Here is a 94,541-nt window from a genome sequence, read left to right on the forward strand (position 1 = left end):
CCGCTGGTTTCGGTGGGCGGCTCCTTCCGGGCCGCATTGCCCGGCCGGCGGTCAGGTTCGGCGGTTCCAGCGCAGCGGCCCCGGGTGGACGTGCCACCACAACCGCCGCCACCACGAACGGCGGTCGCGCAGCGCGTCGGCGTAGGCGACGGCCTGCCTTCCGGCGCGCGCGGCCTGCTCGTCGTCGGCCCGACCCGGCGCGAACCCGACCGTGTTGATGCCCGCCACGAGCTCGTCGAGCGGCGGTAGATCAACCGTCGCCGTGCCGGATCCCGGTCGGCCGGTTTCCAGCACGCCGGCATGCGGCGCGCCGCCTTCCGTCACGCCGGTTTTCGGCGCGCCGGCTTCGGGTGCGCCGGTTTTCGGTGCGGCCCTGCGCAGGGGGCGCCGGCGCTTCTCCGGTTCGGGGCTCATCGCGTACAAGGCAGCCTCCGTCGCCGCGAGATGGGGCGGCACCGGACGGCCGGCGAGGCGCAGCGCGTCGGTGAACTCCGACCAGGCGCCCGCGATGCGGTCGTCCGGCGTGCCCGTCGTGAGGCGGCGCCGGCGCAGCGACTGCCGCATCAGCACGATCGCCCCGGCGGCCGCGGCCAGCAGGAGCAGCACGCTCCCGGACGTACCCCCGGCCACCACCGCGGCCGAGGGACCCTGGTCCGGCGGGGCGGCGAGCACGGTCGGCGCCCCCGAGCTCGGCGGCGTCTGGGACGGGGCGGGCGCCTCCGACGGGGGCTGGGCCGGCTTGGTCGGCTTCGGCGTGAAGTCCTCCTCGACCGGGTGCGGATCCTTGCTCTTGGGCATCGGGTCGAACGCCACCCAGCCGAGCCCGTCGAAGAGCACCTCCGGCCACGCGATGGCGTTCGCCGCGACCACCGTGCCACCGGCGGCCGGCGCGTCGAAGCCCACCACGACCCGGCTCGGCAAGCCCATGACGCGGGCGAGCAGCGCGTACGACGCCGCGAACTGCTCCGACGTCCCGGCCTGCCCGCCTCGCCCCCGGGGCCCGAAGAGGAAGTACCGCAGGTTCGGGTACGCGTGCCCGCTCGGCGCGTCCGCGACCCGCTTGTAGTGCTCGGCCAGGAAATCCTGGATCGCCATGGCCCGGTCGTACGCGGCCCCGTTGTCCTCGGCGAGCTGATCGGCGAGCCGCTGGATCTCGTCGGGCACGTCCGCCCCGACGGTCAGATAGCGCGCCACCGCGTCACCGGACGGCGTCTCCGCGGTGGGCAGCAGGTTGAGGTCCGGCGTCTGCACCTCCGACGTGACCGAGTAGCGCAGTCCCGGCGTGAGGCTCTCGGGCCGGATCAGGGTGCCCGTCGCCGCGTCGAAGGCGACCCGCGCCCCCGACACCTCGGTCGCCGCCGGCACCACGGGCAGCAGCCGGCCCGTGAGCCCGTCGATCGTGACGTCCTGGCGTACCACCGAAGTGCTGACATCCGCGGGCCGCGGCAACTGCGGAAGCGCCCGCCCGGCGTTGCGATAGGTGGCGCCGACCCGCCAGGTCACGCCGTCGTAGTCGGGCAGCACCGCCAGCCGCAGCCGCACCGTCCGGCCCTTGGCGCCGCTCGCGCGGGAGACCTCGAGCAGCGGTTCGCGTGGCGTCAGCGCCCACCCGGAGATCCGGTTGAGCGGGCTCTCGTCGAGGCTGTCCACCTGCGGCGGCTCCACATAGCGCCGCGGATCGACCGGCGTCGCGCCGACCCGCGCGCCGACCCACGGCCCCACCGCCACGACGAGACCGAGAACGACCACCAGCCCAGCCGCCGCACCCGCCATCGCCCGCCCGCGCGCCAGCGCCGGCAGGCCCCTGCTCGCTTCTCCCGCCGCCGGATCGTTGCCGCTCGCGGCGCCCGTAGCCCGGTTTGTGCTGCTCGGCGCGCCCGTCGTCGAGTCCTTGCTGTTCGGCGCGTCCGCCGCCGGGTCGTCGCTGCTCGTGGGGTCGGTTGGCGGGATGTCGCCGCTCGCCGTCCCGGCCGGCCGGGCGCTGGTCGCGAGCGCCACCATCGCGAGCCCCGCGAAGACCAGCGTCGTCCAGCCGGCCGTGTCCGCGTTCGGCCCCACGACGTAGAGCGCCCCCGCATAGAGCGCCGTCGCCGGCAGCAGCCCGAGCAGCACCCGCCCCGCCCGTACCGCGATCTCCGCCCCGGCCAGCCCCGCCAGCCAGGCCGCGATGACCGGCACGACCACCGTGTCCGGCGTGGGCTCCACCGGGATCAGCGCCGTGAGCAGCCGCGGGATCCCGTTGACCAGCGACTCCCGCACGATGCCCGCGAGCGCCCCGGTCAGCTCGGCCCGATCCGCCGCGATCTTCAAGGCCACAATGGTGTACGCCCCGAGCACCCCCGCCGACAGCGGCGCCACCACCCAGTTCGGCACCCGCCGCGTCGCCACGGACAGCCCCACGGACCCGGCCGCGGCCCCCGCGACCAGCTGAACGAGCAGCGCCCCCGCGAAGATCCGCCCCAGCACCACCCCGGAGAGCGCCACCAACCCCGCCAGCGCCACCCCCACGACCGCCGCACGCACCCACTTCACGACGCGCACACCCCACCCCCGCCGTCCGGCCTCACGCCGCTGACCTTCCGGTCGCCGCGCGGCCCGGCCCCGCAGTCCTCGCTCGCGGTCGTCGTGTGGTTGCCGTGGTGCCTCACCATCCGCGGACCCCGTCCCACGCGGCCGCGAACTCCGCGCCGTCGGCGGCCTCGATGACGATCAGGCCGTCGCCGGCCGACACGGGCGCGCCGTCGCGGTCGCCGAAGAGCCCCGCCATCACCACCGCGTAGGGCCCCCGCAGCCCGCTGACCGCGCCGAGGTCCCCGCGACCGCCCGGCCCGGTCAGGAAGATCAGCGTGTCACCGAGCCGCTGCGCCCGTACCCGCCGCAGCGTGGCCTCGAGATCGCCCGTTGCCAGCGTCGCCTCGGTGAGCACGTCCAGAAAGGGCCCACCGGCCACGCCGGTGACCAGATGCAGGCTGACCGGCAGGTCTTCCCGCACCGCCGCCGCCACGATCGAGGCCGCCGCCTCGCACGCCGCCTCGAACGACTCCGCCACCCCGTCACGAACCTCCGGATGCGCCCCGGCCCGATCGTCGAGCAGCACCACGATCGTCGGCTCGGACGTGTCGAGCTGCTCGCGCACCATCAGCTCGCCCACCTTGGCACTGCTGCGCCAGTGCACCCGCCGCATCTCGTCGCCGATCACGTATTCGCGCAACGTGTCGAAGGTGATCGTCCCCTGCGGCACCTTGTCGATCCGTCCGTCGAGGCTGCGCGTCATCCCCGCCGGCACCACCCGCAGCAGATGGATCCGCGGGTGCACCCAGACCTGGGCGATCCCGCCGTACGTCCGGGCCAGCGTCACCAGCCCCAGCGGATCCCCTCGGGTGACCCGCAACGGCCCGACCGGCACGACGCCCCGCCGGCGGGTCGGCACCGGATATTCCACCGTGGTGTCCCGCCCCGGCCGCAGCCGCAGCAGCGGAACCGGCACGGCCCCGCCTCCGCACCGATCACTGGCGACCAGGTTCGCCGCCCGCAGCCGGCTCGTGTTGCGCACCGTCAGCGTCATGCGCGCCGGCTCACCCCGGGCCACCCGGTCCGGGTCGGCGACCCGCTCGACCCCGAGCCGCGGCCGCCACAGCGCGAACGCAACCGCGCAGACGACCGCCACCGTCCCCGCGGCCCCGAGCACCGCAAGATCCGGATACCCGTAGCGGAACCCCGCCATGATCAGCGCCGCCGCGGCCAGAAGCAGCCCGACGCCACGCCCGGTCATTCCGGTCCGCCGCCATTTCCGCAGCACAACGGCCCGGACGTCGGCCGCTCGCTGCGTCGTTGCCGCCCGCCCGGCGCCTGCCGGGCGTGCGGCGCCTGCCGGGCGTGCGGCGCCTGCCGGGCGTGCGGCGCCTGCCGGTTGTGTGGCGCCTGCCGGGTGTGCGGCGGGATCGGGAGGGCCGCCGCCGGTCGGCGGAGCGCTGCCGACCGGCAGCGGCGGCTCACCGGCGGCGCGGGGCGCGGTCACGCCCCTGCCGCGACGCGGTTGCTGTCGGGCAGCGGCACCGGCACCGACCGGACCGCGTCGTCCAGCACCTCGTTCGCGGTCACCCCGCGCAGCTGCGCGTCGGCCGACAGCAGCACACGGTGGGCGAAAACGGGACCCAGCAACGTCTTCAGGTCTTCCGGCAACACGTACCCCCGGCCGTGGATCAGCGCGTAGGCGCACGCCGCCCGGGTCAGCGCGATCACCCCGCGCGGGCTCACCCCGACCCGCACCTGCGGATGGTTACGCGTCGCCGCCGCCAGCCGCACCGCGTACGTGTAGAGCGGATCGGCGATGTGCACGTGCGTCGCCATCCGTACCATCTCGCCGATGGTCGCCGTGTCGGTGATCGGCTCGAGCGTGTCGGGGGAGCGCAACGCCGCCCCGCGCAGCACCTCGACCTCGACCTCTTCGCTCGGATAGCCCACCGACAGCTTCACCAGGAACCGGTCGAGCTGCGCCTCCGGCAGCCGGTAGGTGCCGTCCATCTCGACCGGGTTCTGCGTCGCCACCACCAGGAACGGCTGCGGCACCGGATGCGGCACGCCGTCCACCGTGACCCGGCGCTCCTCCATCACCTCGAGCAGCGCCGACTGCGTCTTGGGCGACGCCCGGTTGATCTCGTCGGCGATCACGATGTTCGCGAACACCGGCCCGGGATGGAACTCGAACCCGCGGCTCGCCTGATTGAAGATCGTCACGCCGGACACGTCGGACGGCAGCAGGTCGGGCGTGAACTGGACGCGCCGCCACTGCCCCTTGATCGACGCGGCCAGCGCCCGCGCCAGGGTCGTCTTGCCGACCCCGGGCACGTCCTCGAGCAGCACGTGCCCCTGCGCGAACAGCGCGGTCAGCGCCAGCTCGACCACGTCGGGCTTGCCCAGCACGACCGCGCCGATCCGGTCGGCGAGCGCGGCCGCCACCTGTGCGAAGCCCTGGATGTGCTGCGGCGGAAGAGGTTCTGTCACCACGGTTGTTCGTTACCTCAGCAGTTCGGCAGGTCGTTCAGGTCGTCCCCACCGTCGAGGTTGAGCCACGCCCACGGGATGTAGTTCTTGCCTTCGTAGTTGACCTGGATCCACCAGGTGCTTCGCTTCTCGTTGTTGTAGATGTACGCGTACACCTCCTGGCCGGCCTTCTTGCAGTACGCCTGGAGCCGCGTGCCCGGCTTCGCCCAGCCCACCTGCTTGCCGTCCTGCGACGCGACGGCGAAGATCTCGTTGCCGTTGCGCCCGTCGACGTCCTTGTTGCAGTACGTCGCCGTGTCGCCTTCCTCGCCGTTGTTGCAGGTCGCCGTCCCGTACAGATTGGCCGTGGTCTTGGTCGACCTCGCCTGGACCGTGCCCGCCGCGTTCGTCGCGGTGACCGTGAAGGTGTAGCTGGTGCTCGGCTTGAGCCCCGAGATCTTGAGGCTGGAGCAGCTGCCCTTCGCCGTACCGCCGCCGGAGGCCGCCACCGAGCAGCTGGCCGTGCCACCGCCCGCGTCCACGCTGAACGCCACGGTGGCCGTGTTGAAGGTCGCGGTGACTCCGGTGACCGTCACCTTGGGCGACGCGACCGTCCGCGCGGTGGCCGTGCCCGGCTCGCTCTCGCCGGCCTCGTTGACCGCCCGCACCTCGACGGCGACGTTGACGCCCGACTCGAACCCGGTCAGCGTCGCGGCCGTGCCGGCGGTGACGTCGAGGCTCTTGTCGCCGGCCTTCACCACGTATTTCGTGATGGCCCGCCCGTTGTCGGCCGACGGCTGCCAGGCCACCGAGATCGTCCCGGCCTGGTCGCCCACGGTCGCCGCGTCGACGCCTTCCGGCTTGCCGGGCGCCGTGAACGGCACCACGCTGGCGCTGACCGGCGACGCCTTGGACCCGGCGCCGCGCTCGTTGACCGACACGACCGTGAACGCGTACTGCTTGCCGTACTCGAGCTGACCGCTCTTGATCGTCAGCGTCGGCTCGGTGGTGTCGCCGATCGGTGCGCTGCCACCCTCGGAGATCGCGGTGACCGTGTACCGCCGGATTTGCAGGCCCTGCCCGTTCGCCGGCGGCCAGCTCACCACGACGGACCCGTCCGGCTTGGCCTCGGCCGTCACGGCGGTCGGCGGATCGGGCACCTCGGAGGTCGGCTTGACCGCGTTGCTGGTGCGTGCGGGCCCGGCGCCCTTCTTGTTCACCGCGCTCACGGTGAACGTGTACGTCTGCCCGTTCACCAGTCCCGGGATGGTCAGCGCCCGCTGGTCGGCGCCGACCTGGAACGTGCGCCCGGAGCCCACCACCACGTACTTGAAGATCGCGGCGCCGTTGCTGGCCGCGGCCTGCCAGGTGACCCGCGCCTCGGCGTTGCCCGCGGCCGCCCGCACGTTGCGGGGCGCGCCCGGCTTGGTCACCACCGGCTTCTTCGGCTTCGGCGGCGGGGGAGGGGCCTGCGGCGGCGTCTGCGGCGGGTCGCCACCGAGCACGTCATCGGCGTACTTGTCGACGGTCCGCACCCCGTGCTGGTTGTCGACGACGCGGGCGAGCGACGAGCCCGGCGCGTTGATGAACAGGTAGCCCTCGCGGACCTCGAGCTCCAGCGGCCCGCCCGGGTTGGCGAAGCCGATGTCCGTCTGCCGCGCGCCGGCCGAGTCGAACACGTGCACCGACCCGTCGGCGTCGGCCACGTAGAAGTAGCCCTCCCACGCCACCGCCGGCTGAAGGTCCTCGCCGTCGCCCGGCACCGTGAAGTCGCTGCGCATCCCGTCGTCGCCCACCACGTACACATGGCGGGCGTCCGGCACGGTGACCGGCACCTGCCGCCCGTCGGTGTGCGGCGCGAGCTTGCCCGGCCCGGCCAGCGGCAGCGTCACCGGATCCGACGGCTTGCCCTGATCGCCGCGCACGGTGCGCAGCGCGTTCGTCGTGCGGTCGAGCACCGCGACGCCGTCGTCCAGCGTGGAAAGTGCGAGGTCGTGGCTCGGCCCCGCGACCGACGCGGTGTGCGCGATCCGCGGCCCGGCCGCGGCCGCCGCGCCGCCACCCTGCTCCGGCGCCTCGGACGGGATCACCGCCGGGGTGATCGCGGTGACCGTGCCCTCGCTGGGCGAGGCGATCCATAGCCGGCCCTTGTCGTCGAAGACACCGCCCGCGACGCCCGGCGCGAACCGCAGCGCCTCGCCCATCGGGCTCAGCGAGCGCGGCTCGAGCTGCTGCACCTGGCCCTGCACGGTGTCGATGACGAAGACCGAGCTCTCGTGCAGCGCGATCCGCACCCCGATGCCCGAGCTGGTCGAGGCGTTCCAGTACTGCTGAAGGGTGGTGAGGTCCATCGACCCGATCGCGCCGGTGTTGACGTCGCGCAGGATCACGAACCGGTCGTTCTGCACCACCTGCACCTGATGACCGCGCGCCTGCGGCACGTCGACGCGCGTGTCCACCTTGGCCGTGACGCCGTTGACCCGCGCGACCTCACCCTTGGCCCGGCTCCACACCCACGAGGCGGCGTCGAAGCTCGCCACCGCCTGATCGGCCGACCCGAGCCCGAGCACGGTCAGCCCCAGCCCGCCCGCGAGAGTCAGGACGGTGGCCATCGTGACCAGGTAGCCACGGCGCCGCCACCGCCGTCTCGGTCGCTGCTCGCTGGTCACTGCCGCTACCTCCCCGTCGGCCGGCGCATTCACGTGGGTCGAGAACGCAGGCCATCATAGGGGGCTCCGCGAACGGGTCGGTACCTCTTGTGGACAAGTCCCGTCGCGCTCAGTGATCAAGCTCTCGGAGAGTGGTCAAGGTCTATCGGGGAGTAGCCGTGGCCCGCGTCGTGCACGCCTGCGACGACGTCGCGAACTGGTTGTTCCGATACACCGCCACCACCGCGAAGCAGTAGTTCAAGGTGGCGTTCAGCCCCGACATCTCGAACGACGTCTGCCCAGGCCCGAGCGTCGAAACTGGCTTCAACTCCTGCCCGGCCTGCCCCATGGTGACCATAAAGGACACCGAGCCGTTGGCCGGATCCCGCCACGTGACAGTGATCGCACTGCCCGCGTCCCGCAGCCGCACATCGCTCGGCGCCTCACCCGCCAGGGTTGGCACGTTCGGCTCCCCACCAGGCTCCCCTGATCGATTCGCAAGCACGAAGACAAGAGCGGCCACCGCGATCACCGCGGCCAGCACCGCCGCGATCGCCGCAAAAAGCCCTAAACCCTTCCTGCCGTACGAAGGTGAAGCGCTTGCCGGTGCCTGTGGATAACTCGCCGCCGCTGCCGGCCCACCGGTGTAGGAAGGAACGCCAGGAGGTGACTGCCGTTGCACCGGAATCCGCGGCCCCTGCGTCTGCACTGGCGCCTGGACCCCACCCGGCCCGACACGAGGACTGATGATCGGCTGCGCGACCGTCGGCTCCTCGATCGGGCTCATCGGCGGCCCGGGCAGCTGAGTCGCCGCCCGCCCGTCCGCCCGCACGGCTTGCGGCTCCTGCGCGGTCTGCTGGAGTTGCGCGGGTGGGCCGGCTTGCGGGAATCGCGCGGCTTCTGGGGCTCGCACAGGCGACGCAGGCAGTGGTCGCTCCGGCTCACTGCCGGGCCACACACGCTGGTTGGCCGCCGACGGTGGCTGCACCGCCGCGGACCGCCCGCCGCCCGCGTCGTCCACAGGCGGTGCCGGCCGCACCGTCCAGGACTGCTCCACCCGCGCGTCGACCACCGGCAGGGGAGTGGCCGGATCCTCCGCCCGTACAACAGAAAGGCCCAGATAAGCCCGAGCCCGGGCAACCGCCGCGTCGCTCTCGCCGAGCACCTCCGGCCCCAGCTCGGCCACCCGGGTGAAGGCCTTGCGCGCCTCGTGCCGGTTGCCGAGCTCCTCGGCGACCACCCCGATGTCATGCGAGATCCGCACCATCAGAGGATCCGAGTCCCCCAGCCGCCACAACCCCGAGGCGTACGCCTCCTCCAGCACCCGGCGCGCCGCGGAAGGGTCGTCCGCTTGCTGCAACACCGTCCCGAGTTCGTACGCCGTGAGCAGAACGTCCGGATCATCCTCGGAAAGGTTCACTTTCCCGAGCTCCACGGCCTTCTCCAGCACCGCCCGAGCCCCGGCCAGATCCCCTGCCGACGCGAGAGCCTGAGCACGCTGCCGAGCCGGACTGAGCGGAGAGGCCTGAGACACGCAGCCATGCTGCCCGCTCCAGACCCGCGAACGCCAGACCACCCCCACCGAACCGGTCAAATGCCCCGCAATGTCCGCCCCCCACCCCTCCCGCACCCCGCCCAACGGGCCGTGTACAGTTCTCTCCTGTGCGGCTCGCCGGGCCGCCGATACCGACTGCAAGGTCGGCCATCGGACCCGGTAAGCTGAACGAGCAAGTCCGGGTGGCGGAATGGCAGACGCGCTAGCTTGAGGTGCTAGTGCCCTTTATCGGGCGTGGGGGTTCAAGTCCCCCTCCGGACACAATTGATCACGGCATGACCTGCGAGTTTGTCGTGGGTGCCCTGACTTTCTGCGCTGTCTGCCGAGGTCAGACACGTGGGGGTTCAGTCCCGGGCAGACACGCTGTTCGGCACACCTCCTCAGCGATTCGCCGACGTTCCTTGACTTCGGCGTGCCCGCGAGACGCCCGGGGCCGGGAGCCGAGTTACGCGATTTCGTCCAGCCAAGCTGCTCGCGGCGATGCTGTCGGGCCGTGCGATGCCCCGGCTACCGAAATCAATCTGCCGCACTCAGCGCTACTTGCGCCGCACCGGGTTACTCATCTCGAGAATGTCGACGCGCTGATGTACCGGAGCTGCGCGTTCGGCACGTCACCGTGTGCGCCAGCCGCCGTCTTCGTCGACGCGGGCAGGCGGGGACGCCGGTGACCAGCGCGACCAGCGCACCGCCGAGACTGTCAGCGAGGAAACCACTCGCCGCCCTGGTCCATCGAGAACACGCGGCCGTGCTGGTCGATGGCTAGGATCGCCTCGTCGTCGCCCTCGACGCCCAGCGCGAACAACCGTGAACCGATTATGCTTCGGCGGGCGATGAGCCACGCCACAGCGTCCAGTCCAGGCACTCGGTGCGGACGGTGCGAACCGGCGTTCGGCGTAGGTGTTCGTCTGGGTCGCTTGAGGCGGAGTCCTCACCGTCGCCACGCCCGCCGCGGCCAACACCGCATCGAACGTCGCGGTGAACTTGGCGTGCCGGTCGAGGTCCATCAGCAGGCACGCGAATGCAACAGCAGCCGGCTCAGATGACCGGCTCCCACGAATGCGTTGCCACCGGGAATGCGCAAGCTCGGCGAGCTGGGGAAGTGCGCACGTTCGTGACAGCGGCTCAGCCCGGAGCGGCTATAGCTTCGCGACCATGCGACCTCTACCTCTCTTCGTCGTGGCGACGGCGCTCGCGACGATCGGCGCGGCCGCCCCGGCTCACGCGGCGGCTGCCGAGCCCGACACCATCCATACCTGGCGTGGCGACCAGCCGAACGAGCGGTTCGGCTGGGCGGTCAGCCAGCTCGGCGACATCGACCGCGACGGCGTGCGGGAGGCGATCATCGGCGCCGCCCGGCACAGCGACGACCAAGGCCGGCTCACCGGCCACACCGATGTGCGATCCGGTCGCACCGGCAAACTGCTCCACCGCTTCACCGGCGCGCCGGAGGACGTGCACGGCTATGCGATGGCCGACGCCGGCGACGTCAACCGCGACGGCGTACCGGACATCGCCGTCGGCGCCACGGGCGAGGCCCGGCTGGCCTGCTTCGACACCCCGCGGCCGGGCCGGATCTACGTCTACTCCGGCCGGACCGGCCGCGAGTTGCTCAAGGTCGACGGCGAGATGAACGGCGACCAGTTCGGCGCCGCCGTGGGCGCGGCCGGCGACGTGGACCGGGACGGCCGGGGTGACCTGGTGGTCGGCGCGCCCTGCCACGACGGGCCGGCCGGCTCGGACGCCGGCAAGGCGTACATCCTCTCCGGCCGCACCGGCAAGGTCCTGCGCACGCACGACGGCGCAGAGGCCGGCGATGCGCTGGGCTGGGGCGCCGCCGGGCTGGGCGACATCACCGGCGACCACCGCGCCGACTACATCGTCGGTGCGAAGGACGCCGGTCCGGGCGACCGCGGCCTGGCCTACGTGTACGACGGCCGGCGCGGCACCACACGGTTCACCCTGGCCGGGAACGAGAAGTCGTACGACTTCGGCTGGTTCTTCGTCGCCACCGCCGGCCGGGTCGACGGCGACCGCGTCCCGGACATCTACGTCGGCGACTTCTGCGGCGAGGACGCCTCCGACCAGTGCGCGCTACCAGCCGGGCAGGCGTACGTGTTCTCCGGCCGCACCGGCGAGCGGTTGCACCTGTTCCGCGGCGACCAACCGAACGACGGCGCCGGACCGGGCCGGGCGGCTGGTGACGTGGACCGCGACGGCCGCGACGACATCGCGGTCGGGTTCTACTCCAGCAGCGCCGGCGCATCTCAGGCCGGGCGGCTGGTCGTGTATTCCGGACGCACGGGCCGGATCCTGCGCGATCTGCGCAGCTCGGTCGCGAACGAACTGCTCGGCTACGACGCCGTCGGCATCGGCGACGTCGACCGCGACGGCCGGGTCGACCTGCTGGTCTCGGCCGCGGGCAACGACACCGTCTATGTGATCGGCACCTGAGTTCCGCGCGCTTCCGACGGCGTGCAGCCGAACGCGGCCCGGAATGCCCGGGTGTAGTGGCTGTGACTGCTGAACCCGTGCTCCGCGGCGATCCGAGACAGGTCGGCGCCGGTCCGCAACACTCCGGGCAGCGACTGCCGCAGGCACAGCAGCCGCCGGTAGCGGGCGATCGGGTAGCCGGTGTGCCGGTGGAAGGTGCGGGCCAGGAAGTACGGCGAGTAATGCACCGCCGCGCCGAGCTCAGCCAGCGTCCAGACCCGCGTCGGGGCACCGGCCAGCAGGCCCTTCACCGCGTCGACCGTGGCCGCCGCGCCGCGGTCGGCGCGGCCGCGCGGGCACGGCCGCCGCGCGGCGTGGCCGAGCAGTGCCAGCACCGCCTCGTCGGCGGCCAGCATGTCAGGGTCGGGCCGGTGCAGCGCCGCCCGGGCACGGTGCACCCGCAGGTACGGCTCCGGCGCGCAAGGCGCGTGCCGTACCCCGGCGCCGGTCTCGAGACCCAACTCGTCGGCCAACTCGTCGTCGACCGCGACGAACGTGCAGCGGTCACCCTCTGCGCTGACCAGTCCGCGGCGGTACGTGGTGTCCCGGTCGTACACGAGCACCTCGTTGACCGTGCACACCTCGTCGGGTGCCGGGCCGGCGCCGATCCGTACCGCCGTGGAAGGCAGCACCACGTGCGGTCGCTCGCCGATCCAATTGGGCTCGCGCCAGCGTGCCGCCTCGGGCGGGCAGCGGAAGCCCCCCAGCACGTATCCGGACCCGGCCAGCAGGTGCCGCTCGTACGGGCCGATCAGGCGGTCCAGCAGCTGCGGCATGCGCCGACCGTAGCGGCACGGGGTCGCGGCCCGGTCACGCGTCGGCAGCAGCCGGGCATCCACAGCGGAACCGCCCGGCCGGTTCGCTTGGGCCGGCCGGCTCGGACGCCATCGAGATCCAGGCGCCCAAGGCTCGGATGCCACGATGCGGACCTCGCGGCCGTCGTGAGGCGACGACCGTCGGCACCCGGTGCGAGCTGGCACGCATCCCGCTTACTGACGGAACTCTTGTCGCGGCCGCCCGGTCAGCTCTTTGCGAAGGAACTCGTCGACCGGTCGGATGATTGCGTCCTCCCGCAGGTAGAGCGCGGGCGGCTGGCTGATCTGCCGCTGGCGGATGAAGTCCCGGGTCGCGAGGCAGCGGTAGTAGAGACGCCCATGGTTCGGGTTGCCGACCATCCTGCGGTCGCAGAGCCCGCAGGTGATCAAGCCGCGGAACAGGTACGGCCGGCCGGTATGGCGAGGCACCTTGCCGATGGCGCTGTTCGTGCCGCGCTTCTGGTTCCAGACCTGGCGGCCGGTGTAGCGCGGGTTCTACAGGATCGCCCGGATGGCGGTGGTCTTCAGCACCTGCGTATACCGGTGCGGGGTGCGGGCTCGGTCGTACGCGGACGGGCATGCGATGCCGTCTTGCGTCAGTCCGCGCGCGACCGAGGTCATGCCTCGGCCCGCGACGTACTCGTTGAAGATTTTCGCTACGACCGGCGCCGTGACCGGGTCGGGTTCGAGCCGGTGCAGTCATCTTCCCTCGGCCGCCTTGCCGGGGTTTCGGGTGCGGGCCCGCGTCCGCCAGCCGATAGCCGTAGGGCCACGGCCGCCGAGGTATCTGCCCTCCCACTCCGTCCGCGCCTTCATCGCCGACCGGACGCGGACCTTGATGCGGTTGCGCTCCTCCTTGCTCACGCCGCCGTAGAGCGCCATCACGAGATCATGGGCATCCGAGCCCGGGTCGATCGCGCCGCCGATCCAGGGCTCCCGCAGACCGGCGCCGCAGTGCACCAAGACAAGGCTTCGACGCACGGCGGCGCACGCGCCCGGAGTGGGAGGCGGCCCTGACGCCGAACCGCCCCACGCCGCCTCAAGGAATGGCGGCCGTGGGCGCGGTCAGCAGCCGAGCCGCTGGGTGGACAGGGCGATGTCGTCCATCCAAAGGTCGAACTCGCCCGGTGTGGTGCCGCTCTGGTAGAGCTGCCAGCCGATCTTGACGGTGTCCACGGCCGGGAGGATGAACGGTACGTCGTTGCCGCCGTGCTCGGTGGTGGAGGCGGTCAGCTCCGGGCGCGCCCGGCCGTCGATCCACACGGCGACGCGGTTGTCCGCCGGGTCCAGTACCCATTCGAAGCACTGCCAGGCGTCCTCGACGACCGGTGCCGATTCCCGCCAGTTCGTCCAGTCGCCGGTCGGGCCGCCGTCGGCGCCCACGCCCCAGAAGACGCCGGGGACGGTAGGCGCGTACTGGCCGCCGATCGGCCTGACGATCTCCGTGCTGCCGGCGCCGGTCGCCTCGACGAGCGTGAAGTGTGCCCAGTCCGGGGCGGTCGGGAAGGCGTCGACGCGCAGCCGCATCCGCCCGTAGAAGCGGTTGCCCGGCGCGGCGAAGTCGTCGACGCGCAGGAACGCGCGTCCGTTGTCGACGGTGTGGATGTGCAGCACCTGGTTGTGCCGGCCGGCCCGCTCGATGGTCAGCGTGCCGTTGCGTGTGTCGACACCCCAGTCCAGCGTGCTCGCACCGCCGGGCGGCAGCCGTTCGAAGTCCTCGCAGAACAGCAGCGCGCGTGTGCACCCGCCGCGGTGGGCGGGGCCGGCCGCGTCCGCCGGAACGCTGCCCGCCACCGCCCCGAGGATCAGGGCGGTGGCGGTAGCGGCGATGACCTTGCGCATTGTCTCTCCTTCGTCTCGGATTATGGGAGCGCTCCCAATGGCGCGGTTCAGCGCGTACAGGCCAAGGAGAGGCTGCCGGGTGGCGCGGTGGCCGCCACGAGCATGCCGAAGGTCGTCGATGCTCCCGGGGCCAGCGTGCCGTTGTAGGGGGCGTTGCTGATCGTGACGCCGTCACCGCCGTCCGCCGCCACCCCGTTCCAGAGCGACACGATCCGCTCGTCGCCGGGCCACCGCCACGAGACGTGCCACGCGCCGAGCGTCTCGGCGCCGGCGTTGCGCACGGTGACCCGCGCCACGAAGCCGCCGCCCCACGCGCTGTCGATCGCGACTGTGGCGGCGCAGGCCTGCACCGCCGCGGTCCGCCCGGACCCGGTCCAGTACGGATCGTGCTGGCCGTTGGCGCTGAACCGATACCAGTACGCGGTGTCCGGCGTCAGCCCGTCGATCGTCACCCGTCCGCTGCGCTCCGGCCCGGACACCGCCTCGGCCGCCGGGTTCAGCCACTGCCGGGCGTCCTCGGAGCTGGCGAAGAGCGTCACGGTGACCGGCGGGTCGTAGCCGCAGGGCGGCCCCTGGAGGATCGAGTAGCTGATCGTCAGGCTCGTGGTGGTCGCCCCCGCCACCGCGCCGGTGAGCGGTATCGCTGGTGGGCACGTCACCGTCGGCCCGGGCGTGGCCGCGAGCAGCGCGCCGCCCGTCGCCGGTGAGCCGGCGGCCGAGGCGCCGGCCGCCCCGGCGATCACGATCGTCAGGGCGAGGGCCGCCCCGCCGATCATGGCGCTCGATCTGTACCGCATCCTTGCCTCCCGTGTCCGATCGTCGGCATCCCAGTTATATCGAAGGATGACGATGTACGGGAATGCCGTCCCAGTCGAGTAGACGCGCTGCGTGCCGACGCGGCGACCGTGGCGATCTCGGGCTCGTGGTGGGCGATGGAGTGGCGGGGTGGAGTGGGGGACCGCCTGGATCATCGAGTCCACGCCACGGGCTGGGTCACCACCGTTTCTGCGCCAGAGCCGTTTCTCTTACAGTTCCCGCTCGCTCCGCCGCAACGCGGCGAACAATGTGAAAGGGGCGAGGGCCAGTGCGCGATATCTGTCGCGCACTGGCCCTCGCCCTGTTGGCCTATTTCAGGAACTCCTCGGCTGGGCCCCGAGGATCGGGGGTAAGTGCTAAGCCTTGACGGGGGTTCCGGCACCCTTGACTCGGTACGACGAGCCGAAAGCGGTGCAGTAGGCATAGGAGTAGCGACCATCATTGGTGGTCACGCCCCGCGCCGTCTTGGTGGTCGTACCGTTGGTGCACGTCACCCTTGCGTAGTAGGCGAAGTCGACGTCGCAGCTGGCTCCGTAGGTCCTGGTGTCCGACCATTCCGATCCGCCCGAGCACCAGGACGGAATGGACGCCTGAGCGGGAGCGGCCATGGTGCCGAGCGTGAGAGCGGCGCCGACGAAGCTGGCACCGAGAATGGAACGCATACGCATGCAAACCTCCGATGGGATGAGGGCCGGATAGGCGGCCCGAGATCTCCCTTGAGAATGCTTGCAAGTTCGGTGTCTACCAAGAGGCGGCGGCTGTCCCGGACAAGACCCAACATGTCCGGCGAGGTCGGGACGTAGAAAGAACGGATGTCCCGGACAGAAAAACGGGTGTCCCGAAGAGAGGGTAGCGACGCGGTGCTGGGTTTCGTCGGCCCGTTGGTGACTACGGTGCGGCGGCCGGTGCGAGGGCGCGGCGGCGGGAGGCCGTACGCCGTCCAGGCATCGCAAGGTGCCCCCATCAATCAATATGGCTTGATAAAGTAGAGAACCATCGATGGATGACGCCTGGGAGGTGGCGGTTGGTGCCCGTGGAGCCCCAGCCGCCACGGCCGCACGGTCCGCGTACTGCCGCTGAGCTCGTCGCCGCGTTGCGACGGCTGCGTGCCTGGTCCGGGCTGACGTTGCGGGATCTGGAGGCGCGGGCGGCCACCGCCGGCAATGTCCTGCCGCGGAGCACCGCCGCCGCGATGCTGAACCGTGCGACGTTGCCCCGGCGCGAACTGGTCGTGGCTTTCGTCGGCGCGTGCGGATTGGACGCGAGCGAGGTGGCGGAGTGGACCGCGGCTCATGAGGCCCTGGCTGCCGGCACCCGGGACCCGACGGCAGCTGTCGGCATGCCGGCGACGATCGCGCCCGCCGAGCCGGAGGTCGAGGACACCGCAGCGCCCGCGGGAACGGCGAGCGAGAGGCCGGACGGGGCCGCGCCCGCGGGAACGGCGGGCGAGAGGCCGGAGCTGGCCGCGCCCGCGCACCACCGGCCCGTCCCAGCGATGCTGCCCCCGGGCATCGGGGACTTCACCGGTCGCGACGGCGAGGCCAGCGCTGTGCTGAGCCGGTTGACGGCCGATGCCAGCCGGCCGCATGACGGGCCGGCGCTGGCCGCCATTTCCGGGATGGGAGGGGTCGGTAAGAGCGTCCTCGCTGTGCACGTGGCACACCGGGCGGCGTCGGCGTTTCCGGACGGGCAGCTCTGGGTCAACCTGCGTGGCGCCGACACGTCGGCGTTGCCGGCGGCGGAGGTGTTGGCACGGTTCCTGCGGGCGTTCGGCGTGCCGGACCGGGTGATCTCGGCGGATCCCGCGGAACGGGCCGCGCAGTACCGGTCGCTCCTGGCCGGGCGCAGGGTCCTGGTCGTCCTGGACAACGCCGCGTCGGCCGAGCAGATCCGCCCCCTGCTGCCGGGCGCCGCGTCCTGCGCGGTGCTGGTGACCAGCCGGAACCGGCTGACCGATCTGGAAGGGGCGTACCGGCTCGACCTCGGTGTGTTCGGCGGCGAGGAGGGGATCCGGCTGCTCGGTCGTATCGCCGCCGACGGGCGTGTGGGAACCGAGCCGAGCACCGCGGCCGAGATCGTACGGCTCTGCGGTGACCTGCCACTGGCGATCCGGATCGCCGGAGCCCGGCTGGCGGCACGCCCCGCGCTGGGCCTGGAACACCTTGCTGCCGCCCTCGGCGACGAACGCCGCCGCCTCGATCGGCTCACCATGGGGGACCTGGCCGTACGGACCTCGCTCGCGTTCAGCTACCGGGCGCTCGACGCCGGGGCCCAGCGGCTGTTCCGGCTGCTGGGCCTGTTCGCCGCCTCCGACCTCCCGGACTGGCTTCCCGCGGTCGTCCTGGAGGCTTCTCAGGAAGAGGCCGAAGCACACGTCGAAGCGCTGGTCGATGCCCAGCTGCTCAAGGTCACCGCGAACGGCGCGGCCGGGTGCCGGTATCGCTTCCATGACCTGGTCCGGGTCTTCGCCGCGGAACGCGCGGAGGCCGAGGACTCGCCTCGCGACCGGGACCAGGCGCTGCGGCACGGGCTGGGCGGCTGGCTGGCGGTGGCCGAGCGGATGGCGGCCGACATTCCCGGCCCCTGTTACGCCCGGATCGCCGGCCCCGCGCCCCGGCCACCGATCGCCGGCTGGGCCGGATGGGGCGTCGACCCGGAGGAGTGGTTCGACGCCGAACTGGCGGCGCTGCTGTCCGCGGTGCGCCAGGCGTGCCGGCTGCGGCTCGACGACCTGGCCTTCGACCTCGCGGGCTGCCTGGAGAAGTACTTCGATCTGCGGGGCATGTACGCGGATTGGGCCGCCCTGAACACCGAGGTGATGGAGGTCTGCCGCAGCAGCGGCAACCTGCTGGGCGAAGCGGTCATGCTCCGCGGCCTCATCGACGTCTCGACCTGGATCGACCAGGACAGCGGCGGTTCCGCGATGGCTCGCCAGCACGCCGACGCGTCACGGCTGCTGGAGATGTTCACCGCGCTGGGGCACCTGCCGGGCCGCTCCGACGCCTCGGTCATGTGTGCGTGGTCGCTGACGGCCGAAGGCGCCCACGCACAGGCCGTCGGCATGGCTGAACAGGCTCGGGAGCTGGCGCAGAAGTCGGCGCATGTCGGCGGCGAGGCCCGCGCCCGCCTGGCGCTCGCGGTCGCGACCTTCGAGCAGGGGCAGTTCGACATCGCGGTCGCCCACACCAGGGCGGCCCTCGAGCGGGCCCGTGTACTGGGCAACGCCAGGTGGGAGGCGACCGCGCTGCAATTCGCCGGGATCGGCCTGCGGGAGATGGGCGACCTCGCCACCAGTCACGAGATGCTGGACCGGTCGCTGGCCATCTCACGCCACTACCGGGACACGTACACCGAGGTCCTCACCCTGCTCGCGCTGGCACGCCTGCACCTGCGCCGCGGCGACCCGGCGGCGCGCAGCACCGCCGAGCTCGCGCTCGCCCTCAGCCGGGAATACCGGATGGGTCACCATCTCGCCGAGGCACTGCAGGTACTCGGCGAGATCGAGTTCGCTGCCGGCAACCGAGACCGGGCCATCACCCTGCTCGAAGAGTCCGTGCGGCGATGGCGCCAGCGCGGTTGGTACTCCTTGCAGGCCGCAGCACTGGTCAGCCTCGGGCACGCCTATACCGGCGTGGACCCGGCCGCCGCGCGACGTGCGTTCGCCGAGGCCGATGCCATCTCAGGTCAGTCCATATCCGCGGCCAAAGCAAGCACCATGAACGTCCCGTGACCCATACCGTCACCGGCGGTGTCGCCGCCGATCGCGTCCATCACCCGGAATAACGGCGCTGCCGTATCGCCGTCGTTTCCACGCTCCCCACGGACGCGGACGGGTCAGTGAGTCAGCCGGTAGCCTGTAGCCGCGATGCCCTCTTCGGCCCCCGCTATCAGGTCGGATATGAGAAGGTCATCGCGCTTCCAGTGCTTGGCGATGACGACCCACATCAATGAGCACGCCAGATAGACGTCATCGGACGTGATGCCGTCCAGCGGAACGCGTCCCCCGGTGGCGAAACGGGCCAGATATTCCGCCTTCATCGAGTTCAGGCTCGTCTCACAGGGCACCCATGCCTTCCGTACCAGCTCGGCGATCTCGCGGACGTCGGGATCGGGATGCAGATAGAGGGGTGCTGCCAGAGCGAACGACGTTCGCATGACCCGCAGGAGATCCTGGTGGGGGACGTCGTCCGAGTCCACTTCTCGTTTCTGACCGGAATGCACTAGGAAGGAACGGACGTAACGCCCGGCGAGCGTCCGCGGAGCTCGTCGCCGCAGCTCGTCCGATCGGGGCGTACGTGGTGGACGACAGTCGCCGGTTCTCGCGGGTAGCCAGTTCTTGGCGACCAGGTAGGGCTGCCGAGTGCGCCGCCAGTGAGCGTCACCCAAGATCGATGCGTCGACATTTCCGTCCGGGAAGGCCCATTCTTGCCGATGGGCGAGGGCGATCTGCCCCTCTGCTTCGGCCAGCAGTTCGACGGCCGCACGGTCGCTGAGCTCCAAGTCGTCGGCCAACCCGAAAAGCGTGGCGTACATGATCTCCCCCAGGCCGGCGGGCAGGGCATCGCCGAGATACTCGTCGCCTATCGCCACGCGAAGTGCCGTGTCGACGTCTCGCACCAGGAAACGGTCGGCGCCGGGGGCATTGAGCACGAAGCGCCACGCGAACCTGGTGGTCATCCTGCGATCCACCTGCGGCTGGAACCTGCGCCGGGCGGCCAGCAAGAAGGCCGCGGGAATCACCGCGAAGGGCCAGCCGCCGGCGAGATCCCGGTGGAGGATCCGGTCGCGCTCGCGGACATCACCCCGAAGTGCGGCGCTGACCATCCGCGCTTCGGCGGAACGCAGGGTGCCGTTGGGTCCAGGCGGCGTGATCAGTCCTCGATCCGGATCACCTCGGTGGGTGCCCGGCGTGGTGTGGGAGGCACTTCGCCCGGCTCGTCGACATAGCCGAGCCGCACGATCAGGTAGGGCTCGCCGACCCCGGAAAGCAGCCGGCTCAGCAGACGGCGCGGCCAGGCCACCTCGACGGCCTCGCTGATGGGCGCCGTCGCCAGCCCTTCGGCGGTGGCGTGCAGGAGCAGGGCAGACATGGCCTCGCCGCCGCGTAGCAGATCGACCGGCCTGTCCGTGGTCCCGAAGATGATCACATACGTGGCGCCTTCGTCGTGGTCGGCGCCGGGAAGCATGCCGGGCGAGCCGTCCGGGAGGAAGTTGCGGACGGGCACTCGGCGCAGGCTGGGCTGCACCGCGGTGGTGGCCGGCACTCCGTCGCCGGCCCAGGCCGGCCGATGCGTCCACTTGGTCAGTTCGCTGTGATGCGCGGGGTCGAAATAGTTGGCGTCGGCGGCCTCGTCGACCGAGATGGCGAGCTCAGGCACCCGCTCATCCGGTACTACGTGCAGGTAGGCGCCCTGAGCTTCGACGAGCCGGCGCAGGCGGTCCAGGGTCTCCTCGGGCACCGGACGCTCGCCGAACGCGCGGCGATCCGTGCGTCGACGAGGAATGACGGCGACAAGCTCCTTGGCCCGCGTGTCGGCTGCGGCGCGACCCACGACCCGGATGCGGGCCAGCAGGTCGGGACGCTGTTCGTCCGGAAGGCGCCGCACGTCGGCGTGCCACCCGGCGGCGGCCAGGGACACCCGCGCGTGATGCAGGGCGCCGCCGCAGCTGATCAGCAACAGACGGCCTTCGGCATCCGTGACGCCGAGCCGGCGGGACGGATCGGAGGACAGCTCCAGCACGTCGCCGGTGAGGCGCCATTTCCACGGCTGGGTGTTGAACACCGACGGCGCTCGCAGCGATTCCCGGGCTGCCAGCTCCAGGGCGGTGCGTGCCTCGGCGCGGGTCACGTGTTCCTCGGGGCTGGTCATGACAACCTCCGGGCTCGTCCGACTCGCTCCACCGTCGCAAGCGGCAGCCGGAGCCGGTCAGGGCCGAAAGACCTGCTTTGGCCGGCCCGGCTCGGGACCTTAGTCCCACGAGGTCGGGCCCACGAGCACATGAACGGCCGGTCACCGATCGGTGAGGGTGGTGGGGTGCCGAGCCGCACCCGGCGCCGACGACCACGGTCGTCGTCCTCGCTCGCGTCACAGGAGACTGCCGTGTCAGCACAACGACCGCCGGAACCGGCGACCGATCACGTACCGGGGGTCGCGCCGCTGCTCGCCGCCCGCCGCTTCCTCAAGCGCGAGACGCTGGGCGACCACGGCCGGACGCTGCACCAGCTCCACGACAGCGCCTGGGACTCCTTCTACCGCGACCGGTGGCGGTACGACCGAGTGGTCCGCTCGACCCACGGCGTGAACTGCACCGGCTCCTGTTCGTGGAACGTGTTCGTCAAGGACGGGCTGATCACCTGGGAGCATCAGGCCACCGACTACCCGACGACCGGTCCCGACGCGCCGGACTACGAGCCCCGGGGCTGCCCGCGCGGCGCCTCGTTCTCCTGGTACGAGTACTCGCCGTCGCGCGTGCGCCACCCGTACGTCCGCGGTGTGCTCGCCGAGATGTTCCGCGAGGCGCGGCAGCGCCTGAACGACCCGGTGCTCGCGTGGGCCGAGATCGTCGAGACGCCGCTGAAGGCGCAGGCCTACAAGGCGCAGCGCGGCCGCGGTGGTTTCGTCCGGGCGAGCTGGGACGAGGCGATCGAGATGATGGCCGCCGCGCACGTCTACACCACCAAGACGTACGGCCCGGACCGGGTCGTCGGTTTCTCGCCGATCCCGGCGATGTCGATGGCGTCGTTCGCGGCCGGAACCCGGTATCACGCCCTGCTCGGCGGGACGCTGCTGAGCTTCTACGACTGGTACGCGGACCTGCCGATCGCCTCGCCGCAGATCTGGGGCGACCAGACCGACGTGCCCGAGGCCGGCGACTGGTGGAACGCCACCTACCTGATGATGTGGGGCTCCAACATCCCGGTCACCCGCACCCCCGACGCGCACTTCCTGGCCGAGGCCCGGTACAAGGGCACGAAGGTGGTCGCGGTCAGCCCGGACTACGCCGACAACGTCAAGTTCGCCGACGACTGGCTGGCGCCGCACCCCGGCACCGACGGCGCGCTCGCGATGGCCATGGGCCACGTCGTGCTCACCGAGTTCTTCCGCGACCGCCAGGTCCCGTACTTCACGGACTACGTCCGCAAGTACACCGACCTGCCGTTCCTGGTCACCCTGCGCAACACCGGCGACGCATGGGCCGCGGACCGGTTCCTCACCGCGGCGGACCTCGGTGACGAGCAGGCCGACGGCGAGCACAAGACCGTCCTGATCGACGAGCGCACCGGGCAGCCGGTCGTGCCGAACGGATCGCTCGGCTTCCGGTACGGCGAGCCGGGGCAGTGGAACCTGGATCTGGGCGACGTCGTGCCGATGCTCGGCCTGGACACCGGCGGCGAGACGGTCGAGATCGACCTCGCCCGCTTCGACATCGGCGCCACCGAGGGTGGCACCACGATCCGCCGGGGCGTGCCGATCCGCTGGATCGGCGGCCACGCCGTCACCACGGTCTTCGACCTGATGATGGCCCAGTACGGGGTGCGCCGGGACGACCTGCCGGGGGAATGGCCCGCCGGCTACGAGGACGCCGATTCGCCGAACACCCCCGCCTGGCAGGAGAAGATCACCGGCGTTCCGGCCGTGCTCGCCGCCCGCATCGGCCGCGAGTTCGCCCGCAACGCCGAGCGCAGCAAGGGCCGTTCGATGATCGTGCTGGGCGCCGGCGCCAACCAGTGGTTCCACTCCGACATGACGTACCGCGCGTTCATTTCCCTGGTCACGCTGACCGGCTGTCAGGGCGTCAACGGCGGCGGATGGGCGCACTACGTCGGCCAGGAGAAGGCCCGGCCGATCACCGGCCAGCAGCACATGTCGTTCGCGTTCGACTGGCAGCGGCCGATGCGGCACCAGGCCAGCACGCCGTTCTGGTATCTGCACACCGACCAGTGGCGCTACGAGCGGATCCCCGCCGACGAGCTGTCCTCGCCGCTGGGCACCGGACGCTTCACCGGCATGGCGTTCGCCGATACCGTCGCCGCCGCCCAGCGGATGGGCTGGAGCCCGGGGCACCCGTTCTTCAACCGCAACCCCCTCGACCTGACCTCGGCCGCCGCCGAGGCCGGCCTGAGCGTCCAGGACTACGTCGTCGCGTCGCTGCGGGACGGATCCCTGAGGACCGTTGCCGAGGACCCCGACGACCCGGCCAACTTCCCGCGCTGCCTGACCCTGTGGCGGTGCAACCTGCTCGGCTCGTCGGGCAAGGGCAACGAGTACTTCATGCGGCACCTGCTCGGCGTCGAGGGCACGGCCGGCGCCGCCGAGTGCGAGCCCGGCCGGCGCCCCCGCGACCTCACCTGGCGGGACGACGCCCCGGCCGGCAAGCTCGACCTGCTCACCGCGATCGACTTCCGGATGACCAACACCGGCCTGCACGCCGACGTGGTGCTGCCCGCGGCCACCTGGTACGAGAAGAACGACATCTCCACCACCGACATGCACCCGTTCGTGCACGCGTTCAGCCCCGCGGTCGAGCCGCCCGGCGACGCGCACACCGACTACGACGCGTTCCTGGCCCTGGCCGACAAGGTCGGCGAACTGGCCGTCGACCACCTCGGCGTCCGCCAGGACGTGCTGGCCGCGCCGTTGCAGCACGACACCCCGGACGAGCTGGCCATGCCCAGCGGCCGGGTGCGGGACTGGAAGTCCGGCGAGTGCGAGCCGGTGCCCGGCCGCACCATGCCGAAGCTGATCCAGATCGAGCGCGACTACACGCTGATCGGCACGAAGATGCGCACCGTCGGCCCGCTGCTCGACAAGGTGGGCACCACCACCAAGGCGATCACCGTCGACGTCACCCCGGAGATCGAATACCTCAAGCACCAGAACGGCGCGATCGACGGCCGGCCGTCGCTGGCCACCGCCGACCGGATGTGCGAGGCCATTTTGACGCTGTCCGGCACCACCAACGGGCGCGTAGCCGCCGCCGGCTTCGCCGAGCTCGAGAAGCGCACCGGACAGCGGTTCCGTGACCTGGTCGAGGGACACGAGAACGACCGGATCACGTACGCCGAGACGCAGGACTCGCCGCAGCCGGTGTTCACCAGCCCGGAGTGGTCCGGCTCGGAGAAGGGCGGCCGCCGGTACTCGCCGTTCACCCTCAACGTCGAGCGGCTCAAGCCCTGGCACACCATCACCGGCCGCCAGCACTTCTTCGTCGAGCACGACTGGGTGGCCGAGCTCGGCGAGCAACTGCCCGCCTTCCGACCGCCGCTGAACATGGCTCGCCACTTCGGCAAGCCCGGCGACGCGGTCGACGGGGGAGTGACCGTACGGTTCCTGACCCCGCACGCCAAATGGTCGATCCACTCGATGTACCACGACAACGAGCTCATGCTGGCGCTGTCGCGCGGCGGCCCGGTCATCTGGATGAGCGTCCAGGACGCCGAGAAGATCGGCGTACACGACAACGACTGGATCGAGGCACACAACCGCAACGGCGTCGTCGTCGCCCGCGCGGTGGTCAGCCACCGCATGCCCGAGGGCACCGTCTTCCAGTACCACTCGCCCGAGCGCACGGTGAACGTCCCCAAGGCCGAGAAGTCGGGCCGCCGCGGCGGGTACCACAACTCGATGACCAGGCTGCTCATCAAGCCGACGCACCTGGCCGGCGGGCACGCCCAGTTCACGTACGCCTTCAACTACTACGGCCCGATCGGCAGCCAGCGTGACGAGATCACCGTCATCCGCCGCCGCACTCAGGATGTCGAGTACTGATCAGGAGGAAGTGGAGAGATCATGCGGATCCGCGCGCAGGTCGCCATGGTGATGAACCTCGACAAGTGCATCGGCTGCCACACGTGCTCGGTGACGTGCAAGCAGACCTGGACCAACCGGGAGGGCACCGAGTACGTCTGGTTCAACAACGTCGAGACCAAGCCGGGCATCGGGTACCCGAAGCACTACGAGGATCAGGAACGCTGGAAAGGCGGCTGGAAGCTCGACGGCAAGGGCCGGCTCGTGCTGCGCTCGGGCGGCCGGGCCAAGCGGCTCAGCCGGATCTTCGCCAACCCGGACCTGCCCAGCATCGACGATTACTACGAGCCGGCCACCTTCGACAAAGACATCCTGGTCAGCGCGCCGGGCGGGCTGACGGACACCCCGGTCAAGCGGCCCTACTCCGCGCTGACCGGCGAGCCGATGGCCGTCACCTGGGGTGCCAACTGGGAGGACTCGCTCGGCGGGGCGCACGAGCGCGCCGACGGCGATCCCAACCTGGCGAGGATGTCCGGCGAGGCGGCCGCGAAGGTCCAGTTCGAGTTCGAGAAGACCTTCATGTTCCACCTGCCGCGCATCTGCGAGCACTGCCTCAACTCGGCCTGCGTCGCGGCCTGCCCGTCCGGCGCCATGTACAAGCGCGAGGAGGACGGCATCGTCCTGGTCGACCAGGACCGCTGTCGCGGCTGGCGGATGTGCGTGTCGGCCTGCCCGTACAAGAAGGTCTACGTCAACCACGCCACCGGCAAGGCCGAGAAGTGCACCCTCTGCTTCCCGCGTATCGAGGCCGGTCAGCCGACCATCTGCTCGGAGACCTGCGTCGGCCGGCTGCGTTACCTGGGCATCGTGCTGTACGACGAGGACGCGGTCCTCGCCGCCGCCTCGATCGAGGACGAGCGCGACCTGCTGGACGCCCAGCGCGCCGTGTTCCTCGACCCGGACGACCCCGGCGTGGAGCGGGCCGCCCGCGAGGCCGGCATGCCGGACGAGTGGATCGACGCCGCGAAGCTCTCGCCGATTCGGAAGCTGATCACCGAATACCGGATCGCGCTGCCGCTGCACCCGGAATATCGCACGCTGCCGATGGTCTGGTACGTCCCGCCGCTGTCGCCGGTCCTCGACGCCGTGTGCGCCGCCGGGCGCGACGACACCGACGCCGACGACGTCTTCCACACCATCCGTGAGCTGCGCATCCCGGTCGAGTACCTGGCCGAGCTGTTCACCGCCGGCGACGCCGAAGCGGCCGGTGGCGTGCTGATGAAGCTGGCCGCGATGCGTTCCTACATGCGGGCCCGGACCCTGGACGGCACCGTTGCCCAGGACCTGCTGGACAGCATCGGCATGACCGGCGACCAGGTGGAAGCGATGTACCGGCTGCTGGCCATCGCCAAGTACGACGAGCGGTACATCATCCCGGCCGCGCACGCCAAGGACGCCGCCGCGATCGAGGCGCAGGCCGCCGCCCACGGCGACTGCCCGGTGGGCGGCGCGGACGAGCAGTTCCACCCGGCCGTCGGGTCGGGGCTGTTCCGGCGCACCGACGGCCGTCGTGGACTCACCCTCAATCCGCTGCGGAGCCGGTCATGAGGGCGCGCGTCTTCGAGCTGGCCTCGCTGCTGCTCACCTACCCCGACACCGAGCTGCTGGACGCCGCCGACGACCTGCGGGCCGCCGCGGCGCTGATCGAGCCCGAACCCGTACGGGACGAGGTCGTCGCCTTTCTCGACTGGCTGCTGGCCGTATCGCCCATCGAGGCCCAGCGCGAGTACGTGCAGACCTTCGACCTGCGACGCCGCTCAGGGCTCTACCTCACCTACTACCTGCACGGCGACACCCGCAAGCGCGGGATGGCGCTGCTCGTGCTCAAACAGCGCTACCGTGCCCACGGCCTGCGGCTCGCCGACGGTGAACTGCCCGACCTGCTGCCGGTGGTGCTGGAGTTCGCCGCCGCGGCCGGCCCCGGCGACGGGGAAGCACCGCTGCGCCAGCACCGGCAGGGACTCGAAGTCCTCCGCGCCGCGCTGACCGATTCCGGTACGCCGTACCGCCACCTCTTGGACGCGGTCTGCGCGGTGCTGCCCGAGCTCACCGACGACGATCGGGCAGCCATCAGCGCGCTGGCCGCGGACGGGCCGCCCGTCGAGGCTGTCGGGCTCGAGAGCATCGGCGCCGGCCCGAACCTTTCCCCGTACCCGAACTGCTCCGCCGCGGAGGCCGCAAGATGAACACGTTGCTCTGGGTCGCCCTGCCCTATGCCTGCCTCGCGGTCTTCACCGCCGGGCACATCTGGCGGTGGCGGCACGACCAGTTCGGCTGGACCACCCACACCAGCCAGCTGCTGGAGAGCCGCCTGCTGCGGCTCGGCTCCCCGCTGTTCCACCTCGGCGCCTTCGGCGTCATCGGGGGACATGCGCTGGGTCTGCTGGTGCCGGCCACGCTCACCGAGAGGATCGGCGTCTCCGAGCACGTCTACCACCTGGTGTCGGTCTCGGCCGGCACGGTCACCGGGGTCGTGATGATCGCCGGGCTCGTGCTCCTGATCGCCCGACGGTTCGTCAACGGCCGGGTCCGGCGCGTCACCACGACGATGGACAAGGTTCTGTACGCCTTCCTGGCCGCCATGGTGGTGCTGGGCATGACCGCCACCGTCGGCCGCAACATGCTCGGCGGCGGCTACGACTACCGCGAGACCATCGCCGTCTGGTTCCGGGGCATCTTCTGGTTCCGGCCGCACACCGAGCTCATGGCCGGCGCCCCTCTGGTCTACCAGCTGCACGCGATCGGTGGTTTCCTCTTCCTCGCACTCTGGCCCTTCACCCGGCTGGTGCACGTGTGGTCCGCGCCGCTGGCGTATCTCTGGCGCCCGTACGTCGTCTACCGTGCCCGGCGCAGCCCGGCCCCGGCCCCGCGACCGGCTCCGGCCGTGGTCCGCGACGCCGGCCGTCAGAAGGTGTCGTCCGACAGGTGAATCGTTTCCCGCCAGGGCAGCGCGACCACCTGCCCGGCGTGTCCTCGGCTGGATCGAGGACGTCGGCGAGCCGGCGTGAGCGGGCAGCTTGGTCCCGTCAGCGAAGGACCAAGGTCCCTGTTGCCGGCCGATGGACCACGGAACGCTGGTCACCGAAGGCCCAGGCGGGCCGGAACAAGCGACCCGTGGAGGACCCATGAGCACGTCCCAGCTTCGAGCGACCAGTGGCGGCAGCCCCGGCGTCATGCTTGCTCTCGCGACGATCGGGTTCGCCGTCAACTTCTGGGCGTGGGCGCTGCTCAGTCCGCTCGCCACCAAGTTCACCACCGTCCTGCAGCTGAGCTCCTTCCAGCAGTCGCTGCTCGTGGCCGTGCCTGTCGTCGTGGGATCGCTCGGCCGGATCCCGATCGGCGCCCTGACCGACCGGCTCGGTGGCCGGATCATGTTCCCGCTGGTGTCGCTGGCCACCATCGTCCCGGTGCTCTACCTCGGCCTGTTCGGCCACGACTCGCTCGCCGCGATCCTCGTCGGCGGCTTCTTCCTCGGCATCGGCGGCACCGCCTTCGCCGTCGGCGTGCCCTTCGTCAACGCCTGGTTCCCACCCGAGCGGCGCGGCTTCGCCGTCGGCGTCTTCGGCATGGGCATGGGCGGCACCGCGATCAGCGCCCTGACCACCGTCAAGCTGGTCGACGCGAACAGCATGCGGACCCCGTTCCTGATCACCGCGACGGTCCTCGCCGCCTACGCCGTCGTCGCCTGGACGGTGTTGCGGGACGCGCCGAACCGCGTAGTGCCGACCACGCCGTTCGCGGCGCGCCTCAACGCGACCCTCAAGCTGCGCATCACCTGGCAGGCCGCCGCCCTGTACGCGGTCGCGTTCGGCGGCTACGTCGCCTTCTCCGTCTACCTGCCGGCGTACCTCAAGAACGCGTACGGCCTGACCCAGGCCGACGCCGCCAACCGGATGGCCGGCTTCGTCGTCCTCGCCGTGCTGATGCGCCCGGTCGGCGGCTGGCTCTCCGACCGCATCCCGCCCAGCCGTGTGCTCGCCGGCAGCCTGGGCATCGTCATCCTCGGCGCCCTGGCGCAGTCCTTCACGCCCGGTCTGGCACCGATCGGCACCATCGCCTTCCTCGGCATGGCGGCCGCCCTCGGCACCGGCAGCGGCGCCACCTTCGCTCTTGTCGCCCAGAAAGCCCCGGCCAACCAGGTCGGCTCGGTCACCGGCGTGGTCGGCGCGGCCGGCGGCCTCGGCGGCTTCATCCCGCCGCTGATTATGGGCTCCATCTACGGCAGCTACCACTCGTACGCCCTCGGACTGGTCCTCCTGGCCGTCGTGGCCCTCGCCGCTCTGCTGCTGGACCTGCTGTCGGTCGGCCGGCGCCGCGAAGCGATCGCCGCGGCCTGACCGGACATGTGCGATTACCGCGGTGCCCATCTAGATCATCGGCGTACGACAATCGGACCGGGTACGCCCGCGGCCAGGATAGCCACCGGCCGGACGCGATCCTCCGCGACCGCTGACCGACCCGTCCGGACGTGCACGATCTGAGATCGCCGTACCTGTTGATGTTGAAACCTGCACGACAGCATCGAAATCCGGGGTATCGATAGCGGCTGATCGTGACCGGCGGGGGTGTTGCGTGAAGTTCGGCGTACTGGGTCCCTATCTCATCCAGCCCGATAGGAAGCATGGGATAAGGGCGGCGAAGCACCGCAGCCTTCTCGCCGTGCTCACCGTCAACGCCAACAGCTTCGTCACGGTGCGGCGGCTGACCGAGGAGCTCTGGCTGGACGCGCCGCCCGGCTCGGCCGACAACCTCGTACGGCAGTACGTGTCGGCGATCCGGCGAGAGCTGCGTGACGAGTCGCTCGCCACGCTCCCCGGGGGCTACCGGCTCGACCTGCGGGACGGCGACCTCGACCGGGACGACTTCGACCGGCACCTGGCGCGCGCCCGCCGGGAGATCGCCGAGGATCGGCTCGAGAGCGGCTCGGCGGAGCTGACCGCGGCGCTGTCGCTGTGGCGCGGCGACCCGCTCGGCGACGTCGAACAGGGCCCCTCGATCACCGCGGAGGCGCGCCGGCTGGTCGAGCGCCGTCTCTCCGCCATCGAGCAGCGCATCGACGTGGACCTGCGCCGCAACCGCTACGGCCGCGCGCTGGACGAGATGGCCGCGCTGGTCACGCTCCATCCGGAGCGCGAAGGGTTGCGCGCGCGGCAGATGCGCGCGCTGTCCGCGACCGGGCGGCGGGCCGACGCGCTCGCCGCCTTCCGGGAGGGACGCGCCGCGCTGGTCGACGGGATCGGCATCGAGCCGGGCCCGGAGCTGCAGCGCCTCCACCGGCAGATCCTCAGCGGCGACCTGCCGGTCGAGTCCCGGCCTACGACCGGACCGTCGCAGCGGGCCGGGCCCGCCCAGCTGCCACCCGACCTGCCCGACCTGATCGCCCGCGACGAGGAACTGGCCGCCATCGTCGGATACCTCACCACCACCGGTGCGACCGCACCGGTGGTGGTGGTCTCCGGCAAGGTCGGCGTCGGGAAGAGCGCGCTGGTCACCCACGCCGGGCACGTGCTGCGCGACCGGTTTCCGGACGGCCAGCTCTTCCTTCCGCTGACCGGCCGCACCCCGGCCGACGCGCTGCGCGACGCACTACGGGCCTTGGGCAGCCTCGCGGCATCGGCCAAGATCAGCCTTCGTGAGCTGCGCGAGGCCTACGGCCGGGAGTTGCGCGACCGGCGCGTGCTCGTGATCGCGGACGACGCGACCGCCGAGAGCGACGTCCGCGCGCTGGTGCCGCCGGGCGCGCGCAGTGCCCTGCTGGTGACCAGCCGGTCGGTGCTGCCCGGCATCGAGGGCGCCCGCCACGTCCCGTGCCTGCCGCTCACAGAGGCGAACGCGGTGAGCATGCTCTCCGGCATCATCGGGGAGCAGCGCGCCGCCGCTGACCCCGCCGGTGTGCTGTCGCTGGTGACCCGGCTCGGCCGGCTGCCCCTGGCGATGCGCATCGCGGGTAGCCGGCTACTGGTCCACCCCGGACGCTCGGTGCGGCTGCTGTCCGAACGGCTGCGCCGGTACAACTCGCTGGACGAGCTGGCCTACGGCGGGCTGGCGATCCGCCCGCGCCTGGCCGAGAGCATGCGTCAGCTGACCGAGGCCGAGCAGCGCGTCTTCCGCCGGGCCGGGGTGCTGAGCTCGTTCGACGTCGCCACCGCGGCCCAGTTGGCCGGGCTGACCGTCGAGCAGGGCGCACACGCGGTGGACCGGTTGCTGGAACTCCATCTGGTCGACCCGGCCGACGACGGCCTGGCGACGATCGAGCGCTACGCCACCGACCTGCTGGCCCGGCAGTACGCCCGGGAGCGCCTGGCCGCCGACGATCCCCGATGGACGGTCTAAACACGGACTAAATCCCGGCTCTGCGACCCGCTAAACACCGCGGGGGCACCGTCGAAGGCATGACAAGCACACCGCTGCACGTGGATCTCGACGGCGCCGTCGCCACGGTGACCATCACCGGCACCGCGGCCGGCAACGCGCTCGGCGGGGCCGCGTTCGGCGCCATCCCAGCCACCCTGGACTCGCTCGCGGCCGACGACCGGGTCGGCGCGATCGTGCTGCGCGGCGCGGGTGACACGTTCAGCGTCGGCCTGGACCTGCGCTGGTACCTGCCGGCCTATCGGCGGGTGGAGCGGTCCGGCGACGAGCGGGCCGCCGCGCGGCGTGCCCTGCACCGGCAGACCCGCACCCTCCAGCGGGCGGTCACCGCCGTCGAGGAATGCCCGGTGCCGGTCGTCGCCGCGGTCGCGGGCCAGTGCGTCGGCGCCGCGTTGGAACTGGTCACCGCCTGCGACCTGCGGATCGCCTCGGCCGACGCGGTCTTCATCGCGGCCGAGGTGGACATCGGCGTGGTCGCCGACCTCGGGCTGCTGCAGCGCCTGCCGCGCATCGTCGGCGCCGGCGCCACCGCCGACCTGGCCCTGACCGGGCGCGAGGTGGACGCTGCCGAGGCGCTCCGCCTGGGCCTGGTCTCCCGGGTCGCCGACGAGCCGGCCGTCCTCTATCCGCTCGCCGCCGCGACGGCGGCCCGGATCGCCCGCGCCGAGCGGCACGTCACCGCGGGGATCAAGCAGGTGCTGCGGGCCAGCCGCGACCTGAGCGTCGAGCAGGGGCTCGCGCTCAGCGCGGTGTGGAGCGCCGCCTTCCTGCCCAGCACCGGATTCGCCGACCGCCTTCGTGACCGCATGGCCACCACCGCCGAAAGGAGTGCGCCGTGACCGCCGTCAGGGTCGACCCGACCGGGCTCGACGCCGAACTGCTCGACTGCTATGACGACAACCTGCAGGTGCTCGCTCGGCACGCTGGTGCCGCCGACGTGCGGGGGCCCTTCTTCCGCGACTGGGGCTTCACGGCCGAGGGACCGGAGTTCTCCCGGGAGCCGGTCGAGCGGCGGCTGCGCGAGGACACCGGGCTCACCGTGGCCTGGCACCCGCCGCTCCCCTCGGCCGTCGAGGCCTGCGCCGCGCTGCTCGCCGAGGGCCGCCCGGTGCTGGCCATGGGCGATGCCTACGACATGCCGTGGCTGCCCTACGCCGGCCACGCGCACATGACGCACTCTTTCGTGGTCGACGCGATCGACGGCGGCACCGCCGGCATCGCCGACGCCTATCACAACGACACCGCGTGGGGCTCGGCGCGGCCCGGCCGCACCGAGATCGACACCGCCCGGCTGGCCGGCCTGCTCGGCGCGGACGCACGGATCGCCACGCTCGAGCCCGCCGGGCCGGCCATGCCACTCGACCCGGCCGAGGTCATGCGCGCCAACGCGGAGGCCCTCGACGTGTCCGCGCTGCGCGACTACGCCGACCGGATCCGGCGGCTCGACGACCGGCCCGGCACCGAGGAACTCGCTCTGGCCTGCTGGCTCGGCGTACGCAGTCGCACCCGCTACGGCCGGTGGCTGGCCGCGCTTGCCGAGCGGGACCCGGCCGTGGCGCCGGTCGCGGACCGGTTCCGCGACGAGGTGGTGCCGGCCTGGCGGCGGGCGAGCGAGCGAGCGTACATCGCCCGGCAGCGCGCCGAGCGCGGCCGGGCCGTGCCCGCCGGTGCCTTCGACGCCCTGGCCGGGCCGGTCGCCGACGCCGAGGCCGCAGCGGCGGGCACGGGAGTCACCACTGGAGGAAGGGAGCACCGATGAGACTGACCGACCGATTCTTCGCCGCCGCGCGACAGTGGCCCGATCAGGCGGCCTTCGACACCGGCGACCGGGTGATCAGCTATCGCGAGGCCGCCGCACGGGTGACCGGCGCGGCGAGCCGGCTCGCGGACCGCCTCGAGCCGGGCGACCGGGTGGCGCTCAACCTCGGCAAGTCGCCCGACGCGATCATGCTGATGCTCGCCACGCTCGCTGCCGGCCTGAGCTATGTGCCGATCGACCCGGCCGCGCCCCCGGCCCGGCGCGCGTTTGTCCTCGCCGACAGCGGCGCCCGGGCGCTGATCGTGGACGACCGCACCGAGGCGGGCTGGCCCGACGACGTCGACGTGGACGTGCGCGTGCCGGCCGCCGGGCTGGCCGGGCTGCTCGCGCCGGCGTACAGCGCCGGCTTGCCGGCCGCCGACCGGGACGACACGGCCTACGTGCTCTACACCTCCGGGTCCACCGGACGGCCGAAAGGCGTGGTGATCACGCACGGCAACGCCGAGGCCTTCGTGGACTGGGCGGCCGGCTACGCCGGCGTGCGGCCGGGCGATCGGGTGGCGGTGCACGCGCCGCTGCACTTCGACCTGCCGGTCTTCGACCTCTACGCGAGCCTGACCACCGGCGCCACGGTCTGCCCGGTCAGCGAGCACGTGGCGCTCTTCCCGCAGGCGTTGCTGCGCATGCTGCGCGGCCGGCGGATCACCGTGCTGTACGCCGTACCCTCCGCTCTGATCGCCCTGCTGCACCGCAGCACCCTGACCGAGGGTGGCCTGCCGGACCTGCGCCTGCTGCTCTACGCCGGCGAGGAGTTCCACCCGGCGCCGCTGGCCCGGCTGATGGCGGCGCTGCCGGACACCGAGGTGCACAACCTGTACGGCCCGATCGAGACGAACGTGGTCACCGCCCTGCGGGTCCGCCCGGGGCATCTGCGGCTGTCCCGGATCCCGCTGGGTCACGCCGTGGCCGGTGCCCGGATCTTCCTGGTCAACGATGGCGTGCCGGTGACCGAGCCGGACCAGGCCGGCGAGATGCTGGTCAGCGGGCCGAGCCGGACACCGGGCTATCTCGACCGGCCGGAGCTGACCGCGGCCTCCCGCGCGGTGGTGCACGCGGACGGCCAGGACTGGACCTGTCACCGCACCGGCGACTACGCGACCCGCGACGCCGAGGGCGTGCTGCATTTCCTCGGCCGCCGGGACGGGCTGGTCAAGACCCGCGGCTTCCGGGTGGAGCTCGGCGAGGTCGAGGCGACCCTGCTGCGCCACGAGGCGGTGCAGGAGGCCGCGGTCGTCGCGATCGCCGACGACGAGCACACCAACGTGCTGCACGCCTTCGCCATTGCCGAGGCGGACGGCGAGGAACTGCGTCAGTGGTGCTTGCAAGCGCTGCCGCCCTACATGGTGCCGGCCACCGTGACCGTCGCCGCCGACCTGCCGCGCACGAGCACCGGCAAACTCGCCCGGCGCGAACTCGCCGAAGGGCTGAGCGCATGAACCGGCCGGACGTCACCGCCTATCTGCAACGCGTGATCACCGAGCGGCTCGGCCGCCCGGTCGGCATGGGGGACACCCTGCTCGACCAGACCGGCTTCGACTCGCTGGCGATCGTCGCAGTGATCGACCGGGTGGAGACGGATCTCGGCCTGGAGATGGACCCGGACCTGCTGGTCCCGGAGACCTTCACCGATCTCGGCACGCTCACCGAAGCGGTCTGCCGCAGCGACTCGAGGGGAACGACATGATCTCGACACCACCCACTGTGCACGGCCTCCTCGACGAGGCCACGGCCGAGGCGCCGGGGCGGACCGCCCTGGTCACCGACGACATCTCGTGGACCTATGGGGAGCTGGCGGACCGCACCCGCCGGACCGCCGCGTGGCTGCGCGAGCGGGGCGTCGGCCGCGGCGACCGGGTGCTGCTGCTCGCGCCGAACAGCGCCGAGCTGGTCTGCGCCTGCTACGCGATCTCCCGCGCCGGGGGTGTCTTCGTCGTCGTCAACAACGACACCAAGGCCTTCCAACTGCGGCACATCATCGCGAACGCCGAGCCGGCGCTGATCCTCACCGACCGCGTGCAGCGAATCCCGTCCGAGGCGGAGGTGCCGTGCGCGACGCTGAGCGAGGCGGCGGCCGCCGGCGGCGGCGAACCGCCCGCGTGGCCGGGGATCAGCAGCGACCCCGCATGCCTGATCTACACCTCGGGCAGCACCGCCGCGCCGAAGGGCGTCGTCTCGCCGCACCGGACGCTGCGGTTCGCGGTCGACGCGATCGCCGGCCGGCTCGGCCTGCGCGCCGACGACCGGATCGGCTGCCTGCTGCCGCTCTCCTTCGACTACGGCCTCTACCAGGTGTTCCTCGCCGCCCGAGCGCGTGCCACCCTGGTTCTCGGCGACCCGGCGCAGGTCGGGCCGGGGCTCACCGGGCGGCTGGAGCGCGCCGGGGTGACCGTGCTGCCGCTGGTGCCGTCGCTCGCCTCCGCGCTGCTCAGGCTGGGCCGCCGGGCCGGCACGGGCACCCTGCCGCGGTTGCGTGCGGTCACCAACACCGGGGCGCGGCTGGCCCCGGAGACCATCGACGAGCTGCGCGCCGCATTCCCGGGCGTCGCCGTCTACGCCATGTTCGGCCTCACCGAGTGCAAGCGGGTCGCCATCCTCGACCCGGCCGAGCTGGACCGCCGGCGCGGCTCGGTCGGCCGCCCGCTGACGGACACCGAGTGCCTCGTCGTCGACGAGCAGGGCCGGCCGCTGCCCGCGGGCGAGACCGGTGAGCTGGTCGTGCGCGGCCCGCACGTGATGGCCGGCTACTGGCGGGCGCCGGAGCAGACCGCGCGACGGTTCCGCCCGTGGGGCCCGGCGGCCGAGACAGCGCTGTTCACCGGCGACCTCTGCGCGCTCGACGAGGACGGCTACCTCTACTTCCGGGGGCGCTTCGACGACGTCTACAAGAGCCGCGGGCACCGGGTCAGCACGCTCGAGGTGGAGGCCGCGGCCCTGGACATCCCCGGCGTGGCCGAGGCGGCCGTCGTGCCGCCGGACGGCGACAGCGACGGCGCCCGCATCTTCGTCACGGGAACGGCGAACGCGGCCACCGTGCTGGCCGGGCTGCGGGAGCGGCTCGAGGCGGCGAAGGTGCCCGATGGCGTACGCGTGCTGGAGCAGTTGCCGCTGAACACCAACCGCAAGGTGGACCGCCACCAGTTGCGTGCCCTGGACGAGGCAGCCCGATGAGCGCCCGGCAGCTCGTGGAGCGCTTCGGCAGCCCGCTCTACGCCTACGACATCAGCACGATAGGGGCCGCGCACGCCGACCTCACCGGTCAGCTGCCCGCCGGCTCGCGGGTGCTCTACTCGGTGAAGGCCAACCCGCACCCCGAGCTGATCCGGCATCTGCACCGGCTCGGCTGCGGCGTGGAGGTGAGCTCCACCGGCGAGCTCGACGCAGCGCTCGTCGCGGGCGTGCCCACGGGCGACATCGTGCACAACGGACCGGCCAAGTCGCGGGCCGAGCTGGAGCACGCGGTGAACGCCGGGGTGCGGCTCTTCTCCGTCGACTCGGCGGCGCAGCTGCGCGCGCTGGGACACGTGGCGGCGCAGCACGATCAGACCGTCGACGCGCTGCTGCGGGTCAATGGTGACAGCCACCCGGCAGGTGCCGGGCTGGCGATGACCGGCACGTCCTCGCAGTTCGGCGTCGACGCCGCGGTGCTGCGGGCCGACCCGGGCAGCTTCCGCCACCCGCACGTCACCGTGCGCGGCCTGCACTTCTATCTCGGCACGAACATCGCCGACGAGGCCGCCCTGCTGGACGTCTTCGGCACCGCGATGCGGCTCGCCGAGCGGCTGCGGGAGGTGCTGCCGGGATCGCTCGACATCCTCGACCTCGGCGGCGGTTTCGCGGCGCCCTATGCCCGGGCCGGCTCCCGGCCCCGCTATCCCGGCCTGCGCCGGGCCCTCACCGACCTGCTCGACCGGCACATGCCGCACCGGCCGGCGGTCTGTTTCGAGTCCGGCCGCTACCTGACCGCCGAGTGTGGCCGGTTGGTCGCGACCGTGCAGGACGTCAAGGAATCCAAGGGGCGCACCTTCGTGCTCCTGGACAGCGGCATCAACCACCTCGGCGGGATGGCCGGGCTGCGCCGGGTGCCGCCGCTGATGCCCGAACTCAGCGTGACCGCCGACGACCGTACCCCGGTCACCTGCGACGTGGTCGGCCCGCTCTGCACCCCGCTGGACGCGTGGAGCCGGCGGGTGGAACTGCCGCGGCCGCGGGCCGGCGACGTCGTGGAGGTGCCCAACGTGGGCGCCTACGGCCTGACCGGAAGCCTGATCGGCTTTCTCAGCCACGAGCCGCCCGTGGAGGTCGTCCTGGACGGCGACCGCCCGCTGCACGTCTCGCGGCTCTCACTGGTCCGCTCCGCGCACAAGGAAGTGTGACAACCGAAGGGAAATCATCGTGAGCACGATCGCCCTGGACGACTACGAGCAGATCCTCCGCCGCCACCTCAAGTACCTGCCGGACGGCGCCGACCTCGCTCCCGACGACGACCTGCGCACGTTGGGCCTGGACTCGATGGCGGCCGTCGAGCTGCTGTTCGACCTCGAGGACAACCTCGGCGTGATGCTGCCCGACGAGGCGCTGGCCGAGCAGACCTTCACCACCCCGGCCACGCTGCGCACCACGCTCGAGGAACTGGGCGAGGACGGAGGTCGGTCATGACCGCCGTCGCCCCGCCGATCACCCCGGTGGACGTCGTGCGTGACGTGATACCGATCGTCGCCGAGCGGGCCGGCACGGTGGACCGGGACGCCGAGTTCCCGGTCGCGAGCCTGGCCGCGCTGCGCGCGACGCCGCTGATGGGCCTGCTGGTGCCGCGCGAGCACGGCGGCATGGGCGGCAGCCTGGCCGACATGTCCGAGGTGGCCCGCGAGCTGGCCGGCGCGTGCACCGCCACCGCCGTGGTCTGGGCCATGCATTGCCAGCAGGTCGCCGCCGTCGTGCGGCACGCCGGCCCGGCGCTGCGCGAGCGGGTGCTGCCGGCGATCGCCCGCGGTGAGGTCTACGTCGGCTCGGTGACCACCGAGCGCGGCAAGGGCGGCCACCTGCTCACCGCGCAGGCCCCGCTGGAGCCGGCGCCCGGCGGACGGCTGCGGGTGCACCGGGACGCGCCGATCTCCACCGGTGCGCTGCACGCCGACGCCTACCTGATCACCATGCGGGCCGGACCGGACGCCGCCGACACCGACGTGCGGCTGGTCTGGGCCGACCGGTCGGCGGTGGAGCTGCAGACGCACTCCGGCTGGGACCCGATGGGCATGCGCGGCACCCAGAGCGTCGCGGTCACCATCGACGCCGAGGTCGCTGCCGGCGACGTGGTGGGCCCGGACTTCCGGGACGTCGCGCTGCGCACCTTCGTGCCGGCCGGGCACATCGCCTGGGCGTCGTCCTGGCTGGGCGCCGCGCAGGGCGCCTTCCGGCGCGTGGTGGCGATGCTGCGCGACCCGCGCGGGCGACGAGGCTACGACCTGGACTCCGAGCTGCTCGTCACCCGGCTCGCCCGCTGCCGCGCCGGCCTGGACTGCGTCGAGGCGCTGCTGGAGCGCACGATCGCCACGGTCGAGCGGATCGGCCGCGACGGCACGGCCGCGGAGGTGGAGAGCCCGGCCTACCAGATCCTGGTCAACGAGCTGAAGGTCGTCGCGTCCGAGCAGACCTTCGCCGCGGTGGACCGCCTGGTCGACGTGGTCGGCCTCCGCCACGGCTACATCAAGACCTCGGCCACCGGCATCGAGCGGGTGCTGCGGGACCTGCGCTCCGCGTCGCTGATGTACGCGAACGACCGGCTCGACCTCGCGGACGGCAGGCTGGCCCTGTTCGACCGCGCGGCGAGGCTGCCGTGAGCGGGGCCGCCGTCGCGGTCGTCACCGTGGCGCGGCCGGCCGGCGCCGAGCGGGTCGACCGGCTCGCCGCCACCCTGCCGCCGCATGAGCGGCAGCGGGCGGCCCGCTACGACGGCCACCGGCGGGCCGAGTTCGTGGCCGGTCGGGTGCTGGCCCGCCGGCTGCTCGCCGCCGAGCTCGGCTGCGCCCCCGCCGACGTGCCGCTCACGGTGGCCCCGGCGGGCCGGCCGGGCGTGGCCGGCGACCCGGTGACGTTCAGCGTCGCGCACGCCGCCGGCCTGGTCGCGGTCGCGGTCAGCGCGGACGGCGCGGTCGGCATCGACCTGGAGAGCGCCGACCGCCCACCGGCCGCCGTCGCCTGGTCGTGCTCGCCCGACGAGCGCCGCTGGCTGGCCGCCCTCCCGCGGGCCGACCGGCGGGCCGGCTTCATGCGGCTGTGGACCCGGAAAGAGGCCTGCGTCAAGGCGACCGGTGCCGGGATCAACCGGCGGCTCGCCGACGTCCACTGCGGAACCGGCACGGCCGGGATCTGGCGCGACGTGTCGTGGCGGGAGGCCGGGCTGGCTCCCGGCTACGTCGCCGCGGTCGCGCTGCGGCCGGCAGCGCCGGCCATCCGCATCCACTCGGATCGGAGCATCCTATGACCACACACCCCACCGACCTGGACAACCGCCGGCTCCGCGAGGTGCTCGGCGAGTTCGCCACCGGCGTCGCCGTCGTGGCGGCCGAATCGGCCAGCGGGCCGGTCGGTATGACCGTCAACTCGTTCACCTCGGTCTCGCTCGACCCGCCGATGGTGCTGGTGTGCCTGGCCAACGCCGCCAGCACGACCCGGGCGGTCACCGCCAGCGGCGCGTTCGGGATCAGCATCCTCGGGCGCGACCAGCGCGGCATCTGCGACACCTTCGCCGCCAAGCGCCCGGACAAGTTCGCCGGGGTGCCCTGCGGCGCCACCCACCGGGGCGCGCCCCTGATCGACGACGCGCTCGCCCACCTGGACTGCCGGGTGCACCGGGTCCTGCCGGCCGGCGACCACGTCGTCGTGATCGGCACCGTCGAGGACGCCACCGCCAACGGGCACGGCGAACCCCTCACTTTCTTCCGCGGCACGTTGAGCTGATTGGGGCTTGAAATGACCGACCACGTTGTTCCCCTGACCACCGGCACCCGGGCGATCGTCACCGGCGGCCACGGCTTCGTCGGCTCGCACCTGGTGGCCGCGCTGCGCCGCCGCGGCGTCGCGGTGACCGTGCTGGACGTCGTGCCGCCGCCCGCCGGCCTGCCTGCCGACGTCGGCCACCGCCCGGTCGACCTGCGCGACCCGGCTTCGGTGCGGGCCGCCCTGGTGCCCGCCGACGTCGTCTTTCACCTGGCCGGCAACGCCAGCGGCACCATCTCGGTGGACCGGCCCCGGTTCGACTTCGAGACCAACGCCGAGGGCACGTTCAACCTCTTCGAGGCGCTGCTGGACGAGCCGCCGCGGCGGGTCACCTATCTCTCGTCGGCGATGGTCTACGGCCGGCCGGAGTGCACCCCGATGCCCGAGGATCACCCGCTGCGGCCGTTCCTGCCCTACGCCGCGTCGAAGCTGGCCGGCGAGCACATCGCGGAGAGCATGTGCGAGTCCTACGGCCTGCCCACCGTGATCGGGCGCGCCTTCACCATCTACGGCCCCGGCGAGGACCCGCGGCGCGCCGGCGGCGAGGTGTCGCAGTTCGTGCGCTGGCACCTCAACGGGCGGCCGATCCCGGCGGTCGGCGACGCGGACCGCAAGACCCGCGACTTCGCCCACGTGCATGACCTGGTGCACGGGCTCATGACGATCACCGAGCGGGGCACCCCGGGCGAGGTCTACAACCTGGGCACCGGCTCGGAGACGTCGCTGCGCGAGCTGGCCGACATCGTCGGGCGGGTCACCGGCCGGCCCGCCGACCTGCACTGCGACGACGAGGTGCTGGACGACAGCTACCGCCACGTCGCGGACATCGCGAAGCTGCGCGCCCTGGGCTACCGGCCGCGGGTGCCGCTGGCCGAGGGCATCGCCGACCTGGCCCGCACGCTGGGCGAGGATCCCGAGCTGCCCAGCAACCCCGCCGTCTTCCACCGCCCGCCGACCCTGGTCGAGACCGGAAGGAGCTGAGCGACATGACCGAGTTCGTGGTGCCCTACCACGGTCAGGGCAGCATCTTCGACGAGACCGACATCGCCGCCGTCGCGGGCCTGCTGCGCTCCGACAAGCACCTCTCCTCCGGCTTCGAGCGCCGGGCGTTCGAGCAGGAGTTCGCGGACGACGTGGGCGCCGGCCACGCCGTGTCGGTGACCAGCTGCACGATGGCGCTCGAGCTGGCCACCCACCTGCTGGACCTGCGGCCCGGCGACGAGGTGATCGCCTCGCCGCTGACCTTCCAGGCCACCGTGTCGCCGCTGCTGACCCGCGGGATCACCGTGCGTTTCGCGGACGTCGACCCCGAGAGCCTCGCGCTCGACCCGGCCGGCGTCCTGCGGCAGATCACGCCGCGGACCCGGGCGGTCTACATCACCCACTACGGCGGGCTGGCCGCCGACCTGGACCGGCTGCGCGCGCTGGCCGACGCGCACGACATCGCGCTGGTCGAGGACTGTGCCCACGCGCTGGGCACGCGCTACCGCGGCCGCGGTGTCGGCACGATCGGCGACGTCGGCTGCTGGAGCTTCCACAGCCTCAAGAACATGTCGACGCTCGGCCAGGGCGGCATGGTCACGACCGGGTCGGCGGAGTGGGCCGGGCGGCTGCGCCGGGTCAGCTCGATCGAGCCGGACGCGGACTTCACCGCGCGGCCGGCGCCGACCGCCTTCGGTGCCCACGAGTCGCCGCTGCCGGACGACCCGGAGCGGCACTGCAAGAACGCCTACACGCACGACTGCGGGACGGTTCGCGCGGGCGGGACGAACGCGATCATGAGCGAGCCGGCCGCGGCCGTCGGGCGTACTCAACTGGCGAAGTTGCCGTCCTTCGTCGCCCGCCGCCGCGGGCTGGCGGGCTATCTGAACGAGCGGCTGGGCGCGCTGCCCGGCGTGCGCGTGCACGGTGATCTGCCGGAACGGGAGCATTCCTACCACCTCTACACGATCCGGCTGGAGGGCGCGGCGCCCGGCGTGCGCGACGAGCTGATCCGCCGGTTGCACCACGAGCACCGCGTCGAGATCATCCTGCGCTACTTCCCGCTGCACCTGCTGCCGGAGTGGCGGGCCCGGGGCGGCGCCTACGGCCAGGCGCCGGTCGCCGAGCGGATCTGGTTCCAGGAGCTGATCAACCTGCCGATCTACCCAGCGATGCGGGACAGCCAGGTGGAGTACGTCGCGGACGCGGTCACGACCGCGCTGCGCGACGTCACCGCCGGCTCGCGGACGGCGGTGACGTCATGATCGACAGCGGTACGGTGACCCGCCTGCTCGACGACTACCGGCGCGCGCACGACGTGCCCGGGGTGGCCGTCGCGACCTTCGACGCGAGCGGCCCGACCCACACCGTCGCGAGCGGCCTGACCAGCCTCGACGAGCCCGGCCGGCCGCTGCGGCCGGACACCGTCTTCCGGATCTGGTCGGTGACGAAGACGCTCACCGCCACGCTGGTCGCGGCCCTGGCCGGCGACGGCGTGCTCGATCTCGACGAGCCGGTGACCGCCACGCTGCCGGACTTCCGGCTGCGCGGCCGCGCCGGCAGCGGCGACGTCACCCTGCGGCACCTGCTCAGTCACCGGGCGGGCTTCATCCCCGACGCGGTGACCCACGAGGGCGGCAGCCGCGACCCGTCGGCGATCGCCGAGACGGCCGCCGGCGAGCCGCCCCGCACGCCACTGGTCGGGCGGCCGGGGCAGGTCTACTCCTACAGCAATCTGGGGTTCATCGTCGCCGGGCGGGTGGCCGAGGTGCGCACCGGGCGCGCCTTCGGCGAGCTCTGGCGGGAGCGCCTGGCCGAGCCGCTGGGCATGGCCCGCACCACGCACGACCCCGCCGTGGCGATGACCTTCCCGCTGCTGCAGCACCACGTCGGCGAGGCCGGCGCGTTGCGCGTCGGGCACCTGCCGTGGCTGGCCGCCAAGCACGCGCCGTCGTCGCAGTGCTGGTCGACGGTGGCGGACATGGCCCGCTTCGGCGCCCTGCACCTGGTCGCTTCGGCGGCCTCTTCAGCCGTCGACCCGGCTCGGCTCCGCGAGATGCGGGAGCCGCACGCCGACGTACGGCTCGACGTGAACCTCCGATACGGCCTCGGCCTCTACCTCGGGCCGTGGGACGGCGACGTGGCTCGCTTCGGCCACGAGGGCTTCTACGACGGCATGTGGTGCAAGCTGCTCTGCGTGCCGGCCGCCGGGGTGGGTCTGGTGTGGGCGGACAACCGCGGCGAAGAGCTGCGTGACCACCGCTATCGGGTGATCGACGAGATCCTCAGCGGTCTCGGCGTCGCCCCCGGCGAGTGGCGCCGGACCGGCGGAGGGGCCGACCCGGCCGGGGTCGAGGGGACCTATCAGCGCCCGGCCAGCGGCGCCGGCCTGCGGCTCGAGCCGCGCGCTGGGCGCCTGCTGGTGCATGCGCCCGACCAGCAGGTGGAGCTCGAGCCGGTGGCCGCGGACGTCTGGGCGACGCCCGCCGACGACCGGGCGCGGCCACCGTGGCGCGCGCACGCGGGAAGCCGGCGGGTCAGCATCGGCGCGGTCCGCGACGAGCCGGGCGCCACCGCATGCCATGTGCTTCTCAACGGCCTGCCTTACCGTCGGGTATGACCAGTCGGCAGACCGCCGGGACCAACCGCCGCGACGGCCTGGTGGTGACCCTCGCTTGCACTGCTCAATTCGTCGACGTCATCGGGGTGACGCTGCTGATCGTGGCGTTGCCGGCGATCCAGCACGACCTGGCGCTGAGCGCGGCCATGCTCTCCTGGGTGGCCGGCAGCTACGCGCTGGTCTTCGGTGGCTTCCTGGTGCCCGGCGGGTGGGTGGCCGACCTACTCGGCCGGCGGGCCGTCTTCATCGGCGGCAGCCTGCTCGTCGCGGCCGGGTCGGTGGTGTGTGCGCTGGCCGGCAGCGGCGGGGTGCTGCTCGCCGGGCGGGTGTTGCAAGGGCTCGGCGCGGCCGTTGCGGTGCCGGCCGCGCTGGCGATGGTGCTGGCCACGCTGCCGCCCGGGCCGCGGCGCAGCCGGGCGCTCGGGCTGTGGACGATGGCCGGGGCGGCCGGCGGGGCGTTCGGCTTCGTGCTCGGCGGTGTGGTCACGCAGCTCGTCGGCTGGCGGTGGCTGTTCGCGGCGATCGGCCTGGTCGAGCTGCTGGCGGCGGTCGTCACGCCGCTGATCGTCGGGCCGGTGGCCCGGCGGGTCACCCGGCTCGACGTGCCGGGCGCGCTGCTGGCGATCACCGCCGTGGTGGCGCTGGTGTGGGCGCTCAACGAGGGTCTGGGCCGGCCGGCGGCCTGGGCCGGCCTGATCGTGGCGATCGCCGCGGGCTTGTTGTTCGCACTGGTCGAGCGGCGTGCGGCGGTGCCCATGGTGCCGCCGCGGGTGTGGCGGTTGCCCTCGTTCCGGCTCGGTGCCGGGGTGGCCGCGGTGCTGACCGCGACGACGAGCGGCGCCAACGTGATCGGAACGCTCTTCGCCCAGGACGTCCTGGGCCTGTCCGGTGCGGTCAGCGGCGCCTGTTTCCTGCTGTTCAGCGCCGGGGTGGTGGTCTCGTCGACGCTGGCGCCGGGCGCGCTGCGCCGGATCAGCGCGCGGCCGGCCATGACGATCGGCCTCGCGGTGATCGCGGCGTCGATGACGGTGCAGGCGCTGGGCGTCTCGGGGGAGTCGCTGTGGGTCTTCCTGGCCGGGCTCACCCTGTCGGGGCTCGGTCTGGGGCTGGCTTCCGTGGCGTCCACGGCACAGGGCACCGCCGAGGCCACCGAAGAGACCAGTGGGCTGCTCGGCGGGCTGCTCAACGCGGCGGCCCAGATCGGCACGGCGATCGGAATCGCGGTGCTGCTTGCGGCGCCGGGCGGGCAGACGACGGCCTATCTGGTCGCGGCCGGGCTGGCGGTGCTGGCGACGGCCGTGTGCGCCTGCCCGTCCCCCGTGCGAGTTACCCGCTGATCTCCCGCGGTGCCGGCGAACCCTCACCCGGAACGCTTGCCGGCGTTCAGGGCGACGGCGAGCTTGTCGAGCAGCTCCCGGCCGCCCGCGAGCGATTCGCTCCACAGCACGAGGCCGTGCCGGCGGACGTAGACGACCTGGCTCTTCATGGCGGCCTCGGTGACCGCCTCGGCCAGCGAGACGCTGCCGTACTCCTTGGGCGGGATGACCAGTACGTCGAAGCCGTCCAGCTCGTCGTCGCTCGGGATGTAGTGGTTGTGCACCACGAAGGCGGCGTCCACCGTGGTCCGCATCAGGTAGTGCATGTACGACTCGGCGGACGGCGTGCCGGTGCCCCGGCAGTGCAGCGTGGTGCCCGTGCTGTCGTGCAGCTCGACGAAATCGGCCGGGCTCAGGTCCTTGATGTACGCGCCGGTGGCCGTGACGAAGGTGCTGCCGTTGCGCTGGAAACTGATGTTGCCGGCCGAGTCGGTCTGGTGCTCGAAGACGCCGGCCAGCTGCCCGAGCGCACGGGCGCCGTCGAACCCCGCCGGGTCGAGCGTGATGGGCTCGCGGCGCAGGTCGATGTCGGCCCAGCGGCGCGTCGTGGCCACCGGGGCCGGGGCCTCGACGGCGGGACTGTCCGGGCCGGGATCGCAGTACTTCACCGTGGCCCGCCGGCCGAGCAGCTCGGCGACGGCGTTGGCGATCGGCTGCGGGTCGGCGTCGTGCAGCAGCAGCGCCGCCAGCCAGTCGGCGACGAGGTCGAAGTCGGCGTTGGTGAAGCCCCGCCGGACCACCTCCTGCACCCCGAGCCGCATGGTGTCGGTCTGCTCGAAGGCGACCGACCGGTTCACCGCGATGCCGCCGCGCAGCACCCGCTCCAACAGCGCCGGCCCGGCGCCGAGCGGCCGGTTGTCCACGAAGAACATGTGGTTGCGGGTGAAGCCGCGATCGGCTTCGAGGATCGGCACACCACGGTCGTGCAGCGCGGCGGCCAGGTAGCGGGAGCTCTCCACCACCCGGGCCGCGTATTCGCGGCCGTACACGTACATCTCGTGCAGGGCGATGAACAGCGCCAGCGCCGAGGCGGTGTGCTGGCTGCTGACCAGCCCGTTGGAGAGGGTGTAGCTGATCCGTTCCATCAGGCCGCGGCTCTTGCCGAGGATGATGCCCTTCTGCGGGCCGAACATCGTCTTGTGGGTGTTGGCCTGCAGGATGTCGGCGCCCTCGGCGAGCGGGTCCTGGAACTGCCCGCCGGCGATCAGCCCGAGCGTGTGCGACGCGTCGTAGATCAGCGGCACCGCCCCGCACATCTCTTTGAGCTCCCGCACGGGGAACGGGAACAGGTAGTTCATCGCGTCCAGGAACAGCAGGGTGGGCCGTTCCCGCTCGAAGACCTCGCGGGTACGGTCCAGGTCGATCTCGGAGATGTCCCGGTACGCGTACGTGCAGCTCGACCGGCCGAAGGTGCGGCAGATGAGCTCGGTCAGGAAGTGGCCGCCGTCCTTGGTGGAGATACGCATGATCTTGTCGCCGGGCCGGGACAGCGCGGCGAAGGTCGTCTGCATCGCGTGGATGCCGGACAGGCAGCGGAACTCGGCGTACTCGGCACCGAACAGCTGCCGGCACACCTCGGTCGCGGAGGCCTCGATCTCGTTGATCCCGTTCATCCCGCGGTACAGGAAGTTGTTCAGCCGCGAGGGTGAGTCCTCGCGCATCTCGAGGTGCTCGAGCAGGTAGCGGTTGGACAGCGGCGTGGCGAGCACCCGTTGCGCCGCCGGCGACAACAGCGTCTCGTTGGCCGTCAGGTGCAGGACGGCGGCCGATTCGAGTTCCTCGCGCTCGATGAGCCGGCCGATCCGAGCGAGGGTCATGGGCTGCTGCGGTGATGACATGAGTGATCTCCCGGGCTGCGCCGATCGTTGCCTGCGAATCTACGAGCGGACCGCGGCCGGCACAGGTGGGCGCGGGAGCGAAGAATGAGGAGTGCACCAACGATGTATCCGGCGGTGTGACTTCGTTCCGATGCCACGGCGGGCCCGGTCAACAACCATGGAGGGCCGACAGCGGACGAGGCGAAGGGGAATGTCATGCGGGCCATCGACTGGCAGGACGACACGGTCGTGATCGTCGATCAGACCCTGCTGCCGCACCGGGTGGAACACCTGGCGCTGCGCGAGCCGGCTGAGCTGATCGTGGCGATCAAACGGCTCGCGGTACGCGGCGCCATGGCGCTCGGCGTGGCCGGCGCGATGGGCGTGGCGCTGGCCGCCGTGCGGGCGCGCGAGCGCGGCGAGAACGTCGGCGCGGCCGCGCGGGCCGCCGCCCGGCAGCTCGCCGCGGCCCGGCCGACGGCGACGAACCTGTTCTGGGGCGTGGAGCAGGCGATGATGGCTCTGCCCGGCGGCGCCTCGGCGGTGGTCGGCGCCGCGCTCGCGCTGCGCGACGCCGACATCGCGGCCAATCGCGCCATCGGTGAGCGCGGCGCCGACCTGCTGGGCCGGCCGGCCCGGGTGCTGACGCACTGCAACGCGGGCGCCCTCGCCGCCGTCGAGATCGGCACCGCTCTCGGCGTGGTGGCGGAGCTGCACCGCCGGTCACCGCTGACGATGACCTATGCGACCGAGACCCGGCCGCTGTTGCAGGGCGCCCGGCTGACCGCCTGGGAGCTGGGCCAGGCCGGCATCCCGCACCGGGTCGTGGTGGACGGCGCCGCGGCCGGCCTCATCCTGGGCGGCGAGATCGACGCCGTCGTGGTGGGAGCCGACCGCATCGCCGCCAACGGCGACACGGCGAACAAGGTGGGCACGCTCGCGCACGCCCTCGCGGCGGCCCGGGCCGGCATCCCGTTCCTGGTGGCGGCGCCCGAGGCGACCATCGCCGCGGACACCGCGACCGGCGCCGGCATCCCCATCGAGGAGCGTGACGAGGACGAGGTGCTCAGCGTCGACGGGCACCGGATCGCCCCGCCCGGCGCGCGGGCGGTCAACCCGGCCTTCGACGTCACGCCGGCCGAGCTGATCACGGCCGTCGTGACCGAGCGGCGGACGCTGCCGCTCGGTCGTGCCGCCGAGGCGACCGGCTCGGCCCCTCAGGCGGCGGGCTCGGTGGCGGCGACGATCGGCTCGAAGCGGGGCGAGGCGATCCGCAGGTAGTCGTCGGTGCGCAGCGCGAGGGACCGGTCGAGGCGGGCCGCGTTGAAGAACAGCTCGGGGAAGCCCTTGATGCCCGGGTCGGCGATCAGCTCGAGCTCGTCGGTGAACGTGAACGGCAGGATCGTCCCGGCGACACACCCGGAGAGCCGCTCGGCGATCTCGGGCGTCGCGAAGGAGATGTAGGTGCCGCCGAACAGGCTCTTGATGGCCTGCAGATCGACCCGGGCATCGCCGGGCACGACCGCCAGCACGTACTTGGTGACCTTCTTGCCGAGCTTGACCATCACGATCATGCATTTGGCCGCCGCCGCGGGGTCGTGCCCGCGGTAGCCGCTGACGATCTCGGTCCGTCCCTCTTCGGGGTGATCGATCAACCGGTACGTGGCGCCGTTGTCGTCCAGCAGGGCGATCAGGCGATCGTAGGTTGCCTCGAGCTCCATGCGTCATCCTCTCGTCCGCCGCGCCGGGGACGGTCGGCGGTCACGGTCAGCGGTCGTGTCGGCGTTCAGTGTAATCTACGAAAGCGATCATTTTATTGCACGGCTCGTCTCGCGGGGGAAGGCAATCGCACATGGGGAAGCAGCGGCAGGCAGGTCTCGAGCCCAGCCTCGCACGTCCGGCCGAGCCCGTGGGCCCGGCGTCGGCCCGGTCCCTGCTCTGGTCCGATCTGTCCATCCTGGCGGTCGCGATCATCTGGGGCTCGAGCTACGTGGTCATGCAGGTCGTGGGCGACCGGGTCCCCGCCGCCGCGTTCCTGGCGTTGCGGTTCCTCACCGCGCTGCCCGTCGTGCTGCTGCTGGCCGCGCCGACGCTGCGCCGGCTCAACCGCAAGGAGCTGCTGGCCGGCGCGGCCTTCGGCGCCATGCTCTACGGCATCCTGATCCTCGAGACGGTCGGTGTCCAGCACACCTCGGCGGCCAACGCCGGCTTCCTGATCACCGTCTCCGTGGTCCTGGTCCCCGTGCTCGAGCGTCTGCTCGGCGGCCGGGCACAGCCCAGGGTGGTCTACGGCGCCACGATGGCGGCGCTGTTCGGCTGCGCGCTGCTGCTGCTGAACGACGGCATCCACCCACGGTCGGGTGACCTCATCATCCTGGGCGCCGCGATGATCCGGGCCACCCAGATCACCCTGTTCGGCCGGCACGTGCACGGCCAGTCCATCCAGAACCTCACCGCGGTCGAGTTCGTCGTGGTGGTCGTGCTCGCGACGCTCACCTCGGTGGCCACCGGCGACCCGGTGTGGGAGGTGGCCGGGCAGGTCGACGGCCGGTCCTGGCTGCTCATCGTCTACCTCGGCGTCCTCGGCACGGCCTTCGCGTTCTTCGTGCAGTTGCGCTCGGCCCGGCTGTCCAGCTCGACCCGCGTCGGGCTGATCCTGTGCACCGAGCCGGTCTTCGCCACCGCCTTCGCGATCGGCGCGGCCGGCGAGTCGCTCGGGCTGCTGCAGGGCCTCGGCGGCTTCCTGATGGTCGCTGCGGCTCTCGTCGGCCGGGCGGCCGAGCGCTCGGGGCGGGAATCGCGCAGGCAGGGACCCCCGGCGGGTAATGTGTCGGCACACGAAGCCGACCCCTTACCGCTGAATGGATCTCGTGACACTTGAGAGCTACGGGCCACCGGCCGCCGGGATGGGCGCCGCGGTCGGCCGGGAGATCCGCCGGTTCCGGGAGGCCCGGCGCATGTCCGTCTCCGAGCTCGCCCGCCGGGCCGAGGTCAGCAAGGGGACGCTGTCCCGGCTCGAGGCCGGTCTCGGCAACCCGACCATCGAGACGATCGCGTCGATCGCCGTCGCGCTGCGGCTGCCGCTCGGGGATCTGATCCCGACCTCGGCGCCCGGCACGCCCACCCTGCAGCGCGGCAGCCCCGACCCCGACTACAGCCGGCAGGAGCTGCTGCAGCGGATCGGTCCCGGGGTGATGACCGAGATCTGGCGGGTACGGATCACCCCGGCCGAGGGCTTCGTGGAGAGCCCGCCGCACGCTGCCGGCACGGTGGAATACCTGCTGGTCACCCGGGGCGTGCTGCGCGCCGGCCCGGACGGCGCGCTCAGCGAGGTGCGGGCCGGCGACTTCCTGGTGTTCCCGGCCGACGTGCCCCATCGGTACGAGGTGGCGCGGGGCCCGGCCGAGGCGAGCCTGGTGATGACCTACCCGGCGATGAACGCGTCCGGAGCCACCGTGCACGCGGGCGCCTCCTAGCCGGTGCCGAAAGCACATCGAAGGTCGTAGGCGGATGCGACCTTCGCGCCACACCGGACGGCGGCGCGGGGGCCGACAATGAAGAGGTGGCTCGGACGATCGAGGTTCCGGTGCTGCGCCGCGGGTATCACTGCGATCCGGCGCGCGGCGGCTGCCTCGTAGAGATGGCCGGTACCCTGCCCGGCGGCCCGTGGACCGACCGGTCCGAGCGGCTGCATCCCCTGCTGGCGACCGTGTGCCGCGCGGTCAACGACCGGCTCGCCGACACCGCGCGCGGCACCGTGCTGATCGCGGTGCCGTGGCTGGCCGGCACAGCGATGGCCGGCACAGCAATGGCCGGCACAGCGACAGCCGGCACGGCGACGGCCCGCACAGCGACAGCCGGCACGGCGACGGCCCGCACAGCGGCAGCCGGCACGACGGCGGCCGACACGCCGATGGCCGGCCGCGCGCTCGGCGCCGCTCTGGCCCGCCTGGTCGCCTCGCACGCCGGAATGCCGGCGCCGGCCCGGGCGCTGCGGGGACGCGCGGCCCGGCAGGCGGTCCGCCGGCTGGCCGCACGGCCCGACGCGGACGAACGGCTGCGGGCCCTGCTGGCCGACGCGATCAACCTGGCCCGCACGTCGGCCGGCCTGCCCGTCATGCCCGCCGGCGCGCTGGACCGGCCGCTCACGGTGACGCGGCTGCCGGTGCGGGTCGAGGCCGTACGCGACACCGAGCTGTTCACCGTGCTGCACTGCCGCGCCGAGCTCGCCGGCTGGCCGGCGGAGCTGCGAGCGGCCTGGCAGGCCGCCCAGCCGCCCGGGCGCCGTTGCCCGGTGGCGGGGTGACTCAGGTCAATCCGGCCTTCGCGGCCCGGCGTACGGCGTCGGTCCGCGACGTCGCGCCGAGCTTGGCGTAGATGTTGGTCAGGTGCCGCTTGACGGTGCCCTCGGCGATGAAGAGCTTGGCGGCGATCGCCGAGTTGCGCATGCCGTCGGCCACGAGGGTGAGGACCTCGGCCTCGCGGTGCGACAGGATCGGCTCGCTGTTCGCGCGGAGCCGGTCGACCGTCTCCCGCGAGACGGAGAGCACCACATGGTCCTCGTGCTGGTCGACCACCCGGATGGTGGTGAGCAACTCGTCGAGGCTCGTGTTCTTCAGGATGTACGCGTGCGCGCCGGACGCGAGCAGGTGCTCCACCCGGCGTGGGTCGTCCCGGGCCGCGAGAATCACCAGCTTGGCCTCCGGCACGGCGTGCCGCAGCATCCGCAGCTGGTCGAGCGCCTGCGGGTCGGCCGCGTCGAGGCCCACCAGCAGCACGTCCGGACGGTGGTGGCGCAGGGCGTGGTCGGCCACGGCATCCGCGTCGGCGGCGCCGACGACGTGGATGCCGGGCTGCTTCTCGAGCAGGCCGGCAAGGCCCTCGCGGAACAGGCCCGGCTCATCGACCAGGGCCACGGTGATCCGGGTGGCCGGGCGGGACGGATCGGCCACGAGGTGGCCGTTCCCGGTCGGGTGGAGCATCAGGGCTCCGTTGGTGTAAGGCTGGGCAGTCTTCTCGGTGTGGTCGTGGGTCATCGCACAGCTCCTGGCCGATGATTCGTTCAGCACTCACCGTTCGCCTGATCGAATGCCGTCACCTGCCTGGTGGCGGCCCGAAACGCCGCGGCCGGGCATCGCCGGGCCATGGCGCGCTGGGTGGTGTCAGCCGGTCCCGTGCGGATTGCTCCTGGTACTTCGGCTCAACTCTCTCCCCCCGTCCTGAGTCGTTAGCGCCGCCGTGCACGGTTCATTCACCCGTAGGCACGCCTACCAATAGTGCGGTAGCCCCGGCGACAAGTAAAGGTCAGTGTCAGTCCCCGGACCGGCGTACCTGATCTGCTACGAAAGACACATGCCCGGCTGCCATCTCGATCAATATCCCTGCTTCTTCTCAGATTTCTCCGAGTGAGCTTTCATCACGATTGGCGGGCGCGCCGCCCGACCTTGATTACTCGGAGGAAAACGATGGCATCGCCGATCAACATCGACACGATCCCGCCGGTGCGGGTGTTCCCGGACTTCCCGGAGCCGGGAGTCGCCTTTCAAGATCTCGCCCCGCTCTACGCCGAGCCCGGGCTCCTCGCCCGGCTCGGTGACGCGCTCGTGGAGCCGTTCGCCGGCGCGTTCGACACGGTCCTCGCCCTCGAGGCGCGCGGCTTCGTCATCGGCACCGCGGTGGCCGCCGCGAGCCGCAGCCCGCTCGTGCTGGCGCGCAAGGCGGGCAAGCTGCCGGGAGCTTTGCACAGGAGCAAATACGCGCTCGAGTACGGCTCGGCCGAGCTCACCGTCCAACATGGTGCCTTGCCGCCGGGCGCGCGGGTCCTGCTCGTCGACGACGTGCTGGCCACCGGGGGCACGATGGCCGCGGCGGCCGAGCTGGCCCGGCAGTCGGGCGCGACCGTCGCCGGTTGCGGTGTGATTCTGGAGCTCGTCACGCTCGGTGGCCGGAAGCGGCTCGCGCCGAATCCCGTCACCTCCCTGCTCACCGTGCCGTGATCCCATCCGGGCACTGTCGCGATACATCCAAAGTCGCATTCCGACGGGCCGGAACGTGCGCCGGGAACGACACCGGCATACGTCTTGTTGGGCGCTCACCCCGATGACTAGCTTGGATAACGAAGGGCGGCGGCCGGAGGGAAATCGCGCCGCTATTTCCAGCATCCCCGTATTTGTTGCACGGAGGGAAAAGCATGTCCACAAATGGTAGGCCGATTATCGCCTTCATGAGCGACCTGGGCACCACGGATGATTCCGTGGCTCAGTGCAAGGGCCTCATGCTGAGCATCTGCCCGAGCGTCACCATCGTCGACGTGTGCCACACGATGACACCGTGGGACGTCGTCGAGGGCGCGCGCTACATCGTCGACCTTCCGCGGTTCTTCCCGGAGGGCACGGTGTTCGCCACCACCACCTACCCGGCGACCGGCACCGGCACCCGCTCGGTGGCGCTGCGGATCAAGCAGGCGGCACAGGGTGGAGCCCGCGGCCAGTGGGCCGGCTCGGGCGCCGGCTTCGAGCGTGCCGAGGGCTCCTACATCTACATCGCGCCCAACAACGGCCTGCTCACGACGGTCATCGAGGAGCACGGCTACATCGAGGCGTACGAGGTCAGCAACACCAAGGTGATCCCGGCCGACCCGGAGCCGACCTTCTACAGCCGCGAGATGGTGGCGATCCCCTCGGCGCACCTGGCCGCCGGCTTCCCCCTCAACGAGGTGGGCCGGGCGCTCAAGGACGACGAGATCGTCCGGTTCGACCGCGCGAAGCCGAGCACGGTCACCGACGGGGTGCTCAACGGCGTCATCACCAACGTCGACCACCCGTTCGGCAACCTCTGGACCAACATCCACCGCTCCGATCTGGAGAAGGCCGGCATCGGCTACCAGACGCAACTCAAGGTGCTGCTGGACGGCGTGCTCACGTTCGACCTGCCCCTGGTGCCGACGTTCGCCGACGCCGGGAAGATCGGTGACCCGGTGATCTACATCAACAGCCGCGGCTATCTGGCGATCGCCCGCAACGCCGCCCCGCTGGCGTACCCGTACAACCTCAAGGCCGGCCTCTCGGTAGCCGTGACAAAGGCCTGATTCCGCCCCGGCGGGCCGGCACGGACGAGGTCCGTGCCGGCCCGCTGTTCTTCGCCGGAATACCCGGAGGAACGTCGTGAGCCTCTCCACTCAACAGATAGCCACCATGGTGGCCGCCATCGCCGTCGTCGTGTTCGTCGCGCACGCGGTGGGCATGCTCTTCGCCCGGCTCCGCCAGCCGGTCGTGGTCGGCGAGATCCTCGGCGGCCTGCTCTTCGGCCCGACCGTGCTCGGGCTGTTCGCCCCCGGTGTGCAGGAGGCGCTGTTTCCCAAGACCGGGCCCGTCCCGGCGATCCTCGCCGGGCTGGCCCAGCTCGGCATGCTGCTGCTGATGTTCGTGACCGGCAGCGAGCTCGGGGTGACCACCGCGGCCCGCGACCGGCGCACGATCGGCCTGGTCACCATCACCGGGCTCGTGCTGCCCTTCGGCGCCGGGCTCGCGGTCGTGGCGATGATGGACCACCACGACCTGGCCGGCCCGGCCGGCAACCGCACGACGACGATCCTGGTCTTCGCGATCGCCGTCGCGGTCACCAGCATCCCGGTCATCTCCCGGATCATGCTCGATCTGGGCCTGCTCGGCGGCTCCTTCGCCCGGATCGTGCTGGGCGTGGCCACCCTCGAGGACGTGGCCCTCTACGTGGTGCTCGCCGTGGTGCTGAGCCTGGCCAGCGCGCCGTCCACCGAGTTCGGGCTGTGGCAGCTGATCGGCGTCGACGGCACCGGCTGGACGATGGGCTATCACGTGACGGCGACGCTGGTCTTCCTCACGGCCTTCCTGTTCTTCGGCACCTCGGTGCTGCGCTTCCTGCTCTACGGCGCGCCGCGAGCACTCGCCAAGCGCAACCCGACCGCGTACCGGCTCGTCCTGCTGCTGTTCGCGGTGCTGCTCTGCACGGTCCTGGGGATCAACCCGATCTTCGGTGCGCTGCTGACCGGAGTCTGCGCCCGGCGCGCCGAACCGGCGGCGCTGCCCGGCGCGAGCGACCTGGGCGGCGACCAGCTGGACTCGTGGGCCACCATCCGCCGCTTCTCGCTCGCCTTCTTCATCCCGATCTACTTCTTCACGGTCGGCCTCGGCCTCGACCTCGTCCGGGACTTCAGCCCGTTGTTCTTCGCCTGGTTCTTCGCGCTCTGCTGCGTGGTGAAGGGGCTCAGTGTCCTGCTCGGGGCCCGGCTGGCCGGTCAGTCGCTGCGCTGGTCGGCCGACCTGTCGATCGCTCTCAACGCGCGCGGCGGCCCGGGCATCGTGCTGGCCACCACGACGCTGGCCGCCGGCGTGGTCAATCAGTCCTTCTACACCTCGATGGTGGTGCTGTCGGTGCTCACCTCGCAGCTGGCCGGCATCTGGCTGGACCACCGGGCGCAAGCGCTGCGCGACTACGACCGGAGCTCGCGGACCCCGGCATCGGCCCGCACGGTGCAGCGCACCGGCTGAGGGCGCACGAAAGCGGGGGCCGGATCAACCCGGCCCCCGCTTTCGCGCGCCCTCAGCCGGGCAGCAACGCACCGATCTCGGCGGCCGCCAGCGCGCCGTAGGCGCCGGTCAGCTCGGAGATCAGCCGCGCCCGGTCCGTCTCGTAGTCCTGCGGGCCCACGGTCCGCAACACCGCGGCGGCCAGCACGCAGCCCAGCTGGGCGGCGCGCTCCGGCGAGGCGCCCGCGCCGGCCGCGGCGAGGAAGCCGGCCCGGAAGGCGTCGCCGACCCCGGTCGGGTCGATCACCTCGGTGACCGTGACGGCCGGGACCCGAACCGGTGGGTGGCCGGCCCGGTCGACGCGGGCGCCCCGCTCGGCCAGCGTCGTCACCCAGGCGCCGACCCGGGTCAGCGTCTCCCGTTCGGTCCATTCGGTCTTCTGCAGCAGCAGCGCGTGCTCGTACTCGTTGGTGAACAGATAGTCGGCCCCCTCGACGAGGCGCCGGATGTCCTTGCCGTCCAGCACGGCGACCTGCTGGGAGGGGTCCGCCACGAACCGGTAGCGGCGCTCCCGGCACTCCTCGGTGTGCCGCAGCATCGCCTCCGGATCGTTCGGCCCGATGACGACGTGGCCGACCTCGCCCAGCCGGTCGACCGTGGGCCGCAGCTCCAGCAGCCGGGCCTCGGTCATCGCGCCGGGATAGAAGGACGCCACCTGGTTGCCGTCGGCATCGGTGATGCACTGGAAACGGGCGGTGTGCAGGTGCTCGGAGCGCCGGACGGCCGCGATGTCGACGCCGTTGCGCTCCAGCCAGGAGCCGTAGTCGGCGAAGTCGTGGCCGGCCGCGGCGAGCACCGCGGGGTGCCGGCCGAGCCGGGCCAGCCCGAGCGCGATGTTGGCCGCGACGCCGCCACGGCGCACCTGCATCGAGTCGACCAGGAAGGACAGCGACAGCCGGTCCAGCGACCCCGGCACCAGCTGGTCGACGAAGCGGCCCGGGAACGTGCTGAGATGGTCGACCGCGATCGAGCCGGTCACGAGGACGGTCACCGGTTCACCACGGCCTTGAGGTCGTCGACCCGGTCGAGCCGCTCCCAGGTGAACGTCTCCTCATCGCGGCCGAAGTGCCCGTAGGCGGCGGTGGGCCGGTAGATCGGGCGCAACAGCTGCAGGTCCCGGATGATCGCCTGCGGGCGCAGGTCGAAGACCTCGGCCAGGGCGGCCTCGATCCGGTCGATCGGCACGGTCTCGGTGCCGAAGCACTCGAGGAACGTGCCTACCGGCTCGGCCTTGCCGATCGCGTAGGCCACCTGCACCTCGCACCGCTCCGCCAGCCCGGCCGCCACCACGTTCTTGGCCAGCCACCGCATGGCGTACGCCGCCGACCGGTCCACCTTGGACGGGTCCTTGCCGGAGAACGCCCCGCCCCCGTGGCGCGCCATTCCGCCGTACGAGTCAATAATGATCTTGCGGCCGGTGAGGCCGGTGTCGCCCATCGGGCCGCCGATCTCGAAGCGGCCGGTCGGGTTGACCAGCAGCCGGTAGCCGCCGGTGCGCAACGTCAGCCCCTCCAGCTCGGGCTCCACCACGTGCTTGCGCACGTCCTCGGCGAGCAGGTGCTCGGTGTCCGGCGCGTGCTGGGTGGAGACGACGACAGTCTCCAGAGCCACCGGGCGCGCGCCCTCGTACGCGATGGTGACCTGGGTCTTGCCGTCGGGCCGCAGGTAGCCGAGGGTGCCGCTGCGGCGGGCGGCGGACAGCCGGCGGGCGAGCCGGTGGGCCAGCGCGATCGGCAGCGGCATCAGCTCGGGGGTGTCGGAGCAGGCGTAGCCGAACATCATGCCCTGATCACCCGCGCCCTGCCGGTCGGCGCCCGAGCCGCCCGCCCGGGCCTCGTAGGAGTGGTCGACGCCCTGGGCGATGTCCGGCGACTGCGAGCCGATCGAGACGCTGACCGCGCACGTACGCCCGTCGAAGCCCTTGGCCGACGAGTCGTAGCCGATGCCGGCCACCTGCTCGCGGGCGATGGCCGCGACGTCCACGGTGGCGGCCGAGCTGACCTCGCCGGCGATGACGAGGTGACCGGTGGTGACCAGGGTCTCCACCGCCACCCGGCTGTGCGGGTCGGCCGTCAGGTAGGCGTCGAGCACCGCGTCGCTGATCTGGTCGGCGATCTTGTCGGGATGGCCCTCGGTCACTGATTCCGAGGTGAAGAGCCGGTAAGTCACGATGCTCCTTCGCGAGTCAGTAGCGGTAGTGGTCGGCTTTGTAGGGGCCCTCGACCGCGACCCCGAGATAGGCGGCCTGCTCTTTCGTGAGCTCCGTGAGGCGTACGCCGAGGGCGTCCAGATGCAGCCGGGCGACCTTCTCGTCGAGGTGCTTGGGCAGCACATGGACGCCGATCGGGTAGTCGCCGGACTTGGTGAACAGCTCGATCTGCGCGATCGTCTGGTTCGAGAAGCTGTTGCTCATCACGAACGAGGGGTGGCCGGTCGCGTTGCCGAGGTTGAGCAGCCGCCCCTCGGAGAGCACGATGATCGCGTGGCCGTCGGCGAAGCGCCACTCGTCGACCTGCGGCTTGATGGACGTCTTCTCGACATCCGTGCGCTTCTCGAGCCCGGCCATGTCGATCTCGTTGTCGAAGTGCCCGATGTTGCCGACGATGGCCTGGTGCTTCATCCGGGCCATGTGCTCGTGCGTGATGACGTTCGCGCAGCCGGTCGCCGTGACGAAGATGTCGGCGACGGCGACCACGTCGTCGAGCCGGGCGACCTGGAAGCCGTCCATCGCGGCCTGCAGCGCGCAGATCGGGTCGACCTCCGTGACGATCACCCGCGCGCCCTGGCCGCGCAGCGACTCCGAGCAGCCCTTCCCGACGTCGCCGTACCCGCAGACGACGGCCACCTTGCCGCCGATGAGCACGTCGGTACCGCGGTTGATGCCGTCGATCAGCGAGTGCCGGCAGCCGTACTTGTTGTCGAACTTCGACTTGGTGACCGAGTCGTTGACGTTGATCGCCGGGAACAGCAGCGTGCCGTTGCGCTGCATCTCGTAGAGCCGGTGCACCCCGGTCGTCGTCTCCTCGGTGACACCCCGGATGCCCGCCGCCACCTCGGTCCAGCGCCGGTCGTCCTCGCGCCGGCCGCGGTGCAGCAGTTCCAGGATCACCGCGTACTCGGCAGAGTCGGCCGACTCGACCGGTGGCACCACACCGGCCCGCTCGAACTCGGCGCCCTTGTGGACCAGCAGCGTCGCGTCCCCGCCGTCGTCGAGGATCATGTTGGGGCCGCCGCCGTCCGGCCACAGCAGCGCCTGCTCGGCGCACCACCAGTACTCCTGCAGCGTCTCGCCCTTCCAGGCGTAGACGGGCACGCCGGCCGGCTCCTCGGCCGTGCCGGTGGGCCCGGCGACGATCGCGGCGGCCGCGTGGTCCTGGGTCGAGAAGATGTTGCAGGAGGCCCACCGGACCCGCGCGCCCAGCGCGGTCAGCGTCTCGATGAGGACCGCGGTCTGGATGGTCATGTGCAGCGAGCCGGTGATGCGGGCCCCGCGCAGCGGCTGGGTCGGGCCGTACTCGCGCCGCAACGCCATGAGGCCGGGCATCTCGTGCTCGGCGAGCTCTATCTCCTTGCGGCCGAACGCGGCCAGCGACAGATCCGCGATCCGGTAGTCGGTGAATGCCATGAGTCCCTCCACACGCGACAGCGATTCCCCTCAAGCTAGAGCCGGATCGGGGGACACACAGGAGGAAGAAATCCGGCGATCAAAGCGGTACCGGATCGGCCACCAAAGGCGGATGCCGAGTGCCCTTTTCGTCAGCCCGCCCGGCCCGGCACCGGTGTTAGCTTGGCCGTCGACAACCGGGGAGGCAGACATGATCGGCGTCATCGGCGGAAGCGGTCTCTACGACCTCGACCTGCTCGACGGGGTGGAGACCGTGCGGGTCAAGACCCCCTATGGGCCACCGAGCTCGGACATCACCCTGGGCACCCTGCACGGACGGCGGGTCGCTTTCCTCGCCCGGCACGGCGCCGGTCACCGGCTCACCCCCACCGAGGTGCCGTCCCGGGCCAACGTGTACGCCCTGCGGCGGCTCGGCGTGCGGCACGTGCTGGCCGTCAGCGCGGTCGGCAGCCTGGTCGACGGCTACGCCCCGGGCCGGCTCGTCGTGCCGGATCAGATCGTCGACCGCACCAAGGGCGTACGGCCCGCGACGTTCTTCGGCGACGGCCTGGTCGCCCACGTGTCGATGGCCGCCCCGTTCTGCCCTCGCCTGCGGGCCGACCTGCTCGCGGCGGCGAAGAGCAGCGGGCACGACGACGCCATCGACGGCGCTACGTACTGCTGCATCGAGGGCCCGCAGTTCTCCACCCGGGCCGAGTCTCACCTCTACCGCTCGTGGGGCCTGCACATCATCGGCATGACGGCGGTGCCGGAGGCCGCCCTGGCCCGCGAGGCCCAGCTCTGCTACGCCGGGCTGGCGCTGGTCACCGACTACGACTGCTGGCACGAGAGCGAGGAGCCGGTCACCGCCGACATGGTCGCGCAGACCATGCGCAGCAACGTGATCGCCGCCCGCGAGGTGCTGGCCGACGTCGTCACCCGCATCGACGACGCCGCCGACTGCGGGTGCCGCCACGCCGTCGACGGCGCCGTGCTCACCGCCACGCCCGAGGCGCGGCGACTGCTGCACGAGCGCTTCGGCGACTGAGATCGGATCGGGGGAGTCCGGCAGGCCAGGTGCCCTTCCGTACCAGCTCGGCGATCTCGCGGACGTCGGGATCGGGATGCAGATAGAGGGGTGCTGCCAGAGCGAACGACGTTCGCATGACCCGCAGGAGATCCTGGTGGGGGACGTCGTCCGAGTCCACTTCTCGTTTCTGACCGGAATGCACTAGGAAGGAACGGACGTAACGCCCGGCGAGCGTCCGCGGAGCTCGTCGCCGCAGCTCGTCCGATCGGGGCGTACGTGGTGGACGACAGTCGCCGGTTCTCGCGGGTAGCCAGTTCTTGGCGACCAGGTAGGGCTGCCGAGTGCGCCGCCAGTGAGCGTCACCCAAGATCGATGCGTCGACATTTCCGTCCGGGAAGGCCCATTCTTGCCGATGGGCGAGGGCGATCTGCCCCTCTGCTTCGGCCAGCAGTTCGACGGCCGCACGGTCGCTGAGCTCCAAGTCGTCGGCCAACCCGAAAAGCGTGGCGTACATGATCTCCCCCAGGCCGGCGGGCAGGGCATCGCCGAGATACTCGTCGCCTATCGCCACGCGAAGTGCCGTGTCGACGTCTCGCACCAGGAAACGGTCGGCGCCGGGGGCATTGAGCACGAAGCGCCACGCAGAGTTGCTACTGATGATCCGCGAGCGGCCGTGACGCGACCGAATGTAGTGGTGAAGCGTCGGCCGGGACGGGCGGGTTGAAGCGGGAGTAGGCGTGCAGCTGCCAGCGCAGGCTGCTGGCGCGTTCGATCTCCGCCACGCTGTCGATGTTGAACTCGATCATGCGTTGGGCGCCGGGGAAGCGGTTTGCCGTCTGCTCGTCCCAGTTGATTCGGGCGGTTCCGGTCAGCTGGAGAGTGCGGCCGGTTTCCCAGTCGAGGAAGGCCAGGCCGCACCGGGGGTCGAGATGCAGGTTGCCGAGGGTCATGAAGAAGGAGTTGCCTAAGTAGTCCGGCCACGAGAGCGTTCGTGCGTCCAGCACCGTGACGAAGCCTGGTTGACCGCCTCGGTGGTTGGCGTCGGCGCCGTGGCCGGGAGCGCGGCTGCCGATGAAGAATGTGTCGGCGGTGCGCACCATGGCCTGTTGTTCGCCGTTCAGCTCGCGGCTCAGGGTGCCGTGCGGCACGCCGGATGGCGGCGCGGTGTCTTCCACGACGGTCCGAAGTTGCAGGTATTTCGGGCAGTTGCCGACCACTTGCTCCGTCCGCAGCACCAGGCGGTCGCCCTCGCGGTGGGCCGTGCCGGAGACCTTCACCCGGCGGAGGGTCTGCGGGGAGAGGACCACCGTGCCTACATCGGCGGGCTCGGTGAAGGCGTCCCGGAGCGGATCGCCGGCCGGTGGCAAGGCGTGGATCACCATGGTGCGGTCGTCCGGGACGGCGATGAAACCTTCGTCGCCGGTGAGCACCGTGCACCAGATCTTTCCATCGGCGGCCGCGCCGGAGAGGGCGATCAGGCGCTGCCGGCTCAGAAACGGGGCGAAGCCTCCGATCTCGCAGTCGAACATCGGCGTGCCCCAGCCTGGGCCGCCCTCACCGGCCAAGCGCTGGACGGCTTGTTCTCCCGCATGTTCCAGGCTCATGTGATTCCTTTCTCCGCCTGTGTTCGCCCCAGGGGCCGGACCACGCAGGGGCCGGCCCTCTTGTGTGCGAATTCCGGCGTCAGGCGGCGGTGAGGCCGCCGTCGATGGCGAGGGCCGCGCCGGTGATGAACGTGGCGTCGTCGCTGAGCAGGAACGCGGCGAAGGCGGCGATCTCCTCAGGCTGTCCGATCCGGCCGACCGGGTGCAGGCCGGCGGCGAAACGCAGCGCCTCCTCGGGGGAGTCGCCGAGGTTGCCGCGCAGCAGCGGAGTGTCCACACCACCGGTCACCAGCGCGTTGACGCGGATGCCGCGTGCCGCCGTGTCCAGGGCGGCCGATCGGGTCAGGCCGACGACGCCGTGCTTGGCGGCGCTGTAGGCGGCCATGCCCGCGCCGCCGACCACGCCGAGGTTGGACGCGTTGTTGACGATCGCGCCGCCGCCGGCTGCCTCCAGGACGGGGATCTCGTGCTTGAGGCTGTAGAAGACGCTGCTGAGGTTGAGCGCCAGCTCGGCGTTCCAGGCCTCGGCGCTGATGTCGGCGACCGGCCCGATCGCGGTCGCGGCGCCGACGTTGTTGAAGACGCCGTCGAGGCGGCCGTACTTGTCGACGGCCTGCCGGACGAGGGCGGCCACGTCCGTCTCCACGGTGACGTCGGTGGGTACGAAGATGGCGTCGGGCAGGCTCGCGGCCAGCTCGTCGCCGGCCTGCTTGCCGCGGGCGGCGAGGACGACGTGGGCGCCTTCGGCGGCGACCCGCTCGGCGACGGCGCGGCCCATACCCGAGGTGGCTCCGGTGATCAGAATGACTTTGCCGACGAAACGCTGGGACATGATGACTCCTTGAGGGGTTCGGTGTGATCAGAAGGTGAGAACGAGCCGGCCACGCACGCCGCCGGCCGCGAGCAGCCGATGGGCCGCGGGCGCCTCGGCGGCGCGGAAGGTTCGCGCGACGCGGGGGAGCAGGATGCCGGCCTCGGCGAGGCGGCGGATCTCGGCCAGCCGGTCGAGGCGGCCGGCGTAGTCGGGGACGAACGGATGGCGCACGGTGATTCCGCGTTCGGCCGGTGCCGCATAGCCGCCGGGCTCGCCGGCGTCGCGGACGAGCGCCAGGCTTCCGCCGTCGCGGACGGCGTCGAGCATGCGCGGGCCGACCAGCGCCGCGTCGACAACGGCGTCCACGCCGCGTGGGTGACGACCGCGGATGCGGCGGGCGACGTCGTCGCCCCGGGCCACGATCTCGGCGGCGCCGGACTTGCGGACCAGGGCCTCGTCGGCGGGCGCCGCGTCGGCGATCACGATGACGCCGGCGGCCGCGCCCATCTGCACCAGATATCCGCCGAGCGTTCCGGCGGCCCCGGTGACCGCGAGAAGCGAGCCCGGTGCGAGCGCGAGCTGGTCGAGCGTCAGCAAGGCGGTCAGGCCGTTCATCGGCAGGGTCGCGGCGGCCGCGTGACCCAGGCCCCGCGGCGCCTCGACCACCCACTCGGCGGGAAGGACGACGTACTCCGCGTAGCCTCCACCGTGGTAGCCGAGGGTGCCGCCGGGGCCGGGCACGATCGGCAGCACCATCGCCATCACCGGGTCGCCGAGGACCAGGCCGGTGGCCGTGTCCGGGCCGATCTCGTCGATCGTGCCGGCGATGTCCATGCCGGGCACGAACGGCCCCGTCAGGCCGCGCATCGCCGCGGCGTGCACCCCGGCGCGCAACAGCGTGTCGGCAGGGCTCACCGCGGCGGCATGCACGCGGACCCGGACCTCGCCCGGCCCGGCGTGCGGTTCCGGTAGGTCGATCATGTGAAGGACGTCGGGCCCGCCGAACTCGGTCAAAGCCACAGCACGCATCTCTCTAGTTCCCTTCATGTACCTGGTATCCAAGTGATACTTCGGCGCGAGCATGTCGGCTAGAGGGCACTTTGAGATGACTTGGTATACCCGGGTATACCGGCTCGTTCCGTACCTGGTATTCGACGTATACTGGCGGCATGGGCCAGCAGGAGGTGCCGGAGCTCTGCGGTCGCGGGCGAGAACTCGTACGCGATGTGCTCGAACGGGTCGGCGACAAATGGTCGGTCGTCGTCATCTGCCAGCTCGGCGACGCCACTCGGCGGTTCAACGAGCTGCGCCGTCTCTGTGAGCCGATCACCCAGCGCATGCTGAGCGCGACCCTGCACGGGCTGGAGCGCGACGGCGTCGTGACCCGGACCGTCTTCGACACCAAGCCCGTCCGGGTCGACTACGCGCTCACTCCGCGCGGCCTGAGCCTGCTCGAGGTGGTGCTCGGCCTCGCGTGGTGGGCCGAGCGCAACGCCGCCGAGATCCAGCGGGACCGCGATCTCTTCGACGCCCGGTGAGTCGTGGCCCTGGCCCTCAGCCGCCGATGTCGTGGAGCCGGTTCGCGAGCTGGACCCGCGAATTGATGTCCAGCTTCACGAAGGCGCGCCGCAGGTGGGTGCTGATGGTGTGCGGCGACAGGAACAGCTTGAGTGCGGCTTCGCGGTTGGTGGCTCCGCCCGCCACCACGCGGACCACCTTGCGCTCCATTTCGGTGAGTGCGGCCCATCCGGCCACGGGCCGACTGCTCCGAGTGCTGACGCGCAGCCGCTCGGCGAGTCTGCGGACGGCCGCGGTGGCGTCGCACACGGCATAGGTCTCCATCGCGAGGTTCCATTGGGTGGTCGCGGAACTCAGACGACCTCGCCGGGCCAGCATGCCGCCGATCTGCTCGCAAGCTGCCGCGTGCAGCAGCGGCCGCACGCCCTGAAGTGTCCGCGCTGCGCTGCGCAGCCGGTCGAGGTCGTGGTCGACGACCCCGAGAACATACGCCGAGACACCGGCGAAGACCGGTGGTGCGGTACCGTCCGCGATCAGGGTCGTCGCGGCCGCTCGCGCGCGATCGGCCAGGCCCCGGTCGCGGGTCTCCGCGGCGAGTCGCGCGGCGAAGGCCAGGAAGTGCTGGTCCGCGGGCGTCGGAAGGGCTGCCGGGAGGAGCGGGTCGTCGTCGAGTAGGCGGATCGCCTCGAACGGTTCGTCACGTGCCGTCAATTCGGCCAGTACCCGTGCCGCCCACCGTCGGCTCACCGGCCGGTCGATCGACTGCGCTCGGCGAGCCAGGGCCCGAGCCGCGTGGCGCGGGCCGGCCTCGCCCGTGTACGTCGCCAACCCGGCATACGTGATCATCTGGATCACGCCGGCCAGGTCGTTGCCGCCGGTCTCGTCCACCGGCAGTGCCATCGACTCGGCCCTGCAGCGGGCGTCGTCCAACCGGCCGGCCGCCAGGCTCAACATTCCTGAGATCTGCGCGCAGAGGCTGATCAACGGACCGTCGCCGTCGCGGCATGCGCCCCGCTGAGCCGCCGCGAGGACTTCGGCTGCCTCATCCGTACGACCGAGGCAGTGCAACAGATTGGCGATGTGCGCCTTTCGCAGCGACTGGCCGGCGTCGGCGTGGTCGTGGTTCCGCAGCTCGTCGAGGCGGAGGGCGGCCTCGGCACCCGCGCCGCGGCTGACAGCGACGCCCGCGAGGGTGAGCAGCGCGAATCCGCGTGCCTGATCGTCGCCGGCGCGGTCCAGAACCTGCCGGGCCTCGGCGGCGGCCGGCTCCACGTCCCCCGCCGTCCAGAGGTCGTACGCGAGCCGCGCGTCGCGGCTCGCCGGCCGGCTGTTCCTCGGTGGCGAGGTGGCGATCTCCCGACGGCCGGCGCTCGCGGCCTCGGCTTCCAGCGCCTGACGCACCGGCGCCGGCAGGGACTCGCGTGCCGCCTGGCGCAGCAGGTCGTGCCGGAAGCGGAGATGCCCGCCGTCGCTGATCAGCAGCTCCGCCCGGACCGTCTCCTCGATGGGGCCCACGAGGTCGGCCGCTCGGCGCTCCAGCATGCCGGCCAGTTCGGCGACGGTGAACCGCCGTGGCAGCGTCGCCGCCACCGGCACCAGCCGCCGGGCTTCCGCGCCGAGCCGTCCCAGCCGTTCGGCGAAGACCTCGAGGAGACGCCGCGGCAGTGGCCCGCCGCGCACCGTGGCGCGGCCGTTCCCAACTTCCAGGCGGTTCTCCTCTCGCAGGCCACGGAGCAGCTCGAGAAGCACCGAGGGGTTGCCCACCGCCTGTTCGGCCAGCGCCCGCAGGCCGGGATCGCCCGGAGCGCCCGCGAAGTCTTCGACGATGGCGGCCGTCTCGTGGGTGTGCAACGGGGCCAGGTGGAGCCGCCGCGCGCCCTCCTCCTCCAGGCGGCTCAGCGCCTCGCGGACCGCCGGCCCGCCGTCACGGCCGTGGCAGAAGCTCAGAACCCAGAGCACGCCGACGTGCCGCAGCCCGGCCGTCAATGCCCGCAGGGCCATCAGGGTGCCGTCGTCCGCCCTGTTGAGATCGTCGAGGAGAACTGCCAAGGGCGCCCGCGACGCGGCGGACGCCAGCGCGGCCCGCAGGTCGTGCACCACCCAGAAGCGCAGGTCGGTGCTGGCTCCCAGCGCGCGGACGGCGTCCGGATCACCGATCGGCGGGACGCTGCCCACGGTGGCGGCGAGCAGAGGGGCGAAGGGCAGAGCATGCTGGCCGTCCAGCGCCTCGCCGAACAGGGCCCGCATTCCGGCTCGCTCCGCCCGGCACCGTGCCTCGTGCAGCATCCGTGTTTTGCCCGAGCCGCAGTGCCCCTCGATCAGCAAGGTGGCGCCGCGTCCGTTGAGCGCCGCGGCGACACCGGCGTCCAGGGCGGACAGCACGGTGTCACGCCCGCGCAGCACCGGCGCGGCCGGCGCTCTCCGGTTCATGGATTCTCCGCCCCCCAGCGATCGACCAGCTCACACGGCACGTTCATCGTCACCCGGCCGCACCGGCCCAGCATCGGGAAGGTGACTGCCGCCTGTACCCCGCCGGTGCGCGGCGCGGGAGGGAACCGAAGCCGGCCCGGCCCGCGGGGTGAGTCAGACGACCGATGGAGACCGTCGTGAGGGCCGGCGCGAAGCGGTATCGCACGATTGCGTGACCGAAGGCGCCCGCCGGTTGTCACGTGACCGTGCGATGCGGCGGCCGTTCGTTCCGGCGCATGGTTCCAGGGTGATCTCCGCGAGCGCGTGGGCGGAGTCAGATGGCTGTCGAGGGCGCCCGGACGGCGCCGGGAGTACGGAGGTTCGACTCATGGATCAGCTCGACGACGTCGTCCGGCGTCTGGACGTGCTCGAGTCGGTCGAGAGCATCAAGAAGCTCAAGGCCCGCTATTTCCGCTTCGTCGACGAGAAGAAGCACGACGACCTGGCCGCCTTGTTCACGCCTGACGCGACGGTGGTGACCGACGGCATCACCTGGGCGTCACCCAAGGAGTTCGCGGACACGATCCGCGACCTCACCGGCGCCGCGCCGTCGGCTCATCAGGGGCACATGCCGGAGATCGAGATCACCGGTCCCGACACGGCGACCGGGACGTGGTCGATGGAGGACCTGCTGACCTTCCCGGCCGGCCCGGATGCTCCGGAGGGACATCACGGCTACGGGCAATATCGCGAGACCTACCGCCGGGTCGACGGGCGGTGGCTGATCGATTCGGTCGTACTGACCCGCTTCCGGATGGATCCCCTGGAGAACTGGAACCCCTCGACCGTCGCGTCGTAGCGTGCGTAAACGCCGTCGTTTCCGGTGAGCTGGAAGCCATGCCGTTCGTAGAGGCGGCGCGCGGGATTGTCGCGATGGACCTGAAGGGTGAGCCGGGAGAACCCGTGAGCGGCCGCGTCGTGCGCGAAGGTGCGTAACAGCGCCGCGCCTCCTCCGGCGCGGCGGAACCGGTCGAACACGTGGATCGTGGTGAGCAGGGCGGCGTCCCCGTCCGGCGTCCAGGCCTCGTATCCGGCGGGTACGCCGTCGGCTTCCAGGATGAAGGTGCGATCGAGCCAGGCGATCCAGTGCGCCAGGTTGGCGTTCACGATGGCGGCCCAGGCGTTTTCCTGCTCAGGCTCGATCTCGCGCAGGTAGGCGCGCTCGCCTCGCAGAATGATCGGCAGATCGTCGGCGCGGCCACGGCGCAGGACGGGCATCACTGGCGGCTTTCTGTCGTGGGTGCCCGCGGAGGCACGACGGGGGCGTCCCGCTGCGGCGACCGGGGGCGGCGCAGCGGGACGGTGCACAAGGTCAGGCGCGTGCGGCGACGATCTCGTCGAGCACGGCTGCCAGCTCGGCGGGTCGGGACAGGAACGGTGAGTGGCTGGTCGGCATGCGCCGGACGTTCTTCGCGCGTGCCGCCATCCGTTCCTGTTCCGGCACCGGGATGGCCTGGTCCTGCTCGCAGACGATGTACGTGGAGTCGATGGACCGCCACGCGGGCTCCGCGGTGACCCGGTCGCAGAACGATTGCAGGCGCTGGCCCACCAGCTGGGCCACCGCCGCCTCGGCCTCGTCGTCGGGAAGGTCCGCGTAGAGCGAGGTTCGCGGGTTGTCGATGATCGGGAACAGGCCCTCGGTCTCGGCCGGCTCGGGCGCACCGTGGAAGCCGAACATCGACTCGCCCTGGTCCAGCTGGTAGGCGGCCAGGTAGACAAGATGTTCGACGGTGGGAGCGGCGGCGGCCTCGGTGACCGGGATGCCCCCGTACGAGTGGGCGACCACGACCGTCGGGCCGTCGATCGCGGCGATCGCCTCCCGGACGACGGCGGCGTCGTCGAGCATGCCGCCGCGCGGCTCGGGCCCGGATGTGGGCAGTTTGATCGCCCGGCTGGTGTGGCCCAGCTTGTCGAGCTCGGCGCGGAGCTTGTCGAAGACGGCGGGGCCGTGCCAGGCGCCGTGCACGAGAAGCAGGGTGGGTTTCGGGGAATTCACGGGTGGGTGCTCCAAAGTCAACGGGATCGGACAGCGTGTCGGACACTGTGTCCGATAAAGTTGTACCACGGATCCCCGAAGTGCCACACGTTGCGGATCTCGACCGCCGATGAGCGGCTAGGTGGCGCGCCGGCTGCGAAGAGCGCGCACCTTGCTGCGGTTGCCGCAGGTCTCCATCGAGCACCACCGGCGACGTCCGGAGGGCGACGTGTCGACGAAGATCAGGTAGCAGTCCGGGGCTCCGCACTCCCGGATGCGGGTGGCGAACCGGCCGCTGAAGAGGTCGACGGCGTCGCGGGCGATGGCGGAGAGGACCTGTGTCGCGCTCGCCGGGAGCCGCCAGGCCGGCGTGATGTCGGCCGTGAGTTGCGGGATCAGCGGCGGTTCCGCCGCGGCCCGGTTGATCTCGGCCACGTCCTCGGCCCGGCGTGGCTCGCTCCTGGCGACGGCGCGGGCCAGCTGCCAGAGGGCGTCTCGCAGCCGGTGCGCGGCTTCCAGCTCGCCGGGGCTCACGCTCAGGTCGGCCGGCGTCAGCCGGAGCCGGGACAGGGCGAGCCACTCGGCGAGGTCGTGCGGTTCGTGCAGCACCTCGTACCGCGCCAGCACGCCGGGGCCGCCGGTGAGCAGGAGCTCCAGGCACAGCGATCCGGGGTCGAAGAGATACGGAGTGCCCTCCGCGGAGTAGATCACCAGCCCCGTTGACACCGCCGACATGGGTGCCACTATATTTCGGCTCGCTCGTGTAACCGGTATACCGGTTACACGATTCGTTCCAGGCGGGCGTCATGGAGGTACTTGTGCAGATCGACCAGCGGCAGATCGACGGGGTGTTCGTCGAGCACGCCGCCCCCGAGGGCGAGCCGGTCGCCGCTCCCGTCGTGTTCGTGCACGGCGGCAGTCACGGCAGCTGGCTGTGGGAGAACTGGCTGCCCTACTTCGCCGCCACCGGCCGGCATTGCTACTCGTTCAGCTGGTTCAACCACAACGGCTCGCGGGACCTGCCGCGCGAGCAGTTCGTTCAGCGGTCCATCGAGGCGGTGACCGAGGAGCTGGACATCGTCGTCTCGCACGCCGGGCAGGCGCCCGTGCTGGTCGCGCACAGCATGGGCGCGATGGCGGTCCAGAAATACGCCGAGTCCCACGACGTCGTGGCGCAGATCCTGCTCGCGCCGATCGCCTGCCGGCAGGTGGGCAACGAACCGATGCCGGTGCCGATCGACATGACCGAGCCGTTCCCGCCGATGCCGTACGAGATGGCGTACGAGTGGTTCCTCAGCGGCTGCGCCGAGAGGGACGCGCGCCGCTACCACGCGCTGATGCCGCACGAGTCACCGCAGGCGGTCTGGGAGGTCGCCTCGGGCGGCGCGATCGGCGTGGATCGCACCCGGCTGGGCGGTCCCACGCTGATGGTCGGCGCCGAGAACGACATCGTCGTGCCGGCCGAGGTCGTGCGGCGCAGCGCCGACTACTTCGGCGCCGACTATCTCTTCCTGCCCGGGCGGGCGCACAGCATGATCCTCGAGCCCGGCTGGCGGCGGACCGCCGACCGGCTGCTCGCATGGCTGGCCCGCGCCACCTGGTAGGGCGACACCCGCAACCACCGATCTCACGAAGAAGAGGTAATCGTGCAATCCACCGCAGGTCCCGTGCCGTTTAGCGGGGAAGCCGTCGCCGCACTCACGGCCGGCATCGCAGGCCCGGTGCTGCTGCCCACCGACGAGGGGTACGCCGCGGAATGTGCCGCGTACAACCGCGCCACGTCACACCGGCCGTCGATCGTGGTCGGCGCCGGCAGCGCGGGCGACGTCCAGGCAGCCGTTCGGTTCGCGGCCGCCCACCACCTCCCGGTCGCCGTCATGGCCACCGGTCACTCGGCGCTCTCCTCGGACGCGGCGATGCTGATCACCACCCGGCGGATGGACTCGGTGATGGTCGACGCGCGCCGGCGAACCGCCCGGATCGGGGCCGGAGTGCGCTGGCAACAGGTCATCGACGAGGCCGCGCAGCACGGACTGGCGCCGCTGAACGGCTCCGCGCCCACCGTCGGCGCGGTCGGCTACACCCTCGGCGGCGGGCTCAGCCCGATCGGGCGCACCTTCGGCTACGCCGCGGACCACGTGCGCCACATCGACGTCGTCACCGCGGACGGCGAGCTGCGCACGGTCGACGCGGAGCGCGAGCCTGATCTGTTCTGGGCGCTTCGCGGCGGAAAGGGGAACTTCGGCGTGGTCACCGCGCTCGAGTTCGACCTCTTCCCGGTCCGCCGGGTCTACGGCGGCGCCCTGTTCTTCCCCGGTGAGCGGGCGACCGAGGTGCTCACCGCGTGGAGCGCCTGGACCGCCGAGCTGCCCGACGAGATGACCTCATCGATCGCGCTGCTGCGACTGCCCCCGGCTCCCGAGGTACCCGAACCGCTGCGCGGCCGGCTCGTGGTCCACGTCCGGATCGCCTACGTGGGGCCGGCCGAGGAAGGCGCCCGGCTCGTCGCGCCCCTGCGAGCGATCGGGCCGGCCCTGATCGACTCGGTGGACGAGATCCCGTACGCGGAGATCGGCACCATTCACAACGACCCGCCGGCGCCGATCCCGTTCCACGACCGCTCGGCCCTGCTGCGGGCACTCACCCCGGAAGCCATCGGCACACTGGTCCGGCTGGCCGGTCCGGACACGGACAGCCCGCTCGTCCTGCTCGAGATCCGGCATCTCGGCGGCGCGCTGGATCGCCGGCCCGAGCCGGGCAACGCCATCGACACACGCGGCTCGGCATACCTGCTCTACGCCGTTGCCTTCGGCGGGCCGGACCAGGCCCAAGCGTTCGGCGAATACCTGACCGGCCTCGTCACCGCGATGCGGCCATGGAGCACCGGACGGCGGTTCGTGAACTTCTTCAGCGCCGCCGACGCCACCGCCGAGGGCGTGCCGGCGGGCTACCGCCCGGAGACCTACCGGCGGCTGGCCGAGGTCAAGAAAAGGTACGACCCGCAGAACGTCTTCCGGCCGAACCACAACATCGCGCCCGCCTGACTCCTCCACCTCGCGTACCGCCACGCCGGGGAGGTGCACGGACACGACCGTGCCGCCGGCCGCGGTGTGCACTTTCCCCGATGGCGTGCGGCAACGCGAGGGCCAGGCTCGGTGATGACGGCAAGAACCACACACGAGGAGGCCAGGATGCCTTTCATCACCACCCCCGACGGCACGGACATCTTCTACAAGGACTGGGGCAGCGGACAGCCGGTCGTGTTCAGCCACGGCTGGCCGCTCAACAGCGACGCCTGGGACGTCGAGCTGAAGCTCGCCGCCGACAACGGCTTCCGGGCGATCGCCCACGACCGTCGCGGGCACGGCCGCTCGGCGCAGACGTGGGACGGCAACGACATGGACACGTACGCGGCGGATCTGGCCGCGCTCGCCGACACGCTCGGCCTCGACACGATCATCCTGGTGGGCCACTCCACGGGCGGCGGCGAGGTGGTGCGCTTCGCCGCGCGGCACGGCGCCGGCCGCGTGGCCAAGATCGCCACCGTGGGTGCCGTTCCGCCGGTCATGGTCAAGTCCGCGTCGAACCCGGACGGCACGCCGATCGAGGTCTTCGACGCCATCCGCGCCGGCGTGCTGGCCGACCGGTCGCAGTACTTCAAGGACCTGTCGGAGCAGTTCTTCGGCATCAACCAGGGTTCCGGCGTCTCGCAGGGCCAGCGTGACCAATTCTGGCGCCTCGGCATGCAGATGAGCCTGAAGGCCGCGTACGACTGCATCGAGGCGTTCTCCGAGACCGACTTCACCGAGGATCTCAAGGCCCTCGACGTGCCCGTGCTCATCTGCCAGGGCGACGCCGATCAGATCGTGCCGATCGGCGACGCCGCGTTCAAGGCGATCGACCTGGTCAAGCAGGGAACGCTGAAGGTCTACAAGGGCGCGCCGCACGGCATCGCCGGCACCTACCAGCAGAAGCTGGACCAGGACCTGCTCGAGTTCTGGAGGAGCTGACCCACCGGCACAGCGCCGGCCTTGTGGCGGCCATCGCACGGTGGTACCGCGTTCATGCGATGCCGCACCCTCGCGTCTGCAACAGGGTGGAACGCATGACGTACGAGGCGGTGGTCCTGATGAAAGACGGCGAGGCGCTCGCTCATGCTCTTGGCGCGGTCCTCGACGCGGTCGCGCCCGACGCGGTGGACGCGGCGCTGCTGAGCCTGCGCCAGGTGGCCGGCGATCTGGGGGTGCGGCTCGACACCAGGTCGCTGGCCGCCGCCGCTCATCGGGCGGCAGGCCGGCAGCTGGACCGCCGAGGGCGTCAGCTCGCCGTGCTCGCCACGAACGAGGCACTCGCCGATCTCGGCAAGCACGACGACCTTGGTGATCTGCGGAATGCCATCGTCGCGTCAGTCTCGCGGCTGGTGCCCGAGGCGGGCGCGGTCTGGCTGACGGTCCGCGACGGCGGGAACAGATGGCGGAAGGCAGCCGGCCACGGGCCCGACGGGCCGTCCAGCCGCGGGTCTCTTCGAGTGCCGTTGACGGACACCGCGGCGCTGCACGTCGCGTTCGACAGGGGAGAATCGCTGAGCCCTGTGGAGGCGGCCATGGTGGAAAGGTACGCGCGGGCGGCGACCTTGCGGCTGGCCACCATCACGGATCGGCGCGACGCCGAGCGGCGCAACGGCGAACTGACCACCCGGCTCAGCACGCTGGCCAACGGACGTGCGATGCTCGGCGACCTGCTCGGTCTCGCGGTGGCGGAGCTGCCACCGCTTCCCGGCGCCGTGGCACAGACGTTGGCCGGCGGGCTCGGCGCCGTGGTCGCGCTGCTTGACCACAGCGCGCGGCTGGTCGCCGCGCATCCGGCCACTCCGGTGGCGGTGTCCGCACCGGATCTGGTCGCTCGCGCGGCAGCCGAGCCGGGGGAGGTGGTGCTCGAGCCCGGGTCGTCGTTTCGGTACGCGGTGAGCGTGGCCGGGGCGGGCCGGACCGAGGGGACCGTGGTGGTCGTGCGCGGCAGTGCGCTGTCCGGCGACGAGTTGATCGCGTTGGCGCAGGCCGCGCGCGTCGTCGGTCTCATGCGACTGCGGCACAATGCGTTGCTTCAGGCGTACGAGGAGACGCGCACCGACTTGCTCGGCGAGCTGCTCAGCGCGCGCCGGGCGTCGCCACGGCCGGTCCGCGTCCTCGCCGAGGCGCGCGGGTTCCCGCTCGACCGCCGATGTGTGGTGGTCGCCGTCGCGGGGGACGGCTCGCTCGATCGCGTCGTCGCCGATGTCGCGGGTCGGCTCGGCGGCCTGGGCGGCCGCCACGACGGGCAAACCGTGGTCCTGCTTCCCGGCGACGACCCGCGGGACACCGTCGGGACTCTGACACACCGGCTGCTGCGCGTCGCCGGGACAGCGCCCGGGATGTGCGCCTCGGATCCCGTCGCGCCCGCGGACGGGTCGCTGCCGGAGGCCTTCGCGGCGGCGCGGCACGGGTTGACACTGCTGCGTGCGGCCGGTGCGGCCAACGGATGCGCCACCACGCGCGACCTGGCGCTGTACCGTCCGCTGTTCGACGCAGAACGCCCCGGCGACCTTCGTGAACTCCTCGACGAGGCGCTGCGCCCGCTGACCGAGTATCAGCGGCGGCACGGCATCGACCTGGCCGAGACGGTGCACGTCTTCTTCTCGACGGGCGGCAACGCCCGCCAGGCCGCGCGCCAGATGTTCATCCACTCCAACACCATGGCGAAAAGGCTGGACAGGGTTACCCGGCTGCTCGGCGCCGGCTGGCAGGAGGGCGCTGATGGGCTGCGCCTTCGCCTCGCCCTGCACCTGCGGTCGCTCGGTGCCGAGCACCTCCGGGAACGTGCGAGCTGATGCCCGTCCGCCGCTACTCAAAATATGTGATGCGGCCGGGCACCGTCGCGCAATAGCGTTCGGCTATGACTGGCAAACCACCATTTCCGCCCTTCACGCGTGAGACCGCCGCGCAGAAGGTGCAGGCCGCCGAGGACGCATGGAACACCCGAGACCCGGAGAGGGTGTCACTGGCGTACACCGAGGACTCGGTCTGGCGCAATCGGGACACCTTCCTCAGTGGGCGCGGCGAAATCGTCAAGTTCCTGACCGGCAAATGGGAGCGTGAGCTCGACTACGCGCTGCGCAAGAGTCTGTGGGCGTTCACCGAGGACCACATCGCGGTCCGTTTCCAGTACGAGTGGCACGACGGCACCGGCCAGTGGTGGCGCAGTTACGGCAACGAGCTGTGGGAGTTCGACGACACCGGGCTGATGCGCCGTCGCGAAGCCAGCATCAACGACGTGGCCATCGAGGAGACCGACCGCCGTATCGTCGGCCCGCGACCACGCTCGGAGTGGGGTCAGGAGCTTCCCTTGCGATAGTGCGGTGTCTGACCGCGCCGTCGTGCGGCTGCCCGCTGGCCGTGGTCCGTCAGTTCCCGATGCAGGTCGCGGCGCGAGTTGATGCCGAGTTTGGTGAACACGTTGCTCAGGTGCCATTCAACAGTGCGAGCCGACAGGAACAGTTGACCGCCGATCTCGGTGTTGGTGAGCCCGTCGCGTGCGAGACGGGCCACTGTCGCTTCCTGGGCGGTGAGCAGGGTCCGAGTTGCCGTCGGCGGCTCACCGATCGTTTCGCCGATGGCCATGAGTTCACGACGGGCCCGCCCGGCGAACGCGCCGGCGCCCATGTCGGTCAGCATCCGATAGGCCGTCCGCAGCTGTTTCCGAGCGTCGGCGCGGCGGCTCTGACGTCGTAGCCACTCGCCGTAGAGCAGGTGGGCGCGGGCGAGTTCCAGGCGCAGCGTGGTCCGGCTCAGCCGGTCGATCGCTTCGCGGTAGAGGTCGCCGGCGGTCTCACCGTCACTCAGCAGGGCACGTGAGCGTGCCTGCATGCCCAGGTCGTAGTCGGTGCGGCCTGCGGTGGGCGCCCCCGTCTGCCGGTCCGCCGCCGCGCGAGCGGCCTCGAGGTCTCCGCAGCGAACGGCGGCCTCGACGAGTTCGGGCAAGGCCCACATGCGAATGTAGAGCGGGTCCTCGGTGGCGTGTTGTGCCGCCGCCATGGCGTCGTCGTAGCGGCCGAGACCGTTGTAGAGAATCGATGCCACGTAATGCGCGTGATCCACCGCATGGCCCTGGCCCGTCGCCGCGCCGGTGGCGATCATGGACTCGATCAGTGGCCCGGCCCCGGCCTCGTCACCGGACAGGCACGCGAGCCACACCGGGGCGAACGGGGGATAGACGGTTCCGGTGGCTCTGGACAGCGCCTCGGCCTCGGCGATCAGCGAACGCGCCACCGACAGCTCACCGATCCGCATCTGGGTCACGGCCTGGGAAGCCAGGTCGACAGGCAGCTGATCGAGGGCACCGACGTTCCGGGAAAGCTCGGTCTTGCGCGCTGCGATCGTGCGCCAGCTGTCCTCGTCCTGAAGGAGGATCGCGGCGCTCTGGGCCGGCCAGCCCCAGCGGAGCCATTCCTCGGTGGAGACGTCGCCGTTGCCGAAGGCCGCCAGTGCGCGCCGTAGTGCCGGCGCCGCGGCGGCCCGGCCGTCCGAGACCAGCCGCGCCAGGCCATCCAGCAGCAGGTCGGCCACGGACGGCGTCCCCGACGGCGCGGGCAGCGCCAGGGCGGCCTCGGAGACTTCGGCAACGTCGCCCTCGTCCGCCAGGTGCCCGGCGAACTGTGCGGCCATCCATGCCGTCAGGTACGTCTCGCGCGCCAGGCTCATGTCCCATCGCTCGAGCCGCTTGGCCGCACCGAGCAGCAGCGGCGGAGCGTCGCTGCCCAGGCCGGAGGCGAAAGCGATCTGTCCACGAAGCAGGTCGGCGCGGGCGCTCGCGGGTTCATCGAGAACCTCGGGCCGTAGTGCGGCCAGCAGCTCCAGGGCCTGGCGGAACGCTCCTGCACGGGCGCTGAGCTCGACTGCGGCGAGTGTCCGTTCGACGCGGCCGGCGGCGTCGACCGAGAGCGCGACCGCACGTTGCATGAACGCCGCCGCCGCGGCCATCCCGCCACGCTCCTGTGCCTTGCCCGCCGAACGCTCCAGTTCGGCGGCGACCTCCTCGTCCGGTCCGGCCGCGGCCTGAGCCCGGTGCCACGCCCGGCGGTCCGGGTCGATACGCGGGTCGATCATCTCGGCGATCACCCGGTGCGCCCGCTGCCGCTCCTCGAACGACGCCGACCGGTAGACCGCCGAGCGCACCAGGGGATGCCAGAACCGCACCCGGGAGCCGAACTCGACCAGTTCGGCACCCACCGCTGGTGTCGCCGCCTGAGCGGAGATACCCAGCCGTTCCGCCGCTCGCCATACCAGGGCCGGATCCCCGGATGAATCCGCCGCCGCCAGCAGCAGCAACGACCGGGTCGGGCCCGGCAGCGCCGCCAGCTGACGGCCGAAGCTCTGCTCGATCCGCCCCGTCAACGGCACCGCGCCGGGCAGTCCGAACCCACCCGCCATCTCGGTGTGTGTCAGCCCTCGTGGCAGCTCCAGCAGCGCGAGCGGGTTGCCGCCCGTCTCCGCGACGATGAGGTCCCGCACCCGCTCGTCCAGCGGCCCCGCCACCACGGATTTCAGCAGTTCTCGCGCGTCGCCCTCTCGAAGCCCGCCCACCTCGAGATCGGGCAGCCCGTCCAGCTCGGATCCGGTGGTTCGGGCAGCGAACACCAGGCCGACTCGATCGGCGACCAGGCGGCGCGCCGCGAAGCCCAGCGCCTGGGCCGACGCCTGATCGAGCCACTGCACGTCATCGATCAGACAGAGAAGGGGATGCTCGGCCGCCGCGGTGGCCAGCAGGTTGAGGGCCGCGAGCCCGACGAGGAACGGGCTCGGCGGCGGCCCGAAGGACAGGCCCAGCGCGGTGCGCAGGGCCTCCATCTGTGGGCCGGGGAGCCGGTCGAGCCCGTCGAGCATCGGCGCGCACAACATCTGCAACCCGGCGAACGGAAGCTCCATCTCGGACTGCACGCCGGTCACGCGCAGCACCCGGCAGCCCGGCGCGTGCTCGGCCAGGAAGTCCAGCAGCGCCGTCTTTCCCACACCCGGGTCGCCGCGCACCACCAGCACGGCACTGCGCCCGCTCCGGACGACATCGGCGAGCTGGCCGAGCACGCGGCGCTCGTCCGTACGGTCGATCAAAGCCGGTCTACGGCCGTGGGATGGGAACTGTGCGGCCATGTGTCTCAGCTGCCCCGGCTTCTCCCGTCCAGTTGCTGGACGCATGTCGTGCCGATCACGTGAGCTAGATCGTAACCGGCGGGTCCACGTGCTGGAAGCGCCGGAAACAGGAGGCCAGGGACGACCGGCGCCCGTGTGCAAGGAGATCGCCCGGGCACAAACCCCGGGGCACACCCCGGGGACGCACCGGGGTCGCGGCCGGCCGATCGGCGTGAGAATGACGCAGGCCGCCACCACCGCAGGACCGACCGACCCGGGGGGAGAGTCGCATGGCTTCCGGCGATCCGCCGCCGCTGGCCGGTCGCGATACGCACCGCGCCTCGATCGAAGCCTTCTTGCGGCGGGCTGCGACATCCCCGGCGGCGCTGTGCCTGTTCGGCGGCCCCGGGGCGGGAAAGACCGCGTTGCTCGATGTAGCAGAAGCCGCGGCGACCCGCGAGGGCATGGTGGTGCTGCGGGCCGCCGGCGCGCGGACGGAATCGGATGTCGCCGACGCCGTGCTGCATCAGCTGCTGTATCCGCTGCACGCCCGCCTTTCCTCGTTACCGGCCGAGCACAGCCGGACGCTGACGTCCGTGCTCGGCCTCGCCGACGGGGACCCGCCTGGACCCGGCAACGTTGCGGCGGCCACCACGGCCCTGTTGCGGCTGATCTCGCCGGACGACCCGGTGCTGCTGATCGTCGACGACTGGCAGTGGGTGGACAGCCGATCGGCCACGGTGCTTGCCGCCGTCCGGTGCGGGCTTCTCGTCGCGGCACGCGCGGAGTCGGCGGCGCCGGCCCGAGAGATCGGCGCGCAACCGCTGGCCGTCGGGCCGCTCGACGACGCACACGCCGCCACGCTCCTGCACGATCGTTTCCCGGCGCTCGCCGAGCGCGTCGGCCGCCGCCTGCTTGCCGAGGGCGGGTCCAACCCCTCGGCCCTGCTGGCCCTGGCCGAATCGTTGAGCGAGGACCAGCGCAGCGGCCGAGAGCCGTTGCCGCCGCAGCTGACACCCGTGGGCCGCCTCTACCGGCACTACCAGGCGTGCGTCGTACGACTTCCCCCCGCGACCCGCCGGATGCTGCTGCTCGCCGCGCTCGACGGCGGTCACGGAGGCGCATCACCGGTCGACGGATGGCTTGCCGCCGAGCGGACGGGGCTGGGGTCGTTCGATCCCGGAGAAGGCCGGTGGGTGTTCCACCATCCGATGGCGCGGTCGGCAGTCGTGCGCTCGTCGACCGGTCACGAACGGGCGGCGGCGCACCGGGATCTGGCACGGCTGGCCGCGGACCGGCCGGAGCAACGGGCCAGGCATCTGGCCGAGGCGACCGTCGGCCCGGACGAATCGGTGGCTGTCCTGTTGCAGGACGCGGCGCATCGGGCGCTGACCGGCGGAGACGTGCTCGGCGCGGTGACCGCCCTGCTGCGTGCCGCGGATCTCAGCGTGGACGGGCCGCAGCGGAGCCGGCGGCTGGCCGAGGCCGCCTACATCGGCGCGAACGCGGGCGGCGATCTGCGGACGATGCCCGCTCTGCTCACCGCCGCTCGGCATGCCGACCCCGAGGGGACCGGGTCGTTACCCATCGCGGTCGCCGCGGCGCACCTGTTGTTCAACGGCGACGGCCACATCGACACGGCGCATCGCCTGCTCACCGGCACCGTGGACGCCGCCGTCGCCCGTTCGGCCAACGACGATCCGCTCCTGGTGGAGGCGCTCTACCAGCTGGCCGACGTGTGCTTCTACGCCGCCCGCGACGACCTGTGGGCGCCGCTCAAGGACGTGCTGTCGCGGCTCGGGCCGGCCGTGCCGGCCATGTTGCGCGTCTACGTGCAGGCGCTGTCCAGCCCCGCGTCGCTGACGGCATCGGACCGGATGCGTTTGGATGCGGCCCTGCGGAGCCTGGACGGCGAGCACGACCCGACCGTCATCGGGCGCATCGGCCGGATCGCGGTCTCGTACAACCGGGTCGAGGAATGCCGTGCGGCGTTGGAACGCGTCATCGACGACGGCCGAGCCGGGGGAGCGGTGGGCTCGGCCATCAACGCCATGACGATGATCGCGCTCGACGACATGAAAGCCGGGCGGGCACAGGCGGCCGACACCATGTCAGCCGAGGCCCTCCAGCTGTGCGACGCGCACGGATACCGGTTCGCGGCGTGGCCCTTCCGGCTCATCCGCATGATCGTGGCGGCCCGGGGTGGGCAGGACGACGTCGTGCGCGAGGCGGCCGTTCGGGTGGGCACGTGGGCGGGCCCGCGCGGCGTACGCGTCGTGGCGTTCTATTGCTCCTGGGCGCAGGCCACCCTGGCCGCCGGCCACGGCGACTTCGAGGAGACGTTCCACCATTGCGCCGCGGTCGCCGCACCCGGCGTGGTGTCTCCGGAAAATCCGGTGGCGGTCGCCGTCTCACTGGACCTGATCGAGTCGGCCCTGCGTACCGGACGCCGAGACCAGGCCGTGGCTCATGCTCGTGCCGTCTCCGCGGCCGGCCTCGTCGAGGTCTCGCCGGCGTTCGGTCTCACGGTGCTCGTCGCGGCCGCACTGGTTGCCGAGGACGAGGAGGCGCATGCCCTGTTCGCCCGAGCGCTGACTCAGCCCGGCGCACAGGATCTGGAATGGGATCTGGCACGGGCGCATCTGTTCTACGGCGAGCGGCTGCGGCGGGCCCGTGCCGTCGTCGAGGCGCGACGGCACCTGACCGCCGCCGTGACGAGTTTCGAGCGGATGGGCGCGGACCCGTGGGTGACCCGCGCTCGCCGGGAGCTCGACGCGACCGGCGCCACCCGGGGACCCGGGCCCGGATCCGGAGGAACGCCGCTCACCCCGCAGGAGAGGCAGGTGGCCGTGCTCGCCGCGGCCGGCCTCAGCAACAGGCAGATCGGCGGCAAACTGCTCGTCTCGCACCGCACCGTCGCCGCGCACCTGAGCCGGGCGTACGGCAAGCTGGGCGTCCGTACCCGGACGGCGCTGGGCGCGGCACTCGGTCACGACGAGGTTGCGGAGCCTCGGCATGAGCCTTGACCATCCTCTGCTCGGCCGCGAAGCCGACATCGAGGCCATCGAAGCATTCCTCGCGGCCGCCGCCGACACCGGCGGAGCGATGCTGCTCACCGGCGCCCCCGGCACTGGCCGGACGGCCCTGCTGGAGCTCGCCGCGCGTCGGGCGGCCGCCGCGGAGCTCAGGGTGCTGCGCGTGCCGGGCACCCGGCACGCCGCAGGGGGCCGATTCGCCGGCCTTGACGGCCTGCTTACTCCGCTCGGAACCGAGATGGCCGTACTGCCGCCGACCGTCCGCACAGCCCTGCTGGTCACGCTGGGCCTGGCCGAAGGGCCGGAACCCGGGCTGCTGGCGCTCGGCACCGCCACCCTGAGCCTGTTGCGGCTCGCCGGACAGGCCCAGCCGGTGATGGTGCTCGCCGACGACGCCGATCGCCTCGACCAGGCGAGCGCCGAGGTGCTCGCGTTCGTCGCGCGGCGCCTGACGGGCAGCCGAGTCGCGTTGCTGGCGACGATGCGCACCGGATCGCCGCGAGCATTGGCCGGCGCGGGTCTGCCGAGCCGTCACGTCCGCCCGCTGGACGACAGCGCGGCGTCTCTCATGATGCACGCCCGCTGGCCGGACCTCGCTGTCCGCGTCCAGCACCGTCTGCTCGCGATCGCCCAGGGCAACCCCCGTGCCCTGGCGGAACTGCCCGCGGCCCTCAGCCCGAGTCAACGTGCCGGCCGGGACGCTCTGCCCACCGTCCTGCCGCTCACCGACGGGCTGCGAGCCATGCACTCGGCACGGATCGAGCAGCTCCCGGCGGCGACTCAGGAACCACTATTGCTCACCGCTCTGGAGTCCTCCGGAAACCTGGCCGTGCTCCAGGCGGCAGCACCACATACGGATCTGCTGGAAGCGCTCGCGCCGGCCGAGCGCGCCGGGCTCATCGAAGTGGACGTCAACCTCGGTCGCGTGGCCTTCTCACCTCCACTGGTCCGCTCGGCGGTGGTCGCTCTGGCGGCTCCGGTGGCACAGCGGCGGGCGCATCGCGCGCTCGCGGCTGCCCTGCCGCACCGCCCGGAACAGCGTGTCTGGCACCTGGCCGGGGCGACCGTGGTCGCCGACGAAGAAGTGGCGGCTCTGCTGGAACAAAGCGCCCGGGACAGCGTCCGGCGGGGGGAGACGGTGGAGGCCGTCGCCGCTCTGGGCCGTGCCGCCGAGCTCAGCCCGACACCGGGGCTGCGGGCGCGGCGGCTCCTGGAGGCCGCGTATCTCGGCGCGGACGTCGTCGGAGACCTCAGCAAGGCGTCGCAGTGGCTGCACCGGGCCGACGCGGACCGGTCCGGCCTGGTCGAGTCGCTGCCCGCCACGGTCGCGGCCGCGCAGCTGCTGGTGAACGCGGAGGCCAGAGCCGGAACCGCTCACGATCTGCTGGCCGGTGCGGTCGAGGCCTACTCGAACCGGTCCGACCCGCATGACACCGTGCTCATCGACGCGCTGCACTCGCTGCTGCTGAGTTCCTGGGTCAGCGGGCAGCCCGCCGCGTGGGAACCGGTCGTGGCCGCGGTCGCCCGCCTCGACCCGAGCCCGCCGCCGGTTCTGGAGTTGTGCGCACGCACCTTCGGCGACCCGGTGCGCCTGGCGGAACCGATGCTGGCGCTGGCGGAAACCCGCGCCGACGCGCTGCGCGACGAGCTGAACCCGGTGGTCATCAGCCGGGTGGCGATCGGCTGCGTCTACATCGACCGGCTCGCCGCCTGCCGTGAGGCGCTCGACCGGGTGATCGCGGACGGGCGCGCCGGCGGCGCCGTCGGGCTCGGCATCAGCGCCACCGTGTCGAACTCCGTGGACAACTGGCACACCGGCCGCTGGGCCGAAGGCGACCGGCTCGCCGCCGACGGCATCGCCCTGTGCCGGCAGTACAACTACCCCCGCTACTCCTACATCTTGCAGTACTTCCGATGCCTGTTCGCCGCGGCCGGCGGCGACGTGGAGGACACTCTCGCGACGGTGGACGAGATGACTCGATGGGCCACCCCGCGAGGTGCCGGGATCACCGTCCAGTTCTCCCACCACGTGCGTGCGCTGGTCTACATCGGCGCCGGCGATTACGACAAGGCGTTCCACGAGGCCGCGGCAATCAGCCCGGCCGGGATCCTCGCGCCGTATGAACCGCACGCGCTGTGGGTCCTGCTGGACTTGGTCGAATCGGCCGTGCGCAGCGGCCGTACAGCCGAAGCCCGTGCGCACGTGGCGGTCATGCGACACGAACGGATCGACCGGCTGTCGTCGCGGCTGGCGCTCGTGTCCGCCGGGTGCGCGGCCCTGGTGGCCGCGGACGACGACGCGGCCACCGGCTTCCAGCGGGCCCTGGCTGTGCCGGGCGCTGAGCATTGGCCCTTCGACCGGGCACGCATCCAGCTCGCGTACGGCGAGCACCTGCGCCGGACGCGCCGTGTCAACGCCGCGCAGTCACAGCTGCGTGAGGCGCTGGAGACGTTCGAGCGTCTCGGCGCCCGGCCATGGGCACGGCGCGCCGCCGCCGAGCTACGAGCCGGCGGAACAGCCGCGCCGACGCCGAGCCCGATCACCGCGCCGCTCAGCGAACGGGAACTGCGGATCGCCCGCCTGGCCGCCTCCGGGCTGAACAACCGGCAGATCGGCGAGAAGCTGCACATGTCCCACCGAACCGTGGGCGGCTACCTGTACAAGCTGTTCCCCAAGCTCGGCATCACGTCGCGCGCCGCATTGCGCGACCGGCTCGCCGATCTACCGGACCGGCATTGAGCCGCTCCTCCGTCGTCCGGCGCAGGCCCGCGGCGATCACGAGGCGCCGGCTGTGAAGTCGGTGGAACGGCTGACGTCCGCCCACTTCTCGGCCTCGGCGTTGCGGGCAGCGCCGGCCTCCAGCGCCAAGGCCAGCGCGTCGGAGCCGAGCAGGAGCCGGCGGGGCGCGTCCTCGCGGGCGACGGTGGCGACGATGGCCTGAGCCGCCCGCCGGGGATCGCCGCGTTGTTCGCCGTGCGAGGCCGCACGCGCCTGGTTGAGCCGGCCCACCGTCGCCTCGTAGTCCGGCCCGACCGGATGCCGCAGCATCGAGGAGCCCTGCCAGTCGGTGCGGAACGCGCCCGGTTCGACGATGAGAACCTTCACGCCGAACGGGCTCACCTCGTTGGCCAGCACCTCCGAGAAGCCCTCCACCGCGAACTTGGCGGTCTGGTAGGCGCCCAGTCCTGGCGTACCGCCGACCCGTCCGCCGATCGAGGAGATCTGCACGATGACACCGGAGCGCTGCCGGCGCAGAACCGGCAGAGCGGCCCGGACGACGTTCACCATCCCGAACAGGTTGGCGTCGATCTGGCCGCGGAAGTCGTCGTCGCTCATCTCCTCGATGGGTGCGCTGTTGGCGTATCCCGCGTTGTTCACCACGACGTCGATCCGGCCGAACGCCTCGACGGTGGCCGAGACGGCCCGTACCGCCGCCGCTGGGTCGGTCACGTCGAGCTTGGCGGTTCCGATCGAGCCCGGGTGTGCCTCGACCAGATCGGCCAGCTGCTCGGGCCGTCGGGCCGTCGCCATCACGAGATCGCCCGATTGCGCGACTGCCGCGACGATCGCCCGGCCCAGACCCCGCGAGCTGCCGGTCACCAGCCACACTTTGCTTCCTGCCATGGTTGTCCTCCCTTGGGATATGCGACCGGGAGCGTGCGATGCCCCCGTCGTCATCGGCGATGGAGATCCACTCGACGGACCAGCACGACTGCGATGATCACTGCCGCGGCGGAGATGAGCGGGGCCAGCGCCGGCAGCGCGGAGATGACCGCCGTGCCGGTCACGGCGCCCGCCACGAGGGTCAGGAGCGAGCCGAGGCGCATCCAGACGTGGCCGTCCCGGTGGTCGGCGAGGTCGTGCATGACGCTGGTCATCGTGCCGGTGACGTACGTCGTCGTCACACCGGCGAACTCGGTGATGCGGCGCGCCCCCGCGGTCTGAAGGGCCAGCGCACCAGCCGATAGCGCGATCACGAGCAGCCGGACGCTGACACCGTTGCCGGCGGCGGCGACACCGGCCGCCACCACCGCCGCTTGCAGGAGGACGGAGACCCAGAGCAGCGTAGGCACCCGGCAGTGGCGTTCCTCGTCGCGCGCGTCGGTGAGGCGGAACCCGGCGTACAGGGCGCCGGCAAAGGCGAGGACGGCCACGGTCGCGCCGGCCAGAGTGGCGAGATAGTCCGGTCGGGTGTACATGCCGGCCAGAATCAGATTTCCGGTCATGTTCGCCGTGAAGATCCCGCCGAGCTCGAGGAAAGCGAAGGCGTCGACGGCGCCGGTGGAAAAGGACAGGACGAACGCCGCAGCCGTCGCCAGGTGCGGAGCCGGTACCCCGGTCATGCCGCCGCCTCCTCGGGGGAGGTGCCCGCCGGTCGCCGGCGCGGCCGGGTGAGACGTCGCCCGGCGACGCCGTGTCGCGGACCGAGCAGGAAGACGAGCCCGAAGACGGCACCCTGCACGACGACGACCAAGCCGCCCGAGGAGGCGTCCAGCCAGTAGCTGAGATAGATGCCGACGACCGCGCAGAGCGCCGACATGGCCGGCGCGATCAGCAGCATGCGGCCGAAACGGTCGGTGAGCAGGTACGCGGTGGCGCCCGGCACGATGAGCATCGCGACGACGAGGATCACCCCGACCACCTGCGACGCCACCACCGACGTCAGCGCGAGCAACCCGAGCAGCAGCGCGCCGAGCCGCTTCGGATCGATCCCGATGGCATGGGCGTGCGTGGGGTCGAAGGCGTAGAGCGTCAGATCCCGGCGCTTCACCACGAGGGCGGCGAGAGCGACGGCGGCGAGCACCACGATCTGAACGACGTCGGCCGCCGACACGCCGAGCACATTGCCGAAGACAATGTGGTTGAGGTCGGTCTGGCTGGGCGTCACGGAGATGAGGACCAGCCCGAGCGCGAACAGCGTCGTGAAGACTATGCCGATCGCCGCGTCCTCCTTGACGCGGCTCGCGTCGCGGATCGCGCCGATCAGCGCGACGGCGAGCGCGCCCGAGACGAGCGCCCCGACGGCGAACGGCACGCCCACGATGTACGCGATGACCACACCCGGCAGCACCGCGTGCGAGACGGCGTCGCCCATCAGCGACCAGCCGATCAGCACCAGCCAGCACGACAGCAGAGCGCACACGACGGCGGCCGTGACGGTCGTCGCGAGCGCCCGCACCATGAAGCCGTAGCGCAGCGGCTCGAGGACGAGCTCGAGGATGCTCATGCGGCACGCTCCGGGGCGAGCACGTCGACCCCGAAGGCCGGCGCCAGCGTCTCAGGTCGCAGCGCCCCGGACACCGTCCCGTGGAACACGACCCGGCGCAGCAGCACCACCGCCTCGTCGGCGAGCCGCGGCAGCGCGTGCAGGTCGTGCGTCGAGACCAGAACCGTCCTGCCCTCCGCGGCGAGCTCCCGCAACAGCCGGACGATGGTCGCCTCGGAACGCTTGTCCACGCCGGCGAACGGCTCGTCCAGCAGGAGGATCCGGGCGTCCTGCGCGATCCCGCGCGCGAGGAACACCCGCTTCGCCTGACCGCCCGACAGCTGCCCGATCTGCCGATCCGCGTACTCGGCGAGCCCCACGCGGTCGAGCGCCCGCGCGACCGCCGCGCGGTCCTGCGGCCGAGCACGGCGAGTGAAGCCCAGCCGTCCGTAGCGGCCCATCATCGCCACGTCGCGCACCGAGACGGGGAAGGCGCGGTCGACGTCCTCGCTCTGCGGCACATACCCGACCAGCCCTCGCCGCCGGGCGGCGGCGGGCGTGGCACCGGCGACGAGAACCGACCCCCGGTCCGGGCGGATCACTCCCATGATCGACTTGAACAGCGTCGACTTGCCGGACCCGTTCATCCCGATCAGCCCGGTGACCCGGCCCGGCGAGACGCGCAGCGACACGTCGTCCAGCGCTCGCACCTCGCCGTAGTGGACACTCAGGCCCGCCACCTCGATGGCCGGCTTCACGACGCGCGCCCGGTGAGCGCACCGACGATCGTGTCCGTGTCGTAGCGGATCAGCCGCAGGTAGGTGGGCACCGGGCCGTCGGCGGCGGAGAGCGAGTCGACGTAGAGGGTGCCGCCGAACACGGCGCCACCGGCACCGGCCACCTGCCGCATCGGCCCGTCCCGCACCGTCGACTCGCAGAAGACAGCCGGCACGTCGTTCGCCCGCACGAACTCGATCGCCGAGGCGATCCGTTGCGGCGTGGCCTGCTGTTCGGCGTTGACCGGCCAGATGTACTTCTCCGTCAGCCCGGCGTCGCGGGCCAGGTAGGAGAACGCCCCCTCACAGGTGACCAGGGCCCGCTGGTGCCGAGGCAGCCGCGCCAGCCGGGCGGCCAGGTCGTTCTCGACCTCCCGTAGGTCGTTCTTGTACGCGGCGCCGTTCGCCTCGAAGCCGGCGGCATGCGCGGGATCCAGGGCCGTGAACGCTGCGACGATGTTGTCGACGTAGACGCGCACATTCGCCGGGCTCATCCACGCGTGCGGATTGGGCTTGCCCGCATAGGCGTCCCCGGCGATGTCGATCACCCGTACGCCATCCGACACCACGGTGTGCGGCACGTCGAGCCCCTCGACGAACTGCCCGAACCACGCCTCCAGGTGCAGGCCGTTGTCGAGGATCAGGTCGGCGCCGGCGGCCTTGCGGACATCTCCCGGAGTCGGCTCGTAGCCGTGGATCTCCGCGCCCGGTTTCGTGATCGACTCGACGGCCACGTGATCGCCGGCGACGTTACGCGCGATGTCCGCCAGCACCGTGAAGGTCGTCAGGACGAGCGGTTTGCCGGCGTCGCCGGTCCGGCCGGCCGGGGCACACCCCGCCGGCGCGCCGGCCAGGAGCGCCAGCGACAGGCTCGCGATACGGAACGCTCGGGTGCGATGGACGTGCACGGCGATCACCACCTTTCTCGGCGAGGATCGCCGGAATCTCAGCGTCCGCGAGCAACCCGCGCGCCAAGTAGCGTCAGATGACTCGGCCTTGCCGAACAGATCCCGGATCGCCGGCGCGGCCGGGCGTGCTCGTGCCGTGTGCGAACGGAGTCATCCGTCGCTAGCTGGGCCGTGCACCCGGTGGTGTGGTGGGGAGCAGCGACCACGACATCGAGGAGAGGGTTATGGACTCCACTGAGACCACGGCGCCGCATCACGAGGCGCCGGCGTTCGGAAACCCGGACCTGCCGCCGGAAGGCGTGCGTAACACCGTCGGCGACCCGGCGAGCACGCGGATGACGGGACCGCGCAACCCTGTGCTGGAAAGCCAGTTCCCGAGCGCGCTGACCGCACCGGCCACCGACGTGAGCACGCAGCCGTTCTTCTGGTCCTCGTTCACCATCTCGCCTCGCCGGCAGCAGCGGGGCGGTTGGGCGCGCGAGGTCACGCAGCGGGATTTCGCGATCTCCGACGAGATCGCCGGCGTGAACATGTACCTGGAACCGGGCGGCATTCGTGAGCTGCACTGGCACCAGACCGCCGAATGGGCGTACATGACGCGCGGGCGCTGCCGGATCACGACGCTCAGCCGCGAGGGCCTGCCGAGCGTGGAGGACGTCGAAAGCGGCGACCTGTGGTTCTTCCCCGCGGGACTCCCGCACTCGTTGCAGGGTCTCGGCCCGGACGGCGCCGAGTTCGTGCTCGCCTTCGACGACGGTGACCAGTCCGAGAGCAACACCCTGCTGCTCACCGACTGGTTCGCCCACACGCCGCCCGAGGTACTCGCCAAGAACTTCGGCGTCGCCCAGGAGGTGTTCAAGGACATCCCCCTGCACAACCTGTGGATCTTCCCCGGCGACGAGCCCGGCGATCTGGCTGACGATCAAGCGGCCGCGGGCGTCGAGTGGGGCGCGACCCAGCCGGTGATCTTCCGCCTCTCCCGCTCCGAGCCGCGGCACCAGAACAGCGGCGGCAGCATCCACATCGCCGACAGCAGCAACTACCTGGCGTCGACGACCGTGGCCGCCGCCCTCACGATCATCGAACCCGGATCGATGCGGGAGCTGCACTGGCACCCCAACGCCGACGAATGGCAGTACTACCTCCAGGGGTCGGCGCGCATGACCGTCTTCAACACCGGCCCGCACGCCAACACCACGGACTTCCGCGCCGGCGACGTCGGCCTCGTGCGCCGCAACCTCGGCCACTACGTCGAGAACACCGGCGACGACCAGCTGATCTTCATCGAGACGTTCCGTAGCGACCACTACGAGGAGGTCTCGCTCGCCAACTGGCTCAGCCACCTGCCCCCGGCCCTGGTGGCGCAGCACCTCAACATTCCCGAGGACGTCCTCGCCACCTTCCCCCGAGGCACGCAGGGAATCGTTCCCCTTCGGTAATGGCGGGCGGACGGCGGCTTCTCCCGGTGTCGACTCGCGTGCCAGCCCATCGCGGGTCGAGCGAGGACAACGAGGCGATTCCGTCGCCGACCGACCAATCGGCAGGAGTTTGCGACATGGGCAAGGTGCCGTTCTGGGTGCTTCCCGCCGCCATCATCCTCATCTTCGCGTCGTTCGAGCTCGTGGTCATGTTCCTGCAAGCACTACTCATCCTCCCGACGGGAACCGGCACACCGGGCTGGTAGCGGCGTCGTTGTCCGCAGCGCCATTGCTGATCGAGACTTGAGGTGGCGGCAGAGCCGGCTGCATCAATGCTGACAACGGCCGCCTCTGGGCTCAAAGGGCGTCTCGGGCTGTTACCGGCTCCAGGTCGCAACCGAAAGCTCGCAGCGCTTCGGGATATCCGGTGAGGGAGTGTGAGCGGCGCCAGGCCGCGTGCTGCCACGTGTCTGACCTGGACTGCTGGGCCAGCACCAGAACAGCATCGGCGGGAATGGGGAAGCCGTCGGGGAAAGCGGGTGGAAGACCGCGTTCGTCGAGCGATTCCAGGAATGTCACGTCGCCTGGTCGGCGTGGTCCTGTAGATCCAGGTGGAGGGTCGGGCCGTCCTCGCTGAGAAGGGCGTCTGCCCAGTTGGGTAAGGGTTCGGTGGGCTCGTCGGGGTGAGGGACGGTTCGGACGGCGTCGGCTGCGGCTCGTAGGGCGGCCATGGCGGTCTCGCCGTCGGGACTGTCTCGCACCGAGGTGAGCTCGAGTGACGGCCGCGAGTCGACCCTGGCGTACACGGTCGACCGCATCAGCACGGTGACCACCGAGGACTACGCCTGCGCCGGGGTCAAACGGTCGGCCAGGACGCTCAGGTGTGTCGTTCGGGCCTCGGCATGGCGAAGTCGGCCGGCCTCGGTCAGCTCCACGAAGATGCCCCGGCGGTCGTCGACGCAGTGGGAGCGGACTACCAAGCCCTGCTTCTCCAAGCGGGCCACGGTGCGGGACAGGGCGCTCTGGCTCAGGTACATGGCCGCGGCCAACTCCTGCATGCGTCGCTTCTCACAGTCTCGGGTGACGAGACGGTCGAGGGTCTCGAAGTCGCTCAACGTGAGGCCGTGGCCGTCCTGCAGGGCGCGCTCCAAGTGGGCAGCGACCGTGTTGTAGCTGGACAGCAACTCCTGCCAGCGGGTGATCAGAGCGGACTCGGCCTCCATGCCGCGCATCCTACCCTCGTTCGCCGGCATTATGCACCTGCATTAAATGCGTCTGCATCAGATGCGTGGACATTGGATGCGCGCGCATATAACTTCGCCTCCGTGACCATCACCGAAAACAAGGCCGCCGGACCCGTCACGCCGTCAAGGGCCGAGCTGCGCTGGAGCCCGCGGCTCTGGGGCGTGCTGGCGGTGCTGTGCACCGTCCTCTTCCTGGACGGCCTCGACGTCTCCATGGTCGGCGTGGCCCTGCCGTCCATCGGCACCGATCTGGGCCTTTCCACCACCGCACTGCAGTGGATCGTCAACGGCTACGTGCTGGGCTATGGTGGCCTGCTGCTGCTCGGCGGCCGCACCGCCGACCTGCTCGGCCGGCGCCGCGTCTTCCTCGTCGCGCTCGGCGTCTTCACGCTCGCGTCGCTGATCGGCGGCCTCGTCGACGACGGTGGCCTGCTCATCGCCAGCCGATTCGTCAAGGGGCTCGCGGCCGCCTTCACCGCACCCACCGCGATGTCGATCCTCACCACGACCTTCCCGGAGGGGCCGGCCCGCAACCGGGCACTGTCGATCTTCACGGTCTTCGGCGCGAGCGGGTACTCGTCCGGCCTCATCCTCGGCGGCGTGCTGACGAGCCTCGGCTGGCGGTGGAACTTCCTGGTCCCCGTGCCGTTGGCCGTGGCTGCCCTGATCGCCGGCTACCTGTTGATCAAGCGCGACCGCCCGGCATCCGGCGGCGGCCACGACCTGCTCGGCGCGGCGACCCTGATCGCGGGGATGCTCCTGGCCGTCTACACCGTCGTGTCGGCACCCGACCGCGGCTGGCTCGACCCGACCACCATCGGCTCGCTCCTGCTCGCGCTGGCCCTGCTCGCCGCCTTCGTGTTCATCGAGAACCGCGTGCGGCATCCGCTCGTCCGTCTCGGCATCCTGCGTATCGGCTCGATCATCCGGGCCAACGCCAGCATGGCCGCCCTGATGGGGTCGTACGTCAGCTTCCAGTTCATGATGACCCTCTACCTGCAGGACGTCCGGCACTGGTCACCGCTGCGCATGGCACTCGCGCTGCTCCCGGCCGGCCTGGTCGTGGCGTTCGGGTCGCCCTTCGTCGGCCGCCTCATCGACCGGTACGGCACCGGACCGCTCATCGTCGCCGCGATGGTGTCGCTGAGCCTCGGCTACGTCTGGTTCCTCGCCACCGCCGGCACGCAACCCCGTTACCTGGTCACCGTGCTGCCCGCGATGCTGCTGCTCGGCGGCGGTTTCGGTTTCGGCTTCAGCGCCATCATGGCCCAGGCGACCGACGGCATCGCCGACTCCGAACAGGGCCTGGCCTCCGGCCTCGTCCAATCCTCCGGTCAGGTCGGCACCGCCCTGATCCTGGCCGTGGTCACCGCCCTGGTGGCCGGCGGCGCGGGCGGCGACGACCTCACGGAGTTCCACCCCGGCATCAATCTCGTCACCGGCGTCGCCGTGGCCGGCCTGCTCCTCAACCTGGTACCGCTGCTGGCCAGGCGCCGACCGGCTCAGCGCGTCTGACCCCGAGGGTCCTTCACCCGCACGGGTGAAGGACCCTCCCTGTCCGGAGCCCCCGAGACGTCCGAATGGCAGAAGGTCGACGTCGATCAGGCCCTTGGGTAGTGATGGCTAGAACGTGAACTGCTGGTTGGGTCGCCCGTTGCAGTCGTAGATCTGGACCTGCTGCCCGTTGGCGGTGCCCCACACGTCCAGGCACCGTCCGGATTGGACGCCGGTGATGGTGCCGTTGGTGTTGACGTTCCACTGCTGGTTGCCCTGGCCGTTGCAGGCGTAGATCTGCACCGCCGATGCGTTGCCGGACCCGGCGGCGTCCAGGCACATGCTGCCGTACACCTGGAGCTGCTTGCTCGCCGTGTACGTCCACTGTTGGTTGGGCTGGCCGTTGCAGTCGTAGAGCTGCACCCGCGTCCCGTTGATGCGCGACGCGTTCGGCACGTCGATGCACCGGCCGGACTGGGTCCCCACGATCTCGTTCGTGCCCCCCGAAGGCGGGGGCGACGTCGGCGGGGTCGACGTCGGCGGGGTCGACGGCCGATCGAGCCCGAGGAAGGAGATGGCGTACGCGATCTGGCCGCTCATCGGAAGCTGGTGACCGACGCCGGAGATGCTGATCCCCTCGACGGTCGCCTGGGTGCCGATGTCACCGTAGCGGGTCCGGGTCCAGGTGGACTGCGGGTGGTCCGTGTACGCCGGCGTCTGCGACAGGCCGTGCAGGTTGGTCCACTGCTTGATCTCCTCACCGAAGTTGGGGTAGGAGAGCGTGGTGTCGGTGGTGCCGTGCCACAACTGCATGCGCGGGTAGGCGCCGGTGTGACCGGGGTACATGGCGCGGGCGGTGTCGCCCCACTGCTGGGCCGTTCGGATGACGGTGCCGCCGGAGCACTGGCTGTTCCACATCGACCCGTCGCTGGTGGCAAAACAGCCGGCCGGTACGCCGGAGAAGGCCGACCCGGCGCTGAACACGTCCGGGTACTGGGCGGCCAGGACGTTGGTCATCATGGCGCCGGAGGAGAACCCGGACACCACGATGCGGGCGGAGTCGATGGTCGGGTAGTGCGAGCGGGCGTAGTCGACCATCGATTTGATGCCGGTGGAGTCGCTGCCGCCGTTGCGCCGGAGCCCGGCGGCGGTCGACACGTCGAAGCAGCCGCCGCTGCGGGTGGCCTCGGGCAGCACCATGATGTAGCCGTAGCGGTCGGCGGCGGTGACGTAGTCGCGGCCGTTGCCGTTGAAAACGGCGCTCGCCGAACCGCTGCAGTAGTGCACCAGCACCAGCAGCGCCGGCCGGGGCGCGAGGTTCGCCGGCACGTAGATGTACATGTTGAGGTTGGTCGGGTTGGTGCCGAAGTTGGGCACCCGGGTCAGGCTCGCCGCCATCGCCGGGGAACCGGACACCAGGATCGCGGCCAGGCCGGCGATCAGCGCCGTGCCGGCCGCGAGCAGGATGGTCAAGAGGCGCTTCATCGAACCTTCTTCTGACGACGGGATGCCGGCGCGGTCAGCTCAGGCCGAACCTTTGGTTGGCCTGGCCGTTGCAGTCGTAGATCTGGACCTGCTGGCCGTTGCCGGTGCCCCACACGTCGAGGCAGCGGCCGGATTGGACGCCGGTGATGGTGCCGTTGGCGTTGACGTTCCACTGCTGGTTGGCCTGCCCGTTGCAGCTGTAGATCTGCACGGCCGAGCCGTTGCCGGAGCCGGCGGCGTCGAGGCACCGGGATCCGTACACGGTCAGCTGTTTGCTCGCCGTGAGGGTCCAGGCCTGGTTGGGCTGGCCGTTGCAGTCGTAGAGCTGCACGCGCGTGCCGTTGGTCTGTGAGGCGCCGGGTACGTCGACGCACCGGCCCGACTGCGCGCCGACGATCCGATTCGACCCGGCCGGCGGCGGCGTCGTGGTGGGCGGCGACGTCGAACCGCCGCCGGGGATGGTCGAACACTTGACATTCGACCGGACGATGCCGGTGGTGTCCTTGATGCTGGGACAGAGGAACGGGGTGTAGCGGGTGTCGTTGTCGACGAAGATCTTCAGCCACTCGATCTGGCTGCGCATCTCGATGTCGTTGGGCCGCGTGAAGTAGAGGTGGTCGGCGTTGGCGAGCTGGAGGTACGCGCCGGGCGTCGCCGCCGGAAGGGTCGGATAGAGGCCGTCGAGGTAGGACGGCGTGACCGTGGTGTCGTTGATCCCGCCGATGATCATCGTCGGCACGGTGTCCGAGGCAAGGTTGCCGGACGGCTTGAACGGCGCGAGGCCGATGGCGGCCTTCAGCGACGGGCGCTGGGTGGCCGCGTACAGGGCGCCGCCACCGCCCATCGAGTGGCCGATGACCGCCAGCCGGTTGCGGTCGACCCGGTCGCGTACCGCACTGGAGTTGGTCAGGTAGTCCAGGGCGGCGAGCAGCTGGGTGCCGCGGGCGGTGTCGTAGTCGGTGCGGCTGTTCGTCTCGACCCCGATGACGACGAACCCGAAGGACGCCAGCCGCGGACCCATCCAGGCTTCCTCGTCGGCGAACAGGGCGGTGTAGCCGGGCACGATGGCGACCGCGCCGTACGTGTGGCTGCTGTCGGTGGGGTAGTAGATGAAGCCGCCGTTGAAGCCGTTGCCGGGCGGCACCGTGATCTGGGCGGTGGCGAAGGGCCCGTACTGGGCGGCGACGCTGGCCACCGTGGGATCCGGTCCGCGCTGGTAGGGGTTGTCACCGGCGGGGGTGGTGGGGGGCGTCGTGGTGGGCGGGGTCGTCGGGCCGACGGCGTTCAGCGCGTTGA

Annotated in this window: 79 protein-coding genes, 1 tRNA gene and 1 pseudogene; 43 read left to right on the forward strand and 38 right to left on the reverse strand. The window is 71.7% G+C overall.

Translation table 11 applies throughout. The features are described 5' to 3' along the window. Positions 1-51: 51 nt before the first annotated feature. The 5 genes from Ade02nite_RS44180 to Ade02nite_RS44200 all read right to left on the reverse strand — a co-directional run bounded on the left by Ade02nite_RS44180 (position 52) and on the right by Ade02nite_RS44200 (position 9,261). Positions 52-2,523 (reverse strand): transglutaminase TgpA family protein, encoded by a 2,472-nt coding sequence (locus Ade02nite_RS44180; protein ID WP_239169508.1) that lies wholly within the window; start codon positions 2,521-2,523, stop codon positions 52-54. 121 nt (positions 2,524-2,644) lie between these two features. After that, entirely contained in the window at positions 2,645-3,772 is a 1,128-nt protein-coding gene (locus tag Ade02nite_RS44185) for a DUF58 domain-containing protein (RefSeq protein ID WP_203777240.1), read from the reverse strand. A 242-nt stretch (positions 3,773-4,014) separates the two neighbouring features. Beyond that, positions 4,015-5,007: an AAA family ATPase gene (locus Ade02nite_RS44190; protein ID WP_203777242.1), complete on the reverse strand. Its 993-nt coding sequence runs from the start codon at positions 5,005-5,007 to the stop codon at positions 4,015-4,017. Positions 5,008-5,021: 14 nt separating this feature from the next. Continuing rightward, positions 5,022-7,595: a fibronectin type III domain-containing protein gene (locus Ade02nite_RS44195; protein WP_203777380.1), complete on the reverse strand. Its 2,574-nt coding sequence runs from the start codon at positions 7,593-7,595 to the stop codon at positions 5,022-5,024. Positions 7,596-7,794: 199 nt separating this feature from the next. Continuing rightward, positions 7,795-9,261 carry a tetratricopeptide repeat protein gene (locus Ade02nite_RS44200; protein WP_307871257.1) on the reverse strand — a complete coding sequence of 489 codons (1,467 nt, stop codon included), beginning with the start codon at positions 9,259-9,261 and terminating at the stop codon, positions 7,795-7,797. 101 nt (positions 9,262-9,362) lie between these two features. Here Ade02nite_RS44200 and Ade02nite_RS44205 point away from each other — a divergent pair. Then, positions 9,363-9,447: transfer RNA gene (locus Ade02nite_RS44205), tRNA-Leu, on the forward strand. A gap of 436 nt (positions 9,448-9,883) precedes the next feature. On the opposite strand, the pseudogene Ade02nite_RS44210 reads toward Ade02nite_RS44205, so the two are convergent. After that, positions 9,884-10,090, reverse strand: a pseudogene (locus tag Ade02nite_RS44210) (SUKH-3 domain-containing protein); the annotation flags it as partial. A 248-nt stretch (positions 10,091-10,338) separates the two neighbouring features. On the opposite strand from Ade02nite_RS44210, the gene Ade02nite_RS44215 reads away from it, so the two are divergent. Further along, positions 10,339-11,637 carry an integrin alpha gene (locus Ade02nite_RS44215; protein WP_203777248.1) on the forward strand — a complete coding sequence of 433 codons (1,299 nt, stop codon included), beginning with the start codon at positions 10,339-10,341 and terminating at the stop codon, positions 11,635-11,637. Here Ade02nite_RS44215 and Ade02nite_RS44220 read toward each other — a convergent pair. From Ade02nite_RS44220 to Ade02nite_RS44250, 7 genes are all read right to left on the reverse strand, one after another. After that, positions 11,619-12,452: a helix-turn-helix transcriptional regulator gene (locus Ade02nite_RS44220; protein ID WP_203777250.1), complete on the reverse strand. Its 834-nt coding sequence runs from the start codon at positions 12,450-12,452 to the stop codon at positions 11,619-11,621. The two genes, Ade02nite_RS44215 and Ade02nite_RS44220, sit on opposite strands and share 19 nt — an antisense overlap. Before the next feature lie 213 nt (positions 12,453-12,665). Then, a complete protein-coding gene (locus Ade02nite_RS44225) occupies positions 12,666-12,920 on the reverse strand; it encodes a recombinase zinc ribbon domain-containing protein (protein ID WP_203777252.1) in 255 nt (84 codons plus the stop codon). Between the two features lie 66 nt (positions 12,921-12,986). Continuing rightward, on the reverse strand, positions 12,987-13,190 hold the full coding sequence (locus Ade02nite_RS50530; protein ID WP_203777382.1) for a recombinase family protein: 204 nt from the start codon (positions 13,188-13,190) through the stop codon (positions 12,987-12,989). Continuing rightward, a complete protein-coding gene (locus tag Ade02nite_RS44235) occupies positions 13,191-13,451 on the reverse strand; it encodes a hypothetical protein (protein WP_203777254.1) in 261 nt (86 codons plus the stop codon). It abuts the gene before it with no gap. A 105-nt stretch (positions 13,452-13,556) separates the two neighbouring features. Beyond that, positions 13,557-14,333, reverse strand: a complete 777-nt coding sequence (locus Ade02nite_RS44240; protein WP_203777256.1) for a hypothetical protein — start codon at positions 14,331-14,333, stop codon at positions 13,557-13,559. A 47-nt stretch (positions 14,334-14,380) separates the two neighbouring features. Beyond that, positions 14,381-15,130 carry a cellulose binding domain-containing protein gene (locus Ade02nite_RS44245; RefSeq protein ID WP_239169500.1) on the reverse strand — a complete coding sequence of 250 codons (750 nt, stop codon included), beginning with the start codon at positions 15,128-15,130 and terminating at the stop codon, positions 14,381-14,383. Positions 15,131-15,505: 375 nt separating this feature from the next. Then, a complete protein-coding gene (locus Ade02nite_RS44250; RefSeq protein WP_203777258.1) occupies positions 15,506-15,817 on the reverse strand; it encodes a hypothetical protein in 312 nt (103 codons plus the stop codon). Between the two features lie 425 nt (positions 15,818-16,242). Between Ade02nite_RS44250 and Ade02nite_RS44255 the strand changes: the two genes are divergently transcribed. Continuing rightward, positions 16,243-18,879 (forward strand): ATP-binding protein, encoded by a 2,637-nt coding sequence (locus tag Ade02nite_RS44255; RefSeq protein ID WP_203777260.1) that lies wholly within the window; start codon positions 16,243-16,245, stop codon positions 18,877-18,879. A 104-nt stretch (positions 18,880-18,983) separates the two neighbouring features. Here Ade02nite_RS44255 and Ade02nite_RS44260 read toward each other — a convergent pair whose 3' ends face one another. Both Ade02nite_RS44260 and Ade02nite_RS44265 read right to left on the reverse strand, forming a co-directional pair. Next, a complete protein-coding gene (locus Ade02nite_RS44260) occupies positions 18,984-19,973 on the reverse strand; it encodes a hypothetical protein (protein WP_203777262.1) in 990 nt (329 codons plus the stop codon). 47 nt (positions 19,974-20,020) lie between these two features. Further along, complete coding sequence (locus tag Ade02nite_RS44265) at positions 20,021-21,019, reverse strand: Acg family FMN-binding oxidoreductase (protein WP_203777264.1); 999 nt, start codon at positions 21,017-21,019, stop codon at positions 20,021-20,023. A 231-nt stretch (positions 21,020-21,250) separates the two neighbouring features. Between Ade02nite_RS44265 and Ade02nite_RS44270 the strand changes: the two genes are divergently transcribed. The 20 genes from Ade02nite_RS44270 (at position 21,251) to Ade02nite_RS44365 (ending at position 45,083) form a co-directional block, all read left to right on the forward strand. Continuing rightward, on the forward strand, positions 21,251-24,919 hold the full coding sequence (locus Ade02nite_RS44270) for a nitrate reductase subunit alpha (RefSeq protein WP_203777266.1): 3,669 nt from the start codon (positions 21,251-21,253) through the stop codon (positions 24,917-24,919). Positions 24,920-24,940: 21 nt separating this feature from the next. Then, positions 24,941-26,506 carry a nitrate reductase subunit beta gene (gene narH, locus Ade02nite_RS44275; protein ID WP_203777268.1) on the forward strand — a complete coding sequence of 522 codons (1,566 nt, stop codon included), beginning with the start codon at positions 24,941-24,943 and terminating at the stop codon, positions 26,504-26,506. Then, positions 26,503-27,144, forward strand: a complete 642-nt coding sequence (gene narJ, locus Ade02nite_RS44280) for a nitrate reductase molybdenum cofactor assembly chaperone (protein WP_203777270.1) — start codon at positions 26,503-26,505, stop codon at positions 27,142-27,144. Before narH ends, narJ begins: the two co-directional genes overlap by 4 nt. Further along, a complete protein-coding gene (gene narI / locus Ade02nite_RS44285) occupies positions 27,141-27,887 on the forward strand; it encodes a respiratory nitrate reductase subunit gamma (protein WP_203777272.1) in 747 nt (248 codons plus the stop codon). Before narJ ends, narI begins: the two co-directional genes overlap by 4 nt. A gap of 196 nt (positions 27,888-28,083) precedes the next feature. Then, entirely contained in the window at positions 28,084-29,295 is a 1,212-nt protein-coding gene (locus Ade02nite_RS44290; protein WP_203777274.1) for an MFS transporter, read from the forward strand. Positions 29,296-29,530: 235 nt separating this feature from the next. Continuing rightward, a complete protein-coding gene (locus Ade02nite_RS44295; RefSeq protein WP_275409996.1) occupies positions 29,531-31,291 on the forward strand; it encodes an AfsR/SARP family transcriptional regulator in 1,761 nt (586 codons plus the stop codon). A 59-nt stretch (positions 31,292-31,350) separates the two neighbouring features. Further along, complete coding sequence (locus Ade02nite_RS44300) at positions 31,351-32,169, forward strand: enoyl-CoA hydratase-related protein (RefSeq protein WP_203777278.1); 819 nt, start codon at positions 31,351-31,353, stop codon at positions 32,167-32,169. Further along, entirely contained in the window at positions 32,166-33,089 is a 924-nt protein-coding gene (locus Ade02nite_RS44305; protein WP_203777280.1) for a cysteine peptidase family C39 domain-containing protein, read from the forward strand. The genes Ade02nite_RS44300 and Ade02nite_RS44305 overlap by 4 nt, the downstream gene beginning before the upstream one ends. Beyond that, entirely contained in the window at positions 33,086-34,585 is a 1,500-nt protein-coding gene (locus Ade02nite_RS44310) for an amino acid adenylation domain-containing protein (RefSeq protein WP_203777282.1), read from the forward strand. Before Ade02nite_RS44305 ends, Ade02nite_RS44310 begins: the two co-directional genes overlap by 4 nt. Then, positions 34,582-34,833 carry an acyl carrier protein gene (locus Ade02nite_RS44315; protein ID WP_203777284.1) on the forward strand — a complete coding sequence of 84 codons (252 nt, stop codon included), beginning with the start codon at positions 34,582-34,584 and terminating at the stop codon, positions 34,831-34,833. The genes Ade02nite_RS44310 and Ade02nite_RS44315 overlap by 4 nt, the downstream gene beginning before the upstream one ends. Beyond that, entirely contained in the window at positions 34,830-36,317 is a 1,488-nt protein-coding gene (locus Ade02nite_RS44320) for a class I adenylate-forming enzyme family protein (protein ID WP_203777286.1), read from the forward strand. Before Ade02nite_RS44315 ends, Ade02nite_RS44320 begins: the two co-directional genes overlap by 4 nt. Further along, entirely contained in the window at positions 36,314-37,522 is a 1,209-nt protein-coding gene (locus Ade02nite_RS44325; RefSeq protein ID WP_203777288.1) for a type III PLP-dependent enzyme domain-containing protein, read from the forward strand. The genes Ade02nite_RS44320 and Ade02nite_RS44325 overlap by 4 nt, the downstream gene beginning before the upstream one ends. 19 nt (positions 37,523-37,541) lie before the next feature. Further along, positions 37,542-37,805, forward strand: a complete 264-nt coding sequence (locus tag Ade02nite_RS44330; protein WP_203777290.1) for a phosphopantetheine-binding protein — start codon at positions 37,542-37,544, stop codon at positions 37,803-37,805. Next, positions 37,802-38,986 (forward strand): acyl-CoA dehydrogenase family protein, encoded by a 1,185-nt coding sequence (locus tag Ade02nite_RS44335; protein ID WP_203777292.1) that lies wholly within the window; start codon positions 37,802-37,804, stop codon positions 38,984-38,986. Before Ade02nite_RS44330 ends, Ade02nite_RS44335 begins: the two co-directional genes overlap by 4 nt. Then, on the forward strand, positions 38,983-39,630 hold the full coding sequence (locus tag Ade02nite_RS44340; RefSeq protein ID WP_203777294.1) for a 4'-phosphopantetheinyl transferase family protein: 648 nt from the start codon (positions 38,983-38,985) through the stop codon (positions 39,628-39,630). Before Ade02nite_RS44335 ends, Ade02nite_RS44340 begins: the two co-directional genes overlap by 4 nt. After that, positions 39,627-40,106: a flavin reductase family protein gene (locus tag Ade02nite_RS44345; protein ID WP_203777296.1), complete on the forward strand. Its 480-nt coding sequence runs from the start codon at positions 39,627-39,629 to the stop codon at positions 40,104-40,106. Before Ade02nite_RS44340 ends, Ade02nite_RS44345 begins: the two co-directional genes overlap by 4 nt. Positions 40,107-40,118: 12 nt before the next feature. Next, a complete protein-coding gene (locus Ade02nite_RS44350) occupies positions 40,119-41,126 on the forward strand; it encodes an NAD-dependent epimerase/dehydratase family protein (protein ID WP_203777298.1) in 1,008 nt (335 codons plus the stop codon). A gap of 5 nt (positions 41,127-41,131) precedes the next feature. Continuing rightward, positions 41,132-42,391: a DegT/DnrJ/EryC1/StrS family aminotransferase gene (locus Ade02nite_RS44355; protein ID WP_203777300.1), complete on the forward strand. Its 1,260-nt coding sequence runs from the start codon at positions 41,132-41,134 to the stop codon at positions 42,389-42,391. Next, the gene (locus Ade02nite_RS44360; protein ID WP_203777302.1) at positions 42,388-43,746 is read left to right on the forward strand and encodes a serine hydrolase domain-containing protein; all 1,359 of its coding nucleotides are present in this window, start codon (positions 42,388-42,390) and stop codon (positions 43,744-43,746) included. Before Ade02nite_RS44355 ends, Ade02nite_RS44360 begins: the two co-directional genes overlap by 4 nt. After that, on the forward strand, positions 43,743-45,083 hold the full coding sequence (locus tag Ade02nite_RS44365; RefSeq protein ID WP_203777304.1) for an MFS transporter: 1,341 nt from the start codon (positions 43,743-43,745) through the stop codon (positions 45,081-45,083). Before Ade02nite_RS44360 ends, Ade02nite_RS44365 begins: the two co-directional genes overlap by 4 nt. Positions 45,084-45,106: 23 nt before the next feature. On the opposite strand, the gene Ade02nite_RS44370 is transcribed toward Ade02nite_RS44365, so the two are convergent. Then, positions 45,107-46,939, reverse strand: coding sequence for a fluorothreonine transaldolase (locus Ade02nite_RS44370; protein WP_239169501.1), 1,833 nt, complete (start codon positions 46,937-46,939; stop codon positions 45,107-45,109). A gap of 216 nt (positions 46,940-47,155) precedes the next feature. Here Ade02nite_RS44370 and mtnA point away from each other — a divergent pair, with 216 nt between their 5' ends. Further along, on the forward strand, positions 47,156-48,220 hold the full coding sequence (gene mtnA / locus Ade02nite_RS44375; RefSeq protein ID WP_203777308.1) for an S-methyl-5-thioribose-1-phosphate isomerase: 1,065 nt from the start codon (positions 47,156-47,158) through the stop codon (positions 48,218-48,220). Here mtnA and Ade02nite_RS44380 read toward each other — a convergent pair. Beyond that, positions 48,157-48,660, reverse strand: a complete 504-nt coding sequence (locus tag Ade02nite_RS44380) for a YbaK/EbsC family protein (RefSeq protein WP_239169502.1) — start codon at positions 48,658-48,660, stop codon at positions 48,157-48,159. The two genes, mtnA and Ade02nite_RS44380, sit on opposite strands and share 64 nt — an antisense overlap. A gap of 131 nt (positions 48,661-48,791) precedes the next feature. Here Ade02nite_RS44380 and Ade02nite_RS44385 point away from each other — a divergent pair, with 131 nt between their 5' ends. From Ade02nite_RS44385 to Ade02nite_RS44395, 3 genes are all read left to right on the forward strand, one after another. Further along, complete coding sequence (locus tag Ade02nite_RS44385) at positions 48,792-49,820, forward strand: DMT family transporter (protein ID WP_203777310.1); 1,029 nt, start codon at positions 48,792-48,794, stop codon at positions 49,818-49,820. Next, positions 49,810-50,415, forward strand: coding sequence for a helix-turn-helix domain-containing protein (locus Ade02nite_RS44390; protein ID WP_239169503.1), 606 nt, complete (start codon positions 49,810-49,812; stop codon positions 50,413-50,415). The genes Ade02nite_RS44385 and Ade02nite_RS44390 overlap by 11 nt, the downstream gene beginning before the upstream one ends. An 86-nt stretch (positions 50,416-50,501) precedes the next feature. Continuing rightward, positions 50,502-51,245 carry a hypothetical protein gene (locus tag Ade02nite_RS44395; protein WP_203777312.1) on the forward strand — a complete coding sequence of 248 codons (744 nt, stop codon included), beginning with the start codon at positions 50,502-50,504 and terminating at the stop codon, positions 51,243-51,245. Between the two features lies 1 nt (position 51,246). Here Ade02nite_RS44395 and Ade02nite_RS44400 read toward each other — a convergent pair whose 3' ends face one another. Then, positions 51,247-51,975, reverse strand: a complete 729-nt coding sequence (locus Ade02nite_RS44400; protein WP_203777314.1) for a response regulator transcription factor — start codon at positions 51,973-51,975, stop codon at positions 51,247-51,249. Positions 51,976-52,404: 429 nt separating this feature from the next. Between Ade02nite_RS44400 and Ade02nite_RS44405 the strand changes: the two genes are divergently transcribed. The 3 genes from Ade02nite_RS44405 (at position 52,405) to Ade02nite_RS44415 (ending at position 55,464) form a co-directional block, all read left to right on the forward strand. After that, positions 52,405-52,935 carry an adenine phosphoribosyltransferase gene (locus tag Ade02nite_RS44405; RefSeq protein ID WP_203777316.1) on the forward strand — a complete coding sequence of 177 codons (531 nt, stop codon included), beginning with the start codon at positions 52,405-52,407 and terminating at the stop codon, positions 52,933-52,935. A gap of 227 nt (positions 52,936-53,162) precedes the next feature. Further along, positions 53,163-54,026, forward strand: coding sequence for an adenosyl-fluoride synthase (locus Ade02nite_RS44410; protein ID WP_203777318.1), 864 nt, complete (start codon positions 53,163-53,165; stop codon positions 54,024-54,026). Positions 54,027-54,102: 76 nt separating this feature from the next. After that, complete coding sequence (locus Ade02nite_RS44415; protein ID WP_203777320.1) at positions 54,103-55,464, forward strand: cation:proton antiporter; 1,362 nt, start codon at positions 54,103-54,105, stop codon at positions 55,462-55,464. Between the two features lie 52 nt (positions 55,465-55,516). Here Ade02nite_RS44415 and Ade02nite_RS44420 read toward each other — a convergent pair whose 3' ends face one another. The 3 genes from Ade02nite_RS44420 to ahcY are packed head-to-tail and all read right to left on the reverse strand — an operon-like array spanning position 55,517 to position 59,128. Next, positions 55,517-56,494, reverse strand: a complete 978-nt coding sequence (locus Ade02nite_RS44420; RefSeq protein WP_203777322.1) for a carbohydrate kinase family protein — start codon at positions 56,492-56,494, stop codon at positions 55,517-55,519. Beyond that, positions 56,491-57,672, reverse strand: a complete 1,182-nt coding sequence (gene metK, locus Ade02nite_RS44425) for a methionine adenosyltransferase (protein WP_203777324.1) — start codon at positions 57,670-57,672, stop codon at positions 56,491-56,493. Before metK ends, Ade02nite_RS44420 begins: the two co-directional genes overlap by 4 nt. 16 nt (positions 57,673-57,688) lie before the next feature. After that, positions 57,689-59,128, reverse strand: a complete 1,440-nt coding sequence (ahcY, locus tag Ade02nite_RS44430; protein ID WP_203777326.1) for an adenosylhomocysteinase — start codon at positions 59,126-59,128, stop codon at positions 57,689-57,691. A gap of 190 nt (positions 59,129-59,318) precedes the next feature. Between ahcY and mtnP the strand changes: the two genes are divergently transcribed. After that, positions 59,319-60,155: an S-methyl-5'-thioadenosine phosphorylase gene (gene mtnP / locus Ade02nite_RS44435; RefSeq protein ID WP_203777328.1), complete on the forward strand. Its 837-nt coding sequence runs from the start codon at positions 59,319-59,321 to the stop codon at positions 60,153-60,155. Here mtnP and Ade02nite_RS44440 read toward each other — a convergent pair. The 4 genes from Ade02nite_RS44440 to Ade02nite_RS44455 all read right to left on the reverse strand — a co-directional run bounded on the left by Ade02nite_RS44440 (position 60,103) and on the right by Ade02nite_RS44455 (position 63,575). Continuing rightward, complete coding sequence (locus tag Ade02nite_RS44440; RefSeq protein ID WP_203777330.1) at positions 60,103-60,735, reverse strand: hypothetical protein; 633 nt, start codon at positions 60,733-60,735, stop codon at positions 60,103-60,105. The genes mtnP and Ade02nite_RS44440 overlap by 53 nt on opposite strands. A 52-nt stretch (positions 60,736-60,787) precedes the next feature. Beyond that, a complete protein-coding gene (locus tag Ade02nite_RS44445) occupies positions 60,788-61,741 on the reverse strand; it encodes a pyridoxamine 5'-phosphate oxidase family protein (protein WP_203777332.1) in 954 nt (317 codons plus the stop codon). A gap of 79 nt (positions 61,742-61,820) precedes the next feature. Beyond that, complete coding sequence (locus Ade02nite_RS44450) at positions 61,821-62,573, reverse strand: SDR family NAD(P)-dependent oxidoreductase (protein ID WP_203777334.1); 753 nt, start codon at positions 62,571-62,573, stop codon at positions 61,821-61,823. Between the two features lie 27 nt (positions 62,574-62,600). After that, a complete protein-coding gene (locus Ade02nite_RS44455; protein ID WP_203777336.1) occupies positions 62,601-63,575 on the reverse strand; it encodes an NADP-dependent oxidoreductase in 975 nt (324 codons plus the stop codon). A gap of 149 nt (positions 63,576-63,724) precedes the next feature. Here Ade02nite_RS44455 and Ade02nite_RS44460 point away from each other — a divergent pair, with 149 nt between their 5' ends. After that, positions 63,725-64,093 carry a winged helix-turn-helix transcriptional regulator gene (locus tag Ade02nite_RS44460; protein ID WP_203777338.1) on the forward strand — a complete coding sequence of 123 codons (369 nt, stop codon included), beginning with the start codon at positions 63,725-63,727 and terminating at the stop codon, positions 64,091-64,093. A 16-nt stretch (positions 64,094-64,109) separates the two neighbouring features. Here Ade02nite_RS44460 and Ade02nite_RS44465 read toward each other — a convergent pair whose 3' ends face one another. Next, positions 64,110-66,503 carry an AAA family ATPase gene (locus Ade02nite_RS44465; protein ID WP_203777340.1) on the reverse strand — a complete coding sequence of 798 codons (2,394 nt, stop codon included), beginning with the start codon at positions 66,501-66,503 and terminating at the stop codon, positions 64,110-64,112. Positions 66,504-66,870: 367 nt separating this feature from the next. Between Ade02nite_RS44465 and Ade02nite_RS44470 the strand changes: the two genes are divergently transcribed. Beyond that, positions 66,871-67,341 carry a nuclear transport factor 2 family protein gene (locus Ade02nite_RS44470; protein WP_203777342.1) on the forward strand — a complete coding sequence of 157 codons (471 nt, stop codon included), beginning with the start codon at positions 66,871-66,873 and terminating at the stop codon, positions 67,339-67,341. Here Ade02nite_RS44470 and Ade02nite_RS44475 read toward each other — a convergent pair. The 3 genes from Ade02nite_RS44475 to Ade02nite_RS44485 form a co-directional block, all read right to left on the reverse strand. Beyond that, entirely contained in the window at positions 67,239-67,760 is a 522-nt protein-coding gene (locus tag Ade02nite_RS44475; protein ID WP_239169509.1) for a GNAT family N-acetyltransferase, read from the reverse strand. The two genes, Ade02nite_RS44470 and Ade02nite_RS44475, sit on opposite strands and share 103 nt — an antisense overlap. 94 nt (positions 67,761-67,854) lie before the next feature. Beyond that, the gene (locus Ade02nite_RS44480; protein ID WP_203777346.1) at positions 67,855-68,538 is read right to left on the reverse strand and encodes an alpha/beta hydrolase; all 684 of its coding nucleotides are present in this window, start codon (positions 68,536-68,538) and stop codon (positions 67,855-67,857) included. Positions 68,539-68,655: 117 nt separating this feature from the next. Continuing rightward, positions 68,656-69,252, reverse strand: coding sequence for a CGNR zinc finger domain-containing protein (locus tag Ade02nite_RS44485; RefSeq protein ID WP_203777348.1), 597 nt, complete (start codon positions 69,250-69,252; stop codon positions 68,656-68,658). 71 nt (positions 69,253-69,323) lie between these two features. Here Ade02nite_RS44485 and Ade02nite_RS44490 point away from each other — a divergent pair, with 71 nt between their 5' ends. The 5 genes from Ade02nite_RS44490 to Ade02nite_RS44510 all read left to right on the forward strand — a co-directional run bounded on the left by Ade02nite_RS44490 (position 69,324) and on the right by Ade02nite_RS44510 (position 74,907). Continuing rightward, positions 69,324-70,121 carry an alpha/beta hydrolase gene (locus tag Ade02nite_RS44490; protein ID WP_203777350.1) on the forward strand — a complete coding sequence of 266 codons (798 nt, stop codon included), beginning with the start codon at positions 69,324-69,326 and terminating at the stop codon, positions 70,119-70,121. 42 nt (positions 70,122-70,163) lie between these two features. Continuing rightward, a complete protein-coding gene (locus Ade02nite_RS44495; protein WP_239169504.1) occupies positions 70,164-71,561 on the forward strand; it encodes an FAD-binding oxidoreductase in 1,398 nt (465 codons plus the stop codon). Positions 71,562-71,708: 147 nt separating this feature from the next. Then, complete coding sequence (locus Ade02nite_RS44500; protein WP_203777352.1) at positions 71,709-72,527, forward strand: alpha/beta fold hydrolase; 819 nt, start codon at positions 71,709-71,711, stop codon at positions 72,525-72,527. 95 nt (positions 72,528-72,622) lie between these two features. After that, positions 72,623-74,383: a PucR family transcriptional regulator gene (locus Ade02nite_RS44505; protein WP_203777354.1), complete on the forward strand. Its 1,761-nt coding sequence runs from the start codon at positions 72,623-72,625 to the stop codon at positions 74,381-74,383. 65 nt (positions 74,384-74,448) lie between these two features. Further along, the gene (locus Ade02nite_RS44510) at positions 74,449-74,907 is read left to right on the forward strand and encodes a nuclear transport factor 2 family protein (protein ID WP_203777356.1); all 459 of its coding nucleotides are present in this window, start codon (positions 74,449-74,451) and stop codon (positions 74,905-74,907) included. Here Ade02nite_RS44510 and Ade02nite_RS44515 read toward each other — a convergent pair. Continuing rightward, positions 74,886-77,660 carry a helix-turn-helix transcriptional regulator gene (locus Ade02nite_RS44515; protein WP_239169505.1) on the reverse strand — a complete coding sequence of 925 codons (2,775 nt, stop codon included), beginning with the start codon at positions 77,658-77,660 and terminating at the stop codon, positions 74,886-74,888. The two genes, Ade02nite_RS44510 and Ade02nite_RS44515, sit on opposite strands and share 22 nt — an antisense overlap. A 308-nt stretch (positions 77,661-77,968) precedes the next feature. On the opposite strand from Ade02nite_RS44515, the gene Ade02nite_RS44520 reads away from it, so the two are divergent. Next, positions 77,969-80,704, forward strand: coding sequence for an AAA family ATPase (locus Ade02nite_RS44520; RefSeq protein WP_203777360.1), 2,736 nt, complete (start codon positions 77,969-77,971; stop codon positions 80,702-80,704). Continuing rightward, a complete protein-coding gene (locus Ade02nite_RS44525) occupies positions 80,694-83,453 on the forward strand; it encodes a helix-turn-helix transcriptional regulator (RefSeq protein ID WP_203777362.1) in 2,760 nt (919 codons plus the stop codon). The genes Ade02nite_RS44520 and Ade02nite_RS44525 overlap by 11 nt, the downstream gene beginning before the upstream one ends. 36 nt (positions 83,454-83,489) lie before the next feature. On the opposite strand, the gene Ade02nite_RS44530 is transcribed toward Ade02nite_RS44525, so the two are convergent. Genes Ade02nite_RS44530 through Ade02nite_RS44550 form a run of 5 tightly spaced genes read right to left on the reverse strand, consistent with a single transcriptional unit; the run spans position 83,490 to position 87,604 of the window. After that, entirely contained in the window at positions 83,490-84,338 is an 849-nt protein-coding gene (locus tag Ade02nite_RS44530; RefSeq protein ID WP_203777364.1) for an oxidoreductase, read from the reverse strand. Between the two features lie 50 nt (positions 84,339-84,388). Continuing rightward, positions 84,389-85,057, reverse strand: coding sequence for a YoaK family protein (locus Ade02nite_RS44535; RefSeq protein ID WP_203777366.1), 669 nt, complete (start codon positions 85,055-85,057; stop codon positions 84,389-84,391). Continuing rightward, on the reverse strand, positions 85,054-85,941 hold the full coding sequence (locus Ade02nite_RS44540) for a metal ABC transporter permease (RefSeq protein ID WP_203777368.1): 888 nt from the start codon (positions 85,939-85,941) through the stop codon (positions 85,054-85,056). Before Ade02nite_RS44540 ends, Ade02nite_RS44535 begins: the two co-directional genes overlap by 4 nt. Further along, positions 85,938-86,678, reverse strand: coding sequence for a metal ABC transporter ATP-binding protein (locus Ade02nite_RS44545; protein WP_203777370.1), 741 nt, complete (start codon positions 86,676-86,678; stop codon positions 85,938-85,940). The genes Ade02nite_RS44540 and Ade02nite_RS44545 overlap by 4 nt, the downstream gene beginning before the upstream one ends. Continuing rightward, the gene (locus tag Ade02nite_RS44550) at positions 86,675-87,604 is read right to left on the reverse strand and encodes a metal ABC transporter substrate-binding protein (RefSeq protein WP_203777372.1); all 930 of its coding nucleotides are present in this window, start codon (positions 87,602-87,604) and stop codon (positions 86,675-86,677) included. The genes Ade02nite_RS44545 and Ade02nite_RS44550 overlap by 4 nt, the downstream gene beginning before the upstream one ends. A 224-nt stretch (positions 87,605-87,828) precedes the next feature. Here Ade02nite_RS44550 and Ade02nite_RS44555 point away from each other — a divergent pair, with 224 nt between their 5' ends. Continuing rightward, entirely contained in the window at positions 87,829-89,043 is a 1,215-nt protein-coding gene (locus tag Ade02nite_RS44555) for a cupin domain-containing protein (protein ID WP_203777374.1), read from the forward strand. A gap of 116 nt (positions 89,044-89,159) precedes the next feature. After that, on the forward strand, positions 89,160-89,288 hold the full coding sequence (locus Ade02nite_RS50535) for a hypothetical protein (RefSeq protein WP_275409997.1): 129 nt from the start codon (positions 89,160-89,162) through the stop codon (positions 89,286-89,288). 573 nt (positions 89,289-89,861) lie between these two features. Here Ade02nite_RS50535 and Ade02nite_RS44560 read toward each other — a convergent pair. Further along, positions 89,862-90,245 (reverse strand): MarR family winged helix-turn-helix transcriptional regulator, encoded by a 384-nt coding sequence (locus tag Ade02nite_RS44560; RefSeq protein WP_203777376.1) that lies wholly within the window; start codon positions 90,243-90,245, stop codon positions 89,862-89,864. A gap of 102 nt (positions 90,246-90,347) precedes the next feature. Here Ade02nite_RS44560 and Ade02nite_RS44565 point away from each other — a divergent pair, with 102 nt between their 5' ends. Further along, complete coding sequence (locus Ade02nite_RS44565; protein ID WP_239169506.1) at positions 90,348-91,781, forward strand: MFS transporter; 1,434 nt, start codon at positions 90,348-90,350, stop codon at positions 91,779-91,781. Between the two features lie 108 nt (positions 91,782-91,889). Here the strand turns inward: Ade02nite_RS44565 and Ade02nite_RS44570 are convergent, their stop codons facing one another. Together Ade02nite_RS44570 and Ade02nite_RS44575 are read right to left on the reverse strand one after the other, a co-directional pair. Then, a complete protein-coding gene (locus tag Ade02nite_RS44570) occupies positions 91,890-93,245 on the reverse strand; it encodes an extracellular catalytic domain type 1 short-chain-length polyhydroxyalkanoate depolymerase (RefSeq protein ID WP_239169507.1) in 1,356 nt (451 codons plus the stop codon). Between the two features lie 34 nt (positions 93,246-93,279). Then, the gene (locus tag Ade02nite_RS44575) at positions 93,280-94,533 is read right to left on the reverse strand and encodes a poly(ethylene terephthalate) hydrolase family protein (RefSeq protein WP_203777396.1); all 1,254 of its coding nucleotides are present in this window, start codon (positions 94,531-94,533) and stop codon (positions 93,280-93,282) included. Between the last annotated feature and the right edge of the window lie 8 nt (positions 94,534-94,541).

This window comes from Paractinoplanes deccanensis (genome assembly GCF_016862115.1).
Taxonomy (GTDB): Bacteria; Actinomycetota; Actinomycetes; order Mycobacteriales; family Micromonosporaceae; genus Actinoplanes; species Actinoplanes deccanensis.

Coding starts and splice junctions, on each gene's coding strand:
- Ade02nite_RS44320 (WP_203777286.1), top strand. CDS start 34,830: ATGATCTCGACACCACCCACTGTGCACGGCCTCCTCGACGAGGCCACG.
- mtnA (WP_203777308.1), top strand. CDS start 47,156: ATGCGGGCCATCGACTGGCAGGACGACACGGTCGTGATCGTCGATCAG.
- narI (WP_203777272.1), top strand. CDS start 27,141: ATGAACACGTTGCTCTGGGTCGCCCTGCCCTATGCCTGCCTCGCGGTC.
- Ade02nite_RS44465 (WP_203777340.1), bottom strand. CDS start 66,503: ATGAACCGGAGAGCGCCGGCCGCGCCGGTGCTGCGCGGGCGTGACACC.
- Ade02nite_RS44185 (WP_203777240.1), bottom strand. CDS start 3,772: ATGACCGGGCGTGGCGTCGGGCTGCTTCTGGCCGCGGCGGCGCTGATC.
- Ade02nite_RS44215 (WP_203777248.1), top strand. CDS start 10,339: ATGCGACCTCTACCTCTCTTCGTCGTGGCGACGGCGCTCGCGACGATC.
- Ade02nite_RS44260 (WP_203777262.1), bottom strand. CDS start 19,973: ATGGTCAGCGCCGCACTTCGGGGTGATGTCCGCGAGCGCGACCGGATC.
- Ade02nite_RS44445 (WP_203777332.1), bottom strand. CDS start 61,741: ATGAGCCTGGAACATGCGGGAGAACAAGCCGTCCAGCGCTTGGCCGGT.
- Ade02nite_RS44560 (WP_203777376.1), bottom strand. CDS start 90,245: ATGGAGGCCGAGTCCGCTCTGATCACCCGCTGGCAGGAGTTGCTGTCC.
- Ade02nite_RS44405 (WP_203777316.1), top strand. CDS start 52,405: ATGGCATCGCCGATCAACATCGACACGATCCCGCCGGTGCGGGTGTTC.
- Ade02nite_RS44475 (WP_239169509.1), bottom strand. CDS start 67,760: ATGCCCGTCCTGCGCCGTGGCCGCGCCGACGATCTGCCGATCATTCTG.
- narH (WP_203777268.1), top strand. CDS start 24,941: ATGCGGATCCGCGCGCAGGTCGCCATGGTGATGAACCTCGACAAGTGC.
- Ade02nite_RS44570 (WP_239169507.1), bottom strand. CDS start 93,245: ATGAAGCGCCTCTTGACCATCCTGCTCGCGGCCGGCACGGCGCTGATC.
- Ade02nite_RS44195 (WP_203777380.1), bottom strand. CDS start 7,595: ATGGCCACCGTCCTGACTCTCGCGGGCGGGCTGGGGCTGACCGTGCTC.
- Ade02nite_RS44410 (WP_203777318.1), top strand. CDS start 53,163: ATGAGCGACCTGGGCACCACGGATGATTCCGTGGCTCAGTGCAAGGGC.
- Ade02nite_RS44520 (WP_203777360.1), top strand. CDS start 77,969: ATGGCTTCCGGCGATCCGCCGCCGCTGGCCGGTCGCGATACGCACCGC.
- Ade02nite_RS44265 (WP_203777264.1), bottom strand. CDS start 21,019: ATGACCAGCCCCGAGGAACACGTGACCCGCGCCGAGGCACGCACCGCC.
- Ade02nite_RS44500 (WP_203777352.1), top strand. CDS start 71,709: ATGCCTTTCATCACCACCCCCGACGGCACGGACATCTTCTACAAGGAC.
- Ade02nite_RS44360 (WP_203777302.1), top strand. CDS start 42,388: ATGATCGACAGCGGTACGGTGACCCGCCTGCTCGACGACTACCGGCGC.
- Ade02nite_RS44530 (WP_203777364.1), bottom strand. CDS start 84,338: ATGGCAGGAAGCAAAGTGTGGCTGGTGACCGGCAGCTCGCGGGGTCTG.
- Ade02nite_RS44380 (WP_239169502.1), bottom strand. CDS start 48,660: ATGGAGCTCGAGGCAACCTACGATCGCCTGATCGCCCTGCTGGACGAC.
- ahcY (WP_203777326.1), bottom strand. CDS start 59,128: ATGGCATTCACCGACTACCGGATCGCGGATCTGTCGCTGGCCGCGTTC.
- Ade02nite_RS44350 (WP_203777298.1), top strand. CDS start 40,119: ATGACCGACCACGTTGTTCCCCTGACCACCGGCACCCGGGCGATCGTC.
- Ade02nite_RS44355 (WP_203777300.1), top strand. CDS start 41,132: ATGACCGAGTTCGTGGTGCCCTACCACGGTCAGGGCAGCATCTTCGAC.
- Ade02nite_RS44220 (WP_203777250.1), bottom strand. CDS start 12,452: ATGCCGCAGCTGCTGGACCGCCTGATCGGCCCGTACGAGCGGCACCTG.
- Ade02nite_RS44335 (WP_203777292.1), top strand. CDS start 37,802: ATGACCGCCGTCGCCCCGCCGATCACCCCGGTGGACGTCGTGCGTGAC.
- Ade02nite_RS44310 (WP_203777282.1), top strand. CDS start 33,086: ATGAGACTGACCGACCGATTCTTCGCCGCCGCGCGACAGTGGCCCGAT.
- Ade02nite_RS44485 (WP_203777348.1), bottom strand. CDS start 69,252: ATGTCGGCGGTGTCAACGGGGCTGGTGATCTACTCCGCGGAGGGCACT.
- Ade02nite_RS44315 (WP_203777284.1), top strand. CDS start 34,582: ATGAACCGGCCGGACGTCACCGCCTATCTGCAACGCGTGATCACCGAG.
- Ade02nite_RS44325 (WP_203777288.1), top strand. CDS start 36,314: ATGAGCGCCCGGCAGCTCGTGGAGCGCTTCGGCAGCCCGCTCTACGCC.
- Ade02nite_RS44290 (WP_203777274.1), top strand. CDS start 28,084: ATGAGCACGTCCCAGCTTCGAGCGACCAGTGGCGGCAGCCCCGGCGTC.
- Ade02nite_RS44400 (WP_203777314.1), bottom strand. CDS start 51,975: ATGACCCACGACCACACCGAGAAGACTGCCCAGCCTTACACCAACGGA.
- Ade02nite_RS44535 (WP_203777366.1), bottom strand. CDS start 85,057: ATGACCGGGGTACCGGCTCCGCACCTGGCGACGGCTGCGGCGTTCGTC.
- Ade02nite_RS44385 (WP_203777310.1), top strand. CDS start 48,792: ATGGGGAAGCAGCGGCAGGCAGGTCTCGAGCCCAGCCTCGCACGTCCG.
- Ade02nite_RS44240 (WP_203777256.1), bottom strand. CDS start 14,333: ATGCGCAAGGTCATCGCCGCTACCGCCACCGCCCTGATCCTCGGGGCG.
- Ade02nite_RS44555 (WP_203777374.1), top strand. CDS start 87,829: ATGGACTCCACTGAGACCACGGCGCCGCATCACGAGGCGCCGGCGTTC.
- Ade02nite_RS50535 (WP_275409997.1), top strand. CDS start 89,160: ATGGGCAAGGTGCCGTTCTGGGTGCTTCCCGCCGCCATCATCCTCATC.
- Ade02nite_RS44470 (WP_203777342.1), top strand. CDS start 66,871: ATGGATCAGCTCGACGACGTCGTCCGGCGTCTGGACGTGCTCGAGTCG.
- mtnP (WP_203777328.1), top strand. CDS start 59,319: ATGATCGGCGTCATCGGCGGAAGCGGTCTCTACGACCTCGACCTGCTC.
- Ade02nite_RS44450 (WP_203777334.1), bottom strand. CDS start 62,573: ATGTCCCAGCGTTTCGTCGGCAAAGTCATTCTGATCACCGGAGCCACC.
- Ade02nite_RS44525 (WP_203777362.1), top strand. CDS start 80,694: ATGAGCCTTGACCATCCTCTGCTCGGCCGCGAAGCCGACATCGAGGCC.
- Ade02nite_RS44370 (WP_239169501.1), bottom strand. CDS start 46,939: ATGACCCTCGCTCGGATCGGCCGGCTCATCGAGCGCGAGGAACTCGAA.
- Ade02nite_RS44300 (WP_203777278.1), top strand. CDS start 31,351: ATGACAAGCACACCGCTGCACGTGGATCTCGACGGCGCCGTCGCCACG.
- Ade02nite_RS44365 (WP_203777304.1), top strand. CDS start 43,743: ATGACCAGTCGGCAGACCGCCGGGACCAACCGCCGCGACGGCCTGGTG.
- Ade02nite_RS44250 (WP_203777258.1), bottom strand. CDS start 15,817: ATGCGTATGCGTTCCATTCTCGGTGCCAGCTTCGTCGGCGCCGCTCTC.
- Ade02nite_RS44345 (WP_203777296.1), top strand. CDS start 39,627: ATGACCACACACCCCACCGACCTGGACAACCGCCGGCTCCGCGAGGTG.
- Ade02nite_RS44505 (WP_203777354.1), top strand. CDS start 72,623: ATGACGTACGAGGCGGTGGTCCTGATGAAAGACGGCGAGGCGCTCGCT.
- Ade02nite_RS44490 (WP_203777350.1), top strand. CDS start 69,324: ATGGAGGTACTTGTGCAGATCGACCAGCGGCAGATCGACGGGGTGTTC.
- Ade02nite_RS44460 (WP_203777338.1), top strand. CDS start 63,725: ATGGGCCAGCAGGAGGTGCCGGAGCTCTGCGGTCGCGGGCGAGAACTC.
- narJ (WP_203777270.1), top strand. CDS start 26,503: ATGAGGGCGCGCGTCTTCGAGCTGGCCTCGCTGCTGCTCACCTACCCC.
- Ade02nite_RS44245 (WP_239169500.1), bottom strand. CDS start 15,130: ATGCGGTACAGATCGAGCGCCATGATCGGCGGGGCGGCCCTCGCCCTG.
- Ade02nite_RS44540 (WP_203777368.1), bottom strand. CDS start 85,941: ATGAGCATCCTCGAGCTCGTCCTCGAGCCGCTGCGCTACGGCTTCATG.
- Ade02nite_RS44510 (WP_203777356.1), top strand. CDS start 74,449: ATGACTGGCAAACCACCATTTCCGCCCTTCACGCGTGAGACCGCCGCG.